The sequence below is a fragment of the Sphingobium indicum BiD32 genome (assembly GCF_000382885.1).
Classification (GTDB): Bacteria; Pseudomonadota; Alphaproteobacteria; order Sphingomonadales; family Sphingomonadaceae; genus Sphingobium; species Sphingobium japonicum_C.
In genome coordinates this window covers 1-81,863 of the sequence record NZ_CAVK010000013.1, presented here as the reverse complement: position 1 = coordinate 81,863, position 81,863 = coordinate 1, and the positions used below count along the sequence as shown (strand labels likewise).

Below are 81,863 nucleotides of genomic sequence, written 5' to 3'. Positions count from 1 at the left end.
CCTGCATCACATGGCGCTTTGCGCAAGCGAAGGGCATGCCAAGCTGACTACGAGTGTGCGAGATGCCTAAGATAGCCGCACATCTCTTTGGATAGGTGGCCAAATTTCGTCATTTCCCCATGCTTCAGGGCTTCATCGCTAGCAGGCATGACGCGTGCGGCAACCAACTTAGGTTAGCGCGAGCTGTGATATGCCGGCGGGATATCGACGCCCTTGCGCCAAGCGCGCAGGACAAATGCATTATAGGGATGCCCGCATGCCAAGCCAACTGTCGTTCCCTGCTATTGGATTGCCGCCAATCGGCGAAGGCTTCGCTACTAGAATTGCTGAAAGTGTTTATTGGTTGCGCATGCCGATGGGCGCCGATGGGATCAACGTCTGGGCCTTGGAGGATGGCGATGGATGGACGATCGTAGACACGGGTCTAAGGAGCGCGGAAACGGTTACAGCCTGGCACCACGCGTTCACACGTGCACTGGATGGCCGCCCAATCCTGAGAATAATAGTCACTCATCTCCATCAGGACCACAGTGGCATGGCAGGGTGGCTGGCACAAAAGGTATCTGCTCCACTCTGGATGACGAGGCTGGAGTATCTGACCCTCCGCGCGCTGGGCGCCCACACAGTCGACCAAGTACCCGTAGAAACGATTCGATTCTACAAGAGCGTCGGCTGGGACGAAGACGACCTCGACCATTATCGCGCGCGCGTCGTCGACTTCAGAAATATGCTTTACCCGCCCCCGAACAGCTTTCGGGCGATTGAACACGGCGAGCGCGTGATTATCGGGGACCGCGAGTGGATCGTCGCAGTCGGCAGCGGCCATTCGCCCGAGCACGCTTCTCTGCACTGTCCGCAAGAGCGCCTGCTGATCTCCGGTGATCAAGTACTGCCGCAGATTTCATCCAACGTTTCCGTGCAACCCGTGGAACCGGAGGCTGACCCATTGAGCCAATGGCTCGCTTCTCTGAGCGCATTCCGCAATGACTTGCCGGATGACGTGCTAGTGCTCCCGGCTCACGGGAGGCCTTTCTTCGGGCTACACGCGCGAATCGACGCGTTGCTAAATGGGCATGAGCACCGTCTCGAGAGGCTGTTATTCGAACTGACAACCCCGCGACGCGCAATTGATGTCTTTCCTGTCCTATTCAAGCGCGACATCGACAAAATGATGCTGGAACTGGCTACCGGCGAGAGTCTTGCCCACTTGGCCTGCCTGCGAGGCAGGGGATTGGTTATAGACGAAGTAGACTCCGACGGCGTTCGCTGGTGGCGTGCTCTTTGAGCATCTCAACGAGCGATCAAGTTCAAGATCGATCCCGGGACCAAAGGCGTTTCACCGCTTTCTGGCAACTTTATCTGCCCGGAAGTGGTCTGAGCCACGACCTTCCTCCAACTACGAGTCGAGCGTGCGCCCGGTTTGCCGATTGAACCGGCTCCCATCTTGGCTGGGGTCCTGTTCCCCAGGGTCGAGTGGGGCCGGAAGTGGTTGTAGTCGTGCCTCCAGTCAGCCAGCACCTGGCGGGCATTGCCAAGGCTAGTGATCAGCGTCTCATTCAAGCATTCGTCACGAAGGCGAGCATTGAAGCTCTCGATTAGATGTTTGGTCCCGGGATTTGATGGTGCATTATTCGGCCAGGAATGGAAGGATGCACTATGGGCCAGATCCTTGATGGGAGCGCCCGCACGACAGCGGCAGTCCGTCGAGCAATACAAGATAGTCAAGAGAGCCTGAGGGCACTCGCCAAGCAGCATGGGATCAACCCCAAGACTGTGACCAAGTGGCGCCAGCGTCGGTCTCTCAACGACCGGAAGACCGGACCGAAGGAGCCGAGGTCGACCGTGCTGTCGGTTGAGGAGGAGGCGATCACCTTCCGCAGGCATACGCTCCTCCCGCTCGACGACTGCCTTTACGCCCTCCAAGCGACGATCCCGCACCTGACACGATCGTCGCTGCACCGCTGCTTCCAGCCGCACGACATCTCTCGGCTGCCGGAAGTCGAAGGTGACAAGCCGAAGCGGAGCAAGTTCCGCTCATATCCTATCGGGTACTTCCACATCGACATTGCCGAGGTTCGGACCGAGCAGGGCAGGCTGTATATGTTCGTGGCGATCGATCGAACCAGCAAGTTCGCCTTCGTCGAACTGCACGAAAGGGCAAAGACTGCAACCGCTCGCGACTTCCTGCGCCGACTGATCGCTGCCGTTCCATACAAGATCCACACGGTGCTAACCGATAATGGCATCCACTTCACGACGCCGGGTGCCGGCGGCTCGGCCGTGCCGCTCATCAAGGACGCGATCGCCAACGGTGAGCTCTTCCGCGCTCATGCTTTCGAATATGCCTGCGCGCTCAGCGACATCGATCACCGCACCACCAAGCCCAAGCATCCCTGGACCAACGGTCAGGTGGAGCGGATGAACCGCATCATCAAGGAGGCGACCGTCAAGCGCTTCTACTACGAGACGCACGACCAGTTGCGTGACCATTTCGCCAACTTCGTCGCTGCCTATAACTTCGCCAAGCGGCTGAAGACCCTGCAGGGTCTCACGCCACACGAGTTCATCTGCAAATGCTGGACAAAAGAAACCCAGCGATTCAGATCAGACCCGCACCATCAAATCCCGGGACCAAACATCTAGATCAATCGGGGGCGGTGTAGATCCGCCGTATGGAACTTCCCATTCCATGCCCGGGGCCGCTGAGGCGGTATTTCGATCAAAATGTAAGGCATGGCTGACGCAAGATCTGACCAATTGAAGTCGTAGCTACTCGTCAGCTTGATGGGCTGGCCATAAAGCAGATGCTTGGCTCGCCTAATGTGTGTACGCAGAGATTGACTCGGCGTTCCATCTTTGATTTCCTGGCGACGCGCATTCCCGATCGGATCCGCACGCAACCTAGGAAGGTTGTGTTGTGATTTCATCCAAGTGTAGTTTGATCGTCGTTGCCGCAATGATTTGCGTCTCGGCCGCGAAGGCTAGGGAAGTCGATCTTGTCCATTTTTCTCCGTTTCCCGCTACCGCCAAAAATGAGCAGGGGGCCGTCGGACTCGCGCTAAGCACCCACTTTGAAGGGTTGGTCGAGCTGGCCGATGCGCGCCGCTTCGGTGAGAGTACCCACGCTATTGGCGAAAACGACCCGTCAGGACTTTTCGAACCGAATCATCCGGCCATCCTAGCGGCTTCCACCTCGTCATCGTGCCTGCAGAATGGGTATCGCCCGACTTGGTGGTTGTCTCCTGAGGTGGAGAACCGCCGAGTAGCCTATTTTGCAGCAATGTCCGCGATAGCTTGCGAAAACGGGCTTCCCGAGAGCCTTCTGGACGCGGTCATTGCTCAGGAGTCAGGATACAAGGCTTGGGCACGAAGTGGGGCGGGGGCGATGGGCATGATGCAGGTCATGCCGGGAACAGCAAGAATTTTGGAGCTAAGTAACCCTTGGGATGCGCTGGCCAACATGAGGGCGGGGGCACGCTACCTCCGTCAGCAGCTTGATCGCTTTGGACGCGTGGATCTGGCCTTGGCTGCGTACAATGCGGGGCCAGAACGTCGTTCACTCGCGCTGGGCAACATTCCTGAAATCCCGGAGACCCGCAATTACGTGCAGACCATCACAACCAACTGGGTGCGCCTCACTAAACTTGGGAGCTCAAATTCGGTCGTTGCCGCGCGGGCTATGGCAGCCAACATCGCAGTACGAGCCTCAGGCTACCGCGAGGTGTCCCTCATAACCTACGAAGGCACGAATGCGGCGAACCCGATATAGTGCGCATACAGGATCGCGATGGCCAGAATGCTTGGAAACCCGCAGAGGTAGCTGAGTTGGAAATGCAGCCAAACTTTCGGGAACCACAGCAACCAGCGCAGCACTGACCCCGTCGGCGGCGCGATCAATCCCGTACGGATGTCGTAGATCGTCTTGAGGAGCGCACACCCCGAGCAAATCGCAGCGAGCAGCCCAACTGCGGCATAGAGTTGAGTCCACGCTGCGATGTTCTCGGGCCCCATGCGTACTCGATCAGGCCTGAAGAGTCTGGCTGTTCTGCATGACCCGCTCCTGGTGCGAGAGAAGCAAGTCATATGCTCGCCGCGCGGCTTCGTGGATTACAGCCGGACGCAGATCCACCTCGATCGAGCCTCGCCGGCATGTCAGCACCTCGAGATAGAAGCTCTTCAGGCTCTCTGTGGCCAGGAAGACCGATTGCTCTGCATAGGCCCGCGGATCGTGGAGCAGAGCGACGCTGATCTTGGCGCGAACGTGGTCCATACCGAGTTCGTCGAAAATGCGGTCACGAAGGTCGTCGGTAAGAGGATTGGTCTGCTTGAGGATCTTGTGGAGCTTGGGGCGCGAGAGACACATACGATCTGCGAGGTGCGCAGGAAGTATGCCCTGGCGCGCAAGCTCAGCATTGATGAGCTGCTTGTATTGATCCTGCTCACACCGTCCCGGACTAGGGCTGGCAAAAGCGAAGACGGGTTCACTGCCCGGTGGGCTGCTTGGCTTGAAAACCGTCTCAGGCGTCAAGTTCCTGTGAGGCATGCTCCATCCCTCCCAAGGCGAACGTCTATGGGATGGCATAAGCTGTCAAGAGTCTTAAAAAGCGCGTGGGCTCGCCTGCGGAAATTACCTACAAAAGATTATGCTTCACCGCGAGGTAAACTGCGAAGGGTACGAGAGACTTATCTGATCCAGATTTTTCGCTGATACCCTTCACTTTGGCTCGCATAAGATCGTAGTCGGCAGACCATTCGGGTGTGACCTCAAGATGAATTCGGATATCGCCTTCGATGGGATACTCGGCGAGGAACTCTTCAAGCTCGAACCTAGAAATCCCGTGGGGTTTGAGCCTTGCGCAGGCGGCCTGAACGGTCATCCGCATAGTCTGAAAACGGCGGGTTTGCTTGGAAAACGCGGCCATCGCGTCCACCAGCAGTTCAAAGCACTGCTGGCTCACGAATATGCGGACGTTGCGCGTTCCTGCGGCCATTGACGGGTTATCCAGGGCATGTGTCGCCCGACACAATGATCCAAAATTGTAAATTTGGCGAATCCGTGGCGGTAGCTTCGAGTCGGACTATCGAATTCCCGTCTCGGCAATTGGGTTTCCCGCGCGGGGAAACAACATCACCCCAAAAGGGAAACAGGGTTCCATTAACAGCAAACGCATTTCCCTCATGGGGAAATAGTAGACGAGCCGAAGTCCGCAATTTGGAAATCTTGCGATTCGTTTGCGTGCCTAAACTGCCTCTTAATTGCTACCGGAAGCGCTGATCTGTTCATTCTGAATGCCGTGACAATCACGGTGTTTGGATAAGGACATGACGAATATGAAACTCACGATGAAAGGGAAGGGCGCCGCGCTCATCCAGGGGGTCGCAGTCGCTGCGGTCGCCAGCCTGCTCGGCAGCGAAGTCGCAATGGCCGGTGCGGACACGACCTTCAACACCGCGCTGACCTCGTTCACCGGCTTCCTCGAAGGTTCGGGCGGCAAGATCATCACCGTGCTCAGCCTGGCCGGCGGCATCGTCGGACTTGCCTCGGGTCGCTTCAGCCTTGGCCAGGTCGCCATTCCCGTTGGGGTCGGCGTCGGTGCCGGCACGGGCGTGCCCATCGTCACCGCTGCGGTCACCGCGACGATCTGACCTTCAACCCCGTTCCGTCCGGACAAAGCATCCGTGCATCCGGTCGGACATCACCGAGGGCGGTGCCGCTCATGAATCACTACACAGTTCCCGCGCATCTCGATGATCCGGAGCTGATCGGGTTTTGGACACTCGATGAGTTCCTCGCAATGATCATCCCGTTCGCGTGGGGCATCCTGTCTCAACATATTTTCATCGGTCTGATTTCAAGCGTGCTGGCCTGGTGGGGATTGCGCAAGTTGAAGGCGGGACGAGCCGTCTCGTGGATCATCCATTCAGCCTACTGGTACCTGCCCGGTGCCTTCATGGGGCTGAGAGCGACGCCGCCCTCCCATCTACGCCTGATGGCGGGTTGAGGACGACACAGTCATGGACCTCTCGATTTCTCACGGCCAGGCGCAGCGGCTCCTCAAGCAGCGCAACCTGCTGGCCATCACAGCGACCGGGCTGTTTGCACTGAGCATCGTGTTGACGCTGACCGCCGCGCGCCGCGACCGCGAGGTCGTGCTGCAGCCGGTGCTCGCCAAGCCGCTGACGCTGTCATCGAGCCACGTCGACAAGGACTATCTCGAACTGGTCACGCGCGATGCTGCGCTGCTGACGCTCAACCGTTCGCCTTCGAACCTGCAATACTGGATGGATTCGATCCTCGAAATCACCGATCCCAGAACCCACGGCCGGATGAAGGCCGAGCTGATGAAGATCTTCAACGAGCAGAACGGCTCGAATGTCTCGCAGTTCTTCACGATCGAAAACCTCTCCGTCGATCCCGATGCGCTGACCAGCGAGGTGAATGGCGTGCTGCATACGGTTGTCGGCTCGAAGGAGGTCACCTCCGAAGCCCGGACCTTCCGGTACGTGTGGAGCTATTCGGGCGTCAGCCTGAAGCTCGCCGGGTTTGGGCGCATCACCAAGGATGCAGCGGGCAAAGTCATCGGACGCGCCAGCGCCAACAACAGCACCGATGGGGGAGACGAGTGATGGCCGTTCTGGCTTGGGGCGCGATCGGCGCCGGGACAGTGCTGGCAGGACGCCCCTTGGCGATTGCGGGGCGGCCGGTAGGCGCAGCGCTCATCTGCTTTGGCGCGCTCTGCCTGACGGCAAGCCCCGCGATGGCGGATCAGAGCATCCCGGCGGCCGACAACGGCACGGTTGCCTGCACCGCTTCGGCCAAGGACCTGACCCGCATCAGCCTCGCCGGCGACCAGTTCGCCTCAGTTTCCAAAATCACCACCGGCAATCCGGCCGAGGACTTCAAGATCGTCAATGAGCCGTTGCGCGGCGACATATACATCTCGGTGCCCGATGGCTTCACCAAGCCCAACCTCTCGTTCTTCGGCACGACCCGCAAGGGCTTCGTCTACAAGTTCCTCTGCCAGGTTCGGGGTAACGATGCGGAGCAGGTGTTCGTCACCAACACTGCAGTCAAAGCCGAAGCCGCGCGAGACTGGGAAGTGCGCTCCTCGCCCGAGGACACCGCAGTACGCCTCGCACAGGCCATGTATCGCAGCGAGACCATCGAAGGGTTTGAGATCCGGCAAAGCGTGCTCGAGCCGGTCGCAGTCGGCAAACTCGAGGTCCAGCAAGTCGGCGAATACCGCGGTGCGGACCTCAAGGGCCTGATTCTCAAAGTTCGCAACATGGGCAAAGGTCCCATGCCGCTCGATGAGAACCTGCTCGCAGGCCGCGGCAGCGTCGCCTTCATGACCCCGGTCAGCGAACTCGCCCCTGGCCAGTCGGCTGCCGTCTACCTCATCCAATCGAATGGAGGCCAGTGATGGACTGGAAGAACCCGTTCCGCAAAGGTCCCAAGGCGCTCGATGGTCCTTCGGCAGATGGTCACGGAACCGATCCGGACAGCAGCGATGCGTCGCCGCTTGGTGATGCAATTGTCGCCAACGAGGCGGTCAAGAAGAAGCAGATGCTGCTGCTTGGTGCCGGCGGGCTCGCCGCCCTGATCATCGGTTCGTCGTGGATCTTCGCAGGCGAAGACAAGAGCGGAGACGGCAACGTCAAGCGCCAGGTCGCCGACGTCTCGGTCGACGAGATGGTCAACAAGAACATGGCCGAGAAGGAATGGCGCGCCCAGTCCGAGGCCCAAATGATGTCGATGGACAACAACATGCGCGCGCTCGCCGCCCGGGCGCAGCGTGCCGACCAGTTGGAAGCACAGCTGGCCCAGAGCCAGGCCCAAAGCGGAGGCGGGGGCAGCGGCGGGGTAGCAGGCATTTCGCCCGATACTGAACGGGTGCTGTCGGCCTACCAGAACGAAAACGAGCAGTTGAAGGCCGCGCTCGCCGCCGCGCGCCAGTCGCCGATCATGGGCCAGCCTATTGTCGGACCAGGCGCGACTTCGGCCGGGCCCAATGCGCTTTATGGGCGGACCAGTCCGCCGAGCTACCAGAGCGCGCCGGGCACCCCTGCCGGTCAGGCGGCCATGACGGCAGCTGGCATGACAGGAGGCCGCGGCAGCGAGGTGAGCCTGGTCTCGTTTGGCGAAGGCACCAGCGGGACGGGAAGTCCAGTGCCCAAGGGGAACACCGTATTCACCGACAGCGCCAATTACTTGCCGCCCAATTCGATCGCGGTCGCCAAGGTCATCGTCGGGGTCGATGCCGCTGCCGGCGTCCAGAGCCAGACCGATCCTTTGCCGGTCGTGCTGCGCATTACTGGCCCCGCGCGCTCGGTCTACGACAACGGGCGGCTGCTCACGACCAATATAGCGGGCTGCCTGGTCAACGGCGCGGCGCGCGGCGACCTCTCGAGTGAGAAGGTCTACGTCAAGCTGCAGCGGATGACCTGCCCGCAGCCGAATGGGCGCTACGCGGTTTCTGACGTGAAGGGCTTCATCGCCTTCGGCGGCAAAACCGGGGTCAGGGGCAGGGTGGTGAGCCGGGAGGGCTCGCTGATCGGCCAGGCCTTCCTCGCCGGGCTCGCGGGCGGATTTGGGCGCGGATTTTCCGCCAACACCAATTCGACGCTCACCGGCACCAACGTCAACGTGAACGGCCAGCGCCAGAAGCTTGGCACCGGCGACATTCTCGAAGGCGGCCTCGGCGAAGGCATCGCCACCTCGGGCGACATGGTCAGCAAATATCTGATCGAGCGGGCCGAGCAGTACCAGCCCGTGATCGAAATGCCGACCGGGATCGATGTCGAAATCGTGTTTCTCGAGGGCGTGTTCATCAATGGATGAGGAGGGTGCAATGAAGCTGAAACCACTGAACTTGGGCAGACCCCGCCTTCGCCAAACCTTGATGCCGCTGGCCGCAATCGTGCTCGGCAGCGGCGGATCGCTGGTCTGGGCAAATGCCAATGCTGAGGGCGCTGGGAACGCCGCGCCAAGTGCAATTCACTCGCCGTCCGAGGCCGACCAGGCCGTCACGGCGCTCCTCAAGCAGCGCCTGCCGCGCACCCAGGTGAGCCGGGTCAATTGCCAGCTGGTCGACGGGGTCTGCGAAGTGACAGCCGGATCTCAGCTATTCTATGTCGACAGGACCGCGCGTTACCTGCTCATCGGGCGTGTCTACGACATGCAGACGCGCCAGGACCTGACCGCAGTCCGGCTGCTCGAGGTCAATCCCGATCTCCTCGTTGGCGGTGCGGCGGGCAGCAAGCAGGAAGCGCAGGAAGTCGAGACCCCCCGCCGCGGCGCCAACACGCCGACGGCGAGCGGTGCCCCCCGGATGATGTCGCTCGCCGCACTGCCCGAGGCGGGCGGCATTGTCTGGGGAGCAAGCTCGGGTCCGTCTGTCACTGTGTTCAGCGATTTCCGCTGCGGCTACTGCCGGGCGCTGTCGGGCGTGCTTGAAAGCATGAATGTGCGCGTGATCGAGCGGCCGATCTCGGTGCTCGGCAGCCGCGATCTTGCCAATCAGGTGTTTTGCGCGCGCGATAGGCGCAAAGCCGTCAAAGCCGCTTATGCCGGCACGCCGATCACCGACACGCGCGCCTGCGACACCTCGCCGCTCGATGCCAACGAGCGCTTCGCTCGCGAGCAGGGCCTTGCCGGAACCCCGGTGATCGTCCGATCAGACGGCGCGGTAATCGAAGGATTCCGTCCGCGCGAGGTGCTCGAGCAATGGCTGAAGGGCGCCAAGTCGTGACCACGCTTGACCCTAAACAGCATGCGCGCTTCCTGCGCGCAGTCGCGCGGCGCTCGCGCGGGGCAATCTCGTTGCCACGCGTTGAGTTGAAACGCGGCGAGGCAATCCGGCTGTGGCAGGATCTCGTGCTCGCCTTCGGAGAGCCAATCGGCCGGGACCTCACGCCCTTCGAACTGACAAAGCTGCGCCGACACGCCTGGGCCCGCTCGGCGGGCCATGCCAGCCTTGCCGGCGAGACGATCTCGCTCGGATCCGGCCTCGCATTCTGGCGCCTTGCCGTGCGCCTTGGCAGACTCGCCGAGCATCGCGCCCCAAGCAGTCTGGCCAGGGCGGCGAACATTGCCGCGGTTGGGCTCGCCGCGACCCAGCTTGCAGCCTGCACTTCGCTGTTCGGCGGCAACATCAAGGGAAGCTTCGCTTGCAGCGCGCCGGGCGGGACCTGCGCGCCTTCGACTTTGATCGACGATCAAGCGCTGTCGGTGATCCAGAATGCCCGGCCCATGACGCCCGGACATTCGCCAGCGGGGCCGTATGTTCGTCAACCGGCGGCAGCCAGGCCTGTCACCGCTGCCTACACCCCCTCCGGTTCGGGCAGGCTCGCTGCTTCCGATAATGGCATGATCCATCGCGAGCGCCGGGTGTTGAAGGTCGTGTTCCCGTCCTTCGTCGATGGCGGCGGCAATCTCCATGAGCCGCGTATCGTTCATGCGGTGGTCGACGATGGCGCCTGGATGCAGCTATCGTCGGGCGAGCCCAACCTGGGGGAGCAAGTCGAGGGCCGGGCGGTCAGCCTCGCCAGCTCGGCGTTAGCACCCGCGCCCGGAGTTCCTGCTTCCCTCATCGCTGGCCGCGACGCGCCCATCGCCGCTCCGGCCGACGCCGCACCGGCAACCTTGCCGACGCCCGAAGCCGTCGCGGCAGCGCGCGCCAAGGCCGCTGCGATCAAGTCCGGCAATGCGGTCGATGCCATCCGCGCCGAAGTCCAGGCGCGTCTCGCCCACACTGCAAAAGCGCCGACTCCATCGGCAGTAAAGCCCACAGCTCCTGCCAATGGTGGAGCGATTACCCCGCTTGCTGCAGCGCCATCGGTCGCCCCGGTTGAAGCAACGCCGGCCAATGCACCGGCGGCCTTCCCTGCCAAGGTCGAGGAGTAGCGGCAATGACCTCGCGCGGCTTCTGGGATCGGTTCCTCGACATGCTGTTCGGCGAAAGCGCGCATCCCGAGGCGGCACGCCCGATACTTGGCGCTCCGATGCTCTCTAACTGGTTGCCCTATCGCAGCTTCGACAAGAAGCACGGCATGTTCATCAACACGGACTCGATCGGGTTCATTCTCGAGCTGGCACCGATGATGGGGGCCGACGAACGCAGCGGCGAACTTCTCACCCAGTTCCTCTCTGACGCGGTGCCGCCCGGCTGCGAGATTCAGCTGATCCATTGGCAAAGCCCCTCGGTCGGTGAGCGCATTGCCGACTGGGTGATGCCGCGCGTTGTCGCCAAGGGCGTCTACGGCCGCGCCGCGATGCACCGCGCGCGCTGGCTGCGCCGGGCGGCCTGGATGTCGATCTCCCGTGATGCCCCGTTTTACCTGCGCAACACCCGCGTGATTCTCTCGATCGGTGCCCGGCTCAGCGGTCCGATCGGGGCCGACACGCTCGTATCGGTGCGCGAAAGCCTGCGAGGCACGCTGCAGGCGCTTTCAATCCCGGCGCGCGACATGACCCCGGTTGAACTGATCGCCTTCCTCGACGATTTTCTCTGCCCGGCGGTCGATAACGCCGACAAGCCCGAGCACTATTCCGAGCTCGATCCCATAAACGTCCAATGCGTGCGGCGTGATCTGGAAACGCAGGTCACCCCCGACCGGATCGTGCTCCATACCGAGCGCTTTCGCCCCACTGGCGAGCGCGAGGACGGCGCGCCGGTCATCGGCGAGGTCGTGCCCGACAAGTTCGATTGGCGCTTCTTCTCGGTGCGCAATCTGCCCAAGCAGTGGGCACCGTGGGACGTCCAGAAGATCATCGGCGACGTCATCAACGACAAGCTGCGCTTCGGCTGCAATGTCATGACGGTGCTCGGGCTTGTCTATCAGGATGAGGACGCGGTCGCGTCGCGCGCCGGGCTCAAGGTCATGCGCACCACCAGCCTCGCCGACAGCCGCTCGGCGCGGTTCCTGCCACAACTCTCTGAACAGCGCGACGAATGGCAATACGTGCAAGGACAGATCCGCCAGGGCCGTAAACTCGCGCAGGTCTATTACGGCGTCGGCGCACTCTCGCCGCTCGGCAAGGGCGACATCAACGAACGCATGGTGAAGTCGGTCTACAAAGCCTGCGGGTGGGACCTCATCGACGAGCGCTACCTCCAGGTGATGGGCCTCCTCGCGGCGATGCCGCTGTCGCTGCCCAATGGTCTCTCGGCCGACCTCAAGCGCATGAAGCGCTTCAAGACCATGCTCACGACGACCGCGGCATCGATCGCCCCGCTCCAGGGCGAGCATACCGGTGGTCACATTCCGCATGTCCTGCTCATCGGCAGGCGCGGGCAACCGTTTTTCTGGTCGCCGTTCCAGAATGCCGCCGGCAATCACAACGTCGCGGTCTTCGGCAAGTCAGGCTCGGGCAAGTCGGTCTTCCTGCAGGACGTCTGCGCGGCGATGTCGGGTGCCGGGGCCAAGGTCATTGTGATCGATGATGGCCGTTCGTTCGAGCACATGGCCAAGGCCTTTGGCGGCGCCTTCGTTGAGTTCAAACTGTCTTCGGGCTTCTCGCTCAATCCCTTCGACATGATCGACGGCGAGGCGCTGTCGAGCGACGAGGATGGCGAAGACTACGAAGTCGAATGCCTCGCCATGCTGAAATCGATCGTCGGTCAGATGGCGCGCCAGCAGGACCGGCTGTCCGACACCGAGCGCGGCCTCATCGATTCCGCGGTGAGCAAGGTCTGGCGCGAGAAGCAGCGCGCCGGGACGATCGACGATGTCGCGGCTGCGCTCCGCGCACTGCCTTCGCCCTATGCCGGGGACCTCGCCGACGCCATGTCGCCGTTCCTCACCGGCGGCACCTATGGTCGGTTCTTCGAAGGCGCCTGCTCGATCGATCTGTCCGCCGGGCTCACCGTGTTCGAGCTCTCGGATCTCTCATCGAAGCCGGAACTACGTTCGGTCGCGCTCACCGCGCTCATGTTCCTGACGCTGCGCGTCATGCGCGATCTCGACCGTTCTGTGCCCAAGCTCACCATGATCGACGAAGCCTGGCAGCTGCTCGGCGGCGGGCAGATGGGGCAGGCGATCGAGACCTATGCCCGCACGTGCCGCAAGTATGGCGGCTCGCTTATCACCGCCACCCAGTCCCTCAATGACTTCTACAAGTCGGAAGGCTCGCTTGCTGCCCTCGAGAACTCGGACTGGTCGATCGTCCTCCAGCAGAAGGAGGAGACGATCAACGATCTCGCCAAGCATCAGCGCTTCGAGATGGATCACTATACCGAAAGCCTGCTGCGTTCGCTGAAACGCAACGGCACCGAATATTCCGACGTCCTGATCAAGGGCCCGGAGACACTCGCGGTCGGACGACTGGTGCTCGATCCCTATTCGGCAACGCTTTATTCCTCGAGCCCGAGGGTCTTTTCGGAGATCGAGGAAAAGGTCCGCGCCGGCCTGCCGCTCCCCGATGCGATCGAGCGGGTCGCCTTCCCGGACTTCGTACCGCCTGAGCCCGGAGCCCCCGATTTCATGGACGGTGAACTGGCGGAGGCGGCCGAATGATCACGCCTCACGCCTCTGCCCGCCAGTCCTGGCACCTTGCCGATGCCTGCTACCACGGCCTGCGCCTCGCAGGATGGCTCGCGGTCACGCTGGGCTGCGTCGCCGCGCTATGGCTGCTGTTCTTCGCCGCGCTCGGCAATTTCAGCTTTGGCGGGACAGTACTCCAGATCGAGAACTTTGCCTCGCGCTATGTCGCCGCGAGCGCCGAGCGTCAGGACCACTTCTCTCGCTTCTTCTGGCTGACCAGCGCCGGACTTTTCGTCGCAGTCGGCTTCTTTCGCCGCCACTCGCTCACGCAGCCGGGCGGTGCGGCCACCTCACATTCCAGGGAGATCACCCATGGCTAGAAGCCCCCGAACGCCCTCAAGTCATGCAGCCAGCACGACCGCGGGTCCGCTGTTCGAGGCCGAAGTGAGTACAGGTCGGCCCGCGCCCCGGGCCCGCATCGGACTTATTCCCGTCGCGCTTGTCGGCACGCTGGTTGCCGCAGGGCTGTGGGGCGCCTGGGTCACCAAGACCGTGCTGGGGGCTGGGGACACACCTACCATCGCCAAGGTCCAGCTTTCCGGCATCGTGGGCGAATATGTCCAGGCCCAAGCCCGCTCGGCCACACCGCCCGAGCAGGTCACTACCGAGACCCGGGCGTTCATGGGCGAGGTCCAGAAAAACCTCGAGCGCCGCGGCGCGACGGGCCAGATCGTGCTGGTGGGCGAAGCCGTGCTGGCCGGCAATGTCCCCGACATCACCGCCGAGGTTCGCCGCGAAGTCTATGGACACATCAAAATGCCGCAGCCGGCGAATGCTCCTGCCGGTGACGTCATGGGCGCCATGCGTGCGGCGATGAACGGGCAGGGGGCCCCGCAGGGAGCCGCCCCGGCCCCGATGCCGGGCGCCGCCTATGGAGGACAGGCCAGTGCTCCCGTCAACTGAGCCTCTCCCGCCGCGATCCTTGCACACCCGGCGATGGCTGGTGATCGGCGCGCTTGCGGCGACGCTTGCGGCCAGCTCCTCGCTGGCGAGCTGGCGCGACGACCATGCAATTCTCATCAACACGACGAGGTCGCTCCCCAATTGGGCCTTCTGGATCGACAAGCACCGCCGCCCGGCACGCGGGGACTTCGTGGTTTTCTCAGCCCCGCAAACGCCGCTGATCACCGCGCATTTCGGGAAGGTCTCGCCGCCATTCGCCAAGCGTGTCTACGGGATGCCAGGAGACATGGTGACCCGTGAGGGCAGCGTTGTGCGGATCAACGGCACCGAAGTCTCGCGGCTGAAGCCGGTCAGTTCGCGCGGCGAGCCGCTGGAGCCGGGCCCCACAGGACGCATTCCCGAGCACTGCTACTATGTCGGCACGGAGCACAAGGACGGGCTTGATAGTCGCTATGCCGATATCGGCTTCGTCTGTTCGGCACGCATCATCGGCACCGGGGACTCGTTGTTGTGAGCCGGATCGCCGTCTTGTCCGCCACGGCAAGTGCCGCTCTGCTGATAGGTTGGCCGCTTATCTCGGCAGTCAGGGCCGCTGACTATGGCCAGATGGGCCAGACTTTTCCGATCATTGAGGCCGATCTGCTCACGACGATCGAGACCAAACTCAGGACCCTTGAGGCGAACGGCGGGATCGAGCGGCTGCAGCGCGAGATGCAGGAACAGGCCGTGGCGAGCGTCCGGCGGCCCAAGCGGGTCGATGGGATGACCCCGGCGATCACCAAGCGCGAGTGGCTGTTCGATCCCTCGATCGTCACCGAGGACGATATCGTCGACGCCAAGGGCAATCTGATCGCGGCGCGCGGCACCCGGGTCAATCCGCTCGACATGGTGCAACTGCACCAGGCGCTTGTCTTTATCGACGGCGACAACGCGGCGGAGCTCGCCTGGGCAGTCAAGACCTGGAGTGATGCCCGGGCCAAGATCATCTTTGTCTCGGGCTCGCCTTTCGACGCGATGAAGCCCTGGCAGCGCCGGTTCTACTTCGATCAAGGCGGGACGCTCACGGGCAAGTTCGGCATTCGCCATACCCCGGCGGTTGTCTCGGCCGCAGGCGCGAACCTCAAGATCAGCGAGTTCCCGCTGCCGCCGGCGCCGGTCGCGCCCGCGGGCGGAGGCAAGATCTCATGACCCATCCGCTGATCACCTTCCTCAAGACCCCGATGGCTGCCCCCGAAACCTCGCGCCTGCGCCACATGCGGCGATGGTGGATGGGCTTGTGCTGGGGGTTGGCGCTCGCTGTCCTGTTGCTGCCCCTTTCGAAGGCACTGGTGGGTAAGTGGGGCGCGCTGCCCGCGCTGCTGCTGGTGCTCGCCGTCCCGGTCCACGGGCTGATCTACTTCCGGTCCAAGAGCCTCGCCGATGAGGCTTGTCGCGGGGAGAACCCGTCATGAAACGCGCTTCAAGATTGATCGCTGTTCTTCTCGCCGTGCTGGCGCTCGCCGGTGTCGCAGCCGCGCCGGCCCGGGCCGATACGGTCACCTGCCACGGCAAGTTCATCAACCCGATCACCGATGTCTGCTGGTCGTGCCTGTTTCCGCTCTCGATCGGCGGGCTCTCGATCTGGAAGGGTTCGCGGCCCGATCCCAAGAACCCCTCGTTCCCCTTGTGCGCCTGCGGCTCGCCAATCCCGCGCATCGGCATTTCGGTGGGATTCTGGGAGCCGGTGCGCCTCGTCGATGTCACCAACAAGTCGTGGTGTTTTCCCAACCTCGGCGGGATCCGGCTCAACCCCGGTTTCGACATCGGGCACGGCCACGTTCAGGGGCGCAGCCAGATCGGCGGCAAAACGCAGAACTCGTCGCAGTGGCAGTCGCATTACTACGTCTATCCGCTCCTCTACTGGATGGAGATCCTGACCGACTTCCTCTGTTTCGAGCAGACCACCTTCGACGTCGCCTATGTGACCGAGATCGACCCGCTGTGGCAGGATTCGGCGCTGACCTCAATCATCAACCCCGAGGTCGCGCTTTTCGCCAACCCGATTGCCACCGCGGCCTGCGCCGCCGACTGCGTCGCGGCAACCGCGAAGCTTCCGATCGACCAGATGTTCTGGTGCGCGGGCTGCAACGGCGGGATGTATCCCTTGAACGGCCACGTCTCGGCGCACGTCACCCCGATCCAGGCCTCGCGGCTCGTCGCCGAACGCATGCTCTACAAGATGCACCGCGAGGCGCTTGCCTGGGGCACGATGGGTTCGAAGGCGCTATGCCACAAGTACCTGATGCCGGTGATGCGCAAGCAGCAATACCGGCTGCAGATGACCAACCCGATCTCGATGGTGAAGGGCCGATATGCCTGCGCGCCGGTTGGTGCTGCCACTATCATTCCCCAGACTGGCAAGGGCTACCCCGTCAAGGGCGAGGACTTTGGCTACCTCGTCTGGCGCAAGCGCAATTGCTGCATGCTGTGAGGACACCCATGACTTTCGCGCGGCTCCCGCACAAATCCCGCCTCCTCGGACTTGCTGGCTTCCTCGCCCTGACCGCCGTCTCGGCCGCTCTTGCCCAGACCATCGCCCAAGATGTCGGGGGCCTCGACCTGAAGGCGATTAGGGCACGCGGAACCGAGGCCACGGCCGATGCGCAGCCCCTGGTCGATGCTGTTGCGGGCAAGGGCGAAGCCCACCGCGCCGAAGCCGAGCAACTGCGCGAGCACGGCATGGCGGTTGTCGCGAACATCAATCCTGCCGACTTGCCCAAAGGGCCGGACGGCGCAGTCGACTTCGATGAACTTCTGAGCGGGGCCGCCGCCAATACCAGGACGCCGATGGGCGAGGGGCCGATGTTCATGGTCTTCGCCAGCCTGTCGATGCCCGAGGCATCGCTCACCCGGCTGATTGCCGACACGACGAGGGCGGGCGGGGTGGTCGTCTTCCGCGGCTTTCCGGGGGGAAGCACCAAGGCCTTCGCCGAAGGGCTGAAGCGGGTGGTGACCAGCGAGGGCCAAGAGGCTCATTTGGCGATCGACCCGCGCTTGTTCCGCGCCTTCAAGGTCAGCGCCGCACCGACCTTCGTTGCCGCTGGCCGCGAATATGAGCTTTGCGACGGGCTCGACTGCACCAGCGCGACGCCCGATCATGACCGCATCACCGGAAACGTCACGGTCGAATACGCGCTCGAGACCTTCGCCAGCGGCCGGGGGCCCGGCGCCGGTGTTGCGCGCATTGCGCTCACCCAACTGACCAAGGGCCAGTGAGATGGATGGGCGGGGTTTGCGCAATCGTTGGCGAACCGGGGCCCTTCTTGCCGCCTCCTTCTTCACGATCGCGCTGCTCGCACCAACCGGTGCACACGCGCAGGTCTATATCCCGCCGCCCGACGACCTCATCGAGCCGCAACCCGCGCTTCCGCCCGCAATCGACCCCGGCGTTCCCCCGCCAGCACCCCCACCTCCTTCCGCGCCTGCTACCATGACCTGGGACGAAGCGAAGACGCAGGCCCGCGATCTCGGATCGGCGGTCCGGGGCGCCAGCCAGGGGATCACCAACGCGCCGGGCGCTGCCGGTCAGATTCCGGGCTATCAGGCGAACTATCCCGGGCTCACCCAGTATTACGACAATCCCGGCAACATGTATGCCGATGGCGCGACGGCAGGCTACAACAGCGATGCCTATCGCACCGCCAATTCTACCGCGCGGCCGACTGTTGATGTGAAGCGCAGCGACCTCTCGCGCGCCACCACAGTCACCGAGGATCCCAACGCCTACTTGTCCGGGATGAACGCCGACGGCTCGACGGGAAACTGTGTACCGCTTCCGCCAGGTTCCGGCACCGCTAACACGGCCGAATGGACCTGCAACGTCGGCTCCACGGTCGCCCTCCAGCCCAAGACCTGCACCCGCAGCCTGACCGTCGCGGCCTGGAACGAGACCGTCTATCAATATCTCTGCGTCACAGCCCCTGGCTTTCCGGGCTGCGCATCGCTCGCGGGCAATGCCCTCTGCCGTCAGACCGGCACGTTCCCCGTTCCGGAATACAGCCTGACGGTTGACTACTACGACTGTGATGGCTCGGTAACCGATCCCAATATCTACCTGATGGGTACTGTCGCCAAGCCGCCGCCACCCAATGCCTTTCAGGTCGTCAGCAATGTCTACCGCTGCAACAACGAAGGGATCACCGCCGCGCTGACGTTCGATCCGGTGACCGGCTTCCCGCTCCAATATGTGACGGGGCTCCAGCAGTGCGGTGCGCTCGCGAGCGAAGCCAGTTGCACCCGGACTAGCGCCAGCGCCGCAGGCCTGACCGACCGGCAGCTGTGCAAGACCTGGGACTTCATCGGCGATCCCTTCGGCGGCGGGGGCTACCTCGCTTGCGCCGAGCCGGCGGCACCCGAAGAGGTCTATACCTGCAGTTCCAATGTCGCCGGGATCGTCCCCGAAAGCTCGGTTGCGAAGTGGTTCACCGAAACCTGGACCGACAATGCCTGTTCGGTCGATCTCGGCAGCTGCACACTCGCCAGCGAGACCTGCACTGCGCCGGGCGAGACCCGGCTCATCGACGGCGTGCCGGTAACGCGGCCCTGCTGGGAGAGCACCAAGACCTATCAATGCCAAACCGTGATTGGCGGCGGCAACGACTGCGGCAAGCTCGAGAGGGCACCCGGCTGCACCTTCGACCACGAGACTTGCCTCGACGATCCGCCAAGCGGCGATGGCTCGTGCAAGGTAGCCGAGCGTGTCTACAAGTGCCCGATCCCGGGAAGCACCCAGCAGCCAGCACAGTACATCTGCGGCGGCGACGTCTACTGCGTCAATGGCGACTGCGAGCCGATCGTCCGCGAAGCATCCGACGAGTTCAAGGATGCGGTCGTGGCGCTGAACGCGCTCGGTCAGGCCAATTCCGAATTCGACGGGTCCACGCTGACCCTGTTCAAAGGCACGGCCGAAAGCTGCGCGCACAAGGTCTTTGGCCTTGCCAACTGCTGCTCAGGAAAAGGCGTCCCGCTCCTCGTTCCGCTGCTGTGCAGCCCCTCGGAAGTCCTGCTCGACCAGAAGGACGATGCCGGGCTCTGTCACAAGATCGGTACCTACTGCTCGTCGAGCTTCCTCGGCATCTGCCTCTCCAAACGCGACGTCTATTGCTGCTTCCAGTCGAAGATCAGCCGGATCCTCCAGGAACAGGGCCGCCCGCAGCTCGGCAAGAGCTGGGGGACGCCCAAGAAGCCCGTCTGCGACGGCTTCACCATCTTCGAGTTTCAGCAACTCGACCTTTCAGTGATGGATTTTTCCGAAATCTACGCGGAGTTCGTCGATGCGGCGAAGCTCCCCGACGAGGCCGCCACGCTCATCGAAATCCAGGCAAAGATCGAGGCCTATTATGCCGCGCACAAGCCCTGAAGTGGGCCCAATCCCTCGTGGCCAACCGGCCCGCGATTCTTCCGGGGGACGCGTTGTGGCGCTAAGCGAGGTCGGCTCCGCAGCCGACATGACCGTGCTCGAATTCTGCGCGTGTCTGGCGCTCGCCCGCCGCGGCAGCCTGACGGCGCGCGAGATCGCGGGCGAGGTCTCCACCTGGCTCGACAGGCCGGTGCGCTGCCGCATGCTGAACGGCCAGCTCAAGGCCATCGCAGCAAGGGGCTGGGCGCGCCTGGAGGCCGGGACCTACACGCTGAGCGAAACCGGAACCGAAGCGCTGCGCGGTTTCTACAGCGCGCTCGTGCGCATGCTCGATGGGGGCCGCCGGCTGCTCGATGTCGCTGTCTTCATGTCACTGATCAAGGAATTCGAGAGGAGCGGATCATGAACCACCGCCAATGCATTGCCCTGCTTGCTGCTTCCAGCCTGGCCTTTGCCGGAACCGCCCCGCTGCGCGCGTCGAACGGTGACGGCGTCGAGGTCCAGCAGTCCGAGGACGCGCTCTACTGCAAGGAGCGCAAGCTCGGCACCTGGTTCTACTGCGAAAAGCCCAAGCAAGAACCCCGCAAGGCTGCACCCGCGCAGCCGCCGGCGCGCGAGCGCCTCGCCGCGATCGGAACCCAGCTCGAGGAACTCAAGGCACGCGCAATCCTTGAGCCGAGCCCGGAGAACGTCACCGCCTATGTCCGCTACCAGCGCGAGCAGCTCGACCGATCGTCGATGTTTGCGGACGTCTGGCAGCGCGCTCTGTGGCAGGATCCGGGACTCGACTACACACTGCAACGCCCGGTCTCGACGCTCGGCAAGCGCGCGTGGATCGATGAGCGCAAGTCCGACCGCGACCGCGTCATGGCCAGTCTCTCGCAGCGCTACGGGGTGTTCTACTTCTTCGCCTCGAGCTGCGGGGCCTGCGATATTTTCTCGCCGATCCTCAAAGCGGTTTCGGACAAATACGGCCTTGCGGTACTCGCGGTCTCGACCGACGGCGGGCCTTCGGCGACCTTCCCCGGATACATGGTCGACAGCGGCCAATACGAGAAGCTGGGGCTCGGCACCGACCGTCAGGTGCCCGCGCTAGTCCTGTTCGATTCCGTCACCAAGCAGCCGATGCCGATCGGCTACGGGATCCTCAGCCAGGATGAAATCATGGACCGCGTCTTTCAGCTGACGCAGGTCAAGCCTGGGAGCGACTACTGATGCGCGCGCGCCAAATCACGGTCCACCTCCACCAGGTCTCGCGGCGCGCGCTTGGCGCCGTGGTCGGCGCCGCCGTGCTGCTCGCCTCGCCCAGTCCTGCCTCAGCCGGGGTCGAAGGCGAGATGCAGAGCTTCATGTCCGACATGGGAGTCCAGGCCAACGTTACTGGCCCGGGCGCCTACCAGGGCCAGTCGGCCGGTTACTATTCGATGGGTTCGGTGTGGTCGCGCTTTCCCCAGAAGAACATCCAGCCTTTCAACATCCAGTTGCCGCATGCGCGGGCCGGGTGCGGGGGCATCGACCTGTTCGCCGGGTCCTTCTCGTTCATCAATACAGCCGAGCTTGTCGCGATGCTCAAGGCCACCGCAAACAACGCACTCGGTTTCGCCTTCAAGCTCGCCATCGACACAATCTCGCCCGAGATCGGCAAGGTCATGGATGAGCTCGCGCAGAAGGTTCAGCAGATGAACCAGATGAACATCTCCTCTTGCGAGACCGCACAGGCTTTGGTCGGCGGGCTCTGGCCCACGAGCGATACGGCCAGTTCGGTCATCTGCGAGGCGATCGCCAACAGCCAGGGCGCAGTCTCCGACTGGGCCCGCGCGCGCCAGCAATGCAACAATGGCGGCCAGCGCGAAGCCCTGAAGGGCGCCAATTCCGACCCGGATATGAAGGAACAGGCCGGGATGCCCAACAACTACACCTGGGAGGCGCTGGGCAAGAAATACGGCGGGTTCGACACACAGTTCCGGGAGTTCCTGATGACGCTGGTCGGCACCGTGATCTACGATCCTGCCGGCAACGGCGGTAAGCCGCGGGTCCAGTTCATCGGCCCCGCCGATCCCGCGCTGATCAGCGCCATGCTCGATGGCACCTCGCAGGCACCGCACAAATACTGGAGCTGCGGCGGCGATGCGGCCAAGTGCATGGCGCCCAGCGAAACCGACATGGTCATCGGGCCTAATGCTGCGATCAAGGCGCGGGTGCGCACGCTGATCGAGAGCATGGCCCTGAAGGTGCGTGATCCGGGTGCCTCGCTAACCCCGGCAGAGATCCAGCTTCTGGGCATGGCGAGCGTGCCTGTCTACAAGATTATCACCGTGAGCGCGGCGGCCGAGTTTGGCATTTCAGCCCAGGAGATCAACGACCTCTCCGAAATCGTCGCGGTCGATCTCGTCACCACCATGACCATGCGGTTCATCGACATGGCGGTGAACGCGCGCTCGGACTTCAACGGTGCCGACGCGGACTCCCTGCGCGAATGGCGAGAGGGTCTCTACGAGACGCGGCGCAATTTCCTCGGGATCGCGGCGCGCACCTCGCAGCGCTTTGACCAGACTTTCGCGCTCATCCAGCGCACCCAGATGCTGGAAAAGACCCTCCGCACCCAGCTTTCTCCGCAAATGTCGGCCGCGCTTCGCTTCTCGCGAACGCTCGGCAGCCAGGTCCAGTAGGAGCGCCTCGGCCATGCTCGAGGTTTTCACGGTCGGGGGCGGCGACTACCTCGTCAACACCTTCAACGCGATCGCCGCCTGGACCGGATCGGGTGGGTTCAAGGCGCTGATCCGCGTCTGCATGGTGATGGGGCTGATCTACGCGCTCCTCATCACCGCCATGGACCTCGACTGGCAGGCGTGGTTTCGCTGGTTCGTCCAGTCGACGCTGATCTACCTCGTGCTGATGGTCCCGACCGTGACAGTCAAGGTCACCGACCGCGTCAATCCGGGCCTCGCGCCCGCCACCGTTGCCAACGTGCCGATCGGGCTTGCCGCAATGGCCTCGTTCACCAGCCAGATCAGCGACTACCTGACCCGCACCGCCGAGACGGTCTTCGTCATGCCCGCTGCGCTGGGCTACTCGACCGGGGGCTTCGTCTATGGTGCGCGGATGTGGGACAAGGTTCGCGGCTTCGAAATCCGTGATCCCGTCTTCAAGGCCAATCTCGACGGCTACCTCAAGCAGTGCGCCTATTACGACATTCTGCTGGGCACCAAGAGCCTCAAGCTTCTGAGCGAAGCGCCCGATCTCTGGGCTGAACTCGGGGTCAATGCCGCGACCAACCGCGGCATGAAGTATCTGACCGATACGGGTGCGGGCACGGTCGATATCGAGGGCAAGACCTGTGCGCAGGCCTGGACCTTGATCAACAACCAGTGGGATGCACAGATCAACGCCTATGCGCTGCCGTTCGCGCACTCGATGTATCCCAAGCTCACCAAAGCCGCCGCTGGCGCGAAGCTTGCCGCCGACGTGCCTGTCGTTTCGCAGCTGCTCACCGGCACGGCGATGACCCGGAACCAGTTCTTCAAGCAGAAGAGCATGGTCGATGCCTTCGAAGCCGCACAACTTGATTTCGGCAATGCCGACGCCGACTCCTTCGCGCTTCAGCGCGCGGACACTCAGACCCGCAACGCCATGACGACCGCGGCCGAGCAGGGCCTTATCTGGATTCCAGTGCTCGGCGTGGTCCTTACCGTCGTTTTCTACGCGCTCTTTCCGATCGTCTTCCCGCTGTTGCTGTTCCCGCGCAGCGGCATCGCGACATTGAAGGGCTACTTCTCGGGCTTCTTCTATCTCTCGGCCTGGGGACCGATCTACGTCCTCATTCACTCTTTCATCATGGATCGCTTGGCGAGCCAGACCAATGCGGTTTCGGCGGGAAGCGTAAGCCTTGCCAACTGGGCGGGGATTGACGCGGTGAACCAGGACGTCGCCACCATGGCGGGGTTCTTGATGATGTCGGTGCCGGTCCTGGCGCTGATGGTCATGCGCGGGACGATGTCGGTGGCGAACAACCTGGGTTCGATGCTCGCTCCGGTCCAGGCCGGTTCGGACGCCGCGGCGCTCGAGCGGACCACCGGCAACTACGCTTATGGCGATGTCAGCTACGGCAATCTCAACGCCGAAAACCGGCAGATGTCGCAATGGAACATGGCGCCCAACCTCCTGTCAGGTGCCGGGCATGCGGGTTTCCGCGAGGCGGACGGGCGCATGTTCAACGAATATGGCTCAGGCCATTCGGTCATCGATACCAATGCCGCAATGTCGCAGCTACCGTTCAAGCCGACCATGACCCGTGGCTATGCGACTGATCTCAGGTCGCAGGGGCAGTGGTACCTTAGCGAAGCAGACAAGATCGAGAACGGCACATCGACCAGCTGGACCAGTTCGAAGGGCCAGTTCGGCAGCGCTGTTACTGCATCCAGCGACGTTTCTGGCGCGCGGCGCGAAAGCGGCTCGCGGGCTTCCGACACCCACAATGTCGGTGGCAACGTGGTGGTTGAGGGGGCTAAGGGCAGTTCGACGCGAGAGGTCACCAACAATGATCTGATCCTGCGGGAAGGCAATTCGAGGTCTTCTGGCGACTTTGCGAGCCGGACCTTCGGTTCGTCCGCAAGCCTGACTGGCTCCGGAACTCTGGGCACTCCGGGCAAGGATATTGCTGGCAGCGGCCTATCCGCGACCCTCCAAGGCTCGATTTTCGGCCGGAAGGAAGTTGGCGACGACGCACGGGCAGGCACAGAACGTTCGGCCACCAATCAGACCACACGCGGCACAGACAAGTCGGAAGAGACCAGCGATCGGGTGGTCGTCAGCGGTTCGAGCGGCGATATCCAGTCGTCGGGAACCTACAGCCAGAGCTCGGATTATTCCGATCATAGCCATTCGCGGACCAATACAGAAGGTAATGACTGGCGAGTTGCAGAAGCGGAAGAACGCCGTGCTGCCGCCGCCCGCTATCGAGAGATCGGCACTCGGATGATGTCCGAGGCAAGTTATGCCGAAAGCCATGGCTTCCAGATTTCGAGCGACATGTCGAACCTCATCCAGGATCGCTACGAGACGCTGCAGCGTGATCATCCCGAATGGCACCTGCCGGACATCTCGAACCCACGGCTCGACTATCGCGACCTCACCCGCCGTGACCAGGCCATCACCTACATCATGGATGACCTGATGGGCGACCTAAGGGCGCACCGGATCAACGAGCTGACTGACGTCTCCGACATTTCTGGCACAGGTTCGCTGGGCACCAACGCCGGTCTGGGCATGCCACAAGCGCCATCACTACCGCAGGTTGCGCGCGCCGATAGGCTCGTGCCGTCACCGCTTGAGGGAGGAACCTTGCTCGCCATCCCCGAAGGCCCAGTCGATGGGGCGGCCTATGCACGCGATCTTGGCATGACGGTCAAACCTGGCGCTCGGCTCAGCCGTATGGATGGTGGGTTGGTGCCTGCGCTGGGCGTGGTCGCGGACGAGGCGCGCGCACTTGGTCTGCCGGCGCCGGTAGTCACCTCAGGCAACGACAGCACCCAGCATATGGCGGGATCCGCGCACTACGCCGACCGTGCGCTCGACTTCAGAGGCAACAACATCTCGGATGAACAGGGGGAGCGCTGGGCAAAGCAGGTTCGAGACCGTCTGGGCGAGGGCTATGCTGTCCAGTTCGAGCGTTTCCCCGACAAACCAGAACGTGATCACCTGCATGTCGCCCGGAGGCGAACCTAAGCCTTCAGCCGAGCAGGTGCGTCTGCCATGCGAAGAAGCCAATGAACGCGAGCATCAGACCTGCGAGAATTACCCTGAGATGCGGGATTCCGGTGCTACTTTTTCCGCGGACCCGTGGGAAAGAGATACCCGTGACGGGATCGCAGTCAGCGCCGCGACACGAGAGCGGCATTCCATCCAGTCCGTAACGATCATGGTCCATCGAGGGTCTCCTCGCCCCGGCCATGATTACCCCAATCGGACTGAATTTTCAATCATGTGCCAGGAACAAGTCGAGCCCCCGCGTAATGTCCGCACCCTCTCCCCTCGCAGCGCCGATGCGCTGAAATCCTAGGTTGAAGTGCCCGGATAACTCTCGATCCGCGCTGCCCCTGCGCGGCGGATCTGCATCGCCGCCTCCTCAACATGAAACGACACGGCGTCCCGCGCACGCAGGGTATCCCCGGCCTTCATGTAGGCGACCAGGCGGTCATGCTCGATCAACGAGCTTCGCGCCTCGTCGAGCTGGAAGTAGTTCGCTCCTGCAATCCAGACCGCGGGCGGGATTGCCTTGGCATAAGTGGCAAGGGCCACCCGGTTGCCGCTGAGGCGGACAAGTTCGAGATGCCATTGGTAATCGAGAAAGGCGCCTTGCAGCAGGTTGTCCGCCTGCGTCTCGTAGGATTTGAGCGCCGCGTTGATGTCTTCGAGGTAAGCAAAATCGACCTTGCCCTGCAGTGCAGCCACCTGAGCCGCAGCCAGGGCCTGGATAGATCCGGCAAGCGCCAGATGCTCGACGATGCGCTCGATGGTCCAGTCGACGATTGTGAAGCGGCCGTGATCGCGGCCAACAAGGCCGAGATCGATGAGCTCTTGCGCGAAGCGCAGCGCATCGCCTTCAGTAAGATCTTGAAAGCCGGGCAGTTCGCCGGGATTGTCATAGCGCTGCCGCTTTCGCGGCTCTCGAAGCAAAGCGAAGACAACCTGCGCCGGGCAGGCAATCGTTCGCAGGATTGGCAACTTTGCTTTCGCCACCGATGCCTCAAATTGCACTCTAACGACGCAATCCGGATAATCCGAACCACGCGGATTCGGAAATCAAATCGATCTTGTGCTAGGTTGCCTGCAATGATGCGGCGGGCAAGAACCCGTCCACAAGGGAGGTCGGTTGACCAGAGCACAGTCTCTTTCTGAACTCATGTTCCTCGAAATCAGATTCGGGGTCCTGTCCGCGCGCTATTTGCCCGGGCAGGTGATTTCCAAGGCCGACGTGGCCGACGTCTATGCTTGCCGCCCGGCCGCAGTGGCTGAAGTGCTCAATGCGCTGACCCATGAAGGCTACCTTACCCGTCAGGGGCGCAGCGAATTTGCGGTGCGCACCTGGGGCCGTGAAGAGATCGAGGATCTCTTCGAGATGCGCGCCAATTTCGAGGGGCTCGCCGCATTCCGAGCGGCAGAACGCGCAACCGCCGCAGAAATATCGCTGCTGGACGCGCTGGCATTGGAGGCCCGCGAAGCATCGCCGGGCGATCCCGACGCGCTTGAACGCGTGGTGCTCGAGAACCTTCGCTTCCATATTGAAGTGATGCGGATGTCCCGCATTACGCTGATGCCCGATATGGCGCGCATGGTGCTGCCCAACGCGCTTCATCGCCGGATTGCCTGGTCGCAGCGGGCCGACGATGCCGAACAGTCCTTCCGAATGCACCAGAAGATTGCGGCTGCCATTGGCGAACGCTCGGCCTCGATGGCGCGGCTATTGATGCGCGAAGACATTTATTCCTCGCGCGAGAGCGTGCTTGGCGCGCTTGCGGCCCTGGCGGTTGTGGAGGCAGCCGATGTGGCGACGATCGTCCGGTTCGCGCCGACCTTTGAACTGGACGGGAGGGTCTACGCGCATGGGACGCGTGAAGCCGGCGCGGACGGCCGGGTCATCCCGTTCGGCGTGCCGGCGGGCAATCTCAGGTAGGCTGGGGGGGTTGCGCGGCGTCACCGCGCTCGTCCAGCAGGTTTGCCCGATCGGCTTGCAACTGCTCCAACACGCCGAGCATCATTGCTGAAGCCTGATGAAGACCGGATGCGGTGAGCACGTTCAGGAAGTCCTGGGCGTCGGCAGCGATCAGGTCGAGCGTACTTCGATCGATCAGCAGTCGCTGCATTCGCATCTAGGCGCCCCCGAAGCCCATTATCACGCAAACGATTGTTCAATCGCAGGAATCTGTCAATATTTCACCAGGTTAAATTTGCCGAATAATGCCTCTGAAATGGTGCGAGTTAGGTAGGTGCCCGGATCGAGATGTCGTTTGACTGCGTGAAATCAATCTGGCCGCCTCAGTGTTGTAATGCCCGGCCTAACTTGAAGCGTTCAATAAGCTGGTAAGGACGGCCAAACTTTGCCAACCCAATTTCATCACTCACCGGCCAGCGGCGTCCAGAATTCGACATCGATCCTGTCGGGCTGAACGATCTTGCCGCGCACATTCACCTTTCCATCAAGGCGATCAGGCACCGGTTCTTCACCGAAATGCAGTCGCCAGGCTACGCCTTCAGCGTCGCGAAGGATCGGCCCGCGAGGACCGGCCTCGAGCGTTCCGATGATCGTGTTGGCTGTAAGGCGGACAGGGCGGTTCATAGGCAAGACTGGTTCGCGGGTGATGGGGGCATTGCAGGAAGCGATTCCAAGCAAGGACGTCTCTAGCAGCAGACGAGGCAAAATCCCAACGACAGCTTCCTGCCAACGCGCACTCCCGGTGTCAGATGTAGAAATGCAAGGAATGCAGCCGGGAAAGCGGCGCGGTCCGGTGGGAGGTGGCCCGAACCGCGCCGCACCCCATCAGGCGTAGATCGCGCGGTCGGTGCACTCGGGGCAGTCGGCCTCGCGCTCTTCGCTGACGGAATGGTGATGTGCCTCGGCGCTCTTCTCGGGGCAGTCCGAGCATAGGCCGCTGGCTTCATTCTGGGCGGCCGCCGCCCGTTGCTTGGCTTCGCGCTTGCGGGCCTCGAGCGTCTCGCGCAGCTGGCTGAGACCTTGCCGGACCTGCTCGGACATCACCTGGTGATCGGCGGTTCGCTGGGCAGCAACGTGGGCAGTCGGCCCTGAGGGCCGCGCTTCCGAGGCCAAGGCAGGGGTGGCCGCGGCGGCGAGCATGGCTCCTATCAGGCAGAGATATCGCTTCATCTTCAGGCTCCTTGGGTTTTAGAAAAAGCCGGTTCGGCGACCGAACGAGAGGTCGGCGTTCGAAGAATCCCCGAGCGCCGACCGGCGCACGCTCAGGGTGACACCCCGCTTTCCGCGGTCGCGGAAGTGGAGATCGGTGGGATCGATGTTGTTGCGTTCGGCCCAGTCCTGCGCATCGCGCTCGCTGGCAAAGTCGCCGATTTCATCATGCTCATAGGCCATGATCAGTCTCCAGATTGCGGTGCTGGGCGGTGAGGGGGGCCGCCCTTGGCAAGGCAGGCGACGACGCTCGCCGCCAGGGCCACTGCGACCATCGCCGCGATCGCCAGGCCCCGCACGGCAGGCTCGGGCAGGACGACAACGAGGACCGCGAGCCAGACCAGCGTCGAATGCGCGCGGTCGAACACGCGCGCTGCGGCTTCGGCCGAAACGGTGAACCGCGCCCTCACAGGTCGAGCCCCAGCGATTTTTCAGGGACGGGGAGCTGGCGCACCGGCGTTTGGGGCGCAGGCCCCAGTACTGCATCGAGCTTGGCCTTGAGCTCCGGGCTCATGCGGAGTTCGGGGACCTGCCGACTATCGATCGGATTGGAATGGCGCGGCTCGACCTCGACCTTGCCGGTGACTTCAAGCGCGGACGTCTTGTTGCCGGGGGTGCGGTCAAGCTGCTGCTTGAGGGACTCGAGGTTGTTGGTAACGACCACCATGTCGTCGGTCGCGCGCGTATTGAGGACGTTCTGGGTCCGCTGGGTCGCGAGATTGCGCTGCGCGGACGAGATCACCTCGATCGCCTCCGGCTTGGTCATCCCCTGCGCCATATGGGCATTGAGCGCATAACCGAGGTCGAGGCGGCGCAGCATCGGGTCGCCGGGCGCGAGGACCAGTTGCCGCTTGTCGGCCAGCTCGACACGGATTCCTTCGGCGCGAGCCTCGAGCACCGTGGCATAGGTCGATTTGGCAATGTCTCGGCCTGCGTCCTTGTCGCGCCAGAACACCGTCTCGCCGTCGTGGATCCTGATCTGCCTCTGCTCGTAGAGCCCGAGCCGGTCGAAGCGGTGGTCGGGGTTGATGCGGCCCGGATCGATGGCCTTTCGCTTGCCATCGCGCTCGAGCACGACCTTGCCGTCCTTGCGCACTTCACTGACCTGATACTCGCCGCGCCTGAGGCCAATCTCGCGCACATCCATCCGCGCCTCGAGCACCTGGCCGACCCGGTAGGTCGAGGCGAAACGCAGTTCTTCGCGCGTCGCGTTCGCGCTTTGCAGCGTCGTAAGCGCAACGCCGGCACCAGTGAGCGTGCCCTCCTTCAGGAGCCCCGCCTGCACCCGTGCGTTGATCTCGGCGCGGTCGTCGCGCCCGGCGGTAAAGATCGCGGTCACCTCGCGCTTCTCAGGGCTTAGCGACAGCCACAGCTCGGCGGCGCGGGCGACGTGGTCGGGGCCGGCCTCGATCACGCGTTCGTGCGCGGCGAGGAGTTCGAGCGCGAGGCCGGCATGGCCCTCGTTCGAGAGCCCGGCGACAGCGAGAAGCAGCGGGGAGTTCTTCTGCCGGATGTTCTCGTCCATCCGCACAGTCGCCTGGCCTGAAGCCTGCGAGACCGCGAACATCTTGCCTTGCTCGATCGCCGACAACTGCTGGCGGTCGCCCATGAACGGCGCCTTGGCGACGCCGAGTTGTTCGGCGAGCGTGGTCAGGCGTAGCATATCACGCGAGGAGACCATGGAGCTCTCGTCAGTGATGATGACGGTATTGGCTAAAGCCGTCTTGGCCGCCTCGAACCGTTCGCCCGAACCGGCTGCAGCAGCCGATGCATAGGTGCTGAGGAACCTGGCGATCGTGTAAGCCTCGATTCCCGCCTCACGCATCTGGTCGGCCGACATGCCCTGGCCGCCCCTGCCGCGCAGGTCGGCAACCATCTTGTTCTGAAAGGCAAGGCCGACGAGCTTGACGCCTTCGTCACCCAGCACCTTGTCGAGCGCTCCGAGCAGGGTGGATTTGCCCGCACCCGCGACGCCCTGGATGTTGAGGAAGCGGTCGCCTCCGGAGAGGATAGCTACGCCCGCGGCCAACTGGCCTTCGTTGAGCTGCCAGCTATCGACCCCGGCGCGGGTCTGCCCAAGTTCGCGCGCAGCCTCCTGCAGCCGGGCCATCGCCGTCTCGGGCGGCATGAAAACCCGGCCCTCGCCGTGCCCCCGGTCGATCGTGTCGAGGATCTTCTGTTCCATCGCCAATGCGGCCGGCGTGGTCACGAGGTCGAAGTGACCGTCGAGCCGGTCCGATTTGCCGGGGATCAGGTGGCCATCGCGCATGAGTTCGCCGATCCGCTGAATCACTGCGCCCCCTTCGAGTCCCTTGATCTGGAACCCGAGCGCGCTCGCCAGGATCGCCTGCGGCGAGAAAGCGGCTTCGCGCTCGGAAAGGTGACGGATGGCCGATGCGGTGGCGTGCTGGGCCTTGATCGTTTCGGCAGGCATGAAAAGGGCTGCCGCCCCGCTCACCGCGAGCGGGCTTGGGGTGCGCAGCGCCGCGTTGATGCGGGTGGCAATCTCGCCGAATGCGGCTGTGGCTGTTTCGCGGAACGTGGGCCGGGCCTGTACCTCAGCCCGTGCCTTGGCTTCGGCCACCAGATCCTTGCCATCGAACGCAAGGGCGGCGGCGCGCTGCTGCCAGCCTTCGACTAACGCGCCGCGATCTTCGGGCGCTAGTTTCGGATCGCGGGTATAGAGCGTTATCTGCTTCTTGGTCGCAAGGCTGGTGGCGCCGGTTTCGGCAATCTTGGCCTCGATTTCGTTGGCCCGGGTCGAGAATGCCTTGATGACTTCAGCGGGGACGCCTTTGATCTCGAACGAGCCGTGCTTGCCGGCAGCTTCAGTCTCGTAGCCAAGCTTCTGCAATTGGGCACGGAAAGCAGCATGGTAGAACTGTCCGATAGTGGTGTTGTTCTTCCAGATCTCGCCGTTCCACAGCGCCTTCCACGTCCCTTTGGGATCGCGGGTCAGGTTGGCGACCACAGCATGGATGTGCCCCTGCGGATCGAGCGCGCGGCTCGTATCATGGGCGAACAGGGCATAGACGAGATTGCCGGTCTTCTGGGGTTCGCCGCTGCGGCTGCGCTCGTAGTTGCGGCTCTCGGCGAATTGCTTCTCGACAAGCTGCGACATGGTCGATTTGACGGCAGCAAGATGCGCATCGAGGATCCGTCGGTCACCGCTGACAAGTGCCAGGATCGAAGCGGACTTGGGCATCGAAAAGGTGAGATCGAGACCCAGGCGTCGCCCTTCGACCTGTCCAACCGTCTCACCATCGGGCAGGCGCCCATTGAGGATGCTCTCGAACTGATCCCGCTCGACCTGACCCTCAAGTCCGAGTGCGCGCGCACCCTCTCCGCCCCAGACCCCAGCTTCCGCGTTTTCCTCAGGCGTATAGTAGTTGTCGCTCGCGAAATAGTCGGCTGCGCCGCTCGACGACCGGACGGATGCGATGGAATGCATGGCCTACATCTCCGGTCCGTCATCGGGGATGGGACTATCCAGCTCGGCTTCCTTGGCGCCCTCGCGCGTGCGGCCATCACGGCCCCGTTCTTCGACCGCTTCGCCCAGCTCACGGGCGGCCTGCGACTGACGCTGGGGCGCAGTCTTTGCCGGTTGCTGGACCGACTTCGGTCCCGCCTCGGGATCGCGGGCATGGGGCTGGGACGGACCACCAGCGATCTGCTGGCTGACAATCATCGAGCGCCCCAAACTCGACACCGGGAGATCGCTGGGACCGATCGGCGGCGGTACCGGGAAGTTCAGTTCTTCTTGGCTCGGGGTGACAGAACGGGCGTGCCTCAAAGCCTCATCGGGCTCGGTGTCCCGGGCCAGTTCGGGCTCGTTCTTGGTTTCGCGGCCGCCCGCCTCATCGCCGTCATCAGCCTGCGGTTCCCGCCTGAATTCGATGGGCTCAACATGCTGGCGCAGAACGTAGCCTTCGGCCACCTTGGGATAGTCCTTGTAGGTAAGCTTGATCCGGGCGGCATCGAAGCCTTCGGGGAACACGAGAAAGCCCCTCAGCGAAGGCAGCTTCATGATGTCATCGGGCAGGACGAGCGGTTGCACTTCCGAACGCGGGGTGATCGTCGCGGCGTCGCGGATGTTGGAATAGCCGTAGCTGTAGGCCTCATCCATCATCCGCACTTCGCGGTGACCGATGTAGTCCGAGCAGTGCTCGGCGGTGTCACGATCGGCGGCAGCCAGAATCAGCTTGGTTCGCGCGAGCGAGGCGAGGTTCTGCGCTCCTTCCTTGCCATAGGTTTCGGCCAGCTTGGCGAAAGAATGGATGCCGAGCACGAAGGCCCCGCCAAAGCCGCGGGCGGTTTGCAAGCCGTCCTCGATCGCGGGCAGGCGGTGCAGCGCATGGACCTCGTCGAAGAAGAACCAGGTGCGCAGGTCCCGGGTGCGCGGCAGGCGCATCAGCGTGTGGACCGCAAGGTTCATCCAGAGCGACAGCAGCGCCCGGTTGAGCACCAGTTCGTTGTGCGAGGAGGTGATGAACAGAATGGCGCCCGGCTTGTCTTCGGCGCGGATCCAATCGGAGATCGAGAACGGTTCCTTGCCTTCGGGCAGGAACCGCAACGCCTGGGCATTGGTGTTGAATACGGCGCGGATGGACTCGGCCATCTTGGCTGCCTCGGGCGCGGTCAGCGGGTCAGCTACGGTATGTTCGAGGAGCTTATGGACTTCCTTGAGGTCGGCCATCATCAGCCGGCTAGCGAGTGCCTGGTTGGTCGCCTCGCCAAGCTTGATGAGCTTGATGCACGTCTCGACGAACAGCGTGCGCGCCGCCAGCATCCAGAAGGGTTCTGCGCCGCCGCCGTCGGCGGGAAGCAGGGCAGCGGCGATCCCGGTGAAGTCGGCGTGATTTTTGGCTTCGGCGAACACCGACCAACTCGGACAGCGCTCATCCATCGGGTTGAGAATGGTGTCGGTTTGGGGGTTGTAGAACGCCTCGACGTAGGCCCCGGTCAGGTCGAACACGACTGCCCGGTCGCGCCGCACGCGCATCTGCGCGATGAGAGCGCGCATCTGGGTCGTCTTGCCGGTTCCGGTCGAGCCGATCATGATGGTATGAGCCTGCTCGGTCCGCCACGGGAACGGCACGTCGGCCATCGAGTAGGCGTGGTGGATGCCCGCAGCCTTGCGCTCGATGAGCGGCATCGCGAGGACATCCTGGAGCGTTCGGCCGGGCAACCTCTGGTCGACTTCCAGCCCGAGCATATCGCGGTTGTGGGCGTTGATGACATCGGCCAGCTGGGCGCCATCAACCAGCATGGCACCGCGCTGGTGTCGCTCTTCGAGGATCGACTTGCCCCGCCGTTTCGAGAAGTCGATGAACCACACCGCGATCGGCACGGCGACGAACAGCGAGATGAACAGCGAACCCCAAATCGCGCGCATCAGCTTGTTCCAGGCGATCACGACATCGGGATGGCTAGCGATCATCGAAACGGGCGCCGGGATCACTTCGCCCGAGGGCAGCGTCAAGTTGAGGATCTTGCGCGGATTGAACTCCATGAAGGTCCACCCCCCGGCGTAGATCCGCATCAGGATCATCTGAACCTCGTGCTCGTGGAGGAGCAGAGCGAGGACGATCGAGAGCGCCAGGAGGAAGGTGAAAAACCACACCAACAGCGGCATCTTCGCCGAGGCGAACCACATCATGAATTCGTGGGTGATGAGCTGCGATCCGCGGGTGAAATCACCGGCGTTGCGCGGCATGCTTCCGCGCGCCGAATGGTGCTGGAGTTTGCCCGGCCGCGCCTGGTCCGACCAGGTGTCAGGACGCGGCACAAACCGCCTCCATCCGCGCCTCGGCTTCGGTGATCAGCGCGGTATGAACGTCGGGGTACTGGCGCTGGACAATGAGGTCGGCAACGAGGAACAGATATTCGGACGAGAACTGCCGGCGCCGGTCCTGTTCCGAGGTTCCCGAAATGGTCCCGAGGAAATGCTCCAGTGCGATTCGCAGCAGGTTGGAACGGGAGACCTGTTTTGCGCTCGCCGCCGCCTGCGCGGCATCGGCCAAGGCTTGCGGAAGCCGGACCGTAATCAGAACTGTTTCTGTCATCGCCAAACCCTTCGAAAAGGACCCGGCGGGGATTGCGCGATGCCTGTTTTAGGCGATCCTCCAAACCTTGGCAAGCAAAGGCATGGCTGAGGGCCCGCGTATTACATTGTAATACCACTAGAATCCCGGATATTCAGGAGGTTCGGACGCCTGCGCCTTACTGTATTACAAAGCGCATCATATCGCATCACCTGTAAACGCACGCATTTCCGCCAGTTCTGGGACGGCACTGCCGTGTACGGTCTGCACCCTTTCCCTTTGATCCTGTAGCTCTGATGGCTCGTGGTTTTGGGGGATCTAAGCCGAATCCGGGCGGGCTTTGCACGGCCTGTCAGCGGCATGCCGGCGCTGCGGCATTGCCCAGGATCGGCAGGGGCAACCGAGGCAGAAAGCGGCAGGGGGCTTGCCAAGCGGGCCGAGATGCCGATCCTCGCGCGCGGGAGGTTTCAGCACCAACCTACGAGGTACAACCATGGCCAGAAAAGGAAGTCTCGAAGCCGAAAGACAGGCAATCGCAAAGGAGCGTCAAGCGCTGGAAGCGCGCGAGGCGAAACTGCGGACAAGCGAGCGGGCGGCAAGCGTCGAGCTGATGCACAAGTCGGTTCTCGGCAAGGCGCCGTTCGAGAGGGTCGAAGCATTCTTCGCCGCTCTCGGAAAGCTCGGTCTGGACGAAGCCGAGAAGCGCCTTCGGGCAAGCTGAAACCGGCCTCGACAGAGGCCAGCGCAGCCGGGGTTCCCAAAGTTGCTGCCTGCCTTGCGCAGGCAGGCGAGGGGGCCCCGGCTGTGCTTTATCTGGACACGCAAAAAAGGGGCCGGAGAGCCCCTTGTCGGTGCCCTCCGGCGCTGCGGTCGATGATCATTTCAAAACGGGCAGTCGGCGTCCCATTCGGGATCCATCACCACGCTCATGAAGCTCGCGGCGCGGGCGATGTTCGCTTCGTCAAAGTCGTCGGCCATCATGCCTGGGACGGAATGGACGATCCGGTCGATCAGGTCCTGAGGCAGGGCGTTGTAGTCGCCCTCGTCGATGGCGAGATAGCAGCCGAACGCGTCCTCAATGACGTGCTGATCGAAGAAGCTGTGCTGGGCCCGGATAGTCGCGGCGCGCACTGCTGCGTCATAGCTGATGGAGTCGAAAGCCGGGATTTCGAGGGTCTTGGTAAGAGCGTTCATGTGAGCCTCCTGTCAAAGGAATTGAAGAGGTCTCCTCCGGGATGGCCGAGCTTGGCCCGGGTCAGGAACGGGCCGCCCGCGGCCCGCCGCGCAGCGGGGGTGGGGGAGCCGATTTTTTCGCCTTCTTCAGGCGTAAAAATTGGGGGAACCGCCCTTCTTGACGCGGGCCAATGGCGGCCATCATGCTTGGAATTCTACGAGAGTGTTTAACCCTGTTGGGCAGCACCCCCGGTGGTCCCAGGCACGGGTCTCGTCCGCCCGGCCGATGCGAAGCCTTCGCGCCCCCGCCAGCAGGCCGTCAGGCCGTTACTGGCTAGGGCAAGAAGCGAGCGAGCCGGGCCATGACAGTGTGCGTCCGGGTCGACACAAAAGAAGGGCATCCGGCGGTGAGGCCGGACACCCTTCTGGTTGATGCAATCAGAGCAGGCCCCGCTCAGAACGGCGGGAGTTCATCGCCATTGACGGTGCCACATGCCGTGCGCTTCATCGCAGGCCGCTCAGCTTGCGCTGCGGGATTGGTCCGCGCCGCCGGAGTGTCGTTCTGGACCGAAGCGTCGCGCACGATGTGGAGGGGAATGCGTGCTTCCCGGAGCCGGTCGGCAAGGTTCGCCTGGATGCCGCCGCCGCTGCACACCACCGCCTCGACAGGCTTGAAGGCGAGCATACGTGCGTTGCGCTGATAGGGTGCCGAAGGTCCCCGCGAGGTATCTGGCTTGCACAGGATCACTGGCACATTGTGGCGCGATGCCCAGGCTGCCGCGATCACGTCCGCGCCCTTGTTCTGTGCGGTCGTGGCCAGCGCCATCGACGGGACCCGGGCATGGATCGCATCGAGATAGTCTTCAACGAGGGCAATGTCGGTGAACTGCTGTCCGCCCGAGAACACCACGACCGGACCCGATGGGGCAAACTGTTCGCGCCGCTGCGCCTTCTGTGCCGCGAGATAGTCGCGTGCTTCGATCATCGAGGCATTGGTCTTGGACGACACCCTGGACCCACGCACCGGCGAGAAGGGCCGCCCGGTTTCGACAAGGTAGATCCGTGCGGCATGGTCACGCATGCACTCCATCGCATCGCGGCATTCGGCAAGGCTGCGGGCCTGCATGGTGAGGTCCTCAAGGTCAGTCGCGTAGACCTCGCTAGGATCGTATTCGCGCAGCTTCTCCTGCAACCGGTTCGCCATGGAATCCTCGCGGTCATCGAGGCGTTTGGCGACGACATGGAAACTGTTGGCCACGCCCCATGCGACTTCACTCGCGAAGTCCTCCATCCGGGTGTCGCGGAACAGGTCGAAGACCGTTGCCAGCATCATCTCGATTGCCGCCTGCGCCACCTCGGGGTCGGGCATTTCGGCAGCGCTCGGCTCATGCTCGATCGAGAGCTTGGCCAGTTCGGTCTGCTCCATGAATGCCCGGGCGTAGTCGGGCGTGGCGATTTCGCGCGCATAGTGTTCGGCAAGGTCGGCGAAGTTCGAGAAACGGTCCGTCATGATAACCTCCAAAAGGAATTGTCTCTCATCACGCTGATGAAAGATGCCCATCGGAAGGACGCCGGAGTCAGGCAGTCAGGGACGGCGGCGCGCACGCGCTGCCGCCGCGTGTCGCGGGCGTGGGGGGAGCCGATTTTTGCTCGCAAGGCGGTAGCCGCAGCAGGCCAAAATCGGGGGGCACCCGCGATCCTTGACGGCCGCCAATCTCCCAGGCGTCATGCTATGGCGATGCTGATTTCGCTCAGCCACCGAGATGAGAGAGAGATTACGGTTTTGCCCCCGAACCCCATTGGGGCGTTCGGGGTTAACCGCAAAACACATTCCAGGAACGAATTAGACGGCTGCTCCCAATACGAACCTTGCTCGTTCACGGCGGAGCATTTCGTATGGGCTCATGCAGGTAATGCCGAGACCGATGCATGCATTTGGGATCTTGATCTTGCGTACCGAAGCCGAAGGCACTTCGTGAGTCACCACGACGCAGTCGTGGGCTTTGGCATGTGCCACCAGCCAATAATCGGCGACTTGCAAGAAAGTCGCGATTGCGGCGGGCTCATAGGCTTGCCCAGTGGCCCAGGCGCTCACCTCTCCCAAGGCAGGGAGAACCGCGTCGTCGGGTGGCAAGAAAAAGCCCTTGCCTCGGGCATGGGCCCAGTTCGCAAGTTCGTCACCGCCGCCTACGAGTTCGTCGCTGACCTTCTCGATGCTTGCGACAATCGCGGCTGCGTTCTGATCTACCAGCCATTCCCAAAAGGCAGGGCAGAAATCGAAGCCATAGTGAAGGTTCTTTGCCTGGATGAAGACGTTCGCGTCGAGCAGGTAACGGGTCAAGCCAGCACCCCTACTTCCTGCCCGATGTGGTTGAAGGTCTCGGTCTTCGCAACACCGAGCATACGAAAGGCATCACGGTAAAGGGTCTGGCCCTCAAGCGTGCTTTCGACCAGGGCGCGGGCGAAACGGCGGCTGACGCGAGACAGGGTCGTACGATAGAAGTCGCCGCCGCCGCCGCTTCGTTCTGCGATCACTCGCAGTCGGGCGCGCTCGGCAGCCCATGCGGCCTCGAAGGCAGCCCGGGTCAGCCAACCGGCATCGAGAAGACGTCTTAAAATGACAAGGCTGCTGACCTTGTAGCGACGCGTGAGACGAGCGACGGCGTCGTCAATTGCTTCATCCGCGACGAGATCGGCTTGTAGCGTTACCAATGGCACGAGTAATTCAGCTGCGACCGCGTTGCACCAGACTTCCTCACGCCGGAAACCCGCGACCGGCGCGGCGCTGGCATTCGATATCGCAGTGGCACCAAGCCAGAGGTGCGCGAGTTCATGGGCAAGCGTGAACATCTGAGCGGACTTGCTGTCCGATCCGTTGATGAACACCAGTGGCGCCTGGGTGTCGGCAAGGGCAAAGCCGCGGAACTCTTCCGGATCGAGCTTGCGGTTATTGTTACTGAGAACGACGCCGCTTACCATCACCAGTACGCCGAGCGCGTCGGCGTGGCCAATGAAGAGTCGCAGAGCCTCCTCCCAGGTCCGGCAGGCAGCACGCGCTTCTAGGTCGAAGCCTAGCGCTTCAGCCATCCGCGCTGCCACAGCGACTGGCTTGTCATTCAGCGAGGCACTGCCGACAAACGCGAGTTCGGGCAGCCGCACGGCCCGGGCATAGTCCTTGAACCATCCCTGGCGCTCCTGGCAGGCATAGACCATGTCGAGGAGGTTGGGACTGGGGCGGTGAATGGCGCGGCCATCGACCGTCCGAAAATCTGGGATCGGCAATTGCTCATGAGGCGGAGCAGGAAGAAACAGATAGCCAACCGGCACATGGACAGCATCGGCGAAGGCTTGCAACTGCTTGATCGTGGGCTGCGCGTCTCCGGCCTCCCACAGGGCAAGTTTGGGGAAGCGGTGGTCCAGATCTTCCGGGCTCTTGCCTGCACGCTCGCGCGCCCAGGTCAGAAGCTCAGGATGGATGGCCGCCCGCGTCATGGGTACTTAGTAGTCTTGCATTGGACTCTGCGGCAAGACCGCATGGAATTGCCTGGCATCACCTGATCACCGACACTGCGACACCGGCCGCGTCCGCGACGGTGCGCCACTGGTTGTCGGCAGTGAGCGCCGGAAGACCGTCCCGGCGCGCGAGCGCCAGGCAGAAACGGTCGCCGAGCGACAGGCCGGCCTCGGCCGTCGCGGCGCGCAGGCGCCCGGCGATGGTGGCGAGCGCCTGGTCTGCCTCGACGATCGCCATCGGCAGGGGCCGCAGCATGGCGTCGACCTGGTCGGCGGGCATGCCAGCATGGATGAAGTGGCTGACGACCTCGGCGTAGTTGACGCTCGACATGCGCGAGGCGCCGATCGCATCGGCGACCTTGCCCGCGCCGGGCTCGTCCCGGAGCAGGGCAAGCAGCGCGGAGGCGTCGAGTACGACTTCGCTCATTCGCCCGATTCCTCACGGCGGCGGGCAAGAAAGGCATCGACCGATGCGGCAGCGTTGCCTTCGGTGTATTTCTTCGCCAGCGCCTGGGCGTGGGCGATCGACTGCGCAACCGTGCGCAGGATCACGCCGTCCTCGGTTTCCTCGACCAGCAGCGCGCCGCCGCCGGCCAGGCCGAGCCGCTTGCGGATCTCGGCCGGCAGGCTCATCCGGCCATTGGGCGTGATCGTCACTTGTACCGTCATGGCACTGCTCCTGATGCGGCGAACGCGTCGCGAAGCGCGCGCGTGAGCCAATTCAGGGGCCATATGCCACAAAATTGCAAACGTGTCACGAACGGCACATCGTGGCACGATCGCTCAGCTTGATAATAAAGCTTATGTTAAATAATATCAATGTCTTAGATGGATTTAGGACCGTCCTGCCACGACGATTGATCGCGCGGCAAGCGCTGCTCGTCATCGATCACTTCGAGGTGATGCGGCGCTTCGCGGCCCCACGACCACAGCACAAGGTTGCGATCGTCGGGTGTCGCACGCGAGGCAAAGCTCGGGACGATGACGCCCGCGCAACCCGCCTCGATCAGCCGGTCGGCAAGCTCCCAGGTCGGAACCGGCTTGCGATCAGCGGCAAGCCGCTCCCACGCGCAGCTCAGTTGCGTGAGGGTGACGTCGGCTCGCTCGCGTACCGCGAGATCGGTGAGGTCGAGCACATCGGCAATCTCGGCGCGGTAGCTGCAGATGGTCAGCGGCTGCGCCTTGAAGGCGAAGCCCTGCTGGGCTTCAAGCCAGGCCGTCTCGAGGCTCAGCGCCGCGTAGAAGCAGGCCGTGCCAATGCGGTTGAACCGTCCGCCATGGAGCTTTGCACCTTCGCCGGATACAGGATCGTAGGCCCAGGCCGGATGATGCGCGCGGTAGACGAGGCCGTCGAACCGGCTGAAGGAAAGCGCCACCTTGAGATTGCCGCCGATCAGGCAAACCCACCGGCGGCGATCCGGCCGAGATAGGCCCGGACCTTCTCGCCGAGGCCCTGGCGGACGAGTTCTTCGGCCGTGGCGTCACCGAACGAAGGCAGCGGCTGCGAGCGGTACCAGGCATAGGCAGCCAGTTCGCTACCCGCCCAGGGGATGACACGGTTGATGATTTCGCTCACCTCACGCAACCGCGCCTGGGTGACCACGCTCTGGCTGCGGGCAGCCTTGGACACCGCATCGCGCGACAATCCGGCCGCCAGCGCCAGTTCCGACTTGGTGATGTGCAAGGCCGCCGACAGGCGGTCGGGCGAGACGCCTTTCTCGCCGGTGACTTCGCTCAGGAATGCCGCGCTTGCCATGTGCCTCACCATTTGCCGATTTATGAGGCAGTATATGCGGCGGAAGGCGCAAAATGTCAAGTTCGGCCCACGGGCCGCCGCTCAGACCTAGCCGAAGGCGACGCCGAGCTTCTTGCGCTTTGCCGGGGCCGCGGCGGCCTTGGGCTGCGCCTTGGGTGCTGCCCCGGCCGCAGCTTCCGATGCAACTTTGGCCACAGCCTTCGGGCTCTGGCCGGGTTTGCGGCCCAGGCCGATCCTGACCGCGAGCTCCTTGCGTTTGGCGGCATAGTCGGGCGCGACCATCGGGTAATCGGCAGGCAGGCTCCAGCGCGCCCGGTATTCGGCGGGCGTCAGGCCGTGCTCGGTGCCGAGGTGGCGCTTGAGCATCTTCATTTTCTCGCCGCATTCAAGGCAGGTAACCGCGTCGGGCTTGACCGAGGAACGCACCGAAACGGCAGGCTTCAACTCTTCCGGGGCCGGTTCCGGCGCCTGTCCAAGCGCGGCAAGCGAAGCGTAGACCGCCTGGATCAGGCCCGGCAGGTCCGCGGCAGCCACCGAATTGTTGCTGACATGGGCAGAGACGATGTCGGCGACATGATCCAGCAGTGCTTCGTTTTCCATGCGGGCGAGACCTTTCCAATTCCCGGATCAGGGGCTCCTAGGCGATCGGTCGCCACCACGCCAGAGGGGCCGCGCAGCCGCGCGCCTGGCGCGGCTTGAGGGCTCGATGGTCCGGTTCAGGCCGCGAAGAGGTCGCCCTGCGGATTTGAGGACGCCGCACCTAGTCGCCTTATCGGCGCGGGCCTGCGCAGCAGCGCAAGCACACCGGGCTTGACCACATAGACCGCATGGCGCCCGCCGCCGCGGTTCTTGTGGTTGGTGGCGTAGCCCGCATAGTGCCGGGTCATCAGCCCAGCGCGGACCAGATCGGAGATCGCGCGGCTGACATTGGCGCGGCCCACGGCCTGGACCTGCTCCTCGACCGCGACCTCGATCCGCGCCGCGTCGAACTCCGGCTTCCCGGTAAGGTCGGCCTTCAGCCCCTCGGCAACGCGTGCGCGCAACGCCGCGCGGCGGGCAGGCTGCGCGCTCATGGGGAGAAGCTGGGAGCAGAGCCATTCGCGCAGGAGCACCGGGACGCCGCCTTGCGCGACGAACGGCCCGGCCTGCCCTCGGCCGTCGGCAATCTCGGCGACAAGCTGGAGGACAAGGAAGGCGTAGCGCGGGCGGTTCGAGGCTTCGACCAGGACCGCATAGATCCCGCCGACACCAGTGATTTCTTGGGCTCGTTCCATTGAGCAGTATTGAGCACAAAAGGTGAATCCTGTGAATCCCCCTTGTACTCCGCCATGTCGTTTGTCGCCCGTGACACTTCACCCAGCGGCGCTGCCGGACATGCGCGGCCAGTCGCGTCAAAGCCGATCTCTCGGCCATTCGGATCCTCAAGCTGGCCCGATCGCCGGATCGCCCTCAGCACTGGTCACGCGGGCGATGCAAAATGACACTCCACGCGAGGGCAAAGTGTCACAGATGCCATGCCTGGAAGGGTGCAAGCCCGACCCGGCAGGCAAAAAAATGGGGCCAGCGTGAGCCAGCCCCTTGGAAAGTTTTGGGAGAGGATGCCTGAAAGGCACCCTTCATATGGGTCGGGCGCCTTCATGCTGCAAGTGCGAAATAGACGCCGCGCGTTGCCTTTTTCGCAACCGCTGTTTCGCCCTTCGCAGCAACTACATGAGTGCTCGGGGGACTGGCCTTGGCCCAATGGGAGGCGGCGCTGCCGCCTCCCGGGCTCGGGTCTAGAGGAAGAGGACTTCCTCGGCGACGATCTCGACCGCGTAGCGTTCGACGCCCTCGCGGTCGGTCCACTTCGAGTAGTGGAGGCGGCCCTGCACCTCGACCAGGTCGCCCTTCTTCTTGTGCTTGGCGACCGAAGTGCCGAGGCCATTGAAGGCAGTGACGCGGTGGAATTCAGCGAGGGTTTCGGTGTAGCCGGCCTCGTTCTTGACCGTCTTGCCGTCGACCAGCTTGGGGCGATCGGTGACGAGGGTGAACGAAGTGATCGCGGTCTCGCCAGCGTGGCGGGTTTCAGGAGCGGCGGCGATGCGGCCGATCAGGATGACGAGGTTCTTCATGGGGTTATCTCCGTGGCTTGAACTCGGCGGAACCGCCCGCCGATGAACAGGTCAGGCGGCGCCGATAGGCCCGGGCCCGCACCGCGCGCATGCGCGGGAAACCCAAAAGCGAGGAGTGGTGCGGCAAGCCCGCAAGGGCTTCACGGTCCGCTGCTTTTGGGTTGCGGCCAGGGACTGGCGCCGCATCGGTTCATCGGCAAACGAAGGGCGGTTTCGTCAGGTCAAGCCTGCGGATCCCCGCAAAGCTCAGACCCGTCAGCCTCGGTCCTTTCGGCAGGACCTGCTCCTACCCGCCAGCGCCCGCGCCAGCGAGCGTTGTCTCCCTCGCCCCGCACCATGCCGGTTAGAGACGCCTGGGGTCACACGAGGCCGCACCTAGCCCCTCCCCGTCCCGCGTCACGCGCTACGGTCTGGCGACCCGTCCATTGCAAAAGGTGGCGCCCGCAGGCGGGTAAGGCTCGCCCCCTCGATAGGGATGCCTAGCGCCAGGGCCGCGCGAGGCCTTGCGCGACCAGATAGTCGCCGGCGTCGACGCCGTTCACCGAGACCGTGGCGAGCGTCCGCCCATAGGGGTCGGTGCCAAGCCGCGTGATCATGACCTGCCCGCGCGACAGCAGCCGCGTCAGGGCAGCGCGCGAGGCTTCGCCCGCGGCAAAGTCACACCATGCGTAAGAGCGCCGTCGGTCCTGGCACTTGGGGCTGTCCGGCAATTCGGGCGCATCGATGCTGGCAATGCGGACCCGCTCTCGGCCGCAGCGGATCGTGTCGCCATCGTGGACGGAAGGAGCGAGGCAAAGCGCGGCGGCAGCAAGGAGGATCGGCATGAGGCGGAACCTAGCGCCCTCGCCCGCCTGCGCCAACCAGCCTTGCCACATCTCCCCCCTGGCCCCGATCGTCACCCGAAGGGCCGGCATTCATGCCGGCGAGCTTGGGTGGGCGGCGGTGCGACAGCGCCGACGCTCCGCCCTAGCAAGTAGAGCGGGTCGCCGCGGTGCCCGCGTGGGGCGCGGGTGTCGGGGTGCCCCCTTCCCTCCTCACCTCGCCACATCCCGGCAAAACCGTTATTAATGCGCTCCAATGCGACCTGTCCGGCCCAACTGCCGCAGGCAGAGCCGCCGAAGGGAAAGGATTCCGGCCCATGCCTGAACCACGGATGATGCCAAGCGCCCTGCAGGTGGCGCGCGCGATGGCGCAGGTCCTGCGCACGAAGCTAGGCGTGTTGGATACTGAAGAGATCAGGCTCACCCGCGAGGAAGCCGCGCTGTGCCTCGGGCTTGCCGAAGGCGTGACCGAGACCCTGGAACGGGACGCACAGCAGGACCGGTGATCCGCCCCCGGGGTTCGGATCCTACCGGACGTTGAGCCCCAGTTCGCCGAGCAATTGCCCAGCCTGCTCGCGCGAGATCGTCGCTCCGCGAAACAGCCCGGCATCGACCAGGCGCAGCCCGCCAAGGTCGGCGCCGCGCAGGTCCGAGCCCTCGAAGCGCGATCCGGCGACCATCGCCTCGCGCAGCGAGCAGTCCTCGAACACCGTCATGCGGAAATCGCCCTTGCGCACATCGGCACCGGACAGGTCGACCCGGCGCAGGGCTTCCTTGCGGAACGAGAAACCGGGCAGCTTTGCCGAGACCAGCAGCACTTCCTCGAAGTGGATGTGCATGGCGCGCGCCTCGGTGAAATCGGCGCCGGTGAGCTTGGAGCCGGTGAAGCGGGTCGAGGTCAGGCTCGCGCGGCGCATCGCGCAATTGTTCCAGTCACCGCCGATGAACTCGGCTTCGCTGAGGTTGGCACCCGAGAAGTTGGCGAACGGTCCCCGGCAGCCCTGCCAGACCGTGCCTTCGAGCTTTGCCCCTGCAAGATCGCTGCGCCGCAGGTTGCAGCGTTCGAAGCGCCAGCGGGTGAGGTCGAGGCCGGAGAGGTCCGCCTCCTCGAGGTCGCAGTCGATGAGTGTGCGCGCCGCCCCGCCGATCAGGCGCTCGATGTCGCTGCGCGCCAGGGTGGCGCCCGCGATGGGCTGCGAAGCGAAAAGGTTATCCATCACAGGACCGGTAGCGCGGCATATGCCGCCACGCCAGCAAACCGCCGGCGGCCTCCACGGTTGTGCAGCGGCAGGCTCGAGGCGCCCGCTCGGCGGGCTTGCGGCGACCGAGCGGCTATCATAGTCTGAGCCCAGCGTGCCCATCCGGGGCCGCGAAAACCTGAAGGAGATGCGCGAGAGGTCGAACGGGCAGCGTCGATCGCGAGAAATTGGAGAGACCCAATGATCCAGCGATACCGTGTGCTCGGCCGCAGCGTGGCCGAAGGCGATGAACTTCAGCTCATCTTGCGCGACGCCTACGAGCGCAAAAGCCCGGTCCATTGCGAATGCCGCAAGGGAACCGAGCTCCCCCTCTACATCTCGCACCGGCAGAACCGCTACGTGCTCGCGCGCTGGCCGGGCTCGGGCGCGCGTCATGCGACCGCCTGCGATCACTACGAAGCGCCAGACTATCTCACCGGCATGGGCCAGGTCCGTGGGTCAGCCGTGCTCGACGATGAGGCGAGCGGCGAGACCAGCCTCAAACTCGGCTTCCCGCTGTCGCGCGGGGCCGCCCGGCTCGCCCCCGCGGCACTCACCAACGACAAGCCGACGGTGAAGTCCTCGGGCCAGAAGCTGTCGATGCGGGGGCTGCTGCACGTCCTCTGGGATCGGGCCGAACTCACACACTGGCATCCGAAGATGGCGGGCAAGCGGACATGGTTCGTCGTGCGCCGCGCGTTGCTCGAGGCAGCGGCAAGCTGCCGGGCCAAGCAGGAAGCCCTGCCCCACGTGCTGTTCGTGCCCGAGAGCTTCAAGATCGAAGAGAAGGAAGAGATCCGGGCCCGCCGCCGCGCGGCCCTCGCCCGGGTCTATGCCTCGCAGGGCGATATGATGGTGGTCGTGGGCGAGATCAAGGAGATCGTGACCGCGCACGGCGCAGAAAGAATCGTCCTGCGCCATGTCGGCGACATGCCCTTTGTGATGGACCAGGACATGGCGCGGCGCTTCCACAAGCGGTTCGCGGGCGAACTTGCGCTGTGGCAAGCGCAGGATGGGCCGAACGGCAAAAGCGGCCATCTGGTTCTCGCCGGCTCGTTCGCGCGGCGGCGAGAGGGCACTTTCGACCTCATTGAGGTCGCGCTGATGCCGGTAACGGGAGAATGGCTCCCCTACGAAACCAGCGACGAGCGCTATCTTGTCGGCAAGGCGGTGGCGGAGAAGCGGCGGTTCGTGAAGGGCCTGCGCGTCAATCTCGACACCGACACGCCGATCGCCAGTCTGGTACTCAAGGACACCGGCGAGGAAGCGAGTGCCATCCACATCCATGACCGCGACAACGAGGTGGCCGAACCCTTGGAAGCGCTGCTCGCCGGGCAAGGCGTCGCACACTTGCTGTGGAAGGAAGGCGAGCCGCTCCCGGCCCGCGTCAGCCGGCCGCCGCGGCGAACTTGGGATGGTCAGCAGGCCGCCTGAGCAGGCTCAGTCGTCCGATCGGGGCAGCGGTTTGGTCGGCAGCAGGTCGAGACGCCGGGGCGTGTCACCAATCGCCCGCAAGGCCTCGAGCCGCGCGGCGACCTCGCTTTCGTGCTGGGTGATCTCGATGCGATTGAGGCCCACGATCGTCCAGACCGCGAGTTCGGGCCGTTCGGTTACGTGGACCGAGTAGGCGATGGGCAGCTTGTCGGGATAGAGCCAGAGCAGCAGCACCGGGAGCGCGGCGAGGTTCGGTTTGCCGCCCGACGCAGCGAGCGTCATTACGCCACCCTCGCGGTCGTACCGGCAGGTGATCCCAAGCGGCTGCGGGTGGCCGGCAAGGCCGAGGATCGTCTCGCGAGGCCTCACGCCGAAGACCGCGTCGAGTTCGGCCGGGGGCTCGGCCTCGGCGTTCTCAGCCATTTCGGCGAGGAACAGTTCGACCGCGGCGAAGCGCGCGGCTTCCTCGCGGGTGCAGGCAAGTTCAAGCGTGAGCGTAATCGAGGACATGGCTGGGACTTTCGTGTTGCAGCGCGCGCCCCACGTCCCGTTGCCAAGGCAAGGGATAGAACGGCGGACCCGCGCGGAATTGAACGGGTCAGAGGATGAGGTGGCGCTCGACGTGGGCGCGTGTCCGCGGCCTCTGGAGGTTGAAGACGGGGACGCCGTGGCTGGCGGCAACGCGCAGCGCCTGGCCGGTGCCGCCCGAAGCCTCGCCGTCGGCGGTCCAGCACAACACGAATTCCGCAGGGCTATCGAGCGAGCAGCCCAAGACCTGGAACGCGTTTCGGGTATGAAGCGCCTGGACGAACGCCGAGAGCCCGGCAAAGGCCGGATGGTGCGCGGCAGCGATGATGCGCGCCCTGCCCCAGAGCTGGTCGCCGAGCGTCTCGGGATGGAACTCGCTTGCCGAGCCGCGCCAGCCCGCCGCCGGCAGGAAGATCTGCGCATCGCGGCCGGCTCCGCGCTCGAACGCACTGTCGGCGCCGATGGCGTGGCCCGAGCGCAGGACATAGCCGCGCTTGGTGAGCGCGAAGGCGGCGCGGGTCATCAGGCTGAGGATCTCGGGCGGTGTCGCGCGCGCACCGATCCCGGCATAGAAGCGAGGCATGGACTTGGACTCCCTTTAGGAACGCCTGCTCCAGCCCCCTCCCCTTACCCGGTGTCGGCGGCAGCGACCCTGGCAGGACCGTAGGCGGCGAGCAGGTTGCGGTGGAGCACCGCGTTCGCAGCGGGGAAAAAGCTGCCGTCGGCGTTCGCCCGGGTGATCTGGAGCGCGGCAGCGACCACGTCGCGGAATGGGCGCATGACGGCGCGCGAGCCCTCGTAGGTCACCGGCTGCGGAAATCCCGCCGCGATCCAGGTGGCTGGTTCCACAAGGTCGTCGAGCCAGGCCTGAGCGCCTTCCGGCAAGGGCATTTCCGCCGAGACCAGCCACAAGGTCCGGTATGTCCCGAAATCATGGACATTGGCGACAAGGGCAAAGCCGAGCGGCAGCGGCGGCTCGCCGTTGATGGCAATGATTGCGGCCTTGTAGGCGAGCAGTTCGAGGGTGTTGGCCGCGGCAAAGTCTGCGCATTGCCCGAGCTGCGCGCAGGGCTCATCGGCGGGACCGGCGCCGAATTCGAGGATCCGGTGCCGGCTCATCGCGCTGCCTCCTCGCAGGCGTCGGGATACCAGGCGAGTTCCACCGCGTCGGGATGGGCGGCATCGAAGGCCGCAATGCGCGCATGGGTGATCAGGCCTGCGCGATCCTTGAGCCCAACATAGCCGCCGTAGAAGCGGCCGCCGGCAGCAACGAACTGGGCGTGGATGTCTTCGCTCACCGCCTCGATGACGAAGAAGCCCGGCAAGCCCGCGATGTGCGCCGGCGGCAGGACGCCGAGCATGTCGTCGAAGAAGGACTCGCTCACCCGCGATAGCGGGAAGCGGGCGAGCACCGCCTCGCGCGAGGTGGCCCGCAGGGCCCCATCAGCTACGGTCATCGCTCGCACCTCCGGTCACCACAAAGGCCGGGATGGTCAGCTCGGCGCGACCCATCTCGCGTTTGAGATCGCGCAGCCGCGTGAAACTGTTGATCCACGACGGCGGGAAGAGGACGTATTCGTCTTCGCTCGCCGTGTAGTCGCGCATCTGGCCTTGCCCATCGAACAGGATGATCTCGGGAAGATAGGCGCCGGGGCAGCCACCCGACCAGCGGCGGAACGGCAGTCCGTGCTCGGCGCAAAAGGCGTCGATCTCGGGGATCTGCCCGCCGTTGAGTTCGGTGCCGTAAAGCTCGAGCGGTTCGCCGTGGGGGAGCTCCGCCGGATCGAAGGGTTCGCCGTCCCACTCGGTGCGCAGGTCATAGCCCGCCGCATGTGCGGCAAAGGCTTCGAGATGTTCGCGCGGCAGTACGCCGCCGATGGTGATGTGGACGGGGACTCGGTCGCCCATGGGCTAGGTCCTTTCGCTTGGGTCTGATCCGACCGGCGAAGCCCCCCTCCCCTCACTGTGACGTCGCCGCGGGCCTTCCAGCACCCCAGCGCTCGGTGCTGCGATCGACTGCGAGTTCACTGGAACAGGTCTGGCACAGCGCGAAGGCTTCAGCGGGCGTGCCCGCGAGCCATTGCTCCCAGCTTTCTCGGGCGAGGACGACGGGCATGCGGTCGTGTACGTCCGTCATTTGCGGGCAGCCATCGACCATGACCATCGAATAGGCCGCGCCCCACTCCTCGGTCGGGCGCCACAGCCCGGCGACGGCAAAGACCTCTTCGCCCGCCAGCGAGTACCAGGTCCGGGTCATCTGCCCCTTGATGCCCTCAGCCTCGGCCCAGGCGCTGACCGGGATCAGGCAGCGGCGGCGCTCGAAGCTTGGGCGCCAAAATGCAGTGCCGAGCTTGTCCTCGCGCGCGTTGTTGACGGGCTTGGGCCTCAGCGGCTGACCGTTCTTGCCCTTCAGGATCAGCGGGAATCCCCAGGTCATGACCCGCGTCTCGCCCTCGGCAACGACGAGGCCGGGATAGCCCGGATAGACCTCGGCGGCGAAGTTCGCGCCCGCGGCGCTGCGCGCACCGAACAGACGGGCGATTTCTGCAGGGGCCTTGGTCATGCGGTACAAATTGCACATGCCCCGATGCTCGGCGGACCGCCCTGCCCTGTCAATCAGCACGAGCAGCAGCGCCCGCCATCTTGCAAAATCGTTCCCTCTATGTTCTTTTGACGGCATGGAACGAATCGATACGTCTGCTGTCGCTCATGCGATCCTGGACGCCCCGGGCTGGGCGCGGGTCGGGATCACGGCCCCAAGCTCGTGCCTGCGCGAGGATGCCGCGCTCGAACTCGCGCGCGTGATTGCCGATGCGGTCGACGCGCCGGTCATTACGCCGTCACTGGAGCAGTCCACCCTGCCGCTCTGAAGCGCGCTTGCTCAGCCCGCGGGGCGGGCCAGCAGCGCCTCGATCTGCGGATCGAGCGTAAATCCGAAACGCCTGGCGATCTCGGCGGCGTGTTCGAAGTCGGCAGCGCTGACGTGGAGCGAGCGGGCGAGATACGCGAGCGTCTCACCTTCACGCGGCGCGGACAGGGCATGGAGATTCCCGTGCGCCTGCGTCACGGCAAACGGCCAGGTCATGGCGACGCCGACCACCTCCTCGGCAAGCACGACCAGCGTGTCTCCGGTACTGATGGCCTCGTCGCACTGGACCGCGTCGTAGGCATTGCCGGTGCTGGCAAAGGCGTGGTGGCGCCGGGCGGTGAATGCGAAGCGTTCACTGTCGGTGAGCATTTTGGTTCTCCGGATATCCCCATGCAAATGAAGAGGCGGAACGCCGGGCGGGGGGCAGTGCCGGCGTTCCGCCTCAGGCCGCGCGGGGGGCTCATCCGCGGCCTTTGCACGGGGACGGGGACCCGCTTGGGGCCCCCGCCGGTTGGAGTTGGGCTTGCCGATCAGGCGTCGACGAGCGGCGGCAGTGCGCCATCGTGTTCGGCGCCGTCCTTGGCACCCGCCCGTCCGCGCTTGACGGGCGGGGTCGCGGTGCTTTCGCCCAGGCCGTCACCGGCCTGTTCCTCGCGGCGATCGCCGCCGGCATCGTCGGCCGGGAACATGTCGCTCTCGCCGTATTCGGCGGTGCCGAGGCGGTTGTCACGGCGGCGCGGACGCTGCCAGGCGATCGCCATGGTGCCATCCTCGCGCGGGAACGCGGCGATGTAGAGCGGCTGCACCATCGACGGATCGTCGATCTTGCCCTGGTAGAAGCTCTCGCCGGTCGAGTTCGAGGAGAGCTCGAAGAGCGCGCCGACGATCACCCAGCGGCGCTGGTCGTTGAGCGCGACGATCTCGTAGCGAGGGGCGCGCGGGTTGCTGGAGGTCACCGGCCGCAGGCCGATGGTGCGGGTGATGGTGAGCGTTTCGACAGAGCCGATCAGCTGGCCGTTGGCGTTCTTGCGGATTTCACCGATGTTCATGGACGTTCTCCTAGGTGGATCGATTGCGACCGAACCCCTTGTTCGATCACTCTCTTCCCACCCCCCTTCCCTCCCGGCCGTCAGGCCGAAGCTGCGGGCTTTGCCCGCAGGGGGAGCTAGATCTTCCAAACCGCAAATTATTTCGACGGGTCAGCTCATTGCCTAACAGAACCACCAAACTTGGGAGACAGACCGGCAAGGGAAAAGGCCGCCAAGGTGCCACACGGGTAGACCTGATAGGTCGATGAAATCTTCCACGATACCATTCGCTTAAATGATGCAGTCGCGCATCTTGCTGTGATAGGGCCGTCAGAAAGGGGGACGTGCCAAGTGGCAAACATCAAATCTTGGTGCGGCGAGACCGTCACAAAGGTCAAAACGCACAGCCTCGTCTATCTTGAGGCTGACGCGGCGGCCCTCGTGAGCACGGGTGTCGCATCGGTGGCTGCTGTCGTTCCCGGGCATTATGCCGCACCCGATCGCATTGGCGACATCCTGCGGCGGCTCGGGAAGTCGGCGGTGGCAGACTATATCCAAACCAAGTTGCCGCAGGGTGCAAAATCACGGTCGGGCGATCTGGGGGAGATTCTTGCTGCCAGCTATGTGTCGGAATTCACCGGCTATTCGGTCGGCGTCTTCAAGTTGCGGTGGTCGGACCACCGCGAGATGGCGATGCGGGGTGACGATATATTGGGTATCAGGCTCGATCCTGGGGTCACGGTCAAATTTCTGAAGGGCGAGGTCAAAAGCCGCGCAGCGCTTGGCAAGAAGACGGTCGATGAAGCAAGGACGGCGCTTGCTTCCAGCAATGGGAGGCCGACGCCGCACGCGCTCGCGTTCGTTGCGGATCGATTGTTCGAAACGGGCGAAACCGCGCTGGCCGAGGTAATCGACCAGTTTCAGATCAAGGCCCGGATCGAAATCAATCAGCTGTCGCACCTGATGTTCATGTTCACCGGCAACAATCCGAGCAAACTGCTCACCGCCAATCTTAACGCCTACAGCGGCAAGATCCCACAGTTTGCGGTCGGCCTGCGGGTATCGACCCATCAGGCGTTCATCAAACAGGTCTTCGAGAAGGTGATCGCCGATGGCAACAAGCCCTGAAGCAATCGCCCAGTTGATCGCACAGGCGACGGCCGCCGGGTTCCGTGACGATTTGCTCGCGAAGGGACAGGCGCGGGCGATGGTGTGGCGCGACGGCGTGGTGCCGCCTGAAGCGCCGCAATTCTCGACCATGCTGACCTATGATCTCCTGAGTTACGCCTATTCGCTGATGAACCAGGGGTTGCGGCTGCTCGATCAGCAGGCCGAGTCTAGTGCCGCGCGAAGTGCCTTCGAACATGCCGCATCGGCGATTGAGGCGGCGACAGCGCGTGGCCGCATCACGAATGACCGGGATTTCCACCGGCTGATGGCAGGTGCCTGCTATCATCTTGCCCGCTATGCCGCACGGGCCTTCTCATTACTGCACGAGGGGTTGAACGAGGCCAATCTCAGCGTGCCGGAACGCGCGGTCGCGCTCCTCATGCTGCGGGACCTGATGACGCTCGAAACGCTGATTCGCGAGGAGCGTGACAACGCGTTGGAGGATGCGATGATCGCGCACCTCGCGGGAGAAGTCGCAGGTGACGCGCCAGCTTTGGACGACAGTGAAGACGAGTCGGTACACGAACCGCTCCTGCAGGTTGTCGATCGGGCGCTTTCCGACAATTTCACGGCAGCGCTCGCCATCGCACTGCTTGCGTTCGAGCGGGGAGACGAAGCGCTAATCGGCTCCGCGATCGAACGCCTGAAGACCGGCCTGTCTTCTGCGGCCGAACTCAACATCGTGCCGAGCTGGTGGTGCCACCGGCTCACGATCCACCTGCTCGACGATTTGTGGTCGTCGAGCTTCCACGTCCGCCTCCCCAAGGCTCCGGACGACGGTACAGCCGTCGATTGGGCCGCCTACCGCGAATTGTTCATCGCGTCACTCTTGCGTCGCGGTCGCTCCGAGATCGACCTGTGGCCTTCCCAGATCGATGCTGCGACCCGGGCGCTGGATCTCAACGACAATATGGTCATCTCGTTGCCGACGAGCGCGGGCAAGACGCGCGTCGCAGAGCTTTGCATCCTGGCCTGTCTCGCTGCGGGGCGCCGCGTCGTGTTCGTGACCCCGCTGCGCGCGCTCTCTGCGCAAACCGAAGTGACGCTTCAGCGTACCTTCCAGCCGCTCGGAAAAACGGTCTCAAGTCTCTATGGCGCGATCGGCGTCAGCGAAGTGGACGAGGATTTCCTGCGTGAAAGCGACATCATCGTCGCCACGCCAGAGAAGCTCGATTTCGCCCTCCGTAACGACCCTGACCTGCTCGATAGTGTAGGCCTCGTCGTCCTCGACGAAGGCCATATGATTGGACTGACCGAGCGCGAAGTCCGCTATGAGGTTCAGATCCAGCGCCTCTTGCGACGCAGCGACGCCAAGACCCGGCGCATCGTCTGTCTTTCGGCCATCCTTCCCGATGGCGATCAGTTGCAGGATTTCACGGCGTGGCTGACCGGCGACCAGGACGACGGACTAATCAAGATGGACTGGCGACCAACGCGCCTGCGCTACGGCGAGGTCGAATGGCGTGGCGATCACGCGAAGCTCGAAATCTCGGTCGGTGCAGAGAAACCGTACGTGCCGCGGTTCCTGACAGCCAGCCTGCCCAAGGGTCGCAAGACGCGCTTCTTCCCGTGTGATCAGCGCGAACTGTGCATCGCGACTGCCTGGGCGTTGGTCGCAGACCGGCACTCGGTGCTGATCTTCTGTCCGCAACGCCGATCGGTTGAGCCATTCGCCAAAGCCATCGTCGACCTAGCCAAACGCGGATCTATCGTGCCGGTGCTCGATCACGACCCGACCGTACTGGACAATGCGATCGCAATCGGCACTGAGTGGCTTGGCGTTGATAGTCCGGTGCTGGCATGTCTGCGCCTCGGCGTCGCGATCCATCATGGCGCGCTCCCCACGCCCTATCGCAAGGAAGTCGAGCGCTTGCTCCGCGATGGCGTTCTGCGGGTGACGGTGTCGTCGCCGACGCTCGCGCAGGGGCTGAACCTGTCGGCCACGACGTTGATCTTCCACGGCCTCAAACGCGGAAGTGAGCCGATCGACATCGCAGAATTCCGCAACGTCGTCGGGCGTGCCGGCCGCGCCTATGTCGATGTCGAGGGCTTGGTGATTATGCCAATGTTCGACCGGCTCACCAGTCGCCGTGCCGAGTGGAAGGGGATGGTCGATAGCGCCAAGGGCAAGGAAATGGAGAGTGGCCTGTTGAGGCTGCTGCTCTCTTTGATGGGCCGGATCGTCCGCAAGACCAAGGCCAAGTCGATGGCGACGGTCCTGGAATATCTTGCCGGCATGACCGCATGGGAGTTCCCGGTGCTGCCGACCGAAAGCAGCGATGTGAACGAACAGGAACGCGGGCGCTGGTCGGGGTATCTCACCACACTCGACACGGCGCTGCTCAGCATGCTCGGCGAGCAGGAAGTGCCGGACGATCAGATCGAGGCGATGCTCGATGACGTGCTGACGTCGTCACTGTGGACGCGGCGCCTTCAGCACCGCAAAGCTGCTGTCCAGCAGTTGCTCAAGACCGGGCTGGTCGCGCGCGCGAAATTCATCTGGGGCCGGACGACGGCCACGCAGCGTCGCGGCTATTTCCTTGCCGGCGTCGGCCTTGCGACCGGCGAAGCGCTCGACGCTGATGCCGCCGAACTGAACGAGCTTCTGGTCCGGGCCAATGGTGCCATTCTCGTCGATGATGCGGACGAAGCGATCGCCGCATTGACTGCGTTCGCCAAAAAGGTCTTCGCTATTGCTCCTTTCGTCCCCGACGACCTGCCCGATGACTGGCCAACCGTCCTGAAGGCGTGGCTCGAAGGTCGCGCGCTCGCGCCTCTTGCTGCCGGCAGGGAAGATGAGGTCCTGAAATTCGTCGAGCAGGCGCTGGTCTATAAATTACCTTGGGCGATGGAAGCCGTTCGGGTGCGCGGCCTAGCGCACGGCGATGTGCTCGAAGGCGGGCTCTCGATGGAGGATATTGAGCTCGGCGTGGCGGTGGGCGCCGTCGAGACTGGCTCGCTCAACGTCTCGGCGGTCATGCTGATGCATGCGGGATTTAGCTCGCGCTTGGCGGCGATCAGTGCGGTTTCGCAGACACAGGCGGATTTTACCACCATGTCGGAATTGCGTGCTTGGTTACGCGAAGACGCCGTCGCCGGTGGGTGCGACAATCCCGATTGGCCGACGACGGCATCGCATGGGCTCTGGCTTCAGTTCATCGAGAACATGGCGCCCGAACGACGGCGGACCTGGGCGTCGACAAGCCATGAGATCGATGTCAAATGGGATAAATTCGGCCCGCCAGTTGGAACAGCGCTGCGCTTCGTCGACGGAGGTGGCGAAACCCTTGTCTATGCGGCGGACTTCACGCGCCTCGGGCGTCTCGACAAACCGCTCAACTCGGAACGGCTGGGCTTGGCACTGGCAAGTGTCGGTTGGCTCGGCGATACCGTCGATGTCCGATATCTCGGTCCTGGTGATTTATTGTGCAGGTGATTGATGGGGCTACGACCGTCAAGTACGCGCCGAGGGAGGGGCAATAGCGACTCATCACACAGGGCCTCGCGATCAGTCTGACGGCGTAGAGCAGTGTGTTTCTGCGTAAACCGCACACAACGAGGCGCTGGCGAAAGTGCAGCGGACTAAGAGAGCAACTCAGTAAATTGGCCCGCGCTCCTGACCGTTCCGATCCGGTTGACGAGGCTTTTGTCTGCCCGCCCCAGGCGCCTGAAATCCTCCCGCGTACGCCGATCGACAAACAACTCGTCGACATAAGGGGCAAGGGCAGCAAGGCACTCGTCGGCAAGATCGCTTCCCGGCCGGCGTTGCCGATCCTGGCCATGGCGTTCGAGCCCGTGCTGGACCCAGAGGCTGGGCAGGATAGCCGGGTCAATGGCCTTCAGCCGCACATAGGGTACTCCAAGGTGATCGGCTATAATCCTGAGGCGCGTCCGATAGATGGCCAAGCGGTTGAGGTCGGCGAGCAGAGCATCGTCGCGGATCTCCTCGCGGTCGAGGCCCTGCCCGGTGAGCGCCCACTCCAAAAGGCCCCTCACGTCTATGTCAGGCGGCAGATCGACCTCGCCCACTTCTGACATGAACCAGTTCGCCACTCCAGCGGGGTCTTCGATCCGGACATCACCCCGGGCCCGGACATGATCGGTCACTTCGCCGGACATCCGGGCGAGGCGGGACTGGCGCTCGCTGGGCGGGCGGATCGAGCCTTTCACGATGTCGCCGACAGAGCGCCTGTCGTCGAACAGGCCCATGCGGCGAATGGCAGCGATCGAACGGGAACTGCGGTTGCGGCGACGGCATTCCGCGCGGACGACCTGCCAGATCCACATCTCGGTGCCGATCACATCGGTGCCGCTTCCAGTCCGGACAAGCAGGCCTCGCGCGGCCTCGCGAACCTCAGCCATTGCATCGGCTCCGTGAAGAGCGGCTTCAAGTTCCGCAGCCAAGATGTCAACGATCGTCCCAGTCTGCAGACTGCTATCGGGGTAGCGGACGAACCCGATCAACGGCAGCGACTGGATAAACCCGATCCGGCGCATAGCCCATTCACTATCCTCGATCGCGAGAAGTTCCTCGAGGTGGTGGAAGGTCAGGAGCGGAATGCGGCCAGCGGCGATCAGGCGGTCGTAAAGCGTGGCAGCCGCCACGTGGTCCCTGTGAAGGGGACGAAGCGTCGCATCGATCCAGCGGGACCAATGCGCGCTGTCAGGCGCGATGATGACGGGACGGACAATGGTCATTGCAAGGTAATCGGGCGAAGCTGGCCTGTCGTGCCGGCCCGCTCCTACTTCTTGCCGCTGCCGCCCTGGGTCGGGGGATTGGCGGGAGGTCCATTGCCGCTTTGGCCTGTGGTCGGTTGGTGGCCGTTCTGCGCTGTATTTGTCGGCGTCACTGCCATGGGCTGGTAGCCTTTGCCGAGCGGCTGGTAGCCGTCGTTCGCCATGGTCCGCCCGCTGTTTCCGTCCTTGGTGCTCATGTCTTTTGCCTTTGTGCCGGGGGAATTACTTGCGGGCGCTGGTGCCCTGCGTGGGAGGATTGACCGGAGGTCCACTCGAACTGGCTGCTGCGGTGGGGCCTTCTGCTCCAGACGAACGGGGTCTTGCGGCAACTGGCTGATGACCGCGCGTCTCGGTTGGCTGGTACCCGAAGTTACCCGCTCCGGCCGGGCAATTGGTCGTCATGCGTTCACTGGACATTGAGCGCCTCCTTCAACGCGGTAGGTATTCAATCGAGCGGATCTCGCCATGGGCCAGCCAAACGCTGGATCCACGGGGTGTCCAAGGCTCGCCTTCTCCGGGGAAATCGAAGACATACTCGACGAACAAGTCGCGCTCGGCCAGATCGGACGAGGCAAATGAGCCCGTACCTAGATAACCGTAAAACCTGGTCTCGTCCTTCAGGGTGACAATGATCCAGCATTCTTCGCAGGCGGAGAAGCGCCAGTCCCAAGCGGAACGGACCGGATGGACGGTGTTGATGCCAATGCGCGAGAGAAGGGCCTTGCTCCAGCCTTTGCGGGCATTGAGGCCGAGTGTCACACCTAGTGCTGCGGGAGCCACAAAGAGCAGACCAAACCAGCTAAGGCCATAGGTGCCGTCTATGCGTCCCGACGTATAGAGGCCCTCGGCCAGAGGAAAGGCCATGGCGTGGTAGGCCAGCGACAACGTGATGTATGCAAGTGCCCCTTCGGAAACTGGCGGCAACCGACCGGCGAGGAATTGGCTGCGGAAATAAAGCGCGATCACACCTGGTACTGTAAAGACCAGAAACAGCACCAACACTTCGGGTTTTAGCAATTCGCCCAAGGAATGATCTCCTTATGTTCCCGTCTACCTGTTGCGTGCTTCCCGGACAAGCTGAGAGGTTGGCTTCCCCACATCTTTTGTCCGACACATGATCCGACGACGGAGTCCGGCCGGACGCATGCGCAGCAATGGTTAGGACAGATGCAGAACAATGGTTGACAGTGGCTGGGTGTAGGTCCAGCCTTGCTGGACGGCTTTACCTCCATGCCTGTCGCCAAGCTAAATAGGTTTTGATTAACTCTTCAGTCTGCCCGCGAAACCAGTGGTCAGCTCGATTAAATGGCGACCGATGTGACCCCTTGGAGTTCGCATGGCTATCCTGTTGCCAACATCTGCAAATATTCGTTTGCTCAAGACCGTCCTTATGGGTGATTTTGATATGCGCTCCGCACACGCCACGGAAGCGATTGCCGCGCTAATCGGATTTCGATCCAATTTAGCTTACTTGACGGCCTCCAATCATTGGTCAGACGCGACGGTCTACGATGCAAATTTCGATGCCTTCGAGGATCGCGCAGCCCACTTGGGTTACGACAGAACCTCGTCTGAACATTTTCGATTCATTTTCAATGGGATCAAGTGGCCAGACCCAGCTTGGGGATTATTCGACAAGCGAGACTCCGCCGGTCGAGATGCATGGTTTTATGAGTGCCAACGGCGCAAGATTCCATTTCTACATATATCCAGGGCAAAAACGTATTGCACGGTGCATTGGGACCATATCAGTTTGGATTCTGAGTATGATCAAATGGTCAGGCAAGCTGCCGATGGTGATATTGGAACGATTTTATTTCGAACTTATCAGCTGATTGCTGCCGGCGTTGAGCCCAAGAGTTTTTTTGAAGGCAGCGCTTTGGTCGGGAGCGTGACCGGTCTGTCTGAATCGAGCGCTCGACAAATTGCCAATTCGTTTGCCCTAAGACTCTTTCCCGGAAACGTACAATCCGCATTGGCGGCGTGATGGAGCCGCAAAGCAAACAGCAGCTATGTCGCCTTCGGCACCCAAAAGCAGACTGACCGCAACGTGCTCGGTTTCATCCATAATCCACCGTGTAAATGTACGGCAGGTACTAGCGGAAAGCTTCGAGATCGGTCCGCGAACCGTCCGCCACTTATGGTAGATCTTTGAGAGGGCACGCACTAGAGTTCCCGTGCATCTGCCGGCCCCTTGACCTCGGCTTGACCTCGACATAGATTGCGTAGGCTCCCGGTAGGAGCACGGCACCTGCCATTCCAAAGCTGTCCGACAGCACTACCCTGTACTTTCCGCTGCTTCGTTCAACCATGTTGTTCAGGCTTGCGAGGTGGTCGGCAGGTGACGCTTCATTGCGAGCATGGAGAACAACCATGTTGAAGGAAGCAATCCGTCCGTCGACAATCATTGGCATTAAGCGACTGGCCAATCAGGCGAAGAAGGCGTCTGGGATCACCCATGGCGAGGCCCTCGACCTTGCCTCGAAAAAGGCTGGGTTCGAGAACTTCGCGCACGCGCGACGCGTCCTCTATAGCAACGACAATTCTGCGGCCAACGGTCACCGGTTGTTCCTCACCTACTATTGGTATGAACGTAAGCCCTACCGCTCGGGCCGTGAGACAATCGAGATCCGACTATCGCGACCCCTGCTGGAAATCTGCAGCAAGCGCGGACTGAAGCTGGAGCGCACGTTGTCGAGATTGCGGTTGGCCGCGCCCGATCATCTCCTGTCTGATTCAATCACCGAGCATCAGAGCTTCGCACGCGGGGAACTATGCAAGGCGGTACGCGCGCTGCGCTTCATGGAGGCGACCGGACTCGAGCCGAGTGAGTATCGCCACGCTCGCAAAGCCACGGTAGCGCTCGACGAGCGCTTGCCAAAGCGCGACCACAGCACCGACTGGAATGATCCGCGGACCGGACGCTACATCATGCTTGACGAACCCTATGCCGCCGCCGTCGTCAGCGACGATCGTGCGGCCTGGGCGTCGCGCAACGGCTGGCATCTGCAGGCGTCGACCTGGCCTGGCATTTACAGTCCCGGCGCGTGTCCGCTATTCGTTGCGGCTGCGAAGGACGACGCTTTCGACTTCGGCGCCCTGATGCATCAGATTGACGGGCTCGCCCCGCCAGTCACCGCCGAACACTGGCCTGGCGTGTCCGTCACCGGCCACGAGACTTTCATTTCGCCAATGGCAGTCACGCCACAGGACCACCGGCGGGCGCGGGCGAAGGGCACGACCTATCAGGTGCCATCGAAGACGACGGAACCTTACAGTTCGATGTGGAGCAGCCGCCGGAAGCCTATCGGGGCTCTAGGCATCCCCGGGCACCAAGAGGCAGGCCGTATGATCAAGGCACTACTGCGGTCTGGCGCACGGCCTTGGTCGGTCAAGGAGCGGCTTGAGACTCTGCGCTGCACGTTGGAGGACTGGCTCGGCAAGGAAATCGAGCGAGAGGAACTGTCCGATGGAGATTTCTTTGACGTCTATTACCACGAGATCAATGAAAACGATCCGTTTGTCGCCGTTGCCGCGACCAGCGTCGGCGTGATCGACCTGCTCGGGCAGCTTCGCAGAAAGCTTACAGAGGCTTATCCCGACTGCGCGCCATTGCGCAGATTGACCGGTCGGATCGACACCTCGGTGAAATTCATGGTCAGGTCTCAACAACGCGATTGCGGGGAAGACCATTACGGCGGGTGAACGGAGGTCTGTTGATAGGTAACTCCTAGCTCACTTTGGAGCTAGGTTTTTCCGGGCTCCCGCGTCAAGGCGATCGGCGGAAATGTTGGCGACTATTGTCGAAGCGTCTGATGACCCAATATTTCGGCAACAATCCGTCCGATTGGTCGCATTGGATCATGCGGGCAGTTTCCGCGATCCCATTCAAGGATTGCGGAAACTTCGCCAGAGATTTCCGCATAGTTCCCTGCAATCGCCAGCAACGCTTGAACCTCCACAATCTCCCGCAAGCTTGTGCCTTGCCACAGCCGGACGTCAGGCTCGGAGGATGCATCGGGCGTTCCGAACACCTGCACGAAATAAGTATCAAGCCCCGGATCCCAGCCAACGGCTACCTCGAAAATGTCCGAGTACTCCGGCAGCGGTTTCAACGAATACCGGCTCATCGGCTCACCAGTCGCTCGCCAGCATGATCGTGACCACGCGGAAGCTTTGCTGCGCATCCCACGGCGTCTCCGACCCCCAGGAGAACGTCCCGTCGTTGGCATACACATCGATCTTCCAGAAGATTTTGTGCCCCTGGAACTCGACGGCACCAAAGTCGCGCTCACCGTGAGGGTCATTGCCCGGATCGATCGGTGTTTCATTGATAAGCCTGCGAAGCGCGGCCTGCCCCAGCATCAGATTGGCCTGGCGGGCGCCGGGGTGCTCGGCGTCGCCAGCAAGGATGTCGGCCAGTGCCCGGGTGAACACAGTGCGCGAAGTTGGCAGTGAACCTGCACGGGCAGCGTCGTTGAGCCGGGCGATCTCGGAAGTGTGGTCAACGGCGGCGGACGTCAGTTGAGCAAGCTGGGTCATGGGTTCTTCCTTTCAAGATTGATCCCCCGCCGAGTGCCCCCTCCCCTCCGCTGTCCGGTTGACGGGGTTTGAGTGTTCACGCTACGTTCTTTTGGAAAGGATCACGCCATGCCCGCTCCCAGCCACCTCGACCATTTCGATCTCGACATCGGCCTGCGCGATGCCTCGTGCGAGGAGAACCTGCCGCCGGTGCGCCGGGCGATCGCGGCGCTGTGCATCGGGGTCGGGGTGGACGACGCCTACCTGTCGGTCCGCGAACTGCGCGAGGCAGTGTCGTTGGTGCATGAGAATGCCCCCGGTGGGCGGGCAAAGCTCGCCGGTATACTCAGCACCCAGTGCGACGATTTCCAGCGGGCGATCTATTATTGCCTTGCCGGGCGCGGCGTGGTCGAGATGGCCGCGGCGATGGATTGGCTGCTGACGATGCTCAAGGCGCGCGGCCGCACTGCGGCCTGGCTCAGCCGCATGCGGGTGCGGCGCAAGGATCTCGTTTCACCCTATGTCAGCGAAGCGCCCGATGGCCCGGTCGTATCGGCCAGCCCGGATTTCGAGCTCGGGCAATCGTGGTTCGTCGAGCGCGGGCCAGGTCCCTACTGATCATCCGGCTCGTCATCGTTGCAGGTGACGACCCGCGAGACGGTGCGCCACGGCGCCGCCTTGCTCGCCAGCACCACGCGGAAGGGCTGCAGCGGATTGCCGGTCTTGACCACGGCGGTGTCGCCCTGGACGTGCTCGGCAACCCGGGTGGCGATCCGGTTGGCATTCTCGATGCTGCACAGGCGCGCCCGCTTGGACGAGCGCTGTGGTGGGGTGGGATCGGTCATGGCGCTACTCGCTTGGGTGCCGGTCACGAGGCTGACGGGGCCACGGGCGGCGGCACGATCGTCCACGCCCGGCTCATCAGCTTGCTGATCTTCACCCCGACCCCGTCGCTAACCCGGCGTAAGGTAGTCTTGCGGCCCGACTGGACGACGCGGAAGCTGCGTTCGCTCTGCCCGTCGGTGAATGTCAGCGGCTCGGCCAGCACCAGCATTTCGCCGGGCGCCGGCTTGCGGCGCGTGGTCAGGGCAAGGCGCTGGCGGCAGTGCTCACGCCACTGCGCGGCATATTCGTTGCCGGGTGGCCCAAGCAGATCGAGGATCGCGGCGGGGCAGTCGTAATTGTAGGGCCCCATCGTTTCAGTGAGATCCTTGTATCCAAACTCTTCGCCGCTGCGCGCGCCGGGGCTCCATTTGACAAGGCAGATGATCGCGAATGTCTCGCGCGGGCCTTCGACATCGTAGCTCTGGCAGGCGGCGTAGTAGGCCCCCGAACGCACGGTGGATTTGAGGACACGCAGCCCCGTTGCCCGGCCCTTGTCGGGGTCGGGCGGATAGGTGCACTGGTTGTCGAGATAAGCCTTCGGCGTGGCGAACGGGGCCATGCCGCCGCGTGACATGAACAGCCAACCCATATGGGGTCTCCTAGACGAGCGCCTGCTGGCGCGGATTTATCGAAAGGCCGGTCTCGCGAACGACGAGCGCGCGGAAGCTGGGCGGTGCGGCAAGGACGGCGATGTCGCAGAAGTGGTTGCGATCGCCGAGGTAGTCCTGGCGCCCCTTGCAGCGGCGGAACATGACCTCGCGGCCCGGACGGATGCAGGGGATCGAGACCTGGACATAGATTTCGTCACCGTGGAGCGTGATCTCGCCCGAGATCGCAGGCCCCGCAAAGTTGCTGCGCAGATCGTACTGGTCAGGTTCGAGTCCCAGATGGCGCGCCGCCACCCGCAGCGCCGAACGCGCCTCGCGGTGGAAGGCGCGCTTGGCCTCGGGGTCGTAGCCGATGCCGCGGCGGGCCAGCGCGACAAGCGCGGGCTTGGACTTCAGCTCGTCGATCTTGGCGAGGCACTGCCGGCGCAGCGGCAGGTCTTCCGCGAAGGTTTCATCGGGCGCGTGGCCGAGCGCGATGCGGCCGACGTGACGCGCGAGCAGGATCGTCGCGGGATCGCGGGCCGGGTCGATCCCGGCGTTGCGCGCGTCCTGCATCGCATCGACGACGGCCTGGGTGGCGGTGGCAATGGTCGCGAGTGCGTCGGGCTGCAGGGCACGGCGATAGCGGAAATCGAGATCGTAGTTCATCGGTGAAGTCTCCCTTTGCGCCCCCTGGCGCATCGGGCTCCCACCCCCTCCCCTTCCCGCTCGCTCTGCGAGCGGCCGCAGTGCCTCCGCTTTCCGGACGCCGTCAGGCTGCCTCCTTGAGTTCGTCCGGCAGGGGCGAACCGAGCGCCGGATCAAACTGGCGCAGCCACTTCACCGCCTGCTCGGCCTTGGCCGCCGCATGGAGGATGGCGGTCTTGTCGCCGCGCAGGATCTTCATCCAGTGGTGGATGTAGGAGGCGTGGCTGTCGTGGAGTTCGTTGGGGAGGCCGTATTCGGCGCAAAGGGTGGCTTGGCACAGCGACGCGACGATTTCTTCGAAGGCATAGGCATCGTCCCCGAAGCGCTTGCCGAACTGGCGGTTGAGCCGTTTGGCCGACCCCGTGGCGTGGCCGAGCTCGTGGCACCGGGTCGAGAAGTAAGCCTCGATCGAATGGAATGCGTTTGGCGACGGCAAGGTCACCGTGTCGGTGCTCGGCGTGTAATGCGCGCTGTCGCCGCCGTGGACGACGCGGACCGGGATCGCGTCGAGAAAGGCCTGCACCCCGGCCGAGAGCTCGCCGATCGCCTTGGGATCGGGCGGCTCGGGGTAGTAGTGCGCCGGCAGGCCCTCGATCTGCGAAGCGTTGAAGACGTGGTTCCACTTCATGAACCGGATGGTCTTCTCGGTCGTCTCACCGGTTTGGTGATCGGTGTCGGTCTTGCGCGCCGAGGAGTAGAACACGCTGAACGAGCCGCTCTCGCCCTTGCGGACATGGGCGCCGTGTTCGAGCGCCTGGCGGAAGGTCATCCAGTAAGGGCTGGCGTAGCCCCGGCTCTCGGCGACCGCCCAAAGAAAGAACGTGTTTATCCCCGAATAGGGAACCCCGTTGTGGCGGAGCGGCCGCGTGCTGGTCGAGGTCCAGGGCTTGAGCCAGGGAGCGGTGCCCGCGGCGATCTTCTCGAGGATCAGGTCGGTGATGACCTGCGCGACGTCGGGTTTGGGGTGACGGGTCATTGGGCCGGGCCCTCCGGCACAGGATCGGGCGAGAGGTCGGAGGCGGCGCTCGACCAGGAAAGGCGCAGCGTGCGCCCATGCGGGATGCGCCAGGCGACCCGGTCAGCGAAAGCCATGCGGATGCCAGCGAGGATCGCGGCATCCTCGCCCTCGAGGATGGCATGGGCACGCACCGCCGCATCGTGGCGGAATCGGGTCTCCTGGGTGTCGTAGCTGTCCGCATCGGAATCGTCCGAAGGCGAGAACACCGCATCGATGATGAGGTCGGTGAGATCATCGGGCCCTAGCGCGGTGGTCCGGGTCAGTGCAATGCGCGCGCAGTCGGGGTCGCCCCAGGAGTCGGCATCTTCCAGGATCGCGAAGTCGGTCTCGAGATCGAGCCGCCGGTCGTGCTGATCGGTGAGTTCGATGGTGATCGCGTCGGGGCGCAGGGTGACAGCTTCGGCTTCGCCCGCGGGTATGCCGCCATCGAAGGTGTAGCGCTCGCCGGTCCGCACGAAGGCCGGGAGGGCATCGTACCAGGGATAGCCGATGAAGTTGGTGATCGGTTCGTAGAACGCGCGCGGTTCGGGGCCGCCGAGGCGGTGCATCTCGCCGCCGTTCGAGCGCCGCAATGCCCGCCCGAAAGTGACCGCGTCGAAGGAGTCAGTGTCGTCATAGATCGCCGATCCCGGTTCGAGGTCGGCAAACCGCGGCACCTCGCGGTAGCTGTCGCGGGCGAGCGTCGGGTACCACAGCGGCAATTGCCGGGCCGCCTGCGGGAAGTCGTCGTGGTAGAGGTTCGCCTCGAGCCAGTTGTCGAAGCTCAGGCGGTGGAACGGTTCCTCGCGGATGACCGAAAAAATCGCCTCGCGGCAGAGCGCCACGAGCCGGTCGAGTGCGGCGTTGCGGTAGATTTCCTTGCGGGCGGGCAGCACCAGGACGAGATCGGGCGCGTCGATCACGTCGACCTGCACCGACCACTGGGTGTGATGGACTTCCTTCACGACCGGGAAGGCTTGTTTCAACGTGACCCCGTGGAAGTTGAGTGTCGCGATGTGGGGCGAGTACCGGTCGCGGAACACGCCGATCCGGAACCCCTCCCGCTCGATGACCTTGTGCGCGTCTGCGAGGAAATCGGCGCGGGCGAGGTCCTTGCCGTTGTAGCTGACGGCAAGCGACAGGAACCGCGCCGCCGCCTCGACGCAGCGTTCGAGCTTACCGTCAGGCTGCGGATCGAACCGGAAGGCGATTGTCGTGCCGGGCGCTCCATCCCACGGGAGCACATCGATGTCGGCCTCGCCGGTCCAGGCATCCCCCGCAATCGCGAGCGAGAATGCACCGCCCCCGCTTCGCGAACTGACCACCGTGTCAAGGCCAGCCAGACTGAAGAAGCCCATGCCCGCCGGGTCCTCGCGGGTGCGGCATTCGTCGGACCAGTCGGATTGGCCGAGCGAGAGGAGGTCGACCGGATCGGCGATCCCGCCGCCGTCGTCGCCTACCGTGATGAGGCAGGCGTCCGCCAGATGCTCCGCGGTGACGGTGATGCTGGTCGCACCCGCGCGGCGGGCATTCTGGAAGAGTTCGTTGAAGATGTCGTCGAGGGTCCCGTTGAAGATCCGGGTAACCTTCGAGATCGCGTGCGGAGAGACCCGGGCGCGCAGCTTGGTGATCATGGTCATGAGGTGGTTCCTGGATGGGCCGGCACGCTGTCACAGGGCGCAAGGGATGCGCGGGCAGCGTGCCGGCAGGGCTGGCTCAGGCGTCGACGGTCTCGCCGGCGTCGGCGTCCTGCTCTTCGGCAGGTTCGAGGTCGCCCGCATCGCTCTCGGGTTCGTGCTCGACCGGCGCCTCGTCATCGGGCTCGCTCGCCGCGAGCACCCGGAACCGCATGGCTTCTGGCACCCACGCGAGGGCGGCTTCCTTTACCTCGGGGGCGACGATGGTCTCACCGGCAAACAGCTTCTCGCAGGAAGCCGAGAGGTCGCCCTTCTTCGAGCCCATGAAGCTCGCCGCCATGGTTGGGCCGCCGACTTCGCTGACATGGGCGAGCAGCGCCTGCTTGCTGACGCGGTCGAAGTAATTGGCCGAGGTCGGCCGCCAGTGGCTGGCGACGTTGATCCCCATCAGCGCCGCAAGGTGATCGTGGAGATCGATCGGCTCGGGGCCGGACTGCCCTGCCTTCTTGTCGATCCCCATGCTCGCCTCCAGCGTCTTTGCCATGCACCAGGCGAGCCAGCTTGCCTTGGCATCGTCGTCGAGCGCGCTGAACGCCGAGAACCGGTCGACCGTGCGGCGATGCTCGGTCCACGACAGGTCGAGCGTCTCACGCATGTCAGCCATCAGCGTATGCGCCGGGCTTTCGGGGTAGTTGGCGAGGTAGATCGAGGGCGACGGCGCGCGGAGCGTCGTTCCGAGCGCCTGCGCACTGTAGAGCGCGCGGGAGTCCGCGATAGCGAAGATCAGGTAGTCGAGTGCGATCGCCGGGTTCGAGGCGAGGTTGATCGCGAGAATGTCGCGGCGCTGCACCGCGAGCTCCTCGACCAGCTTCTGCGACAGTGGCTTGGGCGCGGACGAGGCGCTACCGCCATCCCCTGCCGTTCCGCTGGCACCCTCGGCGGCGTCGCCCCCGCGGGCCTTGCGGCGTTCGAGCGGCTTGTCGCTGTAGAGGCCGCTGGCAACCGTGGGCTGGCCGTCGGCGCCGATGATCACGAAGCAGCCGACATTCGCCTTCATCTCCTCGGGGATCACCGGGGGTTTGTCGTGGAGCGCGTCGTAGGCGCTGCTCGCGGCATCCCAGCGGGTCTGGAACTCGGCGGCGGCAGCCTCGTCGTCTTCGTCGAGGGTCTCGCTTTCAGCTTCCAGCGCCGAGATCGTCTCGAGGAGCTTGTCAGCCTCGACTTGTTCCTCGTCGGTGAGCGGTGCCGGTTCGAGATGGACCTGGTGGAGGTCTTCGGTCGCGTTGTAGGTGACGCGGGTCTCAAGGATCGGGCGCACCCAGGCATAGCCGGAGGTTTCGGCAATCTCGGCCGCAAAGGCCTGGAGCTTCTCGCCGGCAATGCGCTGGGCGATCTCGGCATCGATCCAGGTCTCGCCGCCATCTTCGGTGAAGAGGTCACGCTCGATCTTGCCGCCAGCGGCCAGGTAGTCGGCTTCGGTTGCCAGCTTCGCCATTGGCGAGGATGAGCGGATCGCGCTGTGCGTGACCATGCGGCGGATTGAATCGGGGTTGTTGCCCTGCCATGAGTTCGACAATTCGCTCCAGACCATCATCTGGCGATCATGGTTGGGCGTCGTCGCATAGGCCTTGGCGACATCGAGGGTGATCTTGCCCTCCTCGAGTGCGGCGAAGATCGGATCGGCAAGGTCGGCAAGCCGCAGGCGGCCTTCGATGAACCGGCGGGTGCGGCCGAACCGCTTGGCGATCGCGTCGAGGTCGCTGCCCTCGTTGACGAAGTGCTTGTAGGCGCGGATCTCGTCGGTCGGCGTCATATCTAGCCGGATGACGTTCTCGATCAGCGAGAGTTCGGACTGCTCGGCGGTATCGATGTCGAGCACCCGGCAGGCGACGGGGTGGTCCTTGGGGAGCTTGCCGGCGGTCAGAAGGAAGTTGAGGGCGCGCAGGCGGCGGCCGCCTGCGGTCACGTCGAACATGCCGCGCTTCTTGGCGGGCACAACGATCAGGTTCTGGAGGAGGCCCTTGGCCTCGATATTGGCAGCCAATTCTTCGATGAAGAGGTTGCTGTCGTTCTTGCGGACGTTGGCTTCGGACAGCCGTAGCTTGCCGAGCGGGATCAACTCGATGTCGTTCATGGGGGTGCTCCTGAAAGCCGGATTTGGCCGAGCCCTTCGGCTCACCTCTTCCAGCCCCCCTCCCCTCACAGTTTCAGGACGCTCCGGACGTCAGACCGAGCCCGAAATGCTTGCGGGCACAGCCGTTCAAAGCCCCGTGAGGCATAAATTGTGGATTTATGCCTCAAGATACGGCATAGAGTGAGGCATAAACGCAGGATCAATGCCTCATGAAGTGGAACTGGCAGCAGCCGGATTGGCCTGATTTTCGCTGGAACGGCGCTGCTCTCGCCGCGCTCGAGGCGCGATTCCTGCAGCAGTCGGGCGTCATGATCGGCGTGGTGAAGCACCTTGGCGAGAAGGACCGCACGAGCGTCGTTCTCGACGTGATGACCGACGAAGCGATCAAGACCTCGCAGATCGAGGGCGAGTTGCTCAATCGCGACAGCGTCCAGGTATCCTTGCGACGCGAGTTCGGGCTCGAGACCGAGAAACGCCGCGTTCTGCCCGCCGAGCGCGGGATCGCGGAAATGATGATCGACCTCTACCGCGGCTTTGCCGATCCGCTAACCGAGGACGTTCTGTCGCACTGGCACCGGTTGGTGCTGAGCGGGCGCAGCGACGTCGAGGCGGTCGGACGCTACCGCGAACACGAAGATGCGATGCAGGTGGTTTCGGGCGTGCTGCACAAGCCGACCGTTCACTTCGAAGCTCCGCCGTCGAGCGCGATGGCGGATGAGATGGCCCGGTTCCTGGAATGGTTCGCCGCGAGCGGTCCTGCCGGCACGGCACCCCTGCCCGCCCTTACCCGGTCGGGCCTCGCCCATCTCTACTTCGTCAGCGTCCATCCTTTCGAGGATGGCAATGGCCGCATTGGCCGGGCGATCTCTGAGAAGGCGCTGTCGCAGGCAATCGGGCAGCCCAGTCTCATCGCCTTATCGCAGACGATCCAGCGCAGGCGCTCGGCCTATTACGATGCGCTCGAAGCCGCCAACAAGGTCAACGAGGTCACCGACTGGCTCGTCTATTTCGCCGAGACGGTACTGGAAGCGCAGGCGCACAGCCTGGCTCTCATCGATTTCCTGCTCGCCAAGACGCGGTTCCACGACAAGTTTCGCGGACGACTCAATGCGCGGCAGGAAAAGGTCATCGTGCGCATGCTGCGCGAGGGCCTTGATGGCTTCAAGGGCGGGCTTAGTGCTGCAAACTACGTCACCATCGCCGACACCTCGCGCGCGACCGCGACGCGTGACCTGCAGGAGCTGGTGGCGATGGGCGCACTTGGCCAGACCGGGACCCTCAAGTCGACGCGCTACCATCTGCTGATCGACGCGGAACGCCCCTCATCCAACATCGCCGCGCCCATCTAACAGCAGTGATGTTAAATGAGCGCGGGGGTCAGGCCTGCCCGGCGATGCTGGCGATGATCGCCTCGGCCCGGTCGAGTGGCACGAACACCCGCGTCTTGTAGGCGATGATTTCGGTGAAGCAGCCCATGGCCTTGAGCTCGGGAATGCGCGCGGCTTCGGCATCGACGATCTCGATCCTTCGGGAACCGTTCACCCGGGACGTCCGGATGGTAAAATTGAGGGGATGCGGCGCCTTCCACGTGCCCCCACCGAGAATGGCGGCGGCAATCTTGGTCGGATCGGTCTGCGCCTTGCGGGCAACCCCAAGCTTCTCGAGGGTCGCATCGACGTAGAGGTCGTGGACATGGCGGCCGAGCCAGGAGGCGCCCGACTTGTCGACGATGCGGTTGACCGTGAGGTCTTCCTTGGGAAGCGCGCCCCAGATTGGCAGGAGCAGGCCGGTCGCGAGATAGACGGTCTCTGTGACCAGTTGGCTCTCGTCGGCGGCGTATTCCTCTTCCCACAGCGCGCTGAACCGGGACTTGGTGACGGGCTCCCAGGCGGACTCGTCGAGACGGTCAGCGCGGAGGTACTCGCTGCGCAAAGGCCGCACGAGTTCGTAACGGCGGATCATGTGGCCCTCCTCGTCCATGTGCGAGGGCGCCGCGATGCCGAGCGCAACCTTCCCCGACTTGTCATTGCGCAGAAACAGCGGCTGTTCCTCATACGATGCCATTTTGAGCACGCGCTCGAGCGAGAGGACCTTGCGCCGCTGGGTCAGCGACAGCTCAAGCAGGTGCGAGGTCGCGCCGGTCACGGGGTCGGTCCGGATCACCGTGTCGGACAGCACCTCGCAGGCCTCGACCGCCACGGTCTCGACGCCGATGTCGAAGGTGCCGGCTTCCTTGGCTGCGGAGACGCGGGTTTCAACAAGGGTGAGGAACTCGTCGAAGATGGCGTTCTGGACGGCGATCTTCATGGCGAGGATGCGGTTGAGCCAGCGCTGGATCGGCGGCAGGTCCTCGCGCAGAATCCCGTCCTGATCGGTGAGCTCAAGCCCGCTCATCCGTTGGAACTCGGCCAAGGTCGTGCTCTTGAGCTTGGCGGTTGCGAGCAGGCCGTACCAGTCGTGCAGCGCGTGCTTGGCATAGATGCTCTCGAGGTTGTCGCTGGCATCGAACATGCCCTGCCCGCCGGTCTGGCGCTGGCCGCGAGTAAGCGCGCCCAGTGCGTCGAGGCGCCGGGCGATCGTGCTGGTGAACCGGGCCTCGCCCTTGCAGTCGGTGGTGACCGGTCGGAACAGCGGCGGGCAGGCCTGATGGGTGCGGTGGGTGCGCCCCAGCCCCTGGATCGCACGGTCCGCGCGCCAGCCAGGTTCGAGCAGGAAGTGGACCCGGCGCTGCTGGTTCCTGGCATCAAGACTGGCGTGATAGCTGCGGCCCGTGCCGCCCGCATCCGAGAACACAAGTATGCGCTTGGCCCCGGTCATGAACGCGGTCGTCTCGGCAAGATTGGTCCGCGGCGAACGGCTCTCGAGGCGCTGCTGGCCCGAACCATCCCGGACGAGGCGTTTGCTACGCCCGGTGACCTCGGCCACCGCAGTCACGCCGTAGTGCTCCAGCAGGGCATCAAGCGCGGTCGGGATCGGCGGCATCGCGCAGATATGCTCGATCAGGTCTGCGCGCGTAGCCTCGGCCTGCGGGTTGTGGACCGGATTGCCTGCCTCATCCCACATCGGCCGCGAGCGCACGTCGCCGAGCTCGTCGGTGTATTCTTCCATCTGCCGGGTCGGGAAGGCCCGGGTGAGGCAGTCCACGATCGCCTCCCTGGGCGAAAGGTCCAGTTCCAGCGCTTCGCGCTCGTCGGGATCGAGCTCATTTAGGCGCCGATTGAGGATCGATTCCGCCGTGCTGACGAGTTGGACGACCACACTTTCGTCGTTCGCCAGATGCTCGTCGATCGCGGGATAGATCGAGGGCAACTTCAGCGAGAGCAGCACCTGGGCAAAGAACCGCTGCTTCGTCCCCTCGAACCGGCTGCGGGCCGCCGCCTTGGCGCCGCTGTTGAGGGTTTTGTTCTCAAGCCCATCGACGATCCCGGTGAGTTCGAGTGCAGCCTCGAGGTTCTGGTGAATGATCGTCCAGGCCTCGCAATAGGTGTCGTAGACCGCGATCTGCTCCGGGGTCAGATCGTGGCGGAGGATGTCGTACTCGATCCCAGCGAAGCTGAGCGCCCGGGCGAGGTAGAGCCCGGAGGCCTTGAGGTCGCGCGCCACCAGTTCCATCGCGGCAATGCCGCCGTCGCGGATCTCGCTGATGAACTGCTCGCGGTTCGCAAAGGCCGTGCCCGGTCCCCACAGGCCAAGTCGGACCGCATAAGCAAGATTGTTGACGTCCGATGCGCCGGTGGCCGAGGCGTAGAGCACCCGGGCGCGGGGCAGTGTGTTCTGGAGCAGCACCCCGGCAATGCCTTGGAGGGAGCCCTGCTTTTGGCCAAATGCCCCTTCCCCGCCCGCAACGCCGCCCATTTCGTGGGCCTCGTCGAAGACGATCACGCCTTCGAAGTCTTCGCCGGCCCAGCGGACGATCTGGTCGAGCCGGGTATCCTCGACGCGCGAGCTGCGCAGCGTGCCGTAGGCAACAAACAGGATGCCCTCGGGCGCGGTGATCTCCTCACCGATCTTCCAGCGGGCAAGGTCGAGAATGTCCGACGGCAATCCGCCGATCGCCGTCCAGTCGCGCTGTGCGTCCTCAAGGAGCGGCGCATTCTTCGAGATCCAGATGTGGCGGTGATTGCCCTTGAGCCACTGGTCGAGAATGCAGGCCGCAGCCTGCCTCCCCTTCCCTGCCCCGGTGCCGTCGCCAAGGAAGAACCCCGTGCGGTAGAGCTTACCCTCAGGATCCTCCTTGAGCGCAACCTCGCCGGCGGGATGGCTGAAGCGGCCATGAAGGTCGCGGCTCCAGGCCTCGCCCGCGTAAATCACGGTTTCAAGCTGGGCGGCGGACAGCAATCGCGCGGTCACCGTGCGTTCGGGCAAAGCGGGCACGTAGCCGGGTTTGGGCGCGGCGATCGAGGCCATGGCGGCGGATTCGACCAGGTGCGTCGGGTGTTCGCCAGCTTCCGCGATCACCACGCGTGAAGGCCGGTAATCGGCATAGACCCCGCGCTGCTCGCCCATCGCGGCGGGTTCGGCCAGCACTTCGTATGCGACGGGACGGACCTCATTGGTATTTGCCGCCCGCACGATCACGGGCCGGGCTGGGCCGGTCTTCACCGAGCGGAACAGGCTGAGCTTTGGTCGGGGCGCTGCCGCCTGCGTCGGGTCGCGCAATGGCGCCCGAGGCGGCAGGGTTGGCAGCGCGGCGAAGAGTTCGCCGACCGAACCGCGATTTATCGTGGATACGCCGATCTCGCCTGGCATCTTGTCGATCACCAGCACGCGAACGGCGATACCGGTGCCGTGCTTGGCATAGCCGCCCTTGGCCAGACGAAGCGACAGGACGACCCGCGCACCTTCGAGGGTGCGCCGGAAGGTTTCTTCGTACCTGGCTGAGGGCGAGAACCAGTCCGGCATGATCGCGACGATCCGGCCTCCGGGCAGCAGATGGTCGAGGGCGGCCCGCAGGTGTCTGGCGGCAGTGTTCTGATCTTGCCCACGTGATTGCGACACCGAGAACGGCGGGTTCATCAGGACGGCGCTTGGCCGTTCAGTTCCGGAGAGCAGCGCGCTGAGTTTTGCGCCGTCGTGGCGGTAGACCTTCGTTCCCGGAAACACGGCCTCGAGCAGGTCGGCGCGGGTTGCCTCGAGTTCGTTGAGTATCAGATCCTTGGCCGCGCCCTTGGCAAGCGAAGCGATGATCCCGGTGCCTGCGCTCGGCTCAAGCACCACGTCATCGCTCGAAAGCCGCGCCAGATGAACTGCAAGACGGGCCAGCGCCGGCGGCGTCGAAAACTGCTGAAACTGGATCTGGTCCTCGCTGCGTACCGTGTGGGTTGGCAGTTCTTTCGCCAGCGCCTCCAGCGTGGCGATCGCCGCGCCGACGTCCATGCGGCTGACAAGCTCGGGAATGGCGAGGGAGAGCGCGACTTCCAGCGCTTCGAAACTGTCACGCTGCTGCCAGGCACCTGCTGCGTCACGGCCGCCAGCACTTTCGGTCATGGCTTGGCTCAGAGCGGCGCGGTCGATCGGAACAGCGAGGAGCAGCTTGGCGGCAAGTGTGCGCGCAGCGCCGAGAATGGCGCTCGCGCGCGGAATCGTTGTGGTCATGCGGAGAACTCCTGAGCTCGTGCCGATCAGCGGCACACCCGCTCCAGCCCCCCTCCCCTCACCGCTTCAGGAGCTGCGCCCAGTCGTTCATGCGGAAAGGCGGCCATTCGGTCTCGATTGCAAGGCCGGGGCGTCGGTAGGTTTCGGCTGCGCGCTCGCGCGCGCGCCTGCCCTCGGCGTCGTTGTCCGCCAGCAGGATCACGGTTTCGACGGATGCCGGGATATCGACCTGGTGGAAGCGCTTGGCGCCCATGGTCGCCCAGGCCTGGATACCCGTGAGCGAGGTATAAGCAGCCGCAGTCTCGAACCCCTCGCAGATGCCGATGGTCTTGCCCGGCGGGCCGTTGGTCCATGCAGCGCCGATAGCCTGGCCGAGGACGCGCTTCTCGGTGTAGTCCGCTGTCGACGGATCGAGGAAAATCCGCTGGATCGCGGCGATCGCGCCCGCCTTGCGCATCGCGACGAGGAGTGCCGGCTCGAAGCTCGCAAGCATCCCCTTCCCTCGTGGACACCGGGGATGAAAGCGCAGGTCTTCAAGGGGTGCCCATATCTGGCGCACCTCGCGCACATATCGCTCCGCCAGAGTCGCTTCGATTGGTCGACCGGCTTGCCAGATTGCGAGGTGAATTCCCGTGTTGCGCTGGAAGCTGGGGGTCATGCCAGAGGCATCGACCGTCGGCAGGTCTGCGATGCGTCGAAGAGCTCTGATTACGTCCCGGCTGTCGCAACCTGCATGGCACGTTACGAGAATGGCTCGATCACCTTGGCGGATGGATAGAGATGGTGTTCTGTCGGCATGGCAAGGGCACCGACACATCGCGGTATTACCGGACCAATTGCCCCCGATGCGCCGAACAAGACTGCGTAGGTCGGGACTGGGATTGTTGTTGACGATGGGCATGACTGCCCAGTTCGACCCTACTCCCCTCCCCCTCGTCCTGCGCTTCAGCCTAACCGAAGTGCTCGGAAATCATCGGTCAGCCAGCATCCGAATTTGCGCGTCGCTCGGCATAACGAATGACAAAGGCTTCCCAGACTCTCAACCACTCGGCATCGGTCCGCTCTTGTTTGATACCGGGAAAGCCGGTGCGGAATGCGTTCGCCATGGTATCGACGCACCAGGGCTTACCCTTCTCAAGGCCGATTGCTCGGAACTTTGTTTCCCTTTCGCCATAGGTCAGGCTGCCTGCTGGGAAAGGAAATACGGGCTCGGAGACCTTGATGTTCCGGACACTCGACCGAGGAGCTTTGGTGACCGATGATCTCGGTGCGGTTTCCGGGGCCGGAGCGCCCAGCAACCGCAAGTGCGGGCCAACGAGCTTCCGCTCTAAAGGTGCCGGCGAAGGCCGCAGCACTACTTTCCTGCCGCTGAAATCAACGTCGGCGTTCGGGTAGACAGCGGAGACCAATTGCATTGTTTCGCGCACGGTCTGGCGGAAGCGTTTGCTGTCGGCGTCGTTGCCCAAGTGCTTGGCCAACTGGTCCCAAGATATTACCTGGCCTCGATCGCTGCTGATCCGCGGGAGCCTGTACGCGAGGTAGGTATAGAGATCGAGCGCTGTGGGTGTGCCCTTGAGCTCACGGATTGCAATCTCGTTCAACGGAACGGCGTGGTCGATAAGGTGACTATAGAACGCCTCGGACATCCGGATTTCGCGAGCAAACGCCCCATTTTTTTCCAGCGAGCCGGCGTATTCGTTTGAAATTTTTACGTCTCGCACGGCGAATGCGTTGTCGCCAGCGTCGTTGCCTTCCCAACGGATTTGCCATTCACACGCAAGGAGCCGATCGACTTGCTCGCGCATCAGATTGGCCGTTCCCCGTGGGCCATATGAGACGGTCTGGTAGCCAAGGCGGCGCATCCATTCCGTGAAATTACGCCCCAAATAAACGTCTCGCGATCGCTTTGTGACGGCCTGAGAAAGCAGATAGATCAGCGCAACGCGTGGATAAGCTCCATAGGGCACACCAACGCTTCGTAGCACGGGCTTACCGTCCACCGTCTGGAGAACCGGCCGTGGATTGATGGCCAGTGCATATTTTCCGTCTTCGCGAAGAATCGGTAGAGTATCGTCCTTCGGTCGCTTGGTCGGCAACGACATGGCGCACAATGCGGAATGCAGAAATGCCGGAACGGGTTCTTCGTCCTGGACGCGAAGGAAGGCATCCATCGTGAGTTGAGTGCCGGCAGACTGCGCTAAGGAGCGAACTCGCTCTTCACCGCCGCCTAGCATTGCTAGGGCGTATTGATGTCCGATTGGACGCAGTGTGTCTCCGCTCATTGAACCGTCCCTTCCCGACTCATTGGAGCCTCGGGTTGGTCGTTAAACAACAGGTTTGAGCTTCGAAAGCAAGGCCATTGGCAGTTTCGACGGGTTTCCGGGCCTCAAACCTCCAAGTCGGCCGATGATCTCGGAGCGGTTTGGAGGAGCGAAACCAAATCCAATCTCAATTTTGAAAAAAGCGATTCGCGAATCGGTTTTTCTAGGAGATTCCTTTAGTAGGTATGGGCTCCGAGATCATCGGTCCAAAGGGAACCGAGATCATCGGGGAAACGCACTGAATTCATCGGCTTGCACCGAGATCATCGGTGATTGTCCACAGCCGGGTCAATTCGGCTGTGAGGGCGCCCAGCGGACTATGGGGTTGTCGCCTCCTAGACACCTCGCGGGACCCGACATCATCGGTCTGAGTCCCTAAGTGCTGCATCGAGCCGGCTCCTGATTCGCGAAAGGGCACGGAGATCATCGGTCAATTTGTAAGGTTGGTGGCCGAAGTTTGCTCAAAACTGCCAAGAGTGCTAATTGGCGCCCTCAATCTCACAAAGCGGTGATCATGGCTACCGACGCAGCGCTCGACGCACAACCCGATGAACTCTTGGAAGACGGCCTTGGCAATCTGCACCGCAAGGCCCTCACCATCCTGAAGCGTATTCGTGACGGTGCGCTCGATCCGGAGACCGGGCAAAAGGTTGGCCCGTCGTATTCCATTTCGAAGGCGGCCTCCCTTGTGGGGCGAACAGCGTCTGCAATTCGCGAAGCTGAGCGTGATGGCCGCCTCCCGCAGCGCGACCGAACCGCTTCTGGCCACCGGGTCCAGTACTCATTGGAAGAATTGGATCATATGCGTGCCGTTTTTGGCACTCGCCCGTGGCGCGCTCCGACGGACACCCCGGCGGTCATCTCCGTCTCGAACTTCAAAGGGGGCGTAGGCAAGTCGACTGTGGCTCTGCACCTCGCACAGCACTTTGCCATTCACGGCTACAGGGTACTGTTCATCGACTGCGACAGCCAAGCCAGTTCGACGATGATGTTTGGTTATCGGCCGGATGTCGATCTGACCGAGGATGATACCCTTTACGGCCACTTCCATAATCCTGAACTGTTGGGTGTTCGTTCGATCATCCGGAAGACGCACTTTTTCGGGCTCGACCTGATCCCCGCCAATCTCAAGCTCTACAATCTCGAATACGAGATCGCCGGCTACCTGGCACAAAATCAGAACTTCGACATCATCGACATGATCGCCGAAGCCATCGATACGGTCGTCGATGACTACGACATCGTCATCATGGATCCGCCTCCGGCGCTTGGCATGGTTTCGATGGCAGTGCTGCAGGCGGCTAATGCGATGGTAATTCCTGTGCCGCCGAGCGTCATCGACTTCGCATCGACCGTGTCGTTTATCGACATGGCGCGCACAACGATGAAGCAGCTCGAGCAGCTCGCGAAGCGGGTGAAGCCGGCCTACAACTTTATCCGCCTCGTTGGCAGCAGGGTGGATGAAAGCAAGTCTATGCACCGCGAGATTCTTTCGATGATGCGGCAGGTCTTCGGCGGCTCGATGGCGACTTCTGTCCTCAAGACCAGCGCAGAAATCGACAATGCCAGCTCACGCATGAAGACGGTCTTTGAACTTGATCGACCGGTCACGTCCCATGAGGTTCACAACCGGTGCATGAAACATTTGAGCGACGTTTGCAGAGAAATCGAGGCGGATGTCATTCGGTCCTGGGCAAGCAGGGCAGGGGAGGCGGTCTAGGGCCGTTGCCACGTGGCAACAAAGACATAATACGGTGATAAATCAATAATTAAGCTCATGTTTTGAGAAATTGGATTGGTGCGACAAGGCGAGATTTTACTGGCTGAACGATGGATGTTGCCACGTGGCAACGTGCGAAGATTCAGGGTAAAATCGAGGCGCGGGCAAGGGCTTGTTGCCACGTGGCAACAAGCGGCCGCCAAATGTGATTTGAAAGGTTTGGAGTAGGTGATGGCAAAGGGTAACCGGGGCTTCGGCAGCAGTTTGACAGAGGGGCTCGACGACGAGATCGACGTCGGCAGCCCTGCGCCATCGGAGAGCATTATGGCGAGCCGTAGTCAGAGCCTCGCGAGGATTGCTGCCGGCAAAGTCGTCACGGATCGTACCGAGTGGGTCGACCCATCTCGCTGTCGTCCCTGGCGTCTGCATAACCGCGATCTGGACCACTTGAACGAAGAGAGTTGCCGCGATCTCATCGACGCATTCCTCTCCGCTAAGAAGCAGCGCATTCCCGCGATCGTACGCCGCCTCAAGGATGACCCAGACTACGACTTCGAAATCATCGCGGGCGTAAGGCGATGGTGGACCGTTCAGTGGCTACGCGAGCATCATCACCCGGAATATGAATACCTCGTCACGATCCAAAACGTTTCGGACGAGGAAGCGTTCAGGGTTTCGGACATCGAGAACCGGTCGCGCAAAGATATCTCTGACTGGGAGCGGGCAAAGGAATATTCCCGGGCGTTGGAGGAGTTCTACGATTCCAACCAGAGCGAAATGGCAGAGCATCTGAAGATTTCGCGCTCATGGCTCAGCCGCCTGCTCGATGTGGCGCGGTTGCCGGCCGAGATCGTGAACGCCTTTCCTGACACGCATGGCATCACGGTCCGCATCGCAAGAGACATCAAGCCACTCACTTCAGAAAAGCGCACCCTGGATCTGATGGTCGCAGAGAGCAGGGCCATTGTTGCTGAGCGCGACGATCTCGGAATGGCTATGCCCGCTCCGGAAGTGGCAAAGCGTCTTATTCGAGCCACTGTCGCCCCTGCAAAACCTGCTGGGGGCGACGTCGAAGTGAAGGGCGCCGCTGGCAAGGTTATCTTGCGCTATGTCTATTCATCGAGGAGCGGATATACCTTCAAGGTGCCTGCGCGTAGCGGCGCTTCGGCAGCTGAGGTCTTGAAGGCCATTGAGGCTATCCTGACGTCCTGACCTTTTGGGGGCGTTGTCCAAGATCATTCGGTGCGTCGATCGTCCAATTCGCCTGGGGGTGGATCGGGACCAAAGGGCAGGGAAGGGCGGTCTCGTTCGCCTGCGCGGATGAGGCGGCGCATTTTGCCCGCCGACTGCTGCGCCGCCGGGCGTCCGCGCCCAAGCGGATCGGCGTGCCCTACCGCGAGGTCGCGTTGGCGCCGTAGGAGGCCTCAGGAGCCTCTGTGAGCGCCTTTAGGGGCCAGGGCATGGTCTTCGGGGCGCAGCGTTGCCAGATCGGCTTTCTCGAGCGCCATAGCGGCCTGTGAAGCGGTACGGCGGGTCACGCCGAGCGCGCGAGCCAGTTCGGCGCGGGTGAGGGGACCCAGCCCGCCAATCAGTTGCCACATCGCTGGCGCCTGCGACGAGGCGTAGAGGCCCGCGAGGCGTTCTTCGCCGCGCGCCACCATAGCTGTGACGGCGGCGAGGTCCGCTCCTACGTCACCCGCCGCCGCGCCGATCGCACTCGCCAGCAGGGAGGGGAGGGGGCGTTCGGGATCGGCGCGGAACAGGGCCCGCGGGGCGAGCCCGGCGAGCGCCAGCGGTGCTGCCCCCAGTCCGAACACCTGCGGGCGCATCGCGGCGGCGAGCGAGGCGGCCCAGGCACTTCCGCGCGCGGCGAACCGCTGGAACACGCGGCCCTCGATCAGCACCTCCTCGCTGCCGCCCTCGAGAAAGTCGATCTCGTCCTCGCGCAGCTGGCGGAGCCATTCGGTCAGGGCTGCCAGGGGCTCGCGTGCCGGGAGCAGGGCATCGAGCCGTTCCAATGCCCGGTCGGCGGCCGCAAAGGTCGATGAGAAGCTCTCGCGTGCGTCCTTCGCGGCGAGCGCGAGCCTGGCCGCGCGGGCGAGGGGAGGGGGGCCGCGCCGGGCGATCCAGGACAGGAAGTCCTGCCGTTCGGCCGCGTACCACGAGCGGGTCAGTTCGGCCGCTTCAAGCCCCGGATTGTGCTCGGGGCCTTGGTTTTCTTGAGGAAAGTCGCGGACATGGACGCGCCACAGCCGCCTGAGCGAGGCCCGCGCCAGTCCGTCGGCGACCTCGGCGGACAGGAACGGCAGCGCCCCCTCGAGCCGTGCGAGGGCGAGTTGCCACGGGGGAGGGGCGTGATCCATCGGCCAGAGAATATACTATAAGCCAAAAAAGTATACTCCGCTTGTACGGTCCATTCACTGTCCGATAATGGCTCTTCACGGACAGTGATAAGGAGGGTATGGGAAGGCCGGATTTGGTGCGGGGAAGGCCCGGAAAATGGCAGAAACAAGCGGAGATGCCGTCGAAGCTGAAGCCCGGGTCGCTATCAGCCCGCTCCAAGCGGCATCCCGCGCCGCAATCGAGCTGCCCGGGAGGAGGCTGCGCGAAGAGATCGCGGCTGCCCGATCCTATCGCGCCCAGGCCAAAGCCGCCAACACGGTCCGCGCCTACACCAGCGACTGGAACCAGTTCGAGGGTTGGTGCGATGAACGCGGACTCGAGCCATTGCCAGCGCGAGCCGAAGCGGTTGCGACCTACCTCGCGTCGCTCGCCATGGCAGGCAAGGCCGACAGCACCATCGGCCGTCATCTCGCGGCCATCGGGTGGAAGCATCGGCAGGACGGGTCGGTGCCGCCGACCGTGCGCGACGACAAGATGGTCATTGCCGATACGCTCGCCGGTATCCGCCGTGAGCAACGCGCGCGTCCCAGTGCCCGCAAGGCGGCGATCAGCGCGAAGGATCTGGCGGCGATGATCGCCGCGGCCGACGGGGAGGGGACCCGCTCGATCCGCGACCGGGCAGTGCTGGCGCTGGGGCTGGCGGCGGCACTGCGGCGCTCAGAACTGGTCGGGCTGACCTTGCGCGATGTCGAGCTGGTGCCCGAGGGGCTGCGGCTGACCATCCGCCACTCCAAGACCGACCAGGAAGGGGAGGGGCAGGTTATCGCGGTGCCCTCGGGCAAGCTACTGCGGCCCGTGGCGCGGCTCCAGGCCTGGCTGGCGGTGCGGGGGACCACGCCGGGGCCGCTGTTCTGGCAGATCGATCCGCAGGGGCGGCTGACCGATCATGCAATGTCTGATCGTTCGGTGGCGCGAATGATACAGAAATATGCGGGACGGGTGGGGTTGGTACCGGAGACGGTTGGGGGGCATTCGCTGCGGGCGGGATTTCTAACTGAGGCCGCACGATCGGGGGCGAGCCTGCCTAAGATGCAGGAGGTGTCGCGGCAGAAGAAGGTCGAGGTGCTGCTGGGCTACGTTCGCTCGGCCGAGCTGTTTGACGACCATGCGGGTAGCGAGTTCTTGTAGCGCAGATCTGAGATAACGTATAAGGCCTCGCCTCAAGAT

87 protein-coding genes and 1 pseudogene are annotated in these 81,863 nt (G+C 63.6%); 38 read left to right on the top strand and 50 right to left on the bottom strand.

Features of this window, described 5'->3' with window-relative positions:
* Positions 1 to 256: 256 nt before the first annotated feature.
* Positions 257 to 1,285: an MBL fold metallo-hydrolase gene (locus EBBID32_RS01600; protein WP_051093244.1), complete on the top strand. Its 1,029-nt coding sequence runs from the start codon at positions 257 to 259 to the stop codon at positions 1,283 to 1,285.
* A 161-nt stretch (positions 1,286 to 1,446) separates the two neighbouring features.
* Here the strand turns inward: EBBID32_RS01600 and EBBID32_RS25310 are convergent.
* Positions 1,447 to 1,629 (bottom strand): annotated as a pseudogene (locus tag EBBID32_RS25310) (integrase core domain-containing protein); the annotation flags it as partial.
* 27 nt (positions 1,630 to 1,656) lie between these two features.
* Between EBBID32_RS25310 and EBBID32_RS01595 the strand changes: the two are divergent.
* Together EBBID32_RS01595 and EBBID32_RS01590 are read left to right on the top strand one after the other, a co-directional pair.
* The gene (locus EBBID32_RS01595; protein WP_037488155.1) at positions 1,657 to 2,643 is read left to right on the top strand and encodes an IS481 family transposase; all 987 of its coding nucleotides are present in this window, start codon (positions 1,657 to 1,659) and stop codon (positions 2,641 to 2,643) included.
* 274 nt (positions 2,644 to 2,917) lie between these two features.
* Entirely contained in the window at positions 2,918 to 3,769 is an 852-nt protein-coding gene (locus EBBID32_RS01590; protein WP_231382078.1) for a lytic transglycosylase domain-containing protein, read from the top strand.
* Here EBBID32_RS01590 and EBBID32_RS01585 read toward each other — a convergent pair.
* The 3 genes from EBBID32_RS01585 to EBBID32_RS01575 form a co-directional block, all read right to left on the bottom strand.
* Positions 3,736 to 4,011: a hypothetical protein gene (locus tag EBBID32_RS01585; RefSeq protein ID WP_037488154.1), complete on the bottom strand. Its 276-nt coding sequence runs from the start codon at positions 4,009 to 4,011 to the stop codon at positions 3,736 to 3,738. The genes EBBID32_RS01590 and EBBID32_RS01585 overlap by 34 nt on opposite strands.
* 10 nt (positions 4,012 to 4,021) lie before the next feature.
* Positions 4,022 to 4,528, bottom strand: coding sequence for a hypothetical protein (locus tag EBBID32_RS01580; RefSeq protein WP_231382077.1), 507 nt, complete (start codon positions 4,526 to 4,528; stop codon positions 4,022 to 4,024).
* A 103-nt stretch (positions 4,529 to 4,631) separates the two neighbouring features.
* Positions 4,632 to 4,991 carry a hypothetical protein gene (locus EBBID32_RS01575; protein ID WP_006949493.1) on the bottom strand — a complete coding sequence of 120 codons (360 nt, stop codon included), beginning with the start codon at positions 4,989 to 4,991 and terminating at the stop codon, positions 4,632 to 4,634.
* Between the two features lie 340 nt (positions 4,992 to 5,331).
* On the opposite strand from EBBID32_RS01575, the gene EBBID32_RS01570 reads away from it, so the two are divergent.
* From EBBID32_RS01570 to EBBID32_RS01475, 20 genes are all read left to right on the top strand, one after another.
* Positions 5,332 to 5,646, top strand: coding sequence for a hypothetical protein (locus EBBID32_RS01570; protein ID WP_006949491.1), 315 nt, complete (start codon positions 5,332 to 5,334; stop codon positions 5,644 to 5,646).
* 71 nt (positions 5,647 to 5,717) lie between these two features.
* A complete protein-coding gene (gene traL / locus EBBID32_RS01565) occupies positions 5,718 to 6,002 on the top strand; it encodes a type IV conjugative transfer system protein TraL (protein ID WP_006949490.1) in 285 nt (94 codons plus the stop codon).
* 13 nt (positions 6,003 to 6,015) lie between these two features.
* Positions 6,016 to 6,627: a type IV conjugative transfer system protein TraE gene (locus EBBID32_RS01560; protein ID WP_006949489.1), complete on the top strand. Its 612-nt coding sequence runs from the start codon at positions 6,016 to 6,018 to the stop codon at positions 6,625 to 6,627.
* Positions 6,627 to 7,424 (top strand): type-F conjugative transfer system secretin TraK, encoded by a 798-nt coding sequence (locus tag EBBID32_RS01555; protein WP_006949488.1) that lies wholly within the window; start codon positions 6,627 to 6,629, stop codon positions 7,422 to 7,424. The genes EBBID32_RS01560 and EBBID32_RS01555 overlap by 1 nt, the downstream gene beginning before the upstream one ends.
* Positions 7,424 to 8,842, top strand: coding sequence for a TraB/VirB10 family protein (locus tag EBBID32_RS01550; protein ID WP_006949487.1), 1,419 nt, complete (start codon positions 7,424 to 7,426; stop codon positions 8,840 to 8,842). The genes EBBID32_RS01555 and EBBID32_RS01550 overlap by 1 nt, the downstream gene beginning before the upstream one ends.
* Before the next feature lie 10 nt (positions 8,843 to 8,852).
* Positions 8,853 to 9,752 carry a DsbC family protein gene (locus EBBID32_RS01545; RefSeq protein ID WP_006949485.1) on the top strand — a complete coding sequence of 300 codons (900 nt, stop codon included), beginning with the start codon at positions 8,853 to 8,855 and terminating at the stop codon, positions 9,750 to 9,752.
* Positions 9,749 to 10,906 carry a hypothetical protein gene (locus tag EBBID32_RS01540; RefSeq protein WP_231382076.1) on the top strand — a complete coding sequence of 386 codons (1,158 nt, stop codon included), beginning with the start codon at positions 9,749 to 9,751 and terminating at the stop codon, positions 10,904 to 10,906. Before EBBID32_RS01545 ends, EBBID32_RS01540 begins: the two co-directional genes overlap by 4 nt.
* 5 nt (positions 10,907 to 10,911) lie before the next feature.
* Positions 10,912 to 13,518 carry a type IV secretion system protein TraC gene (gene traC, locus EBBID32_RS01535; RefSeq protein ID WP_006949478.1) on the top strand — a complete coding sequence of 869 codons (2,607 nt, stop codon included), beginning with the start codon at positions 10,912 to 10,914 and terminating at the stop codon, positions 13,516 to 13,518.
* A complete protein-coding gene (locus EBBID32_RS01530; protein WP_006949476.1) occupies positions 13,515 to 13,865 on the top strand; it encodes a hypothetical protein in 351 nt (116 codons plus the stop codon). The genes traC and EBBID32_RS01530 overlap by 4 nt, the downstream gene beginning before the upstream one ends.
* Positions 13,858 to 14,448, top strand: a complete 591-nt coding sequence (locus tag EBBID32_RS01525) for a type-F conjugative transfer system protein TrbI (RefSeq protein ID WP_037488139.1) — start codon at positions 13,858 to 13,860, stop codon at positions 14,446 to 14,448. Before EBBID32_RS01530 ends, EBBID32_RS01525 begins: the two co-directional genes overlap by 8 nt.
* Positions 14,449 to 14,488: 40 nt before the next feature.
* Positions 14,489 to 14,962, top strand: a complete 474-nt coding sequence (locus EBBID32_RS01520) for a S26 family signal peptidase (protein ID WP_006949471.1) — start codon at positions 14,489 to 14,491, stop codon at positions 14,960 to 14,962.
* A complete protein-coding gene (traW, locus tag EBBID32_RS01515; RefSeq protein ID WP_037488137.1) occupies positions 14,959 to 15,636 on the top strand; it encodes a type-F conjugative transfer system protein TraW in 678 nt (225 codons plus the stop codon). Before EBBID32_RS01520 ends, traW begins: the two co-directional genes overlap by 4 nt.
* Positions 15,633 to 15,899, top strand: coding sequence for a hypothetical protein (locus EBBID32_RS01510; RefSeq protein WP_006949469.1), 267 nt, complete (start codon positions 15,633 to 15,635; stop codon positions 15,897 to 15,899). Before traW ends, EBBID32_RS01510 begins: the two co-directional genes overlap by 4 nt.
* Positions 15,896 to 16,918: a conjugal transfer pilus assembly protein TraU gene (traU, locus tag EBBID32_RS01505; protein ID WP_006949468.1), complete on the top strand. Its 1,023-nt coding sequence runs from the start codon at positions 15,896 to 15,898 to the stop codon at positions 16,916 to 16,918. The genes EBBID32_RS01510 and traU overlap by 4 nt, the downstream gene beginning before the upstream one ends.
* An 8-nt stretch (positions 16,919 to 16,926) precedes the next feature.
* The gene (trbC, locus tag EBBID32_RS01500) at positions 16,927 to 17,703 is read left to right on the top strand and encodes a type-F conjugative transfer system pilin assembly protein TrbC (RefSeq protein ID WP_006949467.1); all 777 of its coding nucleotides are present in this window, start codon (positions 16,927 to 16,929) and stop codon (positions 17,701 to 17,703) included.
* 1 nt (position 17,704) lies between these two features.
* Positions 17,705 to 19,846 carry a conjugal transfer protein TraN gene (gene traN / locus EBBID32_RS01495; RefSeq protein ID WP_037488134.1) on the top strand — a complete coding sequence of 714 codons (2,142 nt, stop codon included), beginning with the start codon at positions 17,705 to 17,707 and terminating at the stop codon, positions 19,844 to 19,846.
* 88 nt (positions 19,847 to 19,934) lie between these two features.
* On the top strand, positions 19,935 to 20,252 hold the full coding sequence (locus tag EBBID32_RS01490; RefSeq protein WP_231382075.1) for a hypothetical protein: 318 nt from the start codon (positions 19,935 to 19,937) through the stop codon (positions 20,250 to 20,252).
* Positions 20,249 to 21,061: a thioredoxin family protein gene (locus tag EBBID32_RS01485; protein ID WP_006949460.1), complete on the top strand. Its 813-nt coding sequence runs from the start codon at positions 20,249 to 20,251 to the stop codon at positions 21,059 to 21,061. Before EBBID32_RS01490 ends, EBBID32_RS01485 begins: the two co-directional genes overlap by 4 nt.
* On the top strand, positions 21,061 to 22,515 hold the full coding sequence (locus EBBID32_RS01480) for a conjugal transfer protein TraH (RefSeq protein ID WP_006949458.1): 1,455 nt from the start codon (positions 21,061 to 21,063) through the stop codon (positions 22,513 to 22,515). The genes EBBID32_RS01485 and EBBID32_RS01480 overlap by 1 nt, the downstream gene beginning before the upstream one ends.
* Before the next feature lie 13 nt (positions 22,516 to 22,528).
* Positions 22,529 to 25,570, top strand: coding sequence for a conjugal transfer protein TraG N-terminal domain-containing protein (locus EBBID32_RS01475; RefSeq protein WP_006949455.1), 3,042 nt, complete (start codon positions 22,529 to 22,531; stop codon positions 25,568 to 25,570).
* Positions 25,571 to 25,574: 4 nt separating this feature from the next.
* On the opposite strand, the gene EBBID32_RS01470 is transcribed toward EBBID32_RS01475, so the two are convergent.
* Both EBBID32_RS01470 and EBBID32_RS01465 read right to left on the bottom strand, forming a co-directional pair.
* Positions 25,575 to 25,772: a hypothetical protein gene (locus EBBID32_RS01470; protein WP_231382074.1), complete on the bottom strand. Its 198-nt coding sequence runs from the start codon at positions 25,770 to 25,772 to the stop codon at positions 25,575 to 25,577.
* A gap of 128 nt (positions 25,773 to 25,900) precedes the next feature.
* On the bottom strand, positions 25,901 to 26,584 hold the full coding sequence (locus tag EBBID32_RS01465; RefSeq protein ID WP_231382073.1) for an FCD domain-containing protein: 684 nt from the start codon (positions 26,582 to 26,584) through the stop codon (positions 25,901 to 25,903).
* A 163-nt stretch (positions 26,585 to 26,747) separates the two neighbouring features.
* Here EBBID32_RS01465 and EBBID32_RS01460 point away from each other — a divergent pair, with 163 nt between their 5' ends.
* Entirely contained in the window at positions 26,748 to 27,518 is a 771-nt protein-coding gene (locus EBBID32_RS01460) for a GntR family transcriptional regulator (RefSeq protein ID WP_006949452.1), read from the top strand.
* Here the strand turns inward: EBBID32_RS01460 and EBBID32_RS01455 are convergent.
* The 8 genes from EBBID32_RS01455 to EBBID32_RS01420 form a co-directional block, all read right to left on the bottom strand.
* On the bottom strand, positions 27,511 to 27,708 hold the full coding sequence (locus tag EBBID32_RS01455; RefSeq protein ID WP_006949451.1) for a hypothetical protein: 198 nt from the start codon (positions 27,706 to 27,708) through the stop codon (positions 27,511 to 27,513). The genes EBBID32_RS01460 and EBBID32_RS01455 overlap by 8 nt on opposite strands.
* Before the next feature lie 251 nt (positions 27,709 to 27,959).
* Positions 27,960 to 28,181 (bottom strand): DUF5818 domain-containing protein, encoded by a 222-nt coding sequence (locus tag EBBID32_RS01450; protein WP_006949450.1) that lies wholly within the window; start codon positions 28,179 to 28,181, stop codon positions 27,960 to 27,962.
* Positions 28,182 to 28,382: 201 nt separating this feature from the next.
* Positions 28,383 to 28,727, bottom strand: coding sequence for a hypothetical protein (locus tag EBBID32_RS01445; RefSeq protein ID WP_037488129.1), 345 nt, complete (start codon positions 28,725 to 28,727; stop codon positions 28,383 to 28,385).
* An 18-nt stretch (positions 28,728 to 28,745) separates the two neighbouring features.
* A complete protein-coding gene (locus tag EBBID32_RS01440) occupies positions 28,746 to 28,949 on the bottom strand; it encodes a hypothetical protein (protein ID WP_006949446.1) in 204 nt (67 codons plus the stop codon).
* 2 nt (positions 28,950 to 28,951) lie between these two features.
* Complete coding sequence (locus tag EBBID32_RS01435; protein WP_006949444.1) at positions 28,952 to 29,176, bottom strand: hypothetical protein; 225 nt, start codon at positions 29,174 to 29,176, stop codon at positions 28,952 to 28,954.
* On the bottom strand, positions 29,173 to 32,217 hold the full coding sequence (gene mobF / locus EBBID32_RS01430) for a MobF family relaxase (protein WP_006949439.1): 3,045 nt from the start codon (positions 32,215 to 32,217) through the stop codon (positions 29,173 to 29,175). The genes EBBID32_RS01435 and mobF overlap by 4 nt, the downstream gene beginning before the upstream one ends.
* 3 nt (positions 32,218 to 32,220) lie before the next feature.
* Positions 32,221 to 34,554 (bottom strand): type IV secretion system DNA-binding domain-containing protein, encoded by a 2,334-nt coding sequence (locus EBBID32_RS01425; protein ID WP_006949438.1) that lies wholly within the window; start codon positions 34,552 to 34,554, stop codon positions 32,221 to 32,223.
* Positions 34,541 to 34,789, bottom strand: a complete 249-nt coding sequence (locus EBBID32_RS01420) for a hypothetical protein (RefSeq protein ID WP_006949435.1) — start codon at positions 34,787 to 34,789, stop codon at positions 34,541 to 34,543. Before EBBID32_RS01420 ends, EBBID32_RS01425 begins: the two co-directional genes overlap by 14 nt.
* A gap of 514 nt (positions 34,790 to 35,303) precedes the next feature.
* On the opposite strand from EBBID32_RS01420, the gene EBBID32_RS01415 reads away from it, so the two are divergent.
* The gene (locus EBBID32_RS01415) at positions 35,304 to 35,531 is read left to right on the top strand and encodes a hypothetical protein (RefSeq protein ID WP_006949427.1); all 228 of its coding nucleotides are present in this window, start codon (positions 35,304 to 35,306) and stop codon (positions 35,529 to 35,531) included.
* Positions 35,532 to 35,692: 161 nt separating this feature from the next.
* Here EBBID32_RS01415 and EBBID32_RS01410 read toward each other — a convergent pair whose 3' ends face one another.
* The 12 genes from EBBID32_RS01410 to EBBID32_RS01355 all read right to left on the bottom strand — a co-directional run bounded on the left by EBBID32_RS01410 (position 35,693) and on the right by EBBID32_RS01355 (position 44,187).
* A complete protein-coding gene (locus EBBID32_RS01410) occupies positions 35,693 to 36,004 on the bottom strand; it encodes a hypothetical protein (protein ID WP_006949425.1) in 312 nt (103 codons plus the stop codon).
* 433 nt (positions 36,005 to 36,437) lie between these two features.
* Entirely contained in the window at positions 36,438 to 37,493 is a 1,056-nt protein-coding gene (locus tag EBBID32_RS01405) for a DUF2493 domain-containing protein (protein ID WP_020997449.1), read from the bottom strand.
* A gap of 333 nt (positions 37,494 to 37,826) precedes the next feature.
* Complete coding sequence (locus EBBID32_RS01400; RefSeq protein WP_006949422.1) at positions 37,827 to 38,324, bottom strand: DUF4411 family protein; 498 nt, start codon at positions 38,322 to 38,324, stop codon at positions 37,827 to 37,829.
* The gene (locus EBBID32_RS01395; RefSeq protein ID WP_006949418.1) at positions 38,321 to 39,475 is read right to left on the bottom strand and encodes an ImmA/IrrE family metallo-endopeptidase; all 1,155 of its coding nucleotides are present in this window, start codon (positions 39,473 to 39,475) and stop codon (positions 38,321 to 38,323) included. The genes EBBID32_RS01400 and EBBID32_RS01395 overlap by 4 nt, the downstream gene beginning before the upstream one ends.
* A 58-nt stretch (positions 39,476 to 39,533) precedes the next feature.
* A complete protein-coding gene (locus EBBID32_RS01390; RefSeq protein ID WP_006949416.1) occupies positions 39,534 to 39,923 on the bottom strand; it encodes a PIN domain-containing protein in 390 nt (129 codons plus the stop codon).
* Positions 39,920 to 40,165, bottom strand: coding sequence for an AbrB/MazE/SpoVT family DNA-binding domain-containing protein (locus EBBID32_RS01385; RefSeq protein ID WP_006949414.1), 246 nt, complete (start codon positions 40,163 to 40,165; stop codon positions 39,920 to 39,922). Before EBBID32_RS01385 ends, EBBID32_RS01390 begins: the two co-directional genes overlap by 4 nt.
* 155 nt (positions 40,166 to 40,320) lie before the next feature.
* Positions 40,321 to 40,872, bottom strand: a complete 552-nt coding sequence (locus EBBID32_RS01380) for an RES family NAD+ phosphorylase (RefSeq protein ID WP_006949412.1) — start codon at positions 40,870 to 40,872, stop codon at positions 40,321 to 40,323.
* A gap of 17 nt (positions 40,873 to 40,889) precedes the next feature.
* Entirely contained in the window at positions 40,890 to 41,252 is a 363-nt protein-coding gene (locus EBBID32_RS01375; protein WP_006949410.1) for an antitoxin Xre/MbcA/ParS toxin-binding domain-containing protein, read from the bottom strand.
* An 87-nt stretch (positions 41,253 to 41,339) separates the two neighbouring features.
* Positions 41,340 to 41,852, bottom strand: coding sequence for a MucR family transcriptional regulator (locus EBBID32_RS01370; RefSeq protein WP_006949408.1), 513 nt, complete (start codon positions 41,850 to 41,852; stop codon positions 41,340 to 41,342).
* Positions 41,853 to 41,968: 116 nt separating this feature from the next.
* Positions 41,969 to 42,526: a hypothetical protein gene (locus tag EBBID32_RS01365; protein ID WP_006949406.1), complete on the bottom strand. Its 558-nt coding sequence runs from the start codon at positions 42,524 to 42,526 to the stop codon at positions 41,969 to 41,971.
* Positions 42,527 to 43,027: 501 nt separating this feature from the next.
* Positions 43,028 to 43,363: a single-stranded DNA-binding protein gene (locus EBBID32_RS01360; RefSeq protein ID WP_006949404.1), complete on the bottom strand. Its 336-nt coding sequence runs from the start codon at positions 43,361 to 43,363 to the stop codon at positions 43,028 to 43,030.
* A gap of 479 nt (positions 43,364 to 43,842) precedes the next feature.
* Positions 43,843 to 44,187, bottom strand: coding sequence for a thermonuclease family protein (locus EBBID32_RS01355; RefSeq protein ID WP_006949401.1), 345 nt, complete (start codon positions 44,185 to 44,187; stop codon positions 43,843 to 43,845).
* A 314-nt stretch (positions 44,188 to 44,501) separates the two neighbouring features.
* Between EBBID32_RS01355 and EBBID32_RS01350 the strand changes: the two genes are divergently transcribed.
* Complete coding sequence (locus EBBID32_RS01350; protein WP_006949400.1) at positions 44,502 to 44,690, top strand: hypothetical protein; 189 nt, start codon at positions 44,502 to 44,504, stop codon at positions 44,688 to 44,690.
* A gap of 21 nt (positions 44,691 to 44,711) precedes the next feature.
* Here the strand turns inward: EBBID32_RS01350 and EBBID32_RS01345 are convergent, their stop codons facing one another.
* Complete coding sequence (locus tag EBBID32_RS01345) at positions 44,712 to 45,401, bottom strand: pentapeptide repeat-containing protein (protein ID WP_006949398.1); 690 nt, start codon at positions 45,399 to 45,401, stop codon at positions 44,712 to 44,714.
* Between the two features lie 222 nt (positions 45,402 to 45,623).
* On the opposite strand from EBBID32_RS01345, the gene EBBID32_RS01340 reads away from it, so the two are divergent.
* A complete protein-coding gene (locus EBBID32_RS01340) occupies positions 45,624 to 46,856 on the top strand; it encodes a DUF1173 domain-containing protein (RefSeq protein ID WP_006949392.1) in 1,233 nt (410 codons plus the stop codon).
* 6 nt (positions 46,857 to 46,862) lie between these two features.
* Here EBBID32_RS01340 and EBBID32_RS01335 read toward each other — a convergent pair whose 3' ends face one another.
* The 6 genes from EBBID32_RS01335 to EBBID32_RS01310 form a co-directional block, all read right to left on the bottom strand.
* Positions 46,863 to 47,366, bottom strand: coding sequence for a hypothetical protein (locus EBBID32_RS01335; RefSeq protein WP_006949390.1), 504 nt, complete (start codon positions 47,364 to 47,366; stop codon positions 46,863 to 46,865).
* Between the two features lie 88 nt (positions 47,367 to 47,454).
* Positions 47,455 to 47,967 (bottom strand): hypothetical protein, encoded by a 513-nt coding sequence (locus EBBID32_RS01330; protein WP_006949389.1) that lies wholly within the window; start codon positions 47,965 to 47,967, stop codon positions 47,455 to 47,457.
* Between the two features lie 44 nt (positions 47,968 to 48,011).
* Positions 48,012 to 48,503: a hypothetical protein gene (locus EBBID32_RS01325; protein WP_006949388.1), complete on the bottom strand. Its 492-nt coding sequence runs from the start codon at positions 48,501 to 48,503 to the stop codon at positions 48,012 to 48,014.
* On the bottom strand, positions 48,500 to 48,841 hold the full coding sequence (locus EBBID32_RS01320; RefSeq protein WP_006949386.1) for a hypothetical protein: 342 nt from the start codon (positions 48,839 to 48,841) through the stop codon (positions 48,500 to 48,502). Before EBBID32_RS01320 ends, EBBID32_RS01325 begins: the two co-directional genes overlap by 4 nt.
* The gene (locus EBBID32_RS01315; protein ID WP_006949384.1) at positions 48,828 to 49,292 is read right to left on the bottom strand and encodes a hypothetical protein; all 465 of its coding nucleotides are present in this window, start codon (positions 49,290 to 49,292) and stop codon (positions 48,828 to 48,830) included. Before EBBID32_RS01315 ends, EBBID32_RS01320 begins: the two co-directional genes overlap by 14 nt.
* A gap of 52 nt (positions 49,293 to 49,344) precedes the next feature.
* Positions 49,345 to 49,965, bottom strand: coding sequence for an SOS response-associated peptidase (locus EBBID32_RS01310; RefSeq protein ID WP_034161359.1), 621 nt, complete (start codon positions 49,963 to 49,965; stop codon positions 49,345 to 49,347).
* Positions 49,966 to 50,062: 97 nt separating this feature from the next.
* On the opposite strand from EBBID32_RS01310, the gene EBBID32_RS01305 reads away from it, so the two are divergent.
* On the top strand, positions 50,063 to 50,254 hold the full coding sequence (locus EBBID32_RS01305; protein ID WP_006949381.1) for a DUF6771 family protein: 192 nt from the start codon (positions 50,063 to 50,065) through the stop codon (positions 50,252 to 50,254).
* 11 nt (positions 50,255 to 50,265) lie between these two features.
* Here EBBID32_RS01305 and EBBID32_RS01300 read toward each other — a convergent pair whose 3' ends face one another.
* Positions 50,266 to 50,622, bottom strand: a complete 357-nt coding sequence (locus EBBID32_RS01300) for a hypothetical protein (protein ID WP_006949380.1) — start codon at positions 50,620 to 50,622, stop codon at positions 50,266 to 50,268.
* Positions 50,623 to 50,783: 161 nt separating this feature from the next.
* Positions 50,784 to 51,302 carry a DUF736 domain-containing protein gene (locus EBBID32_RS01295; protein WP_006949378.1) on the bottom strand — a complete coding sequence of 173 codons (519 nt, stop codon included), beginning with the start codon at positions 51,300 to 51,302 and terminating at the stop codon, positions 50,784 to 50,786.
* Positions 51,303 to 51,632: 330 nt separating this feature from the next.
* Here EBBID32_RS01295 and EBBID32_RS01290 point away from each other — a divergent pair, with 330 nt between their 5' ends.
* On the top strand, positions 51,633 to 52,409 hold the full coding sequence (locus tag EBBID32_RS01290; protein WP_020997453.1) for a Hachiman antiphage defense system protein HamA: 777 nt from the start codon (positions 51,633 to 51,635) through the stop codon (positions 52,407 to 52,409).
* Positions 52,410 to 52,539: 130 nt separating this feature from the next.
* Complete coding sequence (locus tag EBBID32_RS01285; RefSeq protein ID WP_196805572.1) at positions 52,540 to 55,887, top strand: DEAD/DEAH box helicase; 3,348 nt, start codon at positions 52,540 to 52,542, stop codon at positions 55,885 to 55,887.
* A gap of 146 nt (positions 55,888 to 56,033) precedes the next feature.
* On the opposite strand, the gene EBBID32_RS01280 is transcribed toward EBBID32_RS01285, so the two are convergent.
* The 3 genes from EBBID32_RS01280 to EBBID32_RS01270 all read right to left on the bottom strand — a co-directional run bounded on the left by EBBID32_RS01280 (position 56,034) and on the right by EBBID32_RS01270 (position 58,214).
* Positions 56,034 to 57,149 (bottom strand): hypothetical protein, encoded by a 1,116-nt coding sequence (locus EBBID32_RS01280; RefSeq protein WP_006949372.1) that lies wholly within the window; start codon positions 57,147 to 57,149, stop codon positions 56,034 to 56,036.
* Positions 57,150 to 57,193: 44 nt separating this feature from the next.
* Entirely contained in the window at positions 57,194 to 57,385 is a 192-nt protein-coding gene (locus EBBID32_RS01275; RefSeq protein WP_006949371.1) for a hypothetical protein, read from the bottom strand.
* Between the two features lie 232 nt (positions 57,386 to 57,617).
* Complete coding sequence (locus EBBID32_RS01270; protein ID WP_006949369.1) at positions 57,618 to 58,214, bottom strand: DUF6338 family protein; 597 nt, start codon at positions 58,212 to 58,214, stop codon at positions 57,618 to 57,620.
* 310 nt (positions 58,215 to 58,524) lie between these two features.
* Here EBBID32_RS01270 and EBBID32_RS23920 point away from each other — a divergent pair, with 310 nt between their 5' ends.
* Both EBBID32_RS23920 and EBBID32_RS01265 read left to right on the top strand, forming a co-directional pair.
* A complete protein-coding gene (locus tag EBBID32_RS23920; protein WP_020997454.1) occupies positions 58,525 to 59,175 on the top strand; it encodes a hypothetical protein in 651 nt (216 codons plus the stop codon).
* Between the two features lie 386 nt (positions 59,176 to 59,561).
* Positions 59,562 to 60,893 (top strand): DUF5623 domain-containing protein, encoded by a 1,332-nt coding sequence (locus tag EBBID32_RS01265; protein WP_006949368.1) that lies wholly within the window; start codon positions 59,562 to 59,564, stop codon positions 60,891 to 60,893.
* A gap of 92 nt (positions 60,894 to 60,985) precedes the next feature.
* Here EBBID32_RS01265 and EBBID32_RS01260 read toward each other — a convergent pair whose 3' ends face one another.
* Both EBBID32_RS01260 and EBBID32_RS01255 read right to left on the bottom strand, forming a co-directional pair.
* Entirely contained in the window at positions 60,986 to 61,303 is a 318-nt protein-coding gene (locus EBBID32_RS01260; RefSeq protein WP_231382072.1) for a hypothetical protein, read from the bottom strand.
* A 19-nt stretch (positions 61,304 to 61,322) separates the two neighbouring features.
* Positions 61,323 to 61,730: a DUF3768 domain-containing protein gene (locus EBBID32_RS01255; RefSeq protein WP_006949366.1), complete on the bottom strand. Its 408-nt coding sequence runs from the start codon at positions 61,728 to 61,730 to the stop codon at positions 61,323 to 61,325.
* Positions 61,731 to 61,838: 108 nt separating this feature from the next.
* Here EBBID32_RS01255 and EBBID32_RS01250 point away from each other — a divergent pair, with 108 nt between their 5' ends.
* A complete protein-coding gene (locus EBBID32_RS01250) occupies positions 61,839 to 62,327 on the top strand; it encodes a hypothetical protein (protein ID WP_006949365.1) in 489 nt (162 codons plus the stop codon).
* Here EBBID32_RS01250 and EBBID32_RS01245 read toward each other — a convergent pair.
* The 6 genes from EBBID32_RS01245 to EBBID32_RS01220 form a co-directional block, all read right to left on the bottom strand.
* Complete coding sequence (locus EBBID32_RS01245) at positions 62,321 to 62,554, bottom strand: hypothetical protein (RefSeq protein WP_020997456.1); 234 nt, start codon at positions 62,552 to 62,554, stop codon at positions 62,321 to 62,323. The genes EBBID32_RS01250 and EBBID32_RS01245 overlap by 7 nt on opposite strands.
* Positions 62,555 to 62,577: 23 nt before the next feature.
* Positions 62,578 to 63,183, bottom strand: coding sequence for a DUF6927 domain-containing protein (locus EBBID32_RS24725; protein WP_006949362.1), 606 nt, complete (start codon positions 63,181 to 63,183; stop codon positions 62,578 to 62,580).
* Positions 63,184 to 63,193: 10 nt separating this feature from the next.
* A complete protein-coding gene (locus tag EBBID32_RS01235) occupies positions 63,194 to 63,850 on the bottom strand; it encodes a hypothetical protein (protein WP_006949361.1) in 657 nt (218 codons plus the stop codon).
* A gap of 103 nt (positions 63,851 to 63,953) precedes the next feature.
* Positions 63,954 to 64,865 carry an ArdC family protein gene (locus EBBID32_RS01230; protein WP_006949354.1) on the bottom strand — a complete coding sequence of 304 codons (912 nt, stop codon included), beginning with the start codon at positions 64,863 to 64,865 and terminating at the stop codon, positions 63,954 to 63,956.
* Positions 64,862 to 66,526 (bottom strand): ATP-binding protein, encoded by a 1,665-nt coding sequence (locus EBBID32_RS01225; protein WP_006949351.1) that lies wholly within the window; start codon positions 66,524 to 66,526, stop codon positions 64,862 to 64,864. Before EBBID32_RS01225 ends, EBBID32_RS01230 begins: the two co-directional genes overlap by 4 nt.
* Before the next feature lie 76 nt (positions 66,527 to 66,602).
* Positions 66,603 to 68,657, bottom strand: coding sequence for a ParB/RepB/Spo0J family partition protein (locus tag EBBID32_RS01220; RefSeq protein ID WP_006949349.1), 2,055 nt, complete (start codon positions 68,655 to 68,657; stop codon positions 66,603 to 66,605).
* Positions 68,658 to 68,866: 209 nt separating this feature from the next.
* Here EBBID32_RS01220 and EBBID32_RS01215 point away from each other — a divergent pair, with 209 nt between their 5' ends.
* Positions 68,867 to 70,006, top strand: coding sequence for a Fic family protein (locus tag EBBID32_RS01215; protein ID WP_006949347.1), 1,140 nt, complete (start codon positions 68,867 to 68,869; stop codon positions 70,004 to 70,006).
* A gap of 28 nt (positions 70,007 to 70,034) precedes the next feature.
* Here the strand turns inward: EBBID32_RS01215 and EBBID32_RS01210 are convergent, their stop codons facing one another.
* The 3 genes from EBBID32_RS01210 to EBBID32_RS01200 form a co-directional block, all read right to left on the bottom strand.
* Positions 70,035 to 74,252 carry a strawberry notch-like NTP hydrolase domain-containing protein gene (locus EBBID32_RS01210; RefSeq protein WP_006949344.1) on the bottom strand — a complete coding sequence of 1,406 codons (4,218 nt, stop codon included), beginning with the start codon at positions 74,250 to 74,252 and terminating at the stop codon, positions 70,035 to 70,037.
* 58 nt (positions 74,253 to 74,310) lie between these two features.
* The gene (locus EBBID32_RS23140; RefSeq protein ID WP_440590951.1) at positions 74,311 to 74,910 is read right to left on the bottom strand and encodes a DUF7146 domain-containing protein; all 600 of its coding nucleotides are present in this window, start codon (positions 74,908 to 74,910) and stop codon (positions 74,311 to 74,313) included.
* 319 nt (positions 74,911 to 75,229) lie between these two features.
* Positions 75,230 to 76,534, bottom strand: a complete 1,305-nt coding sequence (locus EBBID32_RS01200; protein ID WP_006949342.1) for a replication protein RepA — start codon at positions 76,532 to 76,534, stop codon at positions 75,230 to 75,232.
* A gap of 553 nt (positions 76,535 to 77,087) precedes the next feature.
* Here EBBID32_RS01200 and EBBID32_RS01195 point away from each other — a divergent pair.
* The 3 genes from EBBID32_RS01195 to EBBID32_RS23370 all read left to right on the top strand — a co-directional run bounded on the left by EBBID32_RS01195 (position 77,088) and on the right by EBBID32_RS23370 (position 79,711).
* Positions 77,088 to 78,293, top strand: a complete 1,206-nt coding sequence (locus EBBID32_RS01195) for an AAA family ATPase (RefSeq protein WP_006949340.1) — start codon at positions 77,088 to 77,090, stop codon at positions 78,291 to 78,293.
* Positions 78,294 to 78,524: 231 nt separating this feature from the next.
* Positions 78,525 to 79,505: a ParB/RepB/Spo0J family partition protein gene (locus tag EBBID32_RS01190; protein ID WP_006949336.1), complete on the top strand. Its 981-nt coding sequence runs from the start codon at positions 78,525 to 78,527 to the stop codon at positions 79,503 to 79,505.
* Positions 79,502 to 79,711: a WGR domain-containing protein gene (locus EBBID32_RS23370; protein ID WP_152616646.1), complete on the top strand. Its 210-nt coding sequence runs from the start codon at positions 79,502 to 79,504 to the stop codon at positions 79,709 to 79,711. The genes EBBID32_RS01190 and EBBID32_RS23370 overlap by 4 nt, the downstream gene beginning before the upstream one ends.
* Before the next feature lie 6 nt (positions 79,712 to 79,717).
* Here the strand turns inward: EBBID32_RS23370 and EBBID32_RS01185 are convergent, their stop codons facing one another.
* Positions 79,718 to 80,656: a MarR family transcriptional regulator gene (locus EBBID32_RS01185; protein WP_006949334.1), complete on the bottom strand. Its 939-nt coding sequence runs from the start codon at positions 80,654 to 80,656 to the stop codon at positions 79,718 to 79,720.
* 136 nt (positions 80,657 to 80,792) lie between these two features.
* Between EBBID32_RS01185 and EBBID32_RS01180 the strand changes: the two genes are divergently transcribed.
* A complete protein-coding gene (locus EBBID32_RS01180) occupies positions 80,793 to 81,824 on the top strand; it encodes a tyrosine-type recombinase/integrase (RefSeq protein WP_006949332.1) in 1,032 nt (343 codons plus the stop codon).
* Positions 81,825 to 81,863: the final 39 nt, after the last annotated feature.

Bases quoted from the DNA above. Each gene is read 5' to 3' on its own strand.
- EBBID32_RS01600 (WP_051093244.1), top strand. From the start codon at position 257: ATGCCAAGCCAACTGTCGTTCCCTGCTATTGGATTGCCGCCAATCGGC.
- EBBID32_RS01595 (WP_037488155.1), top strand. From the start codon at position 1,657: ATGGGCCAGATCCTTGATGGGAGCGCCCGCACGACAGCGGCAGTCCGT.
- EBBID32_RS01585 (WP_037488154.1), bottom strand. From the start codon at position 4,011: ATGGGGCCCGAGAACATCGCAGCGTGGACTCAACTCTATGCCGCAGTT.
- EBBID32_RS01575 (WP_006949493.1), bottom strand. From the start codon at position 4,991: ATGGCCGCAGGAACGCGCAACGTCCGCATATTCGTGAGCCAGCAGTGC.
- EBBID32_RS01570 (WP_006949491.1), top strand. From the start codon at position 5,332: ATGAAACTCACGATGAAAGGGAAGGGCGCCGCGCTCATCCAGGGGGTC.
- traL (WP_006949490.1), top strand. From the start codon at position 5,718: ATGAATCACTACACAGTTCCCGCGCATCTCGATGATCCGGAGCTGATC.
- EBBID32_RS01560 (WP_006949489.1), top strand. From the start codon at position 6,016: ATGGACCTCTCGATTTCTCACGGCCAGGCGCAGCGGCTCCTCAAGCAG.
- EBBID32_RS01555 (WP_006949488.1), top strand. From the start codon at position 6,627: ATGGCCGTTCTGGCTTGGGGCGCGATCGGCGCCGGGACAGTGCTGGCA.
- EBBID32_RS01550 (WP_006949487.1), top strand. From the start codon at position 7,424: ATGGACTGGAAGAACCCGTTCCGCAAAGGTCCCAAGGCGCTCGATGGT.
- EBBID32_RS01545 (WP_006949485.1), top strand. From the start codon at position 8,853: ATGAAGCTGAAACCACTGAACTTGGGCAGACCCCGCCTTCGCCAAACC.
- traC (WP_006949478.1), top strand. From the start codon at position 10,912: ATGACCTCGCGCGGCTTCTGGGATCGGTTCCTCGACATGCTGTTCGGC.
- EBBID32_RS01530 (WP_006949476.1), top strand. From the start codon at position 13,515: ATGATCACGCCTCACGCCTCTGCCCGCCAGTCCTGGCACCTTGCCGAT.
- EBBID32_RS01525 (WP_037488139.1), top strand. From the start codon at position 13,858: ATGGCTAGAAGCCCCCGAACGCCCTCAAGTCATGCAGCCAGCACGACC.
- EBBID32_RS01510 (WP_006949469.1), top strand. From the start codon at position 15,633: ATGACCCATCCGCTGATCACCTTCCTCAAGACCCCGATGGCTGCCCCC.
- traU (WP_006949468.1), top strand. From the start codon at position 15,896: ATGAAACGCGCTTCAAGATTGATCGCTGTTCTTCTCGCCGTGCTGGCG.
- trbC (WP_006949467.1), top strand. From the start codon at position 16,927: ATGACTTTCGCGCGGCTCCCGCACAAATCCCGCCTCCTCGGACTTGCT.
- traN (WP_037488134.1), top strand. From the start codon at position 17,705: ATGGATGGGCGGGGTTTGCGCAATCGTTGGCGAACCGGGGCCCTTCTT.
- EBBID32_RS01490 (WP_231382075.1), top strand. From the start codon at position 19,935: ATGACCGTGCTCGAATTCTGCGCGTGTCTGGCGCTCGCCCGCCGCGGC.
- EBBID32_RS01485 (WP_006949460.1), top strand. From the start codon at position 20,249: ATGAACCACCGCCAATGCATTGCCCTGCTTGCTGCTTCCAGCCTGGCC.
- EBBID32_RS01480 (WP_006949458.1), top strand. From the start codon at position 21,061: ATGCGCGCGCGCCAAATCACGGTCCACCTCCACCAGGTCTCGCGGCGC.
- EBBID32_RS01475 (WP_006949455.1), top strand. From the start codon at position 22,529: ATGCTCGAGGTTTTCACGGTCGGGGGCGGCGACTACCTCGTCAACACC.
- EBBID32_RS01470 (WP_231382074.1), bottom strand. From the start codon at position 25,772: ATGGACCATGATCGTTACGGACTGGATGGAATGCCGCTCTCGTGTCGC.
- EBBID32_RS01460 (WP_006949452.1), top strand. From the start codon at position 26,748: ATGTTCCTCGAAATCAGATTCGGGGTCCTGTCCGCGCGCTATTTGCCC.
- EBBID32_RS01455 (WP_006949451.1), bottom strand. From the start codon at position 27,708: ATGCAGCGACTGCTGATCGATCGAAGTACGCTCGACCTGATCGCTGCC.
- EBBID32_RS01450 (WP_006949450.1), bottom strand. From the start codon at position 28,181: ATGAACCGCCCTGTCCGCCTTACAGCCAACACGATCATCGGAACGCTC.
- EBBID32_RS01445 (WP_037488129.1), bottom strand. From the start codon at position 28,727: ATGAAGCGATATCTCTGCCTGATAGGAGCCATGCTCGCCGCCGCGGCC.
- EBBID32_RS01440 (WP_006949446.1), bottom strand. From the start codon at position 28,949: ATGGCCTATGAGCATGATGAAATCGGCGACTTTGCCAGCGAGCGCGAT.
- mobF (WP_006949439.1), bottom strand. From the start codon at position 32,217: ATGCATTCCATCGCATCCGTCCGGTCGTCGAGCGGCGCAGCCGACTAT.
- EBBID32_RS01415 (WP_006949427.1), top strand. From the start codon at position 35,304: ATGGCCAGAAAAGGAAGTCTCGAAGCCGAAAGACAGGCAATCGCAAAG.
- EBBID32_RS01410 (WP_006949425.1), bottom strand. From the start codon at position 36,004: ATGAACGCTCTTACCAAGACCCTCGAAATCCCGGCTTTCGACTCCATC.
- EBBID32_RS01405 (WP_020997449.1), bottom strand. From the start codon at position 37,493: ATGACGGACCGTTTCTCGAACTTCGCCGACCTTGCCGAACACTATGCG.
- EBBID32_RS01395 (WP_006949418.1), bottom strand. From the start codon at position 39,475: ATGACGCGGGCGGCCATCCATCCTGAGCTTCTGACCTGGGCGCGCGAG.
- EBBID32_RS01390 (WP_006949416.1), bottom strand. From the start codon at position 39,923: ATGAGCGAAGTCGTACTCGACGCCTCCGCGCTGCTTGCCCTGCTCCGG.
- EBBID32_RS01385 (WP_006949414.1), bottom strand. From the start codon at position 40,165: ATGACGGTACAAGTGACGATCACGCCCAATGGCCGGATGAGCCTGCCG.
- EBBID32_RS01375 (WP_006949410.1), bottom strand. From the start codon at position 41,252: ATGGCAAGCGCGGCATTCCTGAGCGAAGTCACCGGCGAGAAAGGCGTC.
- EBBID32_RS01370 (WP_006949408.1), bottom strand. From the start codon at position 41,852: ATGGAAAACGAAGCACTGCTGGATCATGTCGCCGACATCGTCTCTGCC.
- EBBID32_RS01365 (WP_006949406.1), bottom strand. From the start codon at position 42,526: ATGGAACGAGCCCAAGAAATCACTGGTGTCGGCGGGATCTATGCGGTC.
- EBBID32_RS01360 (WP_006949404.1), bottom strand. From the start codon at position 43,363: ATGAAGAACCTCGTCATCCTGATCGGCCGCATCGCCGCCGCTCCTGAA.
- EBBID32_RS01355 (WP_006949401.1), bottom strand. From the start codon at position 44,187: ATGCCGATCCTCCTTGCTGCCGCCGCGCTTTGCCTCGCTCCTTCCGTC.
- EBBID32_RS01350 (WP_006949400.1), top strand. From the start codon at position 44,502: ATGCCTGAACCACGGATGATGCCAAGCGCCCTGCAGGTGGCGCGCGCG.
- EBBID32_RS01345 (WP_006949398.1), bottom strand. From the start codon at position 45,401: ATGGATAACCTTTTCGCTTCGCAGCCCATCGCGGGCGCCACCCTGGCG.
- EBBID32_RS01340 (WP_006949392.1), top strand. From the start codon at position 45,624: ATGATCCAGCGATACCGTGTGCTCGGCCGCAGCGTGGCCGAAGGCGAT.
- EBBID32_RS01335 (WP_006949390.1), bottom strand. From the start codon at position 47,366: ATGTCCTCGATTACGCTCACGCTTGAACTTGCCTGCACCCGCGAGGAA.
- EBBID32_RS01330 (WP_006949389.1), bottom strand. From the start codon at position 47,967: ATGCCTCGCTTCTATGCCGGGATCGGTGCGCGCGCGACACCGCCCGAG.
- EBBID32_RS01325 (WP_006949388.1), bottom strand. From the start codon at position 48,503: ATGAGCCGGCACCGGATCCTCGAATTCGGCGCCGGTCCCGCCGATGAG.
- EBBID32_RS01320 (WP_006949386.1), bottom strand. From the start codon at position 48,841: ATGACCGTAGCTGATGGGGCCCTGCGGGCCACCTCGCGCGAGGCGGTG.
- EBBID32_RS01315 (WP_006949384.1), bottom strand. From the start codon at position 49,292: ATGGGCGACCGAGTCCCCGTCCACATCACCATCGGCGGCGTACTGCCG.
- EBBID32_RS01310 (WP_034161359.1), bottom strand. From the start codon at position 49,965: ATGTGCAATTTGTACCGCATGACCAAGGCCCCTGCAGAAATCGCCCGT.
- EBBID32_RS01305 (WP_006949381.1), top strand. From the start codon at position 50,063: ATGGAACGAATCGATACGTCTGCTGTCGCTCATGCGATCCTGGACGCC.
- EBBID32_RS01300 (WP_006949380.1), bottom strand. From the start codon at position 50,622: ATGCTCACCGACAGTGAACGCTTCGCATTCACCGCCCGGCGCCACCAC.
- EBBID32_RS01295 (WP_006949378.1), bottom strand. From the start codon at position 51,302: ATGAACATCGGTGAAATCCGCAAGAACGCCAACGGCCAGCTGATCGGC.
- EBBID32_RS01285 (WP_196805572.1), top strand. From the start codon at position 52,540: ATGCTGACCTATGATCTCCTGAGTTACGCCTATTCGCTGATGAACCAG.
- EBBID32_RS01280 (WP_006949372.1), bottom strand. From the start codon at position 57,149: ATGACCATTGTCCGTCCCGTCATCATCGCGCCTGACAGCGCGCATTGG.
- EBBID32_RS01275 (WP_006949371.1), bottom strand. From the start codon at position 57,385: ATGAGCACCAAGGACGGAAACAGCGGGCGGACCATGGCGAACGACGGC.
- EBBID32_RS23920 (WP_020997454.1), top strand. From the start codon at position 58,525: ATGGCTATCCTGTTGCCAACATCTGCAAATATTCGTTTGCTCAAGACC.
- EBBID32_RS01265 (WP_006949368.1), top strand. From the start codon at position 59,562: ATGTTGAAGGAAGCAATCCGTCCGTCGACAATCATTGGCATTAAGCGA.
- EBBID32_RS01255 (WP_006949366.1), bottom strand. From the start codon at position 61,730: ATGACCCAGCTTGCTCAACTGACGTCCGCCGCCGTTGACCACACTTCC.
- EBBID32_RS01250 (WP_006949365.1), top strand. From the start codon at position 61,839: ATGCCCGCTCCCAGCCACCTCGACCATTTCGATCTCGACATCGGCCTG.
- EBBID32_RS01245 (WP_020997456.1), bottom strand. From the start codon at position 62,554: ATGACCGATCCCACCCCACCACAGCGCTCGTCCAAGCGGGCGCGCCTG.
- EBBID32_RS24725 (WP_006949362.1), bottom strand. From the start codon at position 63,183: ATGGGTTGGCTGTTCATGTCACGCGGCGGCATGGCCCCGTTCGCCACG.
- EBBID32_RS01235 (WP_006949361.1), bottom strand. From the start codon at position 63,850: ATGAACTACGATCTCGATTTCCGCTATCGCCGTGCCCTGCAGCCCGAC.
- EBBID32_RS01230 (WP_006949354.1), bottom strand. From the start codon at position 64,865: ATGACCCGTCACCCCAAACCCGACGTCGCGCAGGTCATCACCGACCTG.
- EBBID32_RS01225 (WP_006949351.1), bottom strand. From the start codon at position 66,526: ATGACCATGATCACCAAGCTGCGCGCCCGGGTCTCTCCGCACGCGATC.
- EBBID32_RS01220 (WP_006949349.1), bottom strand. From the start codon at position 68,657: ATGAACGACATCGAGTTGATCCCGCTCGGCAAGCTACGGCTGTCCGAA.
- EBBID32_RS01215 (WP_006949347.1), top strand. From the start codon at position 68,867: ATGAAGTGGAACTGGCAGCAGCCGGATTGGCCTGATTTTCGCTGGAAC.
- EBBID32_RS01210 (WP_006949344.1), bottom strand. From the start codon at position 74,252: ATGACCACAACGATTCCGCGCGCGAGCGCCATTCTCGGCGCTGCGCGC.
- EBBID32_RS23140 (WP_440590951.1), bottom strand. From the start codon at position 74,910: ATGACCCCCAGCTTCCAGCGCAACACGGGAATTCACCTCGCAATCTGG.
- EBBID32_RS01200 (WP_006949342.1), bottom strand. From the start codon at position 76,534: ATGAGCGGAGACACACTGCGTCCAATCGGACATCAATACGCCCTAGCA.
- EBBID32_RS01195 (WP_006949340.1), top strand. From the start codon at position 77,088: ATGGCTACCGACGCAGCGCTCGACGCACAACCCGATGAACTCTTGGAA.
- EBBID32_RS01190 (WP_006949336.1), top strand. From the start codon at position 78,525: ATGGCAAAGGGTAACCGGGGCTTCGGCAGCAGTTTGACAGAGGGGCTC.
- EBBID32_RS01185 (WP_006949334.1), bottom strand. From the start codon at position 80,656: ATGGATCACGCCCCTCCCCCGTGGCAACTCGCCCTCGCACGGCTCGAG.
- EBBID32_RS01180 (WP_006949332.1), top strand. From the start codon at position 80,793: ATGGCAGAAACAAGCGGAGATGCCGTCGAAGCTGAAGCCCGGGTCGCT.